Here is an 81,552-nt window from a genome sequence, read left to right on the forward strand (position 1 = left end):
GCACACCGACCTGCTCGCCCACGCGCTGATCCGCGATCCGTACGTCGGTGCGCCTGAGGCCGAGCTGCAATGGATCGGGCTGGCTGCCTGGGAGTACCGCGCCCGCTTCGACGTGGATGCGGCGACATTGGCCAAGCCCAATGCCGAGCTGCGCTTCGATGGGCTGGATACCTATGCCGAAGTCAGCCTCAACGGCAGGCCGCTGCTGCGCGCGGACAATGCGCACCGCACCTGGCGTGCGCGCGTGGAAGGGCGCCTGCGCGCGAATGGCAATGAACTGCAGATCGTGTTCCGTTCACCAATCCGCACACTGCTTCCCGGTGTACAGGCGATGCCGCACAAGATCGCCGGCAACTATCCTTCGCCCTATGGCGATGAGCCCAAGGACGCGATGGTCGGCAACTTCGCGCGCAAGCCGGCCTATCACTTCGGTTGGGACTGGGGCCCGCGCTATGTCACCGCCGGCGTGTGGCGCGGGGTCGACCTGCAGGCCTGGGATGCGCACCGCCTGACCGATCTTGCCGTGCGTACCGATGCATTGAGCGCGGAGCAGGCGAAGCTGGCCGTGCTGCTGCAGATGGAGCAGGGCGCGGCGGCCGGTTCTGCGGTGGTGAATGTCGATGTGCGCGATCCGCAGGGTCGCATCGTGGCCCAGGTGCAGCGCACGGTGCTGCTGAAGCCCGGCCAGAACGCCGTCGAAGTACCGGTCGAACTGGTCAAGCCGCAGCGCTGGTGGCCGGTCGGCCACGGTGCACAGGACCGCTACACCGTGCAGGCCCGCCTGGACGGTGGCGCCGATGCAGCGCTGGTGCGCGAGCAGCGCATCGGCCTGCGCACGGTTGAACTGCGCCGCGAGGAAGACGGCAAGGGCGGGCAGGGCTTCGCTTTCGTCATCAACGGCGTGGAGATCTTCGCAAAGGGCGCCAACGTCATTCCGTTCGATGCCTTCCCCGCACGGGTCGACGCCGCGCGCCTGCGCCAGGTGCTGACCGCCGCGCGCGACGCCAACATGAACATGCTGCGCAACTGGGGTGGCGGCTACTATGAGGACGATGCCTTCTTCGACATCGCCGACGAACTGGGCCTGCTGGTCTGGCAGGACTTCATGTTCGGTGGTGGCATGCAGCCGGGCTACGATCCGGCCTTCCGTGCCAGCGTGGTGGCCGAGGCACGCGACAATGTGCGCCGGCTGCGCCATCACCCCAGCATCGTGCTGTGGTGTGGCAACAACGAGGAAGAAACCGCCTGGAAGGACTGGGGCCACGGCCGCGACCTGAAGGCGGCCAACCCGGCATTTGCGGCGAAGGTCTGGCAGGGCTACGTCGACCTGTTCGGCAACGATCTGCGCCAGGTAGTGGGCGAGGAGGGGCTGGGCGTGCCGTACTGGTCCAGCTCACCGAGCAACGACCTTGACGAGAAGGCCAACGATTCAACGCGTGGCGACAAGCACTACTGGCAGGTCTGGGGCAATCCGGCGCTGCCGGTGCAGGCTTACCTGCGCGAGACGCCGCGCTTCATGTCCGAGTACGGCCTGCAGGCATGGCCGTCGGTGGCCACCGTGGACCAGATCGCCACCCGCGCCGAGCAGCGCATCGACAGCCCGGTGATCCGCGCGCACCAGAAATTCATGGCCGGCGAGGGCAACAGCCGCCTGCTGCACTACATCGAACTTGGCTACGGCACGCCGAAGGACTTCGAGGACTTCGTCTACCTCAGCCAGGTGATGCAGGCCGATGGCATCGCGCTGGCCGCGTTGCACCATCGCGCCTCGCGGCCGTACACGATGGGCTCGCTGTACTGGCAGCTCAACGACGTCTGGCCGGGTGCTTCATGGTCCAGCCTGGACTACTTCGGTCGCTGGAAGGCGCTGCACTACGCCGCGCGGCGCTTCTTCGCGCCGGTCACGCTGGCGGCATTGCGTGATGAGGGCAGTACGCGGGTGCGCCTGATCAATGATGGCGCTGCCGCAGATGCACGTTGGCGGTTACGGGTGATGGATGTGGATGGCAAGGTGCTGCGTCGTCGCGAGGACGCGGTGGCGTTGACGGCGGCGGGCGTCACCTCGATCGGTGATTTCCGCGATGCCGAGCTGCTGGCCGGTGCCGATCCGAAGCGCACGGTGGCCGTGTTCGAGCTGCTGCAGAACGGGGCGGTCAGTGCCCGCCAGATCGTCGGATTCGTCGAAGCAAAAGACCAGGTGTTGCCGCGGCAGAAGCTGAAGGCCACCCTGTCCATCGAAGGCGACCACTATCGACTGCGGCTGGACAGCGCAGCTTACGTGCGCGCGACGTGGATCGATTTCGGTGCGCTGGACGTGCAGGTCGAAGACAACCTGCTGGATCTGCTGCCGGGCGAGACCCGGGACATTGCGGTGCGCGGCCCGGTGGACCTGACGACCCTGCGCGAAGCAATGAAGCTGAAGACCCTCAACGATCGTTGAGGGCGGCACATCCTGTTTTGGTAGGTGCCAACCTTGGTTGGCACACACCGAACATGCCAACCAAGGTTGGCATCTACCAGACGCGGAGACGGGCAGGTGCGGACCGGTGGTCCGCACACCTTGATCGTTGAGGGCGGCACATCCTGTTTTGGTAGGTGCCAACCTTGGTTGGCACACACCGAACATGCCACCCAAGGCTGGCATCTACCAGACACGGAGCCGGGCAGGTGCGGACCGTTGGTCCGCACACCTCGATCGTTGAGGGCGGCACATCCTGTTTTGGTAGGTGCCAACCTTGGTTGGCACACACCGAACATGCCACCCAAGGCTGGCATCTACCAGACACGGAGCCGGGCAGGTGCGGACCGTCGGTCCGCACACCTCGATCGTTGAGGGCGGCACATCCTGTTTTGGTAGGTGCCAACCTTGGTTGGCACACCCCGAACATGCCAACCAAGGTTGGCATCTACCAGAAGCGGAGCCGGGCAGGTGCGGACCGTTGGTCCGCACACCTCGATCGTTGAGGGCGGCACATCCTGTTTTGGTAGGTGCCAACCTTGGTTGGCACACACCGAACATGCCAACCAAGGTTGGCATCTACCAGAAGCGGAGACGGGCAGGTGCGGACCGTTGGTCCGCACACATCTCTTCTTTACAGCTGGATCTGCTGGAAGTTCTCGACCCGCTCGTGGCCGTTGGCGGCCTGGCCGATGCGCGGCATCGGGTAATCATCCAGGCGATCGATCAGGCGGGTCTGCAGGCCGGCTTCGCGGGCGGCGTCCAATTCCTCCACCACATCGGACAGGAACAGGATCTCGCCGGCCGGCACGCCGATCGCCTGCACGATGCGGCGGTAGCTGTCGGCCTCGCGCTTGCCGCCGATCTCGGTATCGAACCAGCCCGACACCAGCGGGCTGAGGTCACCGGCATCGCTGAAACCGAAGAACAGCTTCTGGGCCGGTACCGAGCCGGAGGAGTACACGTACAGCGGCAGGCCGGAAGCGTGCCAGCCCTTCAGCACCGGCGCCACTTCCGGGTAGAAGTGCGCGGTGTAGTCGCCACGGCGGTAGCCTTCGTCCCAGATCAGCCCCTGCAGCGCCTTCAGTGCGGTGTGCTTGCGGTCCTGGTCGATCCAGCCCTGCAGCGTCTCGGCCACCAGATTGTCCTGGCAGGCACCGCCGATCTCGGTAGCCACTGCGTCCAGCCAGCGGCGGACTTCAGGCTGCTGGCCATGTTCGGCGACGAACGCCGGCAAGGCCTTGCGGGCATAGGGGAACAGCACGTTCTTGACGAACGAGATGCTGCTGGTAGTGCCTTCGATGTCGGTCAGGATGACGCGGGGCTGCATGGATCAGGATGCCTGGGTGGGTACGTAACGGGGGAACTTCTGCGCGATGTCGGTGCCGGTGAAGTGGCCGACCCAGCCATCCGGCTCGGTGAAGAAGCGGATCGCCACGAAGCTGGGCTCATCGCCCATGTCGAACCAGTGGGTGGTGCCATCGGGTACGGCGATCAGGTCGTCCTTCACGCACTCGATCTCATAGACCTTGTCACCCACGTGCAGGGTGAACAGGCCGGAGCCTGCGACGAAGAAGCGCACCTCGTCTTCCTTGTGGAAGTGCTCGTCGAGGAACTTCTTCCGCAGCTCGGCGCGGTTCGGGTTGTCCGGGGCGATCGAGGCGACGTCCACGCTCTTGAAGCCGCGCTCGGCGACCAGGCGATCGATGTCGGCGCGGTAGGCGGCGAACACTTCCTCCTGGCTGGCGCCCGGCGCAACCGGTGCGGTGGCCTGCCAGCGCTCGAAGGTGACGCCGATCTTCTGCAGTTCGGCAGCGATGACCGCGCCGTCCTGGGTGTCCAGCAGCGGCGATTCGGGGCGGGTGTCGTCGTAGATGCGCAGTCGGCTCATGGCGGCAGCTTGAACGTCTCGGGGGGAAGACAGGGTATCAGGGTGGGGGCGAGGTGCAGATTCCGGATCGGCATCTGCACCTGCGCGCGGGTTCAGCCGCGCAGCTTGCGCAGTTCCAGTTCGCAGTGGAACAGGAATTCGAAGGCTTCCAGATGACGGCGCGCCTCGGCCATGTCACGGCCCCAGGCGTACAGGCCGTGGCCGTCGATCAGGTAGCCCCACAGGTTCTGGCGGTCGAGCAGGTCGTCGACCTGCTTCGAAAGCACGTTCATGTCCTGGGTGTTGGCGAACACCGGTACGTCGATGGCCATCTCATGGGTGCTGTTGCCGGCGAAGGCCTTCAGCAGTTCGTAGCCTTCCAGGTGCACATGACCCTGCGGCGCGTACAGGCGCGAGGCAATGGTCTGCACCGGCGAATGGGTGTGCAGCACGCAGCCGATCTCCGGGAAGCGGCGGTACAGCTGGGTGTGCAGCAGGGTTTCGGCGGAGGGGCGCAGCGGGCGGCCGACGGCCTTGCCATCGAAGTCCACCACCATGATGTCGTCCTCGATCAGGCGGCCCTTGTCCTTGCCCGAGACGGTGATCGCGGCGTGGCGGTCGTCCAGGCGGTGGGAGAAGTTGCTGCTGGTGGCCGGGGTCCAGCCGGCCTGGGCCAGTTCGCGGACGTTGTCGATCAGCAGCTGGGCCAGTTCGCCCAGGCGGGCGGTGTCGTAGGGAAAGGTGGTGGTGTCCATGGACGGCATTTTACGTGATCCGGCCCGATGCTGGGCCCGCGCGGGTACCGCCTGCCTGCTGCGTGGGCAACGCGAAGCGGTGTGCTGGCAGGCGGCGCGCAGGGGTTGGATCGAGGCAAGCACAGCGCTGGCTGAATGGGGAGGGCAGCGCTCCCGCTGGAAGCGATTCCGGTCGTGGACAGCCCTCTTGCCGCGAAACATCATCGGATTGCCGCAGAAGTTCCGGCGAGCGCCAAGGAAAGGAGTACTTCGATGATCGCGCGCGCGATGGGGATGATGGGGGCGATTGGCATCATGCTTGCCAGCAGTGGCTGCACGATGGAATGGGTGAAGATGGACGCGGGTGCGCGGTCATTCGGCCCCGCCCATTCGAGTTGCAGGGCGCAGGCCGACGATCACTGGCCGGTCAGGAATGAAGTGGCCACGCGCACTGTCTACGAAGACCGCAAGGTGCCCTGCAGGCTTGATGAAGTCTGCGCCATTGACGGCAAGTACAACATGGTACCCATGCCGAAAGAGGAGAGTTACATCGTGGACGTCAACGCGTCCGACCGCAGCAGCGAGTTCAATGCCTGTATGGCCGGTGCCGGCTGGCAGCAGCAGCTCATCTGGTTCAATCGCCGCTAGGCGGAGCCGGCGCGGCGGACGACAGCGGCTCGACCGGTTGCTGCTCAACGGACTCGAGGCAACAGTGGCCAGCGGAGAATGCCGTGGTCGTGCGAATCGTTCAGGCGTAGAGGCTTGAGACGTGCAGCGAGCAGGACAAGAACACGTACGACGTGAATGGAAAGCACGAGCGCGTGCAGCGACCGGAAATCGAGAAGGATGATGGAGATGGCTACGTGTATGCGACTGGCCGTGGCTGCGGGGCTTGCGCTGTTGACCAGAGGTTGTGCGACCGAATGGGCCCGCTTCAGTGATCATGCTGATCCGCTGGATGAGTCGCGGTGGCGCTGCAGGGCAGAGGCCAACGAGAAGTGGCCGGAGAAGATGGACGTTGTCGAGCGCGCCGAAGAGATTGAGGTGCTGACGCCTGCAAGGAAGGCGAGACATGCGACGTGGATGGCAAATACAAGACGATGCTGATGCCAAAGACCGAGCGCTACACCGTGGACGTCAACGCCAAGGAGAATCACGAGCACTTCATGGGCTGCATGGGCGGGGCAGGCTGGATACAGAAGACCTTCTGGTTTGGCCGCAGATGATCATCGTCGGGCGCCCTGGTCGCTGGGAATGACCATCATCCACGCATGGCGTGGATCTACCGGACGTGCCGGGAAAGTGTCAGGGGCGGGGGGGCATGGGTTCGCGGGGGTGTCCGCGGCATGGATGCCGCGGCCAAGCCTCCATGGATGGATTCACGGCGTCCCCCGCTAACCCATGCCTCTCCGCCAAACCCTCAACCCAGCTGTTGCTCTGGAAGTTGCTCCGGCTCCGGCGGGTGCAGGGCCGCAGGCCCTGCAATCCCTTTACTTCACCCGCAGGCGGCTGTGCCTGAAGCCGTAGCAGAAATAGATCACGAAACCGACGAACGTCCACACCCCCATCAGCATCCAGTTGTGCATCGTCATCGCCGACAGCAGGGCAAGGCAACTCAGCACGCCCAGGCTGCAGATCAGCCACGCCATCGGCATGCGGAACGGCCGCGGCAGGTCCGGCTGGGTGCGGCGCAGGATCAGCACGCCGGCGCACACGGCCGCGAATGCGATCAGTGTGCCCATCGAGGTCAGCTCGCCCAGGATGTCCAGCGGGAACAGCGCCGCCAGCAAGGCGATGCCGATGCCGGTGATCACGGTGTTGATGTGCGGAGTGCGGTACTTCGGGTGGATCCTGGTAAACACCGGCGGCAGCAGGCCGTCGCGACCCATGATCATGAAGATGCGCGGCTGGCCGATGATCATCACCAGCACCACCGAGGACAGGCCGACCAGCGCGCCGACCTCGACCACCCAGCGCAGCCAGCCCAGCTGCGGATGCGCGGCCACGGCAGTCACCACCGGCTCGTCGGTGCCGAGCAGCTGGAACGGCACCAGGCCGGTCATCACCGCGGCCATCGCGATGTAGAGCACGGTGCAGATCACCAGCGACAGCATCATGCCGAACGGCATGTCACGCTGCGGATTCTTCGATTCCTGCGCCGCCACCGACACCGCTTCGAAACCGATGTAGGCGAAGAACACCATCGCCGCGCCACGCAGCACGCCTTCCATGCCGTACTTGCCGGGGCCTTCGTTGGCCGGGATGAAGGGCGTCCAGTTGCTGGTGTCCACGTACTTCCAGCCGACCACGATGACCAGCAGGATCAGGCCGGTCTTCAGCACGACCATTGCCATGTTCATCGCCGAGGACTTGCTGATGCCGACGTAGCACAGCCAGGTCAGCATCAGTACCAGCGCAGCGGCCGGCAGGTTGGCGATCGCGCCGGTGGGGCGCAGCTGTGCATCGAGTGGGGCGCTGACCAGCGCCGCCGGTAGATGGATGTCGAACTGGCTGAGCAGGCTGAGGAAATAGCCGGTCCAGCTGACCGCGACCGCCGAGGCGGAGACGCCGTATTCGAGCACCAGCATCCAGCCGATGAACCAGGCCGAGAGCTCGCCGAAGGTGGCGTAGGTGTAGGTGTAGGCGCTGCCGGAGACCGGCACCATCGAGGCGAACTCGGCATAGGCCAGTGCGCAGAAGGCGCAGCAGATGGCGGCCAGTACGAAGGACAGCATGATGGCCGGGCCGGCGTGGTTGGCGGCGGCCTGGCCGGTGATGACGAAGATGCCGCCGCCGATCACCGCGCCGATACCGAGGGCGGTCAGGCCCCAGGGGCCGAGGTGGCGGCGCAGGCTCAGGCCGTTGGCGTCTTCATGGGCGGCATGCGGGTGCTTGGTGGCCCACAGTTGCTTGAACATGTGTGGTGGTCTTGTCGAAGCGCGCCACGGGCGGCGCGCGGGGAAAACGGACGGGCCGGCGCGAGGCCGGCCCGTAGGCGGATCAGGGCGACTTGGCCAGCTTGCTGTTGCGGATGCCGTAGCCCAGGTAGATCAGCAGGCCGAGCAGCGTCCAGCCAACGAACAGATGCCAATGCACCACGAACGCCTGCCAGAACAGGAACAGGCAGGTGGCCGCGCCGAGCGGGCAGATGATCCACACCATCGGCACGCGGAACGGGCGGTGCAGGTCCGGCTTGGTATAGCGCAGCACCAGCACGCCGACGCAGACGGTGGCGAAGGCCAGCAGGGTGCCCATCGAGACGAGTTCGCCGAGCACGTTCAGCGGCACCAGGCCGGCCAGCGCGGCAGCGATCACGCCGACCACGATGGTGGCGACGTACGGGGTGCGGAAGCGGGCGTGGACCTTGCCGAAGAACTTCGGCAGCAGGCCGTCGCGGGAGATGGTATAGGCGATGCGGGTCTGGCCCATCATCATCACCAGCACCACCGAGGACAGGCCGGCGATGGCGCCGATTTCCACGAACGTCTTCAGCCAGGACAGGGTCGGGTAGGGCTCCAGGGCGGTCGCCACCGGCTTGTCGGTGCCCAGCAGGTGGTACGGCATCATGCCGGTCAGCACCGCGCAGACGATGATGTAGACGATGGTGCACACCGCCAGCGAGCCGAGCAGGCCGATCGGCATGTTGCGCTGTGGGTCCTTGGTTTCACCGGCGGCGGTGGAGACCGCGTCGAAGCCGATGTAGGCGAAGAACACGATGGTGGCCGCGCGGAAGATGCCGCTCCAGCCGAACTCACCCGGCACGCCGGTGTTTTCCGGGATGAACGGCTGCCAGTTGGCCGGGTCGATATGGGCCGCGCCGATGCCGATGAACAGGCAGATGACGGTGACCTTGATCGCCACGATGATGGCGTTGACGAAGGCCGACTGGGTCACGCCCACGTACAGCAGGCCGGACACCGCCGCCACGATCAGCACCGCCGGCAGGTTGAACAGCTTGCCGGAGGAGACGAACTCGCTGCCGGTCCAGGCGATGGGCGCGGCGCTGAGCAGGTCCGGGAACGGCATGTGCAAGGTGGTGGTGATGAAGCTGATCAGGTACGCCGACCAGCCCACCGCGACCGAGGCCGAGGCGAACAGGTACTCCAGCACCAGGCACCAGCCGATGAACCAGGCCATGCCTTCGCCCAAGGTGGCGTAGGAGTACGAGTAGGCACTGCCGGAGACCGGCATCATCGCCGCGAACTCGGCGTAGCACAGGCCCGCCAGGGCACAGGCGAAACCGGCCAGCACGAACGAAAGCATCACCGCCGGGCCGGCATGGTTGGCCGCCGCCTGGCCGGTCAGCACGAAGATACCAGCGCCGATCACCGCACCCACGCCAAGCAGGATGAGGTGTTTAGCCGTGAGGGTCCGTTTCAACGTGGCTTCGCCGTCCAGGCTGCCTTCGATGGGTTCGCCGGCATCGACGTGCCCGGCCGGTTCAACCGGCTTGACCCTCAACAGAGCTTTCAGCATGCAGTACTTCCTAGTGATCGGATGGGGTGGGCCGCCGATACGTTGCCGGCAACCCTGGAATGGTGAAGGCCGCGCGAACGGCCCGCTGTACCTTAGCCAAAGCTGAAGCTAACGCACAAGCGCAATCGCAACAATGAACGGCGATAATGAGCAGTATTTTTCCAGACCGCCCCCATTCATGCGCCAGACCGCCGAAACCCTTGCCGTGCTTGACGATCGCCTGCGTGGCCTGCTGCGGGACTATGCCCGCCGTGAGCCTGCCCACGACGCACTGGCTGCCGAATTCGGCACATTGCTGGACGATCCGGAAGATCCGTTCCGGCGTGAACGGCTGGCGGGCCACTTCACCGCCAGCTGCTGGCTGGTCAGCGCCGATGGCCAGCGGCTGCTGCTGACCCATCACCGCAAGCTGCAGCGCTGGCTGCAGCTGGGCGGCCACGCCGACGGCGACCGCGACCTGGCCCAGGTGGCGCTGAAGGAAGCCGAGGAGGAGTCGGGCCTGAGCGGCCTGGTACTGGAAGACCCGGCCATCTTCGATCTGGACAAGCATTGGATTCCGGAGCGCAAGGACGTGCCGGGGCACTGGCACTACGACATGCGTTTCGTGATCCGGGCGCTGGGTGGCGAGGCCTTCGTGCTCAGCGAGGAGTCACTCGACCTGGCCTGGCGGCCGGTGACCGAAGTCGCGGCCGATCCGGAATCGGACGAATCCATGCAGCGCATGGCGCGCCGCTGGCTGGCACGTTGAGGTAAAAAGGGGACGGAGGGGATCAAGTCGTTTATAGCGCATGTGCCGCAAACGACTTAATCCCCTCCGTCCCCTTTTTTCAATACAGGATGCGCGTCCGCAGCGTGCCCGGAATCGCGGCCAGTTCGTCGCGCACGGCGGCGGCCTGTGCCTCGCTGGCGGTAATGTCGATCACCACGTAACCCACCTTCGGGTCGGTGCGCAGGAACTGGCCGTCGATGTTGACGTTGTGGCGCGAGAAGATCTCGTTGACCTTGGACAGCACGCCCGGCACGTTCTGGTGGATGTGCAGCAGGCGCAGGCTGTCTTCGTGTTCGGGCAGGGTCACTTCCGGGAAGTTGACCGCCGACAGGGTGCTGCCGTTGTCGCTGTAGCGCACCAGCTTGGCCGCCACCTCCACGCCGATGTTGTCCTGCGCCTCCAGCGTGCTGCCGCCCACGTGCGGGGTCAGGATCACGTTGTCGTGGCGGGTCAGCGGCGATTCGAAGATATCGCCATTGCCCTTCGGCTCGACCGGGAACACGTCCAGCGCGGCGCCTCCGACGTGGCCGCTGGCCAGCGCCGCGTCCAGCGCATCGATGTCGACCACGGTGCCGCGCGCGGCGTTGATCAGGTGCGCGCCCTTGCGCATCTTCGCCAGCTCGGTGCTGCCGATCATCCACTGCGTGGCCGGGGTCTCCGGCACGTGCAGGGTGACGATGTCGGCCCGCGCCAGCAGGTCGTCCAGGCTGGCCGCAGCACGCGCATTGCCCAGCGCCAGCTTGGTTTCCACGTCGTGGAAGATCACCTGCATGCCCAGCGATTCGGCCAGCACGCCGACCTGGGTGCCGATGTGGCCATAGCCGATGATGCCCAGGGTCTTGCCACGCACCTCATGGCTGCCGCTGGCCGACTTCGACCAGCCGCCGCGATGGCACTCGGCATTCTTCTGCGGAATGCCACGGGTCAGCATGATCGCCTCGGCAATCACCAGCTCGGCCACGCTGCGGGTGTTGGAATAGGGCGCGTTGAACACCGGGATGCCGGCCAGCTCGGCCGCGTCCAGGTCGACCTGGTTGGTGCCGATGCAGAAGCAGCCCACCGCGATCAGGCGCTTGGCCTCGGCCAGCACCTCGGCGCTGAGCTGGGTGCGCGAACGGATGCCGACGATGTGCGCCTCGGCGATGCGCGCCTTCAGTTCGTCCTCGGGCAGTGCCTTGGTGTGCGCCTCGATCTGGCTGTAGCCGGCGGCGCTGAACACCTCCACGGCGGTCTGGCTGACCCCCTCCAGCAACAGCACGCGGATATCCTGCTTGGGGAACGAGGTCTTCTTCGGCGACATGGGGCGACGCGGCCAGTGGGACAGGGGCTGACCACTATGCCAGATCGCAACGCCCATGGTGCAGTGCGCAATTGGTTGCATCCGTAGCTATCTGCACGGCTGCGGGGCTGGACGCTGGCGCGTGCCGCTGGCACGCTTGCCCGTTCTTCACGCACCGCGCTGGACCGTCATGACCGATTCCCGCATTGCCTCGCTGCAGCAGGCCTGTCCCGGCCTGAAGCTGAAGACCGACCCGGCCGACCTGGAGCACTACGGGCGCGACTGGACCCGGCGCTGGACGCCGGCGCCGCTGGCGATCGCGCTGCCGGCCACGGTCGAGGAAGTGCAGGCGGTGATGCGCTGGAGCGCAGACGAGGGCGTGGCCGTGGTGCCGTCCGGTGGCCGCACCGGTCTCTCGGGTGGCGCGGTGGCCGCCAACGGCGAGCTGGTGCTCAGCCTGGAGCGGATGAACAAGGCGCTGGCCTACGACGCGGTCGATCGCACCCTGGTGGTGCAGGCCGGCATGCCGCTGGAAGCCGTGCACAACGCCGCGCTGGACCACGGCCTGATCTACCCGGTGGATTTCGCCGCGCGTGGTTCCTGCACGATCGGCGGCAACATCGCCACCAATGCCGGTGGCATCCGCGTGATCCGCTACGGCAACACCCGCGAGTGGATCGCCGGGCTGAAGGTGGTTACCGCCAGCGGCGAACTGCTGGAGCTCAACAAGGGCCTGATCAAGAACTCCAGCGGCTATGACTTCCGCCAGCTGCTGATCGGTTCGGAAGGCACGCTGGGCGTGATCGTCGAAGCGACGGTGAAGCTGACCGATCCGCCGCCGGCCAGCAACGTGATGCTGCTGGCGCTGCCCAGCTTCGAAGTGCTGATGCAGGTATTCGCCGCGTTCCGCGCACGGCTGCAGCTGCAGGCCTTCGAATTCTTCACTGATCGCGCGCTGGAGCACGTGCTGGCGCATGGTGCGCAGGCACCGTTCGACGAGGTGCACCCGTATTACGTGGTCACCGAGTTCGCCGCCAACGACGAAGCGCAGGAAGCGGCGGCGATGGCGGCCTTCGAGGACTGCATGGGCAACGGCTGGGTCAGCGACGGCGTGATCAGTGCCAGCGATGCCCAGGCCGCCCAGTTATGGCGCCTGCGCGAAGGCATCACCGAATCGCTGGCGCGCTACAAGCCCTACAAGAACGACGTCTCGGTGCGGATCTCGGCGATGCCGGCGTTCCTGGCCGAGACCCAGGCATTGATCGGGCAGGCCTACCCGCACTTCGATGTGGTGTGGTTCGGTCATATCGGTGACGGCAACCTGCACATCAACGTGCTCAAGCCCGATGACACCAGCGACGCCGATTTCGTGGCGCAGTGCGAGCATGTGACCAAGCTGCTGGCGCAGGTGCTGGCCCGGTTCGATGGCAGCATCTCGGCTGAACACGGCATCGGCCTGGTCAAGAAGGGCTACCTGGACAGCACCCGCGGCCCGGCCGAGATCGCCCTGATGAAGGCGGTCAAACGTGCGTTCGATCCCCAAGCGCGGCTGAATCCCGGCAAGCTGTTCGACGTTTGAGCCGGGCAAATCCTTCACGCACCCGTTACGCTCCACGCATCCTCACAACCGGCTTCGAACCGATGACCCGTCCGCTTCTGCTGCTCGCCCTGCTGTCCCTGCCGCTGGCCGGCTTTGCTTCCAGCTTCGCCGGCACCTCGGCCGGTTCCGCCACCGGTGCATCGTCGGGCTCTTCGGCCAGCAGCTCGGGCGACGACAAGGTGGTGCAGGCTGCACGCGACGATGCCGCTGCGTTCGTCGCCAGCGATGGCCAGATCCGTGGCGCCCGCCTGCAGGCCGCACTGGTGCACCTGCGTGAGCAGAGCGCTGCCGCACAGCAGCAGAGCGACCTGGAACTGGCCCGCGCGCTGCTGGCGCGTTGATCCCGGGTAGTGCCGGCCGCTGGCTGGCAACGCCATGACATCTGCACGGAACGCAGCCAGGCATGGCCTGGCTCTACTGCTGGCCGTTCCGGCCGCACATGCCAGCGGAGACCTGCGCCTGGATCCGGAAGGGCTGAGCCCTGCACAGCAGCAGGTGGCGATGCAGACCCTGGCCGACGTGCAGTCCTTGCTGCCAGATGGCCTGCTGCGCGCACTGCCAGCACACGTGCAGGTGCGTTGGAGCGACCACCTGCCGGCCGATGTGCATGGTCGCGCTTTCGCCGGCCACATCGACCTGCGTCGCGAGCTGCTGGATGATGCCGTGCCCGGCGCACGCCGTGCACGACGCAGCGCGCTGGTGCATGAACTGACCCATGTTGCAGACCGTAGCGGCGCGAACTGGTCGCGCAGTGCGCGCTGGCGCGACCTGGCCGGATGGCAGCGCAAGCCCTGGCATCTTGGCCGTGGTGGCAACGACTTCCGTGACCGTAGTCCGGATGCCTATGAACTGAAGGATCCGGCCGAGTACCTGGCAGTGAACGCCGAGCATTTCGTGCTCGACAGCGAGTTTGCCTGCCGGCGCCCGGCGCTGGCGCAGTGGTACCAGGCGCATTTCGGAACCCCGCCATCGCTGCCGCAGTCGCACTGCGCGGCCACGTTGCCATTGCTGCAGGCCGAATCGGAAGAGGGTGCGGCATCGCTGCTGCAGCTCGATCCTTCGCGCGTCTACGCCGTGGACTACCTGTTCGCCGAAGGCAGTGCGCAGCCGATGAGCCGCTGGGGGCACAGCATGCTGCGGCTGGTGATCTGCCGGCCGGGCCGTGCGCCGGGGCCGGACTGCCGCCTGGACCTGGAGTACCACCGCGTACTGTCGTTCCGCGCATTCGTAGGTGATGTGCAGATTTCCAACTGGCGTGGCCTGACCGGCGGCTATCCCTCGCGCCTGTTCGTGCTGCCGCTGCAGCAGGTGGTGGACGAGTACACCAAGGTGGAACTGCGTGGGTTGCAGTCGCTGCCATTGCAGTTGTCATCCGGCGAGATCGCCGGCCTGCTCGAGCGCACTGCACAGGTGCACTGGAGCTATGACGGGCGCTATTACTTCGTCAGCAACAACTGCGCGGTGGAAACCGCAAAGCTGCTGCAGGCGGGCGTGCCGCGCCTGGGGGAGGCCGGGCTGGCCCAGCTGAGTCCGCGCGGGTTGAAGCGCCGGCTGGCGCGATTGCAGGTACTGGATGAGCAGGTGCTGGCTGATCGGGATTCAGCGCAGGCGCAGGGCTACTACTTCGCCTCGGCACGCGACCACTACCAGCAGTTGTTCGCGGTGGCGAGCTCACAGCTGGGGCTGCCGGTGCGCGATGTGCGCGCCTGGCTGAAGCTGCCCGCACAGCAGCGTGCGCAGTGGCTGCTGCAGGGTGACCTGCGTGCCAGCGCCGGGCTGCTGCTGCTGGAACAGGCTGCGCAACGCCGCGCTGAACTGCGCGCGCGCGATGTGCTGAAACGGCGCCTGCTGGCGGCACCGGACAGTGCCGAGACGCGCGGCCTGCGCCAGCTGCTGGAGCAGGGTGGGCAATGGCTGCGCCCGGGTACGCTGCTGGTCGACGATGGCTACGGATTGCCGCTTGCCGATGAGCAGGCGGTGCTGGCCGAAGCGGTTGCCACTGCCAGCGCAGAGGCGGTGCCGGCCTGGCAGGCGCTGCGCGTGCAGCTGCGCCAGCAGTTGCCGGCGGGCCAGCGCAACGAGATGGATGCGATCGATGCCAACCTCGCCGCGCTCGGCGCACGCCTGCGGGAACAGGCAGCCACGCCCGCTACTGGCGCGGAAGCTCGATGACGAAGCGGCTGCCGCCGGCGCTGCCGGGCGTGCAGTAGACGCGGCCGCCATGTGCATCGGCGATGGCCTTGACCACCGCCAGGCCCAGCCCGCTGCCGCCGCCCTGGCGCGAGCGCGAGCCGTCGGCGCGCATGAACGGAGTGAAGATGTCGGTGTGAAGTTCCGGGTCGATGCCCGGGCCTTCGTCCTCGATCGCCACCTGCACGTGTCCGGGCGTGTCGTGCACGGCAATCCGCACCTTGCCCGGGCTGGCGTAGCGGCGCGCATTCTCCAGCAGTGCCAGCAGGGCCTGGCGCAAGCGTGTCGGGTCACAGTGCGCGTTGTGTTCCTCGCGGCTGGTTTCCAGCTCCAGCACGAAGCCGGCGGCGCGGAACTGCGGGTCGACCAGGGTCATCACCGAATGCACTTCGGCCACCACGTCGGTGCGCGCGCGGCGTACGTCCAACCGCGCGTTGTCGGACAGGCTCAACACGCGCAGATCCTCGATCAGGCGTGAGAGGCCTTCGACCTGTGCCAGCAGGCTGCGGAACTGGGATTCGTCTGGCTGGAACACACCCTCGGCCAGCCCCTGCAGGCGACCACGCAGGATCGTCACCGGAGTCCGCAGTTCATGGGCAATGGCCGCATGCCACATCGCGCGCTCGCTCTCCATGTGCTGCAGGCGGCGCGCCATCGCATTGAAATCCTCGACCAGGGTGGCCACTTCGCCGGGCGAGTTTTCCTGGGCGCTGGCGCGCGCACCGAGGTCGCCGCCGGCAAGCGCGCGCACGCTGTCGACCAGCGAATTCAACGGCGACAGGATGCGGTGGGCAAGGCGGAACGAGGCGGCGATGGCCAGTGCCAGGCCGGTCAGGATCACCCCGACCATCCATGCCAGCTCCGGCCCGGTCGGCAGCCAGCTTTCCGGCTCTTCGGCACTGCCGGGGAAGAACTCGACCAGCACCGCGTACAGCAGCCACGATGACAGGATCATCATCACGATGACGCCGATCACCATCAGCGACATCGAGACGATGATGTGGCGACTGAGCCCGGAGCGGCGCAGGCGGGCCATCAGCGGTCGGCCATCAACCGGTAGCCGACACCGCGCACGCTGGCCGGAACATTGACCATGCCCACTTCATCCAGCTTGCGGCGCAGCTTGCTGACATGGCTGTCGACCGTGCGCTCCAGCGCCTCGCTTTCCGGCAGGCATTCGTGCATCAGTTCGCTGCGGCTGAAGATGCGGGTCGGCGCCAGCGCCATGCAGTGCAGCAGCTTGAACTCGGTTAGGGTGAGCAGCACTTCGTGGCTGTAGCCGTCGCCTTCCACATGCACGGCATGGGTGGCCGAGTCGATCAGCAACGGGCCCGCGCGCAGTGCGGTCGGTGCGTCCACGCGCGAGCCACGCAGCGTACGCCGCAGCACGGCGCGCACGCGCGCTGCCACTTCGGCTGGATTGAACGGCTTGACCACGTAGTCGTCGGCGCCCATGCGCAGCGCAGTCAGCTTGTCCAGGTCCTGGTCCAGCGCGGTCAGCATGATCACCGGCGTTTCGCCGCGCTGGCGTAGCTGGGTCAGTACGCTCCAGCCATCCAGCCGCGGCAGTTGTACGTCGAGCAGGACCAGGTCGGGGCGGGCGCTGCGGTGCAGGTCCAGTGCACTGTGGCCATCGGCGGCACGCAGGGTGCGTAGTCCTTCGCGTTCCAGGTAGGCGGTAAGAATATCGGCGATCTCGGCCTCATCCTCGACGATCAGGACGAGGGCGGCGAGGGCAGGGGAGGCATGCATGCAGGGGCGGGGCCTTAAGGTGCTTGCCTCCATCGTATCTCCACAGTTCCTCCATCGAAACCCCATCATCGCCCCGCAGACTGCACGCTTCAGAACCTATCAGCCGCCCGCGCGGCATTGTGCACAGCAATGAGAACCTTCAGGACTCCGGTCGCGTTGATCGCGGCCCTCGCCCTGGCCATGACGGCCTGCTCCGCCCCCGAAGCCACGCCCGAAGCGGCACCGCGCGTCAGCGTGGTCACTGTCGGCCCGCAGGTCGTGCAGCGCGATGACGAACTGCCCGGCCGCGTGGCCGCCGTACGCACCGCACAGATCCGTGCCCAGGTGGGCGGCATCGTGCAGCGCCGGCTGTTTGAGCAGGGTGCGGAAGTGCGCGCCGGCCAGGCCCTGTTCCAGATCGATCCGGCGGCGTTCCGTGCCGATGTCGACTCGGCACTGGCCGCGCTGCAGCGCAGTGAGGCAGCCCTGGGCCGCAGCCGCGTGCAGTCGCAGCGCCTGCATGCGCTGGCGGCCGCGCAGGCGGTCAGCCAGCAGCACCGCGACGATGCCAGTGCCGAGTACGAACAGGCCCGTGCCGCGGTGAACGAGGCGCGCGCGATCCTGGCGCGCCGCCAGCTCGACCTGCGCTATGCAACGGTCAGTGCACCGATTGCCGGCCGCATCGACCAGGCGCTGGTGACCGAAGGTGCACTGGTCGGCGTGGCCGATGCCGAGCCGATGGCGGTGGTGCAGCAGATCGACCAGGTCTACGTCGATGTGCGCCAGCCAGCGGCGCAGCTGGAGTCGCTGCAACGCAATGCCGGTGGCGGCGAGCTGCCGGTGACGATCATCGGTGCGGCCGGCAAGCCGCTGCCCGAACGTGGCCAGATGCTGTTCTCCGGTATCAATGTCGATGCGCGCACCGGTGATGTGATCCTGCGCATCCTGGTCGACAACCCGCAGCGCCAGCTGCTGCCCGGCATGTACGTGCGCGCGAAGGTGCCGCGGGGTGCGCCGGCCAGCGCACTGACCGTGCCGCAGCAGGCCGTGCTGCGCAGTGCCGGTGGCCAGGCCTATGCCTGGGTGATCGCTGGCGATGGCAAGGCGGTGATCCGCACGCTGGAAGTGGACGGTAGTGTCGATCGCCAATGGCTGGTGCGCACCGGCCTGAAGGTGGGCGAAAAGGTGGTGGTCGAAGGCCAGGAACGCCTGCAGGAAGGCGTGGTGGTCGATGCGCGCGACTGGCAGATGCCGGTCGCCAGCGCCGGCGCGGTGCAGGCCGGCAGCAAGGGCTGAGCCTCTACCGGGCCGGTCCCTCCAGGAAAATCCAACATGGCACGTTTCTTCATCGATCGCCCGGTGTTCGCCTGGGTGCTGGCGATCTTCATCATCCTGGCCGGTGTGCTGGCGATCCCGCGGCTGGCGGTGGAGCGCTATCCGGCGGTTGCCCCGCCCAGCGTCAGCATCTATGCCAGTTACCCGGGTGCGAGCCCGCAGACGCTGAATGACGCGGTGGTCGGCCTGATCGAGCGCGAGCTGTCCAGCGTCAAGCACCTGCTGTACTTCGAGTCGTCGGTGGACACCTCCGGCGAAGCCTCCATCACTGCGACCTTCAAGCCGGGTACCAACCCGGAGCTGGCGCAGGTGGACGTGCAGAACCGGATCAAGGCGATCGAGCCGCGCCTGCCGCGCAGCGTGCGCCAGAACGGCCTGTTCGTGGAGGCCGCCGATTCCGGCTTCCTGATGCTGGTCGGCCTGCGTTCGCCGGATGCCGGCGTCAGCGAGGCCGCACTGGGCGACTTCATGGCGCGCAACATCATCGAGGAGCTGCGCCGCATCGATGGCGTCGGCCGCGTGCAGCTGTTCGGTGCGGAGCAGGCGATGCGCGTGTGGCTGGACCCGACCCGGCTGACCGGCTACGGCCTGACCATGGGCGATGTGGCCACCGCCATCGAGCAGCAGAACCTGGAGATCTCGCCGGGGCGCATCGGCGATTCTCCGGGTGTTCCGGGCCAGCGCATCACCGTGCCGCTGAGTGCCGATGGCCAGCTGTCCACGCCGGAGCAGTTCGCTGCCATCGTGCTGCGCGCCGGGGCCGACGGCTCGCGGGTGGTGCTGGGCGATGTCGCCCGCGTCGAGCTGGGCGCGCAGAGCTATGCCTGGGGCACCCGCGAGGATGGCCATCCGGCCACCGCCGCCGGCGTGCAGCTGCGTCCTGGCGCGAACGCGGTTCGCACCGCGTCGGCGGTGCGCGAGCGCATGGCCGAGCTGGCGCCGCTGCTGCCGCGCGGCGTGGAATCGAGCATTCCGTTCGACACCGCGCCGTTCGTCAAGATCTCGATCCAGAAGGTGGTGCAGACGCTGCTGGAGGCGATGCTGCTGGTGTTCGCAGTGATGTACCTGTTTCTGCAGAACTGGCGCTACACGCTGATTCCGGCACTGGTCGCACCGATCGCGCTGCTGGGCACTTTCGCGGTGATGCTGGCGCTGGGCTTCTCGATCAACGTGCTGACCATGTTCGGCATGGTGCTGGCAATCGGCATCATCGTCGACGACGCCATCGTGGTGGTCGAGGGCGTGGAACGGATCATGGCCGAGGAAGGCCTGCCGCCGCGCGAGGCCACCATCAAGGCGATGCGCGAACTGACCGGTGCGGTGATCGGCATCACCCTGGTGCTGACCGCGGTGTTCATTCCGATGGCGCTGGCCAGCGGCTCGGTGGGCGCGATCTACCGCCAGTTCACCGTGGCGATGGCGGTGTCGATCCTGTTCTCGGCGCTGCTGGCATTGAGCCTGACGCCGGCGCTGTGCGCGACCCTGCTGCGCCCGAACACCCATGGCCACCATGGTCGGGGCGGTCTGTTCGGCGCCTTCAATCGTGGCTTCGAACGGATGACCGGGCGCTACCAGCGTGGCGTGGCGTCGGTGCTGCAGCGGAGCGGGCGGGTCATGGGCGTGTTCGCCGCGCTGGTGGCGGCGCTGCTGCTGGGCCTGCACTGGCTGCCGGGCGCCTTCCTGCCGGAAGAGGACCAGGGCTACTTCATGACCTCGATCCAGCTGCCGGCCGAAGCCACCGCCGAACGCACGCTGGCCGTGGTCGAAGCCTACGAACGGCACGTGGCGTCACGCCCGGGCATCGGCTCCAACCAGTCGATCCTCGGCTACAGCTTCTCCGGTTCCGGCCCGAGCGCGGCGCTGACCTACACGATGCTGAAGGACTGGGGCGAGCGTGCAGGGGCCACCGCGGCCGGCGAAGTGGAGGCCGCGCAGAAGGCGATGGCGACGATTGCCGAGGGCGAGGTGATGAGCGTGATGCCGCCGGCGATCGACAGCCTGGGCCGTTCGTCCGGCTTCTCGCTGGCGCTGCAGGCGCGCACCGGGCAGAGCCAGGCCGAACTGCGTGCGGCCCTGCAGCAGCTGCTGAAGCTGGCCGAGGCCAGTCCGCTGCTGTCGGAGGTGCATGCCGATGGCCTGCCGGCAGGTACCAGCGTGCGGCTGGACATCGATCGCGCCAAGGCCGAGGCGATGGGCGTGGGGTTCGAGCAGATCAGCAGCACGCTGTCGGCGGCGATGGGCTCGCAGTACGTCAACGACTTCCCCAACAAGGGGCGGCTGCAGCAGGTGATCCTGCAGGCCGATGCACCCCACCGGATGGAGCTGGAGGATGTGCTGAGGCTGTACGTGCGCAACAGCGAAGGCGGCATGGTGGCGTTGTCGGAACTGGTGACGCCGCACTGGACCGAGGCGCCGCTGCAGCTGCAGCGCTATCTCGGCTTCCCGGCGCTGAACCTGTCCGGCGCACCGGCCTCCGGCGTGTCGACCGGCCAGGCTATGGCGGAGATGGAGCGGTTGGCGGAGAAGCTGCCGTCCGGTTTTGCCCTGCAGTGGACCAGCCAGTCGCTGCAGGAGCGGGAGTCCGGCGCGCAGGCGCCGTGGTTGCTGCTGTTGTCGATGCTGGTGGTGTTCCTGGTGCTGGCGGCACTGTACGAGAGCTGGTCGATCCCGCTGGCGGTGATGCTGGTGGTGCCGCTGGGCCTGCTCGGTGCGGTTGCTGCGGTGCTGTTGCGGGGCATGCCCAACGACGTGTTCTTCAAGGTCGGCATGATCACCGTGATCGGGCTGTCGGCGAAGAACGCAATCCTCATCGTCGAGTTCGCGCGCCAGCTGCAGCAGCAGGGTCGCGGCCTGGTTGAAGCGGCGCTGGAGGCGGCGCGGCTGCGCCTGCGGCCGATCGTGATGACCTCGTTGGCGTTCGCGCTGGGCGTGGTGCCGCTGATGCTGGCGCAGGGCGCGTCGAAGGAAACCCAGCAGGCGATTGGAACCGGTGTGTTCGGCGGCATGGTCAGTGCGACGGTGCTGGCGGTGTTCTTCGTGCCGGTCTTCTATGTAGTGGTGCAGGGCGCGCGGCAGTGGATCGCGCAACGCCTGCGCAGGCGCCGGCCGATGCCGGAAGGATCCGTGGATGGAACGGGACATCGTTGAAGACCTGCATGAGCGGCAGTTGGCAGCGCTGGAACAGCGCCTGCGGCAGGCATTGCTGGATGACGACCACGATGCGCTGACCGCGCTGGTATCGCCGGCATTGTTCATGATGGACGGGCAGGGCGGACGCTTGCTCGACCTGCCGTGGCTGGGCGACTGGCTTGCCGGAAACCTGCACGTGCGCAGCCTGCAGTCGTACGCGGTGGAAACGCTGCTGTGCGGACGCCTGGCGTTGTTGTCCAGCGACGTGCGCTTGTCGGTGCGCGGGCAGGGCCAGGAGCGCGAGCTGAAACTGCGTCTGCTGCGGGTGTGGACCTGCAGTTCCGGCGAAAGCGGCGCGCAGCTGTTGTCGATGGCGGTACTGGCCGCATGAGCGCGGTCAGGCCGCTTTCAGGCCGCTTTCAGGCCCAGCTCACCGACAGGTGGTAGGGTCGAGCCTCTCTGTAGTGTCGACAAGGAGTCGAGCCATGCGTGTAGTACCCAGTCTGTTGGCAGCCTCCCTCGGGTTGGTGCTGGCCGCGTGCCAGCCGGCCCAGCCGCCCGCAGGCGGCAATGACGCCCCGCCTGCCGCGCCGCAGCCGAGCGCCAGCACCGAAGGTGGCAGCGAGACCGCCTACCAGTGTGGTGATCTGAGCGTGCGCGCGACCTTCAATGGCGAGGATGCGGCCACGGTGGTGATCGGCGAACGCACCTTCGCCATGAGCTCCGAGCGTGCGGCGTCGGGTGCCAAGTACGGCGATGGCAAGGGCAACAGCTTCTGGACCAAGGGCAGCGATGACGGCCTGTTGAGCCTGAAGGGCGAGGCGGACCGAGAGTGCCATGCGCTCGAAGCCACTGAAGGCGATGGCAGCGCCGGCAATGCCGCATTCCGTGCCACCGGCAATGAGCCGGGCTGGCTGGCGGTTGTCGACGGCGACACGCCGGGCCTGCAGGTGGAAGTGGATTACGGTGAGCGTCGTTTCGATGTCGCCAAGCCCACCGCAGGTGCTGACGGCTGGAGCGGCAAGGCGTCCGATGGCACCGACGTCAAGCTCAGCTTCCAGCGCACGACCTGCCAGGACGACATGAGTGGCGAGGCGTTCGATGCCAGGGTGAACCTGACCATCGGCACCCGCCAGTACCACGGCTGCGGCAATTTCGGCGCGAAGCAGCCGTAAGCTACCTGTAGAGCCGAGCCACGCTCGGCTGCAGTCCCTGTCCAACGCACAGCAGCCGTGCGTGGGCTCGTTGCTACACGACTGCTACATCCGATGGCCTGCCTGCGGCGAACACGCCGCAGGCAGGGACAGGCAGCCGATCAGCGCGAGGCGCTTAGTCGGCACGGCCCGCGAATTCGCCGGTGGCGGTGTTCACCAGCACGCGTTCGCCGTTGACGATGTACTCCGGCACCATGATCTCGATGCCGGTGTTGAGCTTGGCCGGCTTCGGGCGCTTGGTGGCGGTGCCACCCTTCAGTTCCGGCGGCGTCTCGATCACTTCCAGCACCACCGAGGCCGGCAGCTGGATCGCCACCGGCTGCTCGTCGATGACCTGCACGTAGATGCCGGTCAGGCCGTCGGTGATGTAGCCGGCGTCATCGCCGATCACGTCCGCGTCCAGGGTGTAGGGGGTGTAGTCCTCGTCATCGAGGAAGACGAAGGCGTCGCCGTCCTTGTACGAATAGGTGGACTGGCGGCGCAGCAGTTCGACCTCGACCAGGTTGTCGTCGGCATCGAAGCTGGCGTCGAGCTTGTTGCCGCCCGGCACGCTGTACATGATGAAGCGGAAGCGGACGTTGCCGCCGCGACCCTGCGGCGAGCTGCGCTCGATGTCGCGGATCTGGTACACGCCGTTGTTGTACTCGACGACGTTGCCCTTCTTGATGTCGTTGGCTTTCATGGTGATCTAGGTCGTTGGGGGAGGGCGCCGTCCCGGCGCCCGTGGGGAATCACTTCGGAGCGAGGCGGGTAGCGCCGTCCAGGCGGATGGTCTCGCCGTTGAGGTAGGTGTTGCCGAGGATGAAGCCGACCAGGCTGGCGAAGTCTTCCGGCTTGCCCAGGCGTGACGGGAACGGAATCGAGGCGGCCAGCGACTGCTGCACGGCTTCGGGCATGCCGTCGACCATCGGCGTCCAGAACACGCCCGGAGCAATCGTATTGACGCGGATGCCGAAGCGCGACAGTTCGCGCGCCATCGGCAGCGTCATCGAGACCACGCCGCCCTTGCTGGCGGCATACGCGGCCTGGCCGATCTGGCCTTCATAGGCGGCGATGCTGGCGGTGTTGATGATCACGCCGCGCTCGCCGTCAGTGCCCGCTTCGTTGTGCTGCATGCGGTTGGCCGCGGCCTTGGCCACGTTGAAGCTGCCGACCAGGTTGACCATCACCGTGCCCTGGAAGCCGGCCAGCGGCATCGGGCCTTCCTTCCCCAGCACGCGGCCGGCGCCGAGGATGCCGGCGCAGTTCATCGCCACGTTCAGGCCGCCGAGGAAATCGTGGGCCTGGTCGATGGCCGCGGTCACTGCCGCCTCATCGCTGACGTTGACGTTGAAATAGCGGGCCTTGTCGGCACCCAGCCCGGCAATGGCGGCAGCGCCCTTGTCGTCGTTGAGGTCGAACAGGGCCACCTTGCCGCCCTGGGCGACGAGGTGCTGGGCCACGGCCAGGCCGAGGCCGGAGACGCCGCCAGTGATCACGGCACGTACGGAAGACAGCTGCATTGAACGGTCCTGCAGGTTCGAGAACCGCCGATTCTAACGGAAGCCGCGACCGCCGCTGTTGTGCACTGCGCCGCCTTTGCGGGGCGGCGCAGTGCGGCGGTCAACCGGCGGCGGCCAGCGCCTGCCCGGTGCGGCTGGCGGTGGCGCGGCCGAGCAGGCCGGCCAGCCAGCGGCCGGTCTCGGCCAGTGCCGGCAGGTCCACGCCGCTGTCCAGGCCGAGGCCCTGCAGCAGGTAGACCACGTCTTCGCTGGCCACATTGCCGCTGGCGCCCTTGGCATACGGGCAGCCACCGGCACCCGACACCGCACTGTCGACCACGCGCACGCCTGCTTCCAGGCAGGTGGCGATGTTGGCGATGGCCTGGCCGTACGTATCGTGGAAGTGCACGGCCAGTGCTTCCATCGGAATCTCGGCAGCGACCGCCTGCAGCATCGCCCGTGCCTTGCGTGGTGTGCCGACGCCGATGGTGTCGCCCAGCGAGATTTCGTAGCAGCCCATCTGGTGCAGGGCGCGTGCAACGCGCACCACATCAGCCAGCGGCACTTCGCCCTGGTAGGGGCAGCCGAGCACGGTGGAGACGTAGCCGCGCACGCGCACGCCATCGGCGGCGGCACGGCGCAGGATCGGCTCGAAGCGCGCCAGCGATTCATCGATGCCGGCATTGGTATTGGTGCGGTTGAACGCCTCGGACGCGGCGGTGAACACCGCTACTTCCTCGACGCCCACCGCACGGGCGCGGTCGTAGCCCTGTTCGTTCGGCACCAGTACCGGGTAGTGGATGCCTGGCCGGCGCTGGATGCCGGCATAGACCTCGGCGGCATCGGCCAGCTGCGGGATCCACTTCGGGCTGACGAAGCTGGTCGCCTCGATGCTGCGCAGCCCGGTGGCCGACAGGCGGTTGATCAGTTCGATCTTGTCGGCGGTGGAGACCGACTGCTTTTCGTTCTGCAGGCCGTCACGCGGCCCGACCTCGACGATGCGGACGTAGTCGCTCATGCGGTTGCCCCATTGGCGGGGCGGTGGCAGACCGCCTCGATGTTGTTGCCATCCGGGTCCAGCACGAAGGCGCCGTAGTAGTCCGGGTGATACCACGGGCGCAGGTCCGGGGCGCCGTTGTCGCGGCCACCGGCGGCGAGGGCGGCGGCATGGAAGGCGTCCACCTGGTCGCGGCTGGCGCAGGCGAAGGCCACGTGCACGCCATGGCTGGCGGTGCCGCCATTGCCAAGCCAAAAGAACGGCTTGCCGTCGCGGCCGAAGCCGATGTGGTCGTGCGCGCCGGTCTGTTCGGCGGTCACTTCCATCACCACGCCGATCTGCAGTGGCGCCAGTGCCTGCAGGAAGAAGGCCTTGCTGCGCGCCAGGTCGGCGCTGGTCAAACCAAGGTGATCGAGCATGTTCAGGCTTCCGTGACCCAATGGGGCGCGCGCTTGTCGAGGAAGGCGCCCAGGCCTTCCTGGCCCTCGGCCGACACCCGCAGGCGCGCGATCAGGGCGGCATTATCGCGATCCAGGGTGTCGCGGTCATGGCTGTCGCGGACCTGGCGGACCAGTTGCTTGGCGGTGGACGAGGCGATCGGGCCGGCCTTGTCGAGCAGGGCCAGCTGGCGTTGCACGGCCTCGTCCAGGCGTTCGGGCTCGACCAGTTGGTGGACCAGGCCGATGCGCAGCGCGGTGTCGGCGTCGAAATGCTCGCCGGTGGCGAACCAACGGCGGGCCTGGCGCGGGCCGATGGCTTCGATCACATAGGGCGAGATCACCGCCGGCAGCAGGCCCAGGCGGCTTTCGGTCAGGCCGAAGCGGGCCGAGGTGCTGGCGATGGCAATGTCGCAGCAGGCGACCAGGCCGACGCCGCCACCGAAGGCCGCGCCATGGACCCGGGCCAGGGTCGGCTTGGGCAGCTCGTCCAGGGTGCGCATCAGCCGGGCCAGGGCCAGCGAGTCCTCGCGGTTATCGGCTTCGCTGGCCGCCGCCATGCCGCGCATCCACTGCATGTCGGCACCTGCCGAGAAGGAGGCGCCGTGGCCGGCCAGCACCACCGCGCGCACCGAAGCATCGTGGCCGGCGGCCTCCAGTGCGGCGGTCAGCCGGGCGATCAGCCCGGCGTCAAAGGCGTTGTGCAGCTCCGGCCGGTTCAGCCAGATGGTGAGGACGGCGCCGCTGCGCTCGATCTGCAAAGCATCGTTCATGGGATTCCAGGGTCACTCCATACCTGTATGGATCATAGCGGGCCATTGGTCATGGGCCATGACGCGACGCGGGAATGTTAGAATCGAGAACCATTTACATCCAGCAGAGAACACGCTAGATGACGCTGTCCGAACTGCCGCTGCACACCTCGGCCGTGGTCGAGTCCGTGCAGGACCTGCATGCCAACGATGCCATCGCCCGTCGCCTGCGCGAGCTGGGTTTCGTGAAGGGCGAGGAAGTGCGCCTGGTGGCCAAGGGTCCGGTGGGGGGAGAGCCGCTGCTGGTGCAGGTCGGGTTCACCCGTTTCGCGCTGCGGATCAGTGAAGCCAAGCGGGTCGTGGTCGACGCCGCCAGCCAGGAACGACGCGCATGACTGCTACTGCCACTACCGCCCCCCTGCGCGTTGCGCTGGTTGGTAACCCCAACAGCGGCAAGACCGCACTGTTCAACCAGCTGACCGGCAGCCGGCAGAAGGTTGCCAACTACACCGGCGTCACCGTCGAGCGCAAGGAAGGCCGTCTGCGTGCGCCGTCCGGCCGCGAGTTCGCGGTACTCGACCTTCCGGGCGCCTACAGCCTGCATCCGGCCAGCCTGGACGAGGCGATCACCCGTGACCTGTGCCGGGGCTTCTACCCGGGCGAAGCCGCGCCGGATGTGCTGCTGTGCGTGATCGACGCCACCAACCTGCGCCTGCACCTGCGCTTCGCGCTGGAACTGCGCGAGCTGGGCAGGCCGATGGTGGTGGCGCTGAACATGGTTGATGCGGCCCAGCGCCGTGGCATCCAGGTGGACGTGGCCGCGCTGGAGCGCGAGCTGGGCGTGCCGGTAGTGGAGACCGTGGCGGTGCGCAAGCAGGGCGCCAAGGCCCTGGTCGAACGCCTGGATGCGATGGTCCCGCACCTGGATGCACCGGTGCCGGGCCCGGAAGGTGGCATCGATTACCACGCCAGGGTGCGCGAGATCCTGTCGGTGGCCGTGCGCATGCCGGCGCGGACCGCGAAGATCGACGACGCGCTGGACCGCTGGCTGCTGCACCCGGTGTTCGGGCTGATCAGCCTGGCGGTGGTGATGTTCCTGATCTTCCAGGCCGTGTACGCCTGGGCGACGCCGCTGATGGACGCCATCGAGGCCGGTTTCGCCTGGCTCGGCGCCTTCGTCGGCAGCGTCCTGCCGGAAGGCCCGCTGGCCAGCCTGCTGACCGACGGCATCATCGCCGGTGTCGGTGGCGTGGTGGTGTTCCTGCCGCAGATCCTGATCCTGTTCTTCTTCATTCTGGTGCTGGAGGAATCCGGCTACCTGCCGCGTGCGGCGTTCCTGCTCGACCGCATGATGGCCGCTGCCGGCCTGTCCGGTCGCTCGTTCATCCCGCTGCTGTCCAGCTTCGCCTGCGCAGTGCCGGGCATCATGTCCACGCGCAGCATCCAGGACCCGCGTGACCGCCTGGCCACGATCCTGGTGGCGCCGCTGATGACCTGTTCCGCACGCCTGCCGGTGTACGCGCTGCTGATCGGTGCGTTCATTCCGCAGAAGACGGTATGGGGCGTGTTCAACCAGCAGGGCCTGGTGCTGTTCGGCCTGTACGCGGCCGGCATCCTCAGCGCGCTGGCGATGTCGTGGATCATGAAGAAGTGGCGCCGCGACAAGAGCGAGCATCCGCTGATGCTGGAACTGCCGTCGTACCGCCTGCCGCACGTGCGTGACCTGGCGGTCGGCCTGTACGAGCGCGGCATGATCTTCCTCAAGCGCGTTGGCGGCATCATCCTGGCGCTGACCATCCTGCTGTGGGTGCTGTTGTCGTTCCCGGCAGCGCCGGCGGGGGCCACCATGCCCGCGATCGATTACAGCTACGCCGGCCAGATCGGCCATGCAATGGCTGTGTTCTTCGCGCCGCTGGGCTTCAACTGGCAGATCTGCATCGCGCTGATCCCGGGCCTGGCCGCGCGTGAAGTGGCGGTGTCTTCGCTGGCCACCGTGTATGCGCTGTCGGCAGCCGATGACGATGCTGCCAGCCAGGCACTGACCCCGCTGATCAGCGATGGCTGGTCGCTGGCTACCGCACTGTCGCTGCTGGTCTGGTACATCTACGCCCCGATGTGCATCTCGACGCTGGCCACCATCAAGCGCGAGACCAACTCGTGGAAGCAGATGGGCTTTGCTGCGTTCTACCTGTTCGCGGCGGCCTACGTGGCCGCGCTGATCACCTACCAGGTGACCAGGGCGCTGGGAGGCGGTTGATGGATGCCGGCCTGCTGGTCCAGTACCTGATCATCGCGGTGGCCGTGCTGGTCAGTGCCTGGGTGGTGTTGAAGAAGCAGTTCCCCGGTACCGTGCGCAAGCTGCGCGGTGCGTTGGCGCTGGCCCTGCTGAAGCCCGGTCGCGCCGCCTGGCTGCAGGCGCTGGGGCGGAAGGTCGCGCCACCGGCGAGCGGAAGTGGCGGTGCCTGTGGCGGTTGCGACAGCTGCGGGCCGACTCCGCCGAAGCGGCACTGACGCTGCTTTTCCTGCGCTGGTGGGTGCGAACCTTGGTTCGCACGCTTTCCGGGGTTCAGACCTCCCTGCGGATGATCGCCCGGAAGCGTCCATCCCGATTCAATCGCCGCACCGATTCCCGGTTCCCATGGGTTGCCGCGAAGCCGGCCACGTCGGCAAGGGCATCAAGCAGCAGGGCTTTCAGTCCGTCGCGGTTACCAGCCTGCAGCAGGTCTTCAAGATCCTGCTGGGTGAAGGCCCGGCGCAGGCCTGGTGTCTCTTCGATCCGCCAGTCGACGTGGGGCGTGGGAATGCTGGAGCGGTACCTGAAAGCCGTTTCAAGATCGTCAGGTGCGAGGGGATGCTTGAGCAGCTCTGGAAAGTAGAGTCCAGCATTCACATAGAAACCCCGGCTTTCGCTGGCACGCTGGTGATTCACGACAAGCAGGGCGTCATCCAGCAAGCGGTAGCGGGTAGTCGTGGTCCCGGCAAAGCCGGTCTTCCTGGCGCACTTGCTGAAGACAGTCGAGGATTTCATGGGCTTTGCCCGGGCCGGAACAGGGGGGCACAGCCTTGAGGCGCGGTGCCTGGCGGTCAATTGGCAAACGCGACACCCGCAACGAGCGCCCCAGGTGCGTGCGAACGCCCCGGGTGGGTGCGAACCTTGGTTCGCACGCTCTTCTGGCTAGTTGGCGCGTGAGCCCAGCTCCGCCGCCAGCGCCAGCCACTTGCTGCGTTGTGCCGCTGTACTGCTGCGTACAGCGCCAAGGCGGCTGACACGCACCGGGCGGATGCCGCAGAACTGCAGGATGGTGGCGCGGATCTGGGCGATGCCCGGGTCGCGGTAGACCCAGCGGTAGTACCAGGGCGGCGCATCCAGCGTGGTGATCACCCGCGCGCTGCGCCCGGCCAGCAGCCGGTCCCACCACACCGAATCGCGCCGGTAGCGGAAGGCGTACCCCGGCAGCAGCACGCGATCGAAGAAGCCCTTCAGCAGTGCTGGCATCGCGCCCCACCAGGTGGGGTAGACCAGCACCAGGTGATCGCAGGCCTCGATCGCTTCCGCGGCGTCCTGCAGGTCGGCTTCCAGCGGCTGGATCTGACGGTAGCCGTGGCGCAGTACCGGGTCGAACTGGAGGTCACCCAGGGCGATCAGGCGCACCCGGTGGCCAGCATTCTCGGCGGCGGTGGCATAGCGCTGGGCGAGGGCGCCGCACAGGCTGTCACGGTCAGGATGGCCCAGCAGGATCAGGATGGAACGGGACACGGCAACCTCGCGCAATGGAAAGTGCGCGAGGTTGGGGTCTGCCCCAGGGGCAGAGTCAAACCGGGGTGGTGCAGCCGCTGGGTTGCAGGATGCAGTCGCCGCTGCCGGAGTGCAGCCACTGCTGCAGTTCGTCGCTGACCAGCTGCAGGTCGCGCTCGACCTGTGCCAGCCGCATGCGCTCGTCGGCAATGCGGCCGCGCTGCTGCTCCAGCAAGGCCAGTACCGCTGGCCAGTCGAGCCGTCCATCGCGGCCCAGCAGGCGCGAGATCGCGGCCAGGGTGATGCCCAGCCCCAGTGCCTGGCGGATCAGCTGCACCCAGGCCACGTCCTGTTCGCTGTAGTCGCGATAGCGGTTCAGGCGTGGCACCGGCGGCAGCAGTCCGCGCGCCTCGTACAGGCGGATGGCCTTGGCACTGGCGCCGGTCAGGCGGCTGACTTCGGAGATGCGCATCGACTCAGTCCCGCACCAGCCCGCCATCGACCACCAGGTTCTGACCGGTCACCGCGCGCGACCAGGGGCTGGCGAAGAACAGCGCGGCATCGGCGAACTCGGCCGGCGTGGTGACGCTGCGCAGTGGCGTGTTGGCGGCGATGTAGTCGAACACTGCTTCCGGCGTGGCGGCGCTGGCATCGGTGGTGCGCAGCAGGCCGCCGGACAACATGTTCACGGTGATGCCATGCGGGCCGAGGTCGCCGGCCAGGGTGCGGGTCAGCGACAGCAGTGCGGCCTTGGCGGCGGTGTAGTCGTGATAGGGCACCACCGGATTCTGGAACAGGTTGGTGCCGATGTTGATCACCCGACCGAAGCGACGGGCCTGCATGCCGGGCAGGGCGGCCTGCACGGTGTTCAGCGCGCCGCGCACGCTGCCCTCGAACTGCGCCTGGAACGCCGGCCAGCCGATGTCGGCGGCGCCGTCGCGGGCATCACCATTGAACGAGAACGCTGCCAGTGCGTTGTTGACTACGGTGGTGACGCCCTGGCCGAAGTGGGCCAGGGCGTGCTGCAGCATTGCATCGACCTCGGCGCGCTCAGTGACATCGGCCGGCAGCGCGATCGCCTGTCCGCCCAGCTCGGCAGCCAGAGCACGTGCGGCGCCTTCGCTTCGGTGGTAGTTGATGATGACGCGCGCGCCCTGGGCGGCGAAGGCGCGGGCGATGTGCTGGCCAAGGCCGCGGCCGGCACCGGTGACCAGCACCAGCTGTTCGCTGATCTGCATGAGGGAACTGCCATCCATTGCATGAAAGGGCATGCAGCGTAGCAGCGATGGCGCTTGCCGGAGCGGGCGTGCTGCCGCTAGCCTGCAGGCATGAACCAGACTCCCCTGCGATTGCTCATCCACGGTGCCTCCGGGCGCATGGGCCAGGCCCTGCTGCGGCTGGCCGCCGAACATCCCGAAACCCTGCAGATCGCCGCTGCGGTGACGGGTCGTGCGCCGGCCCAGCGCGTGGTCGATGGCGTACCGTTCTTCGCGGCCAGCGAGCTGCCCGGTGCGCCGGCATTCGACGTGGCGATCGACTTCAGCCTGCCGGAGGGTTTCGACCCGATGCTGGCACTGTGCGTGGAACGTGGTGCGGGGCTGGTCTCGGGCACTACCGGCATCTCCGGCACGCAGCGCCAGGCGCTGGAGGCCGCCGCGGCGAAGATCCCGCTGGTCTGGGCCTCGAATTTCAGCCTGGGCGTGGCGGTACTGGACGAACTGGTCGAGCGCGCGGCGCAGGCGCTGGCCGGCTGGGACTGCGACATCGTCGAGTCTCACCACACCCAGAAGAAGGACGCGCCGTCGGGCACTGCACTGACCCTGGGCGCGGCCGCGCAGCGGGGCGGGGCGGAGCCGCACTATGCCAGCCTGCGCGCTGGTGACATCGTCGGCGAGCATCTGGTCCAGTTCGCCGGGCTGGGCGAGCGTATCGAGCTGGTGCACCGGGCCACCAACCGCGACATTTTCGCCCGCGGCGCCCTGTTCGCCGCACGTCAGCTGCATGGCCGCGCCCCGGGCAGCTACCGGGTACGGGACCTGCTGGACGGGCCCAGGTAACGGGCCCGGGTCGATGGTAGATGCCAACCTTGGTTGGCAGGCTTTCCGGGAAGCGCCAACCAAGGTTGGCATCTACCAGGGGCGCGGCGGACCCCGCATACGCCGCCGGATTGAAATGAATGCGCAATCGCCCGTTCATGAAGCGTGATAACCGCTGGCGCGAGCGCCCCGGCAGCGCTACAATTCGCACTCGCCGAATCACGAAAGCCGGACCGGTCCCAGACCGCACGTCCGCGCTTTTTTGCAACCGGATTTCCGTGAAGCGCAGGCGTGACTTCGGCAGCCCCCTCGGTAGCCAAAGTGAGATTCCCGTGACCCAAGCCGCAATCCTCGTCCTCGAAGACGGCACCGTATTCGAGGGCGAATCCGTAGGCGCGCCCGGCCTGTCCGTCGGTGAGGTGGTGTTCAACACCGCCATGACCGGCTACCAGGAAGTGCTGACCGACCCGTCCTACGCCCGGCAGATGGTCACGCTGACCTATCCGCATATCGGCAACACCGGCATGACCGACCAGGACAATGAAGCGTCCAAGGTGTGGTCGGCCGGCCTGATCGTGCGCGATGTTCCGCGTCGCCCCAGCAACTGGCGCAGCCAGGTGTCGCTGCAGGACTGGCTGATCCAGCGTGGCGTGGTTGCCATCGCCGGCATCGACACCCGCAAGCTGACCCGCATCCTGCGCGAGAAGGGCGCGCAGAACGGTGCGCTGATGGCCGGCGACATCGACGTGGAAAAGGCACTGGAAGCCGCCCGCAAGTTCCCGGGGCTGAAGGGCATGGATCTGGCCAAGGTCGTCACTACCGAGAAGACCTACACCTGGACCGAGGGCCAGCTGGACCTGGATGCCAACGCTTTCGTCAGCGTGCCGGCCCGGTTCAAGGTCGTGGCCTACGACTTCGGCGTGAAGACCAACATCCTGCGCATGCTGGCCGAGCGCGGCTGCGAAGTGACCGTGGTGCCGGCGCAGACCCCGGCCGCCGAAGTGCTGGCGCTGAAGCCGGATGGCGTGTTCCTGTCCAACGGCCCGGGTGACCCGGAACCGTGCGACTACGCCATCGAAGCGATCAAGACCTTCATCGACGTGAAGATCCCGACCTTCGGCATCTGCCTGGGCCACCAGCTGCTGGGCCTGGCCTCGGGCGCGCAGACCATGAAGATGGGCCACGGCCACCACGGTGCCAACCACCCGGTGCAGGACCTGGACAGCGGCCGGGTGATGATCACCTCGCAGAACCACGGCTTCGCGATCGATGAAGCGACCCTGCCGCCGACCCTGCGCGTGACCCACCGCTCGCTGTTCGATGGCACCAACCAGGGTGTCGCCCGCACCGACGTGCCGGCGTTCTCGTTCCAGGGCCATCCGGAAGCGTCGCCGGGCCCGACCGATGTCGGTCCGCTGTTCGACCGCTTCGTGGTGCTGATGGAGCAGGCCAAGGCGTGATCAGTACGCCGCCGGCCCCCCCGGTGGCGTCGCGATGGACCGTAAACCCCGCATCGCTGCTGCCCCTGGCGCGGCGCTGCGGTTCAAGATTCCTGATCGACAGCGTGCGATCACTCCCCCTTGTCACGCTGTACTGACTTAGAGAAGAAAATGCCCAAGCGCACTGACCTCAAGACCATCCTCATCATCGGTGCTGGCCCGATCGTCATCGGCCAGGCCTGCGAGTTCGACTACTCCGGCGCCCAGGCCTGCAAGGCCCTGCGTGACGAGGGTTACCGCGTGGTGCTGGTCAACAGCAACCCGGCCACGATCATGACCGACCCGGAGATGGCCGACGCCGTCTACATCGAGCCGATCAACTGGCAGACGGTCGAGAAGATCATCGCCAAGGAAAAGCCCGATGCACTGCTGCCGACCATGGGTGGCCAGACCGCGCTGAACTGCGCGCTGGACCTGGCCGACAACGGCGTGCTGGAGAAGTACAACGTCGAACTGATCGGCGCCAAGCGCGAAGCGATCCGCATGGCCGAAGACCGCGAGCTGTTCCGCGTGGCCATGGGTGAGATCGGCCTGGAGTGCCCGACCGCCGCCGTCGCCCACACCCTGGACGAAGCGCTGGAAATCCAGACCCGCGTTGGCTACCCGACCATCATCCGCCCCAGCTTCACCCTGGGCGGCAGCGGTGGCGGCATCGCCTACAACCGCGAAGAGCTGGTCGAGATCGTCAGCCGCGGCCTGGAACTGTCGCCGACCACCGAAGTGCTGGTGGAAGAGTCGGTGCTGGGCTGGAAGGAATTCGAGATGGAAGTGGTCCGCGATACGGCGGACAACTGCATCATCGTCTGCTCGATCGAGAACCTGGACCCGATGGGCGTGCACACCGGTGACTCGATCACCGTGGCGCCGGCACAGACCCTGACCGACAAGGAATACCAGCGCCTGCGCGATGCCTCCATCGCCGTGCTGCGCAAGATCGGCGTCGATACCGGTGGCTCGAACGTGCAGTTCGGCATCAACCCGAAGACCGGCCGCGTGGTCGTCATCGAGATGAACCCGCGCGTGTCGCGTTCCTCGGCGCTGGCTTCCAAGGCCACCGGCTTCCCGATCGCCAAGGTCGCCGCCAAGCTGGCCGTCGGCTACACCCTGGACGAACTGAAGAACGAAATCACCGGCGGCCTGACCCCGGCCTCGTTCGAGCCGTCCATCGATTACGTCGTCACCAAGATCCCGCGCTTCGCCTTCGAGAAGTTCCCGGCCGCCGACGCCCGCCTGACCACCCAGATGAAGTCGGTGGGTGAGGTGATGGCGATGGGCCGCACCTTCCAGGAGTCGGTGCAGAAGGCCCTGCGTGGCCTGGAAACCGGCAAGGTCGGCTTCGACCCGACCGGCCTGGACCTGGGCAACGAAGACGACCTGCAGACCCTGCGCCGCGAACTGAAGGCACCGGGTCCGGAGCGCCTGTTCTTCGTCGCCGACGCCTTCCGTGCCGGCATGAGCGTGGAAGAGATCTACGCGCTGTCCTTCATCGACCACTGGTTCCTGGACCAGATCGAGGAAATCATCGCGGCCGAAAGCGAAGTCGCCGCCGGTGGCATCGACGCACTGGACGCTGCGCGCCTGCGCAAGCTGAAGCGCGCCGGTTTCTCCGACGCGCGCCTGGCGCAGCTGACCGGCACCAACGAAGCCGCCATCCGCGCGCTGCGTCGTGCGCACAAGGTGCGCCCGGTCTACAAGCGCGTGGACTCCTGTGCCGGTGAATTCTCCACCGGTACCGCCTACCTGTACTCGACCTACGAGGACGAGTGCGAGGCCGCGCCGAGCAACCGCGACAAGATCATGATCCTGGGCGGTGGCCCGAACCGCATCGGCCAGGGCATCGAGTTCGACTACTGCTGCGTGCACGCGGCACTGGCGCTGCGCGAGGATGGCTATGAAACCATCATGGTCAACTGCAACCCGGAAACCGTGTCGACCGACTACGACACCTCCGACCGCCTGTACTTCGAACCGCTGACCCTGGAAGACGTGCTGGAAATCGTCGAACTGGAACAGCCGAAGGGCGTGATCGTGCAGTACGGCGGCCAGACCCCGCTGAAGCTGGCGCGCGCGCTGGAAGCCAACGGCGTGCCGGTGATCGGCACCAGCCCGGATTCGATCGACCTGGCCGAGGACCGCGAGCGCTTCCAGCAGCTGGTCGACAAGCTGGGCCTGAAGCAGCCGCCGAACCGCATCGCCCGCAACGACCAGGAAGCGCTGCTGCTGGCCCGCGAGATCGGTTACCCGCTGGTGGTGCGCCCGAGCTACGTGCTGGGCGGCCGTGCGATGGAAATCGTCTACGGCGAAGCCGACCTGGCCCGCTACGTGCGCGACGCGGTGAAGGTGTCCAACGATTCGCCGGTGCTGCTGGACCGCTTCCTCGACAACGCCGTGGAGTGCGACGTCGACATCATCGCCGACAAGGATGGCAACGTCCTGATCGGTGGCGTGATGGAGCACATCGAAGAAGCCGGCGTGCACTCGGGTGACTCGTCCTGCTCGCTGCCGCCGTACTCGCTGTCGGCCAAGACTCAGGCCGAGCTGCGCCGCCAGGTGGTGGAACTGGCCAAGGCCCTGAACGTGGTTGGCCTGATGAACACCCAGTTCGCGATCCAGACCAACGACGACGGTGATGACACCATCTATCTGCTGGAAGTGAACCCGCGTGCCTCGCGCACCGTGCCGTTCGTGTCCAAGGCCACCGGCATGCCGCTGGCCAAGATCGCCGCGCGCTGCATGGCCGGCAAGAGCCTGGCCGAGCAGGGCGCGACCAAGGAGATCGTGCCGGACTACTACTCGGTGAAGGAAGCGATCTTCCCGTTCGCCAAGTTCCAGGGCGTCGACCCGATCCTCGGGCCGGAGATGCGCTCCACCGGTGAGGTGATGGGCGTGGGCCGCAGCTTCAACGCCGCCTTCGCGCGTGCGCAGGAAGCCGGCGGCATCAAGGCACCGCCGGTCGGCAAGGCCTTCGTTTCGGTCCGCGATCCGGACAAGAAGCGCGTGCTGCCGGTGGCCAAGGCGCTGCTGGCGCGTGGCTACAGCCTGGTCGCGACCCGTGGCACCGCCGCGTGGCTGCAGCAGCACGGCATGGACTGCGAGATCATCAACAAGGTGGTCGAAGGCCGTCCGCACATCGTCGACTCGATCAAGAACGGCGAGATCGTCTACATCGTCAACACGACCGAAGGTCGTTCGGCGATCAACGACTCGTTCTCGATCCGTCGCGAGGCGCTGCAGCATCGCGTCACCTACTCGACCACCATTGCCGGCGCCAAGGCGCTGGTGGATTCACTGGAATTCCGCGGCACCGGCCCCGTCTGGTCGCTGCAGGAGCTGCACAAGGAGTTGAATGCATGAGAGCCCCCATCACGATGAAGGGCGCGCAGAAGCTGCGCGACGAACTGGATCACCTGAAGTCGGTCAAGCGCCCCAAGGTGATCGCCGCCATCGCCGAAGCACGTGAGCATGGCGACCTGAAGGAGAACGCCGAGTACCACGCCGCGCGCGAGGAACAGGGCTTCATCGAAGGCCGCATCAAGCAGCTCGAAGGCGAGCTGTCGCACGCCGAGATCATCGACGTGAGCAAGCTCAATGCAGGCTCCAAGGTGGTGTTCGGCGCCAGCGTGACGCTGGCCGACGTGGAAACCGACGAAGAGAAGAAGTACCAGATCGTCGGTGACCTGGAGGCGGACATCAAGCAGGGCCTGATCGCGATTTCCTCGCCGGTGGCGCGCGCGATGATCGGCAAGCTGGAAGGTGATTCGATCGTGATCGACGCCCCGGCCGGCCAACGCGAGTACGAGATCGTCAGCGTCAGCTACGTGGACTGACCCGGTGGCAACGGCGACCCTGCTGTTGCCGGCACGCAGCCGCTTTGCCGCGGCTGCGTTGCCGGACGATGTGGCGCGCGCGCTTGGCCGCGCCACGACGGTGCAGGTCGCACCGGGTGAACGCGCGCAGCTGACGCGCCATTTCACGGTCGCCGCGCCCCAGTGGCCGGTGGCCGCGTTGACCCGCCAGCGCGACGTCGGCGATGCCGCTGGCGCCAGCTGGCTGCGTGCCGATCCGGCCTGCATGGTGCCGGACATGCATGGCGCGCGGATGATGGCCTACGGCGAAACGCTGCGACCGACCCTGGCCGACTGCCTGGCCCTGCTGCCGGTGCTGCAGCCGTTGTTCGCCGATGCCGGATTCGTGCTCGACGCACCGGACCCTTCGCGCTGGTACCTGCGCCTGCCGATCGACCTGGCCCTGCCGGACTTCGACAGTCCGGACGAGGTGCTGGGCGATGACCTGTTCTCGCACCTGCCGGAAGGCGAGGGCGGCCGCCGTTGGCGGGCGCTGATGACCGAAGCGCAGGTACTGCTGCATAACCATTCCTGGAACCAGCAGCGCGCCGCGCAGGGACAACAGCCAATCAATTCGCTGTGGTTCTGGGGTGGTGGCGTGATGCCGGTGTCGGTCAGCACGCCGCACGCACAGGTGCGCAGCCGCGATGCGCTGCTGCAAGGCCTGGCTCTTGCGGCTGGCGTAGCCGTGGATGGCGAGCAGGCGGTGGATGCACTGGTTGATCTGCGCCAGCTGCGCTCGCTGCAGCAGCTCGGCAACGATGCGATCCGTCCGCTGCTGGCCGCGCTCAAGCGCGGCGAGCTGCAGCGGCTGGTGCTGGATTTCGAGGACGGCCTGCAGTTCCAGCTGGATCGCGGACAGCACTGGCAGTTCTGGAAGAAGCCGCGCCAGCTTCACGACTGATCGGGGCCTCCGCCGAGCGGGGTCGGGTCCGTTTTCCATCGGAAAACGGCGTTGACCCCGATGTTTGCCGGGGTTGCCGGCCAGCGGGCGGCACTATCGCAGGTAGCGGCGCCTCAACGGACCTCGCTGACCACCGTCGGCAGCTGCCAATGACCACCCGCCACGCCGCGGCACTGCCCGGTGGTGAACTCGCCGCTCTTCACGAATCGCGCGCCATCCCAGGCCCAGTCGTGGCCGGAGAAGCAGTCACCGATGCCGCGTCCACGGAAGCGCCCACGCAGCGTCGCGTCATCGCGATCAAAGTCCTCCGCGTTGGAGGTCACGAACTTCGCCTGGTACGGCGCCTTGTCCTGCACTACCCAGTAGCCGCTGCTGAAGTTGTAGGCACCCATGAAGCAGCTGGTGCTTGCCAGTACATGCTGGGCGTCCAGTCGCTGGATCTCGATCTCGTCTGTCCCACCCTCGCTCAGGCGGCCGCACTCATCCGGCTTCGGCAGGCTGGCGATCAGTGCCTTGCGCAGGCCCGGTGCGTTCGCCAGTGCCGCGTCCGAGGCGCGCGGTGCCATCAGCGTGCCGCGCATGATCACTGGCACCGGCAACGCCGCAGGCACGCTCGCTTCAGCCTTGTCGCCACGCCGCACCAGCGCACCGGGCGTGCCCAGCCGGCCTTGGGCCTCGTCCATCTTCAGCAGTACGGCCGCTGCACCACTGTCGGAGATCGGCCACGCCTTGCCCTTGCCGTCGATGATGCCGATGCGTGCGTGGCGCGGCAGCGCGGCGACCAGCGCATCGGTCTGTCCCTGCTGCAGCAGTACTTGATCTCCGTCGCCGGTGTCGCGCACCGGGCCCAGGTCCTTGCCGTTCAGGCGCAGGCGCAGCGCCCCGGTCGGCGTCGCGCTTTCGCCATCCTCGCCATTGCGCAGCCGCGCGAGCACCTTCGTACCCGGGCCGCCCGCGCGTTCCAGCATCAGGCTGAGCAGATTGCCGGGTTGTTCCGGACTGTAGCCGGCGGCGCGGCAGGTGCGGGTGTTGTCACAGGCCAGCGACCAGTCGTTGTGCTGGAACTGCACGCCGGCCTTCGGTTCGGGCGTGGCGGCGTGGGTGGCCGGGGCCAGGGCGAGGCCCAGCAGCGCGGGAAGGAGCGTGCGATGCATGCGTTGAAGTCCATTTCCGGGCCGACAAGCATGGAAGATGGGCTGGCAAATTCCAAATGCCAGCGATCGGGGTGGAGCCTCCTGCGGGCAGAGAGATCCGACCCCGCGCTATCATGGGCATGTCTTCCGCAACCCGGCGATGCCGATGTCCCTTGCCGCCGATGCTGCGCAGCCGTCCTCTGATACGCCGATGATCCGCCGCCGCGATGCGGTCGTGCCCGGCAGCTGGCCAGACGGCACGCTGCCACTGCTGGCGCGACTCTATGCCAGCCGCGGCGCCGGTACGCCAGAGCTGGCACTGCCGAAGCTGGGCAGCCTCCACGCGCCGGAGCTGCTGACCGGCATCGATGATGCGGTGGGTCTGCTGATCGAGGCCATCGCCAACGACAAGCGCATCCTGGTGGTCGGCGATTTCGATTGCGATGGCGCCACCGCCTGTGCGGTCGGCGTGCGGGGCCTGCGCATGCTCGGCGCGCAACACGTCTTCCACGCGGTGCCGAACCGCATGGTGCACGGCTACGGCCTGTCACCTTCTCTGGTGGAGGAGCTGGCCGAGCTGCAGCCGGACCTGCTGGTCACGGTCGACCACGGCATCGCCTGCCATGCGGGCGTGATCGCGGCCAAGGCACGTGGCTGGCAGGTACTGGTCACCGACCATCACCTTCCCGGTCCGCAGCTGCCGCCGGCCGATGTCATCGTCGATCCCAATCTGGACGGCGATGCGTTCCCCAGCAAGTCGCTGGCCGGCGTCGGTGTGATCTTCTACGTGCTGATGGCGCTGCGCCGTCACATGCGCGAGGCCGGCGTCTTCGCCGATGGCAAGGGGCCGGACCTGACCACGCTGCTGGACCTGGTGGCGGTCGGCACCGTTGCCGACCTGGTGGCGCTGGATCCGAACAACCGGGCACTGGTCAGCGCGGGCCTGCGCCGTCTGCGCGCGGGGCAGGGCTGCGTCGGCCTGCGAGCGCTGATCGAAGCCAGCGGCCGTGATGCGGCGCGGCTGACCGCCACCGACATCGGCTTCGCGCTCGGCCCGCGCCTGAATGCCGCGGGCCGGCTGGAAGACATGGCGCTGGGCATCGCGCTGTTGCTGACCGAAGACCCGCGCCAGGCGCGGGAGATCGCGCAGACGCTGGAGCAGATCAACTCAGAACGCCGCGCGGTGCAGCAGGCGATGACCGATGACGCCGAGCAGGCGTTGACCCGCGTGGTGCTGGACATGGCCGGTCAGCGACCGGTGGCGGCCTGCCTGTTCGATGCCGACTGGCATCCAGGCGTGGTCGGCCTGGTCGCATCGAAAATGAAGGATCGCCTGCATCGCCCGGTGATCGCCTTCGCCCCGGCCGAACCCGGCGCCGACACCCTGCGAGGCTCGGCGCGCTCGATTCCCGGCCTGCACATCCGTGACGCGCTGGCGTTGGTCGATGCACGCCATCCGGGCCTGATCGAGCGCTTCGGTGGGCATGCCATGGCGGCCGGCCTCAGCCTGCGGCGTGACCACGTCGATTCCTTCAAGGCCGCCTTCGTCGCGGTGGTGCTGGAAATGCTCGACCCGGCGGCACTGCAGCAGCAGGTGCTCAGCGACGGCGAACTGGCCGCGGACGAGCTCGATCATCGCCACGCCGATGCGCTGCGGTTGGCCGGCCCATGGGGCCAGGGCTTCCCCGAACCCCTGTTCGACGGCCACTTCGAAGTGGCCAACTGGCGCGTGCTGAAGGAGCGCCACCTGAAGCTGGAACTGCGCCTGCCGGGCGTGCCCGGCACCATCAACGCCATCCATTTCGGCGGCTGGCACGGCAATGCGCCTGGCCGCCACGTGCACCTCGCCTACCGCCTGGCCTGCGATGACTACCGTGGCGGCAGCGCCATCCAGCTGATCATCGAACACTGCCTGCCCGCCTAGAAAAAGGGGACGGAGGGGATTAAGCCGCTTTTGCCTTGTTTGCCAATTGCGACTTAATCCCCTCCGTCCCCTTTTGGGGTCTCCCAACCCCGTTACGGTTGCTGGTGCGTTCAACGATCCACGATCCCACTGGAGTCCGGTCATGGTCTTCGCCCGTTGCTGCACTGTGTTGTTGCTGGCCCTTGCGGCCTGGCCCGCTGGCGCACAGTCGCCGCCGATCTCCCGGCCGCAAGCCAGCACGCCGTTGTTGATTGCCCCGGCTGCCGAGCAGGCGGTCCAACTGCGACACGCCCGCATCGAAGGCGAAGTCCAGGCCGGCATTGCCCAGACCCGGATCACCTTGGAATTCCACAACCCGAACCGTCGTGTGCTGGAGGGTGAGCTGCAATTCCCGCTGGCTGATGGCCAGCAGATCACCGGCTTCGCGCTGGATATCAACGGCGAGATGCGTGACGCGGTGCCGGTGGCCAAGGACCGCGGCCGCCAGGTGTTCGAGGAAATCGCCCGCCGTGGTGTCGATCCGGGCCTGCTGGAACAGACCGCCGGCAACCAGTTCCGCCTGCGCGTCTACCCGCTGCCGGCCGGTGGCAGTCGGCGTGTGCAGCTGGTGATCCGCGAACCGCTGGCCTTCGCCGGCCAAAGCTGGCAGTGGACGCTACCGCTACAGTTCGCCGCCGGTGCAGCCTCGGTTGAACTGAAGGTGCATGCTCCCGACGCGGCCACCGCAGGTACTGCGCCATTCCGCATCAGCGCGGGCCAGCTGCAGTGGCAGGGCAAGGGTGCGCAGCTGCCGAAGCAACTGCAGTGGAACCTGCCGGCAGCCCGCCACGCACAGGTGCAGGTGGCGCCCTGGCAGGATGGGCACTACCTGTTGGCACAGCTGCCGGTGGCGGCCAGCAGTACACCCCGCACGTTGCCGAGCGAGATCGGCCTGCTGTGGGACGGCTCCGGTTCGGCGGGGCAGCGCGATCGCACACGTGAGTTCGCCCTGCTGGATCGCTATTTCGCCGCGCTGGGTGACGGCACCGTGGCCTTGACCGTCCTGCGCGATCGCGCCGAGCCGGTGCGTCGATTCCGTATCCGCGCCGGCAACTGGAACGAGCTGCGCGCAGCGTTGCAGGCGGTGCGCCCTGACGGTGCCAGCGCGCTGGCGCAGTGGCAGCCGCAGCCGGGCGTGAAGGAATACCTGCTGGTCAGCGATGGACTGTTGACCTACGGGCCGGAACAGCTGCCGGCGATGGCGCCGGATCAACGCTTGTTTGCGGTCAGCAGCGCCGGTGCGCGCACCGATGCCGTGCGACTGCGTGGTTGGAGCGAAGCGCGTGGCGGCCGCTTCGTTGCGCTGGGCGAGGATGTCGATTCGGCGGCGCGCGAGCTGCTGTCGTCGCCGCTGGATGTGCAGGTCGATGCGGGGCGCGGCGTGCAGGACGTGGTTATCGATCGTCGCAGTGAAGCCCAGGGCTGGCTGTGGCTGCACGCACGACTGGCGGCCGACGGAGTGCCGATGCGGGTGCGCGTGGGTGGCGGCGAATGGCAGGCGCTGCCCGCCACGCAGAAGAGCAACGACGGAGAACTGCTGGCGGGCTTGTGGGCGCAGGCGCGCCTGCAGCAGCTGGCCGCCGACCGCCGTGGCAACCGCGAGTCGATGCAGCGGCTGTCGCAGCAGTTTGGCCTGGTCGGCCCGGACACCTCGCTGATCGTGCTGGAGACGCTGGAGGACTACCTGCGCTATGCGATCCGCCCTTCGGGCACGCTGCGCGCCGGGTACGACGCCAGGTTTGCAGTGCAGGTAAGAGATCGCGCCGCTGCTGATCGCCAGCGCCTGGATGAAGTGGCGGCACGCTGGAAGGAGCGCCAGCAGTGGTGGAGCCGCAGCTGGCCGAAGGGCGGGCCGCCGCAGGCGAAGGGCGGGGCGCTGGAAGTGGCCTCGGCGGACTACGCGATGGAATCGGCGCCGGTGGCAATGCTCGCCGCGCCGGCCCCTGCGGCACCGCCCGCCCCGGCACCGATGGCCGCCGCCGCCGAGCAGCGCATGGAAGCCAGCAGCGCGCGTGCGCGTCGCTCTGCGCCTGCATCGAACAAGGCCCTGGATTCAATAACGGTCACTGGTGGTCGTGTCGCTGCGCCCGCTGCCGCCAACGAGGGCGAGCTCGGCATCCAGCTGGCGGCCTGGCAGTCGGATTCGGCCATCGCCCGGCGCCTGCGTCAGGGCCCGCCGTCGCAACTGTATGACCGCTACCTGGCCGAGCGCGATGCGCATGCCGACAGCAGCGCGTTCTTCCTCGACGTAGCCGACCTGCTGCTGGAGCAGGGTCAGCGCGACCTGGCACTGCGTGTGCTGTCGAACCTGGCCGAGATGGATCTGGACAACCGCCACCTGCTGCGCGTGCTCGGTTACCGGCTGATGCAGGCTGATGCCCCCGCACTGGCGGTGCCGGTGTTCGAGCAGGTCCTGGCGATGGGCCAGGAAGAACCGCAGAGCTTCCGCGACCTGGGCCTGGCACTGGCCGCGGCCGGCAAGCCGCAGCAGGCGCTGGCGCCGCTGTACCAGGTGGTGGTGCGGCCGTGGGACAGCCGCTTCGATGGCATCGCCCTGATCGCCTTGGATGAACTGACCAATCTGGTGGCCCGCAGCACGCCCCGGCTGGATACCACCAGCATCGACCCGCGCCTGCTGCAGGCGATGCCGCTGGACCTGCGGGTGGTGCTGTCGTGGGATGCCGACAACAGCGACATGGACCTGTGGGTGACCGACCCGAACGGCGAGCGCGCCTACTACGGCAACCGCCTGACCTACCAGGGCGGGCAGATGTCGCAGGACTTCACCGGCGGCTATGGTCCCGAGCAGTTCTCGCTACGCAATGCCAAGCCGGGCAAGTACAAGGTGGAGGCGAACTACTTCGGCAGCCGCCAGCAGCTGGTGACCGGGGCGACGACGCTGATGCTGCGCCTGACCACCCACTGGGGCACGTCGAAGCAGAAGGACCAGATGGTCACGATGCGGTTGAAGGACCGCGCCGAAACCGTGCTGGTGGGCGAGTTCGAGGTACGTTGATCACTCGGACGCCCCTGTGGAGTCGAGCTTGCTCGACTGCCTTAATGTAGAGCCGAGCCTGCGCTCGGCTCATGGCAGAAGCAGCCGAGCGTGGGCTCGGCTCTACACTGCTATTTTCCGCGCATCCAAGCGTCTAGTTGTCTGGCCAGCGTGCGATTCTTGTGGGCAGACGCAACCGAATCCGCGCCTGGAACCAAATTGACACCCAGGCTTGTATTTATCTGCTTGACCCATTCGGGAAAGTGATCAAGCGTGGCGCCGATGATTGGCGGCAACTGGAAGTCGTTGCTGGTGGGTGTGTCCCGGTAGGTGACGTAGGAGCCATCACCCGAGGTCAGGTTGATTGACCAAGGGCTGTCAGGCCAACTGTTGAGGGTCAGGCTGATCCGAGGATGCCCGCTCTCGCTGCTGTACTCGCCGTCCTGATAGAGGGTGATTCTGGCGCTCCAGTCTCGGATGTTCTGCACGCGCCAACCCTGGCGCTGCACCAGCCGGACAGCGTCCCCCGCCATGATCCGCATGTCATGCAGTTGCGCCAGATTTTCACAAAGAGCGACGTACTCGCTGTTCTCCGCGCAGTGTGGTCGGGCGGCTTCGGCAGTCAGGTAAAGCACGGAGAGCGCGTGGCTTCGATCTCCGTCTCCAGACCACTTCCTGACCATCAGGTCATGTGCCATCTGGATGCGCGTGTCCTCATTGAGTTGTGCAATGAGTGCCATGCCCCAATAGAGGATTGGCCCCATTTCCTTGATATCGTGTTGCAGGGATCGGCCGGCTTCGAGAATGATCGGGGCCGACGAGCGGAATGGAAGGAATTTTTCGACCTTCTCTCGCTGGGCATGGAACGATTGGTACTTTCTGCAATGCTCCACCAGACGGGTGCGCTGTTTCAGATCGGCTGCATTTGCAACCGTGCCACTTGGCAGCTCGCCATGCTCGTTGAAGCCGAAGCAGAACAGGTGCTCGAGGCTGCGGCTGGCTTGGCGCGTGTAGTAGCCCACCGGGAGCTTTGTGAGTTCCAGATAGGCTGCAAGAAGGGTGGGAAAGTCTCTCTCAGGGAGTCCGGCGACCTTCCAGTCACCCACGCGCAGCCAGTGGAAGTAGAAACGTTGCAGCAGATCCCCAGACAAGTGGCGGCCTGCTTTCGGTGCAAGTGCTCCGAGTTGGTAGTGATAGCTCGGGTAAATGTCGCCTTGACATTCCTCAGCAAGCGCAGCTTCTTCCGAGTTAACAAAGGCGACCAGCAGATTGATGTCGGATTGATCCATTGCAGCGTTCCCGGCAAAAAGTGCCTTCCGTCGAAAAGGCGACTTCCTACACTGGCAGGGCGCTGTTGAGCTTCCAATGCGAATAGTTGCAAATGCCATGAACATGCTGCGTATCCGTTGCCCGTACGAGGTCCCGTGGGGAGTCCCCAGCATCGATGCTGGTCTATCAGCCAGCCAGCACGTTAGCCAAGACGCGCCGGCGCTGGTGCGTCCGTGACAGTGTCATCAGTAGTGGCCAGCCAGAAGTGGATTGCCGGCCGGTGGACGTGTAGAGCCGAGCCCATGCTCGGCTCAGGGCAGAAGCAGCCGAGCGTGGACTCGGCTCTACAACCGCGCAGCGTGTGCAACCGGCCACGCTGGCGGATTCGCACGCAGGCCGAACAGCGGCCGCAGCCAGCGCACGCGACGGATCAGCAGTTCGTGGATCAGCAGGCAGCCGCCGACGGTGCCGCCCAGCAGTAGCGACGGCTCCAGCCAAGGACCCAGTTGCAATGGCTTGAGCCAGAACAACAGCATGATGATCAGGCTCTGGTGCAGCATGTACCAGGGATAGATTGCCTCGGTGCAGTACGGCAGCCAGCCAAACGGGCGGTCGAGGAAGACCTTGCCCCAGCCGAGGATGGCCAGCAGCGCGGTCCAGACATACACCGACTGGCTGGCCCTGCCCTGCAGGTCCCAGAACGTTTCAGGCCATTGCCGCAGCGAGGAGTCAGGCGGCAGCACCTGACCGAGGATGCGCAACCCCAGATACCAGCCGACCGCCGCCAGCGCCAGCCACAGCGTGGTGCGGCGCAGGAAGACCACACGCTGCCAGAACACCGGCTCGCGACCTAGCAGGTAGCCGGCCAGGAACACTGTCGCGTACTTCGCGTGCTGGTACCAGTCGCCAAGCAGGGCATTGGTGGACGGATAGACCGGCTCCAGCCAGATCACCCAGGCCAGCAGCAGCGCAGAAGGAATTCCGATCAGCAGTATCGGCGAGGCGGCGCAGAACGCGATCGCATGGCGCACCACGGCCGTTCCCAGCAATGGCATCAGCAGGGCCAGGGCCAGCGTGTAGTTCCACAGATAGGCCAGGTACCACAGGTGGTTCCAGGTGATGCCGTATTGCCAGCCTGCGAAACTGCCTTCCGGCCACGGCCGCACCTGCCAGTAGCGCAGCAGGAAATGCCCGAAGCCGGGCGCAACATGACCGTTGGCCACGCCCTCGCAGTAGGGCTGGATCGGCACGATCACGAACATGCCGAACAGCAGGGGCAGCAGCAGCCGCCACGTGCGCAGGCCGGCAAAGCGCAGCAGCCTGCCTTCCGGCCGCATCAGCGCGATGGCGATGCCTGAAATCAGGAACAGCAGCGACATCCGCCAGCGGTTGACGAACAGCATCGGCCACTGCAGCCATTCGGCGGTATGCACGCTCTTGAGGTGGAAGCCCCAGTCGTCCACATAGGCCATGGCGGTGTGGTAGAGGATCAGCAGGGCGAAGGCGAACACGCGCAGGGCGTCGATGTCGTAGCGTCGGGTCATGGTGGTGGTGTGCCGGAGAGTCGAGCCAAGGTGACGCCGTCCGGTCCGTGCGGCGACCGGCAAGGGGCCGCTGGAACCGACGCAGTGACCAATGGCGGGGGTGGTGGGACCAATGGAGTCGCTACCCTTGGTCCCTTGAGGCAGGCTGGAGCACCGCAACGACATGGATGCAGCAATGACCCAGGGCCGACCATCGCGCTGGCGTACTTCAACCCGCCTGCTGGTATGGGCGGCGATCCTGTCGGCCTCGGCAGTGACCAATGCGCTGGTGGAAGTGATGGACGCCAGTCGCCGCGGCGCCGATCTCGGGCTGTGGGAGCCGATGATCTGGGAGTTCAGCAGCCTCGCCCTGATCCTGTTGACCCTGCCGTTGCTGTGGTGGGGCTGCGAGCGCTGGCCGCTGCATGCCGATACCTGGAGGCGGCGGTTGCCACTGTATCTGCTGGCCAGCGTCGGCTGGTCGCTGCTGCACGTGGTGGGGATGATGCTGCTGCGGCATCTGGCCTACGCGTCGCTGGGCTACCGCTACCAGGACGATGCCGGTTTGTTGGAGCGTTTTGCGTACGAGTACCTGAAGGATGTGCGCACGTTCGCGATGTTCGTGGCCCTCGAGCACTTTGCCAGCTGGTTCGGCAGGCGCAGGCAGGGCGAGGCGAGCCTGCTGGCCGAGCCGGACGTCGGCCCGCCGGTGGAGCCGGTCGAGCGACCCCAGCACTTCCTGGTGCGCAAGCTGGGCAAGGAGTTCCTGGTCGCCACGGCGGACGTGGAGTACGCCCAGGCCGCAGGGAACTATGTGAACCTGCGGGTACGCGGCCACGACTATCCGCTGCGGATCACCATGGCAGTGCTGGAGCAGCGGCTCGACCCGGGCGAGTTCCTGCGCCCGCACCGCAGCTGGCTGATCCATCGGGGCCAGCTGCGCTCGATCGAGCCGCTGGACGGTGGCGAGGCCCTGCTGCATATGGCCGACGGGGCGAAAGTGCCGTGCAGCCGGCGCCAGCTGCCGCTGCTGCGGCAGGCGCTGGGGGCAGGGTGAGGCCCTCATTCCGGGTACCCGCAGCCTGCGGTATCATTACCAGTCATCTTTTGAATGCATAACCGCCGACATGATCGAACTGAATCCTGTCCGCCAGCGCATCACCGATCTGACCGATCGCGTGCTGTCGCTTCGGGGGTATCTTTGACTACGACGCCAAGAAAGAGCGTCTTGAAGAAGTAACGCGGGAGCTGGAAAGCCCCGACGTCTGGAACAACGCCGAATACGCCCAGAACCTGGGCCGCGAGCGTTCCAGCCTGGAAAAGACCGTGGGCGGCATCGCCTCGGTGCTCGATGGCCTGAACGATGCCACCGAGCTGCTGGAGCTGGCCGAGTCCGAGCAGGACGAGGACACCGCCCTGGCCGTGGTCGCCGACCTGGACAAGCACCAGGCCCACGTGGAGAAGCTGGAATTCCAGCGCATGTTCTCCGGCGAGATGGACAATGCGGCGGCGTTCGTCGACATCCAGGCCGGTGCCGGCGGCACCGAAGCCCAGGACTGGGCCGAGATCCTGCTGCGCATGTACCTGCGCTGGTGCGAGTCGCGCGGCTGGAAGACCGAACTGATGGAAGTGTCCGGTGGCGACGTCGCCGGCATCAAGTCGGCCACGCTGCGCGTGGAAGGCGACTATGCCTATGGCTGGCTGAAGACCGAGACCGGCGTGCACCGTCTGGTGCGCAAGTCGCCGTTCGACTCGGACAACCGCCGCCACACCAGCTTCACCTCGGTGTTCGTGTCGCCGGAAATCGACGACAACATCGACATCACCATCAACCCGGCCGACCTGCGTACCGACGTGTACCGTTCGTCCGGTGCCGGTGGCCAGCACGTCAACAAGACCGAGTCGGCGGTGCGCATCACCCACATCCCGACCAACATCGTCGTGGCCTGCCAGACCGGCCGCAGCCAGCACCAGAACCGCGACAACGCGATGAAGATGCTGGCCGCCAAGCTGTACGAGCTGGAGATCCAGAAGCGCAACGCCGAGAAGGACGCGGTGGAAGCCACCAAGTCCGACATCGGCTGGGGCAGCCAGATCCGCAATTACGTGCTCGACCAGAGCCGCATCAAGGACCTGCGTACCGGCATCGAGCGCTCGGATACGCAGAAGGTGCTCGACGGCGACCTGGACGAGTTCGTCGAGGCCAGCCTGAAGGCCGGCCTGGCCGTGGGCTCCAAGCGCGTCGATGCCTGATCGACGCGCGTGCGCTGAGATCGTCACCCTCGCGCGCAACGCCGAGGGTGGCTGATCGCGCTTCCGGTAGAGCCGAGCCCATGCTCGGCTGCTGTTGGCGCAGTAGCAGATGCGTCGAGCATGGCTCGACGCTACAAAGGGCAGGACGGGCCGATGATGCGCAGCGAAAGTGAACGCAAGGAACTCGGCGGCTTCCTCAAGGCCTGCCGCGCCCGTGTCGACCCCGCCACGCTTGGCCTGCCGGCCGGGCGGCGGCGCACCCCGGGCCTGAAGCGCGAGGAAGTGGCGCTGGCGATCGGGGTCAGCGTGAGCTGGTACACCTGGATCGAGCAGGGTCGTGAAGTGCGCGCCTCTCCCGAAGTGCTCGAGCGCCTGGCACAGGTGCTGCGCATGAGCGACGACGAACGCGCCTATGCATTCGCGCTGTCCGGCTACGGCGTGCCGCTGCAATCACCGGACGAGAGTGTGACCGACGGCCTGCGCCAGCTGGTGGAGGCGATGCAGCCGATCCCGGCGTACGTGCGCAACACCCGCTTCGACATCCTGGCCTGGAATCCGGCCATTGCCGATCTGTTCGTGGACTACAGCCAGCTGGCACCGCAAGAGCGCAATACGCTGCGACTGATGTTCCTGTACCCGCCGTACCGCACGCTGATCCTCAACTGGGAAGAAATGACCCGCGGCCTGCTGGCAGGCTTCCGCGCGGCGATGGCGCAGGCGCCGGACAAGGCCCCGTTCCTGGCGCTGGTCGAGGACATCTCGGCGCACAGCGAGGAGTTCCGCCAGTGGTGGCCGGAGCACGATGTGCGCCGGTTCGATGAAGGTGCGAAGAAGCTGAACCACCCCACGCGCGGGTTGCTGGACCTGCAGTACGTGGCGCTGGTGCCGGAGAGCCGGCATGACCTTTCCCTGGTGACCTACCTGCCGCGGAAGTAGGGGGTGTTCGGCAGGGCTTGCAGCCCTGCACCTGCTCAATGCAACGGCCAACGCCAGAGCCAGAGCTAGGTTCCGTGGTTTGGCGGGGCGGTGTCGGAGTGCGGGGACGCCGCAAGTACGTCCGTGTAGGCTTGGCAGCCGCATCCATGCGGCTGACACCCCGCACGCCGACACCGCCCCACCTTCGACAGGTTCACGCGGCTGTTGGCAACTGCGGCTTTGTTCCGCGCGGCTGTTGGTAGGTGTCGACCTTGGTCGACACGATCTTTCTCTCAGAAATCGAATGAGTCATCCACGCATGGCGTGGATCTACTGTGTCGACCAAGGTCGACACCCACCAACAGCAACGCAGAGAGCCGTCCCGACAGATCGCAGAACTCTGTCGAAGGCGGGGTGGGTCCGGTTGAGGGGGCGTGAGCCGCATGGATGCGGCGACCGAGCTTACATGGACGTACTTGCAGCGCCCCCCTCAACCGGACCCACCCCGCCAACCCACGGAATGCCAGCTTCTGCCGTTGACGTTGCTCTGGCTTCGGCGGGTGCAGGGCGCAGCCCTGCCGATACCCCCCATTCAGACAGGTAAGTGCGGGTCACAGGATAAGCAGACGCCTTGTTGCCTCCGCCATTCGGGTCCACATTCCTGTGCAGGAGACGGGCCGCCGCCCGTTGTCGAGACACCAGGAGCCCTGCATGTCCGCTGCCCCCACCACCGCCATTTCCCGCGATCCGGCCACCGGCCAGCAGATCGCCAGCCATCCCTTCGCCACCGACGCCGAGCTGGAAACAATCCTGGATCGCGGCCAGGTCGGCTTTGCGGCCTGGAGCATCAAGAGCCTCGAACAGCGCGCAGACGTACTGCGTGCGATGGCCGCGGTGCTACGCCGTGACCGTGAAAAGCTGGCCGCGCTGGCTACCGCCGAAATGGGCAAGGTCCAGGCCGAAGCGCTGGCCGAAATCGAGAAGTGTGCTGTGCTGTGCGACTGGTACGCCGACAACGGTGCGCAGTTCCTGCGCGACGAACCGACCCAGGTGCCCGACGACAAGGCCTACGTGTCCTACCTGCCGCTGGGCGTGGTGCTGGGCATCATGCCGTGGAACTTCCCGTACTGGCAGGTGATGCGCGCGGCGGTGCCGATCCTGATGGGCGGCAACGGCTTCCTGCTGAAGCCGGCCGAGAACATCGTCGGTACCGCGCAGCTGCTCGACGCGGCATGGCGCGATGCCGGCTTGCCGGAGGGCACCTTCATCGCGGCCAACATCAGCCGCGAGGGCACCAGCCGCGCGATCGCCGATGACCGCATCGCGGCGGTGACCCTGACCGGCAGTGTGGCCGCCGGTCGCAGCATTGCTGCCCAGGCCGGGCAGGCGCTGAAGAAGGTGGTGCTGGAACTGGGCGGTTCCGATCCGTTCATCGTCCTGGCCGACGCCGATCTTGATGCGGCCGTCGATGCGGCCGTGGCCTCGCGCTTCCAGAACACCGGGCAGGTCTGCATCGCCGGCAAGCGCATCATCGTCGAAGACGCGGTCTACGATCGTTTCGTGGCGCAGTTCTGCCAGAAGGTGCAGGCACTGACCATTGGCGACGGCCGCGACCCGGCGAACCGCATCGGCCCGATGGCACGCCAGGATCTGCTGGAGCAGCTCGACGCGCAGGTACGTGCTTCGGTCGATGCCGGTGCGCAGCTGCTGGTCGGCGGGCACCAGCTGGATCGTCCGGGTGCGTTCTATGCCCCCACCGTGCTGGCCGGGGTTGAGCCGGGCATGCAGGCCTTCGACACCGAAACGTTCGGGCCGGTGGCCTCGATCAGCCGCGCCCGCGACGCCGACCATGCGGTGGAACTGGCCAACCAGAGCGAGTTCGGCCTCAGCGGCAACCTGTGGAGCGGCGACCGCGCCCGTGCGATGCAGCTGGCGCGCCGGCTGCAGACCGGCGGTGTGTTCGTCAACGGCTTCTCCGCGTCCGATCCGCGCGTGCCGATCGGCGGCGTGAAGAAGAGCGGCTTCGGCCGTGAGCTCTCGCACTTCGGCATCCGCGAATTCGTCAACGCGCAGACCGTGTGGTTCGACAAGCGTTGACGCGCAGCTTCCATCCTTCCTGCAACGATCCACCATCAGTCCAGCGAAAAGGACGGCATTCCAATGTCCAAGGGTTCAGATCTGCTTGTCGCCGCACTTGAGAACGAAGGCGTCGAGCGCATTTTCGGCATTCCCGGCGAAGAAAATCTCGACGTGGTCGAGTCGCTGCGCCATTCCAGCATCGAGCTGGTCATCACCCGCCACGAGCAGGCGGCAGTGTTCATGGCGGCCACCTATGGCCGCCTGACCGGCAAGCCGGGCGTGTGCCTGGCCACGCTCGGCCCCGGCGCGCTGAATTTCACCACCGGCGCCGCGTATGCGCTGCTTGGCGCATGGCCGGTCATCATGATCACCGGGCAGAAGGGCATCGTCGCCAGCAAGCAGGCGCGCTTCCAGATCGTCGACATCGTCAGCACGATGAAGCCGCTGACCAAGCAGGCGCGGCAGATCGTGTCGGCGCGCACCATCCCGACCATCGTCCGCGAAGCGTTCCGTGTGGCCCAGGAGGAGCGCCCGGGCCCGGTGTTGCTGGAGCTGCCCGAGGATATCGCCGCCGATGAAGTAGAAGGGGTGTCGCTGATTCCGCCGCATGCGGTGGAGCGGCCGATTGCCAGCCCCGAGGCGCTGGACCGCGCCGCGGAGATCATCCGCAATGCCAAGCGGCCGTTGCTGATGATCGCTTCGGCGGCGTCGCGGCCGCAGTCCAGCGAGGCGCTGTCGGCGTTCGTACTACGCGCCGGCATTCCGTTCTTCACCACGCAGATGGGCAAAGGTGCGGTGGCCGGCGGCTCGGGCCTGTACATGGGTACCGCGGCGCTGACCGAACGCGACTACGTGCACATGGCCATCGACCAGGCCGACGTGATCGTGACCATCGGCCATGAGGTCACCGAAAAGCCGCCATTCGTGATGCGTCCAGGTGGGCCGACCGTGATCCATATCGGCTACTCGCAGGCGGCGGTGGAGAAGGTGTACTTCCCGCAGGTGGAAGTGATCGGTGACATCGGCCGTTCGCTGACCCAACTGGCCGACCGCATCGAAGGCGCGGTGCCCCATGCCGATGCGCTGCTGCCGCTGCGCGCGACCATCCTCGAGCACCTTGCCGATCGCGCCGAGGACGCTGGTTTCACCCCGCAACGACTGGTGCACGACGTGCGCCAAGTGATGCCGCCAGACGGCATCGTGGCGCTGGACAACGGCATGTACAAGATCTGGTTTGCGCGCAACTACCGCACCCAGGTGGCCAACACATTGCTGCTGGACAACGCGCTGGCGACCATGGGCGCGGGCCTGCCGTCGGCGATCATGGCCTCGATCCTGTACCCGCAACGACGGGTGCTGGCGGTGTGTGGCGACGGCGGCTTCATGATGAACAGCCAGGAGCTGGAGACGGCGCGCCGGCTGGGCCTGAACCTGGTGGTGCTGATCCTCAACGACGGTGCCTACGGCATGATCCGCTGGAAGCAGGCGGTGGATGGTTTCACCGACTACGGCATGACCTTCAGCAATCCCGATTTTGTGAAGTATGCCGAGGCCTATGGCTGCAAGGGGCATGAGGTGACGGCCATCGAGCAGTTCGTCCCGACCCTGGAGGCGGCCTTCAACGAGGGCGGGGTGCACCTGGTGTCGGTGCCGATCGATTACTCGGAGAACCAGCGGGTGCTGGTGGACGAGCTGCGGCAGGCGTTCCCTGGGAACGGTTGACGCCGGGACGAGCGCCAACCAAGGTTGGCGACTACCGGGGCATCGGTTCCCCGGAATCCGGTAGGTGTCGACCTTGGTCGACACACGGACCGCCAACCAAGGTTGGCGGCCATCTGGGCGGGCCCGGCCCAAGGCCGGGGCAGGGCGGTTTTGGTATGCTGGGCAACCGGCTGTGCCGGGTGCAACATCCCCCCTCACTACACGATTCCCGCAGATCCATGAGCGAAGCTACCGATACCCCCCCCGTCGACGAAAACAAGTTGATCGCCGAGCGCCGCGAGAAACTCAAAGCGCTGCGTGGGCAGGGCATCGCGTATCCGAACGATTTCCGTCGCGAGGATTTCGCCGGCCGCCTGCAGGAAGAGTTCGCCGATGCCGAACAGTGGACCGCCGAGGCGCTGGAAGGCAATGGCCGCCAGGTGAAGATGGCCGGCCGCCTGATGGCCAAGCGCATCATGGGCAAGGCCAGTTTCGCGCAGATCCAGGACGAGTCCGGCCGCATCCAGCTGTTCCTGCAGGGCGCGGTGCTGGGCGATGCCTACACGGCCTTCAAGGGCTGGGACGTGGGCGACATCGTGGCCGTCGAAGGCGGCCTGACCCGTACCAAGACCGGCGAACTGTCGGTCAAGGCCGAGTCGATCCGCCTGCTGACCAAGTCGCTGCGCCCGCTGCCGGACAAGTGGCACGGCCTGGCCGACGTCGAGCAGCGCTACCGCCAGCGTTACGTCGATCTGATCGTGACCCCGGAATCGCGCGCAGTGTTCATCAAGCGCTCGAAGATCATCCGCGCCATGCGCGCGTGGCTGGACAACCGCGACTTCCTGGAAGTCGAGACGCCGATGATGCATTACATCCCCGGCGGCGCGGCGGCCAAGCCGTTCACCACGCATCACAACGCGCTGGACCTGGACCTGTACCTGCGCGTGGCGCCGGAGCTGTACCTCAAGCGCCTGACCGTGGGTGGCCTGGAGCGTGTGTACGAGATCAACCGCAACTTCCGCAATGAAGGCGTCAGCACCCGCCACAATCCGGAATTCACCATGATGGAACTGTACGAGGCCTATGCCACGTACAACGAAATCATGGACCTGACCGAGGGTGTGATCCGTGATGTGGCCAAGGCCGTGAACGGTGGCACCGAAGTGGAATGGGACGGCGCGAAGATCGACCTGGGTCCGGCGTTCCGCCGCTGGCGCATGGATGAGGCGGTGCGCCACCACAACCCGGAAATCTCGGCCGCTGATTGCACTGACCGCGATGCGCTGCTGCGCCATTGCGAGCGCTTGAACATCCGCGTCAAGCCGTCCTACGGCTGGGGCAAGCTGTTGCTGGAGATCTTCGAGGCCACGGTCGAGCACACCCTGATCCAGCCGACCTTCATCACCGACCATCCGGTCGAGGTCTCGCCGCTGGCCCGTGCCAATGACAACGACCCGGGCTACACGGATCGCTTCGAGCTGTTCGTCAACGGCAAGGAGCTGGCCAACGGCTTCTCCGAACTGAACGACCCGGAAGACCAGGCCCAGCGCTTCCAGGCCCAGGTGGCCGCGAAGGAGGGTGGCGACGACGAGGCGATGCACTACGACGCCGACTACATCCGTGCGCTGGAGTACGGCATGGCCCCGACCGGCGGCCTCGGCATCGGCGTTGATCGCCTGGTGATGCTGCTGACCGGCAGCAGCTCGATCCGTGACGTGCTGCTATTCCCGTACATGCGTCCGGAGCAGTAAGTCGTCTTTTTGACTCCCGTTTGTGCGCGCCGTCGCGAAATGAGACGGCGCGATTGACGCCTCCCGCGCTCGGCGTATCGTTAATGCACTACCTTGACGTCTGTTATGGCTTGATCGGCGCCAGGGGGAGTGCGCATTGTGGAGAGTCTGCTTCACAATGTGATGACGATCATGAACCGGGATGCATGACACGGGAGTCGGGCCGATGCAGGGTGCGAGCGTTCGCAGCAGCAGGGTATCCTCGCCTGCTGATGATCCAGCATGGTCGAGAAACCAGGCGGAGTACGCGTTGAACATCGTCATTGTTGACGACCAGACGTCCGCGCGGACGATGCTGCGTCACGTTATCGAAGACATCGCGCCGGAACTGAGCGTGTATGACTTCGGTGATCCGCTGACCGCATTGGCCTGGTGCGAGGCGCACCCGGTCGACCTGCTGCTGCTCGATTACCGCATGCCGGAGATGGACGGGCTGGAGTTCGCCCGTCGATTCCGTCGCCTGCCCAAGCACCGCGATATCCCGGTGATCCTGATCACCGTGGTCGGCGACGAGCCGATCCGCCAGGCGGCGCTGGAAGCAGGGGTCATCGACTTCCTGGTCAAGCCGATCCGTCCGCGCGAACTGCGCGCGCGCTGCTACAACCTGCTGCAGCTGCGCCAGCAGACCGAGAACGTGAAGCAACGTGCGTTGTCGCTGGAGCAGCGCCTGCTGGCCAGCATGCACGAGGTCGAGGAACGCGAACGCGAGACCCTGTCGCGATTGGCCCGGGCGATCGAGTTCCGTGATGCCGGCACCAGCGCCTATCTCGAACGCATGGCGCGCGTTGCGGGGCTGATCGCCGAGCAGCTTGGCCTGCCCGAAGACGACGTGCGCCTGATCGAGATGGCGGCACCGCTGCATGACATGGGCAAGATCGCCATTCCCGACGCGGTGCTGCTCAAGCAGGGCAAGCTCAATGACGAGGAGCTGGCGATCATGCGCCGGCACCCACGCATCGGCCACGAGCTGCTCAGTGGCAGCCAGAACCGTTTCATCCAGGTGGGCGCGCTCATCGCGCTGCGCCATCACGAGCGCTATGACGGCAGCGGCTATCCCGACGGCCTGGTCGGCGAAGCGATTCCGCTGGAAGCGCGGATCGTTGCTGTCGCCGACGTCTTCGATGCGCTGATCTCGCCCCGTCCGTACAAGGAAGCATGGACCATGGAAGCCACTCTGGCTTATCTGTACGCCCAGCGTGGGCGACTGTTCGATCCGCGCTGCGTGGATGCGCTGATGCGCGGCCACCAGCAGTTGATGGATATCTGCGCCCAGCACTCGACGGCATCGACGCGACCGGGTGGGTGACATGCAGGACCTGTTCGCACGCGTGAGGCGTCGGCTGGCGCAGCGTCCGGATTCGGAACATGGCCAGGCGATCGTGCGGGTGGTGCTGATCTCGCTGATCCTGGTCTATGTTCTGTTGTCCGGCGCCCGCCTGCACCGGCTGGATCAATACCAGGGCGCGCTGGCAACGGCGATGACCGGGCTGGGCCTGTCGCTGCTGTTGTTCGGCTGGCTGCTGTGGAAGCCGCAGCGCTCGGACCTGCGGCGGGTGGCCGGGATGCTGGCCGATTACGGCCTGATCGCGATCGGCATGATCCAGATGGGTGAGCCGCTGGCGTGGGTGTATGCGGTGGTGATGTGGGTCACGGTGGGCAACGGCCTGCGCTTCGGGCCGCGTTACCTGACCGCTGCCATCGTGCTGGCGATGATCAGTTTCGGCACTACCGTGCTGTTGACTCCCTATTGGCAGGCCAACCTGGGGCTGGCCATTTCCCTGTGGTTGGGGTTACTGGCAGTACCGTTGTGCTGCTCCTCCCTGCTGCGCCGAAGGATGCGACATCCAACCATGGATACGATTCCCGCCGCTGGATCCGACAAGCGCTCGCTGTTGGCCCGCTTCAAGCAGCGCCTGTCCGGGCGCGAGGACAGTGAGCACGCGCAGAACCTGATCCGCATCATCATCACGGCACTGTTCATCAGCTATCTCGGCTGGCGCTCGCTGAGCGGCGGCGGTGAGGCGCTGACGGCGACGTGGCTGATCCTCGCCTTCGAGCTGACCATTTCCGCCGGCCTGCTGACCGCGATCCTGGTCAATCCGGGCGTGTCGCATGTGCGCCGGGTGATCGGCATGCTGACCGACTACACCTGCATGGCCTGGATCATGACCATCCAGGGCGAGCCGGCCGCACCGCTGTATGCGGTGATGCTGTGGGTGACGATCGGCAACGGCATGCGCTACGGCAGCACCTACCTGCGCGTGGCCACGGCCATGGGCTGCCTGGCCTTCCTGTGCACGGTGATGCTGTCGCCGTACTGGCGCGGCCACGATTATCTGGGCTGGGGCCTGTTGCTGGGCCTGGGTGCGATTCCGCTGTACTTCGATTCGCTGCTGCATGCCTTGACCCGGGCGGTGGCCGAGGCGCGGCAGGCCAACGAAGCCAAGAGCCGCTTCCTGGCCAACATGAGCCATGAGTTCCGCACGCCGTTGAACGGGCTGGCCGGCATGACCGAAGTGCTGGCCACCACCCGCCTGGACGACGAACAGCGCGAGTGCCTGAACACCATCCAGGCCTCGACCCGCAGCCTGCTGGCGCTGGTGGAAGAGGTGCTGGACATCTCCGCGATCGAAGCTGGCAAGGTGCGCGTGGAGTGGCACGAGTTCGCGCTGGCCGACGTGCTGCAGGCGATCAACCTGATCCTGACCCCGCAGACCCGCTCCAAATCGCTGGATTATCGCGTGCAGGTGGACGACAACGTGCCGCCGCGCCTGTTGGGGGATGCCGGGCATCTGCAGCAGATCCTGCTGAACCTGATGGGCAACGCGGTCAAGTTCACCGACAGTGGCTACGTGCATCTGCGCGTGTCCAGCCCCGATGCGCTGGGCAGCGAGCGGATGCGCCTGCGATTCGAGATCGTCGATACCGGCATCGGCGTGCCGGTGGCGTTGCGCGGACGCCTGTTCAATGCGTTCGAGCAGGGCGATGTCGGCCTGGCCCGTCGCCATGAAGGCACCGGTCTGGGCACCGCCATTGCCAAGGGCCTGGTCGAGTCGATGGGCGGGCAGGTCGGCTATGCGCCGAACAGCCCGCGCGGCAGCGTGTTCTGGGTCGAGATCACGCTGGACGTCGCAGACACCTCATCAGCCCCGGCGGTTCCGTCCGAGGTGGCTGAAGCCGGCAATGTCATCGCGTTTTCCAACCCCTTCCTGCGCCATCGTGCACGGGTGCGGAGCCTGCGGGTTCTGGTCGCCGACGACCACGAGGCCAATCGCATGGTGCTGCAGCGGCTGCTGGAGAAGGCCGGCCACAAGGTCACCTGCGTCAACGGCGGCGCCGAAGTGCTCGATGCGCTGGAGCAGGCCAGTTACGACGCAGCGATCGTCGACCTGCACATGCCCGGCATGAGCGGACTGGATCTGCTCAAGCAGTTGCGGGTGATGCAGGCCAGCGGCATGCCTTACGTTCCGGTCATGGTGCTGAGCGCAGACGTCACCCCCGAGTCCATCCTGCGTTGCGAGCAGGCCGGCGCCCGCGCCTTCCTTGCCAAGCCCGTGGTGGCCACCCGCCTGCTGGAAGTGCTGGCCGATGTCGCCGCCAACACCCGCGCCGAGCCCGGCATCCAGTCGGTGCCTGCATTGCCGGTCGGCGATGGCGTGCTCGATACCGCGGTCCTGGACGAGCTGGCGTCGCTGGGCATGGGCGATGGCTTCGAACGCAAGTTCATCGACCAGTGCCTGGCGGACGTCGACGCGAGCATGGGCCAGCTGCAGGGCTGCGGCGAGCGCCAGGCCTGGGAGGATTTCCGCGAGCACGCCCACGCGCTGCGCGGCGTGGCAAGCAACCTGGGGCTTGTCCAGGTTGCCGCCTCCAGTGGCGAAATCATGCGCATGGCGGACTGGCAGCTGAAGGGTGAATGGAGCTCCCGCCTCGGCAACCTGGCGACTGCTCTGCGCAACGGCAGGAATGCGTTGGCTGCCCGTAGTGCGGGGGCACCGCACCGCGACGACAGCGAGCGCAGCCCGTCCTGACCCGCCAGACGATCAGGCCGGGTCGCCATTGCGTCGGGCCTGCGCCCGTACCAGCCGATCCATGGTGCGCAGGGACTTCTCGCCGAGCTGCATCGCAGTGTCTACCCAGATCTCGGTGATCCGCATCATTTCATGCAGCGGCACCATGGTGGCGATCTCGTTGACCTCACGCATCGCCGCCCAGGCGTGCGGGATGCGTCGGCTTTCCTTGATCACCTGTTCGACTGCGGCAACACCTTCGCCCACCGGCACCACGATGTCGACCAGGCCCATTTCCTTCAGCTGGCTGGCGGTGTAGAGGTTGCCTTCCAGCATGATCTTCTCCGCCAGCCGCGGACTGATCCGCTGGCACAGGAAGGAGTAGGCGCCCATGCCGGGGAACAGGTCGAACAGCACCTCCGGCAGGCCCATCAACACGCCTTCCTCGGCGACGATGGTGTGGCAGCTCAGTGCGGCCTCGAAGCCGCCCCCCAGTGCATTGCCCTGGACCAGGGCGATGCTGTGGGCACGGGTGCCCAGGCCGGCATGGAAGGCATGCACGCCGCGCACGCAGCGCTGGGCATAGTCGAGCAGGCGGGCGCGGTCGCCCTCGCGGATCAGGCGGCAGAACAGTTCGAGATCGCCGCCCAGGTTGAACACGTCGCTGTCCGAGGCAAGTACGACATGGGGTGACAGAGCGTGCGAGGCGCTGAGGCGATCGCCCAGTTCGCGCTGGTAGTCGACGATGTCATCGACCAGGCGCGAGGCGAAGCACGGCCGGCCTGGCTGGTTGACCAGGTTGGCGTGCATATGGATCCAGTAAACATCCCGCTCGGGTTCTTCGGTGATACGCAGGGTAGGGTGCTGCGAGGGACGGGTAATGATGGGGCGTACTGCAGACATGGGAGTTCTCCGTGTGACCGTCCGGCCAACCGCAGAGCGGACGGAGAGGAGTGAGGGGGCGAGCTGAACATGCGGCGGCGACTGATTCTATGCACCCGTCGTGAACCGCCCGCAAGCGCCGGGCCGGACATGTTCCGGCAATAAAAAGACCCCGCCGTCTCCGGCGGGGTCCCCTGTACTGTCGTGTTGCCCGGAAACCCTTACTGGGCGGGCGTATCACGCAGCTCGCGACGGAGAATCTTGCCGACGTTGGTCTTCGGCAGCTCCTTTCGGAATTCTACGATTCTGGGGTGCTTGTAACCGGTCAGGTTGGCCCGGGCATGTTCCTTGACCATTTCCGCGGTCAGGTTCGGGTCCTTCTTCACGATCACGACCTTCACGACCTCGCCGGACTTCTCGTCCGGGACACCGACCGCAGCCACTTCCAACACGCCGGGCATCATCGCGATCACGTCCTCGACCTCGTTCGGGTACACATTGAAGCCGGACACCAGGATCATGTCCTTCTTGCGGTCGACGATGTAGAAGAAGCCCTGTTCGTCCATCTTCGCCATGTCGCCGGTGTGCAGCCAGCCGTCGGCGTCGATGGCGGTGGCGGTTTCCTCCGGGCGCTGCCAGTAGCCCTTCATCACCTGCGGGCCCTTGATGCACAGCTCGCCCACTTCGCCCAGCGCCAGGATGTTGCCGTTGTCGTCCTTGATGCACGCATCGGTGGACGGGATCGGCAGGCCGATGGCGCCGTTGTACTCGGGCAGGGTGAGCGGGTTGATGCAGGCTGCCGGTGAGGTCTCGGTCAGGCCATAGGCTTCGACCAGGGTCACCCCGGTGACCTTCTTCCAGCGTTCGGCCACGGCACGTTGTACCGCCATGCCGCCGCCGAGGGTGAACTTGACCGAAGAAAAGTCGATCTCGTCGAAGCCGGGCGTGTTGAGCAGGCCGTTGAACAGCGTGTTGACGCCGGTGATGGCGGTGAAGCGGGTGCCCTTGAGCTCCTTGACGAAGCCCTTCATGTCGCGCGGGTTGGTGATCAGGTGGTTGCAGCCACCGAACTTCATGAAGACCAGGCCGTTCGCGGTCAACGCGAAGATGTGGTACAGCGGCAGGGCCGTGATGATCACTTCCTTGCCCGGCTCGATGCCCGAGGTGGACAGCCACGCCGACGCCTGCTGCATGTTGGCGATCAGGTTGCGGTTGGTCAGCATCGCGCCCTTGGCCACGCCGGTGGTACCGCCGGTGTACTGCAGGAAAGCGATGTCGTCGTGGTCGATCTCGACCTTCGGAAGCGCGTGGCGGCTGCCCAGCTTGAGCGCCTGCCTGAAGCGGACGGCGCCCTTGATGTGGTAGTTGGGCACCATCTTCTTGACGTACTTCAGCACGAAGTTGACGATCGCGCCCTTGGCGCCGAGCAGGTCGCCCAGGCCGGTGGTGACCACGTGCTTGACCGGCGTATCGGCGATGACCTGTTCGACGGTGTCGCCGAAGTTGTCGACCACCACCAGCGCACTGACGCCCGCGTCGACCAGCTGGTGCTTGAGTTCGCGCGCGGTGTACAGCGGGTTGACGTTGACCACGGTCAGTCCGGCGCGCAGCACGCCGAAGGTGGCCACCGGGTACTGCAGGCAGTTGGGCATCATCAGGGCGACGCGGTCACCCTTCTTGAGCTTGAGCTCACCCAGCAGGTAGGCGGCGAACTGGGTGACCAGCGCATCGGTCTCACCGTAGGTGAGCACTTTGCCGAAGCTGGAGTAGGCCGGACGGTCGCGGAATTTCGCGACGGAAGCGTCGAAGACCGAAGCTACCGAATGGAACTCGTTGACGTCGATTTCGGCGGGAACGCCTTTCGGATAGCTCTGCAGCCAGGGACGATCCAGACTCATATTCCCCCTCCAGGAATCGTGATGTATTAGGTTCCGGCCCTGAGCGTAGCGACAATGGCCGTTCATTGCAGCATACCCCGCCGTAGGGAAAACGCGAAGAGGCCCCGAAGGGCCTCTTTGCTTGGTCGTGCCGGCCGCTGGCCGGCATCTGCGCTCGATCGGGATTCCGGTGGATGCCGGCCAGCGGCCGGCACGACCGTGTCGCCAGGCGGGGCGCTTGCGTCAGTCCTGCTTGCGCACCGGTGCACCGTTGGCCTTGTAGTACGGCGCGGTGCTGCGGGCCAGCGGGGTGCGGCCGCGGATCACGTCGGCCAGCTTCTCGGCCATCATGATGGTCGGCGCGTTGAGGTTGCCGGTCACCACCTGCGGCATGATCGAGGCATCGACGATGCGCAGGCCTTCCAGCCCGTGCACGCGGCCCTGGCCGTCGACCACCGCCATCGGGTCATCGGCGTGGCCCATCTTGTTCGAGCACGACGGGTGGTAGGCGGTCTCGGCATGTTCGCGGACGAACGCATCGATCTGCGCATCGGTCTGCAGCGCGCTGCCCGGGGAAATCTCGCGGCCGCTGTACGGTGCCAGCGCCGGCTGCGCGAAGATCTCGCGGGTGATGCGGATCGCCGCGCGGAACTCGCGCCAGTCCTGCTCATGCGACATGTAGTTGAAGAGGATGCTCGGATGTTCGCGCGGATCCTTCGAACGCACGTGGATGCGGCCGCGGCTGGGCGAGCGCATCGAACCGACGTGCATCTGGAAGCTGTGCGCCTTGATCGGGTTGGAGCCGTTGTAATTGATCGCCACCGGCAGGAAGTGGTACTGCAGGTTCGGCCAGTCGAATTCGGCGTCGCTGCGGATGAAGCCGCCGGCCTCGAACTGGTTGCTGGCGCCGATGCCGGTGCCCAGGAACAGCCACTCGGCGCCGATGGCCGGCTGGTTGTACAGCTTCAGTGCCGGTGCCAGCGAGACCGGCTTCTTGCACTCGTACTGCAGGTACATCTCCAGGTGGTCCTGCAGGTTGGCGCCGACGCCCGGCAGGTGGTGCACCAGGTCGATGTCCAGGCTGCGCAGCAGGTCGGCCGGGCCGACGCCCGAACGCTGCAGGATCTGCGGCGAGGCGATGGCGCCGCCACACAGCAGCACTTCGCGGCGCGCGGTGGCACGCTGCGGCTGGTCGTTGTGCAGCCACTGCACGCCCACCGCACGCTTGCCCGAGAACAGGATGCGGTCGGTAAGCGCGTGGGTGACGATGGTCAGGTTCGGGCGCGGCTTGGCCAGGTCCAGGTAACCACGGGCGGTGCTGGAGCGACGGCCCTTCGGGGTCACCGTGCGGTCCATCGGGCCGAAGCCTTCCTGCTGGTAGCCGTTGAGGTCGTCGGTGCGCGGGTAGCCGGCCTGCACGCCGGCTTCGACCATCGCAGCGAACAGCTCGTTGTTGCCGGCCTTCGGCGTGGTCACCCGCAGCGGGCCGTCGCCACCGTGGTAGTCATTGGGGCCGATGTCGCGGGTTTCCGCCTTGCGGAAGTACGGCAGGCAGTCCAGGTAGGTCCAGTCTTCCAGGCCCGGCATGCTGGCCCAGTTGTCGTAATCCATCGCGTTGCCGCGGATGTAGCACATGCCGTTGATCAGCGACGAGCCGCCCAGGCCCTTGCCGCGGCCGCAGTCCATGCGGCGGTTGTTCATGAAGGGCTCGGGATCGGTCTTGTACGCCCAGTTGTAGCGCTTGCCCTGCAGCGGGAAGGCCAGTGCCGCCGGCATCTGGGTACGGAAGTCGAGCCGGTAGTCCGGGCCACCGGCTTCCAGCAGCAGCACGCTGACATCGGCATCTTCGGTGAGGCGGGTAGCCAGCACGTTGCCGGCCGAACCGGCGCCGATGATGATGTAGTCGTACTCGTTGTGGGTGCTCATGGGTGTCTCCTGCAGGCCGGGGCGCGCTGCATGCAGGCGTCCCGGCGGAATGTCGGATCGGCGCGGTGGCCGGACGAGGGTGCGCGCTCGGGGCGCGCCGGTCAGAACACGCTGGCGTAGTCGCCCAGTTCCACCTGCACCGACTTGATGCGGGTGTAGTGGCCGAGGGTCGAGATGCCGTTCTCGCGGCCGACGCCGGATTCCTTGTAGCCACCGACCGGCATTTCGGCCGGCGACTCACCCCACGTATTGATCCAGCAGATGCCGGCTTCCAGGCGGTGGATGATGCGGTGGGCGCGGCTGATGTCCTTGCTGACCACGCCGGCGGCCAGACCGAAGGTGGTGTCGTTGGCGCGACGCACCACTTCGTCTTCGTCGTCGTAGGCGAGGATGCTCATCACCGGCCCGAAGATCTCTTCCTTGACGATGGTCATGTCATCGCGGCAGTCGGAGAACACGGTCGGCAGAACGTAGGCGCCATTGGCCAGCGCGCCTTCGGTGGCACGGCCACCGCCGGTCAGCAGGCGGGCGCCTTCGGCCTTGCCGCTTTCGATGTAGCGCAGCACGTTTTCCATGTGCGGGAAGCTGGTCAGCGGGCCGAAGTTGGTCTCAGCGGCCATCGGGTCGCCGATGCGGATGCGCTTGACGCGCTCGACAACGGCGGCCTCGAATGCGGCGAGCATGCTGCGCGGCACGAACACGCGGGTGCCGTTGGTGCAGACCTGGCCGGAGCTGAAGAAGTTGGCCATCACCGCGATGTCGGCGGCGCGGTCCAGGTCGGCGTCATCGCAGATCACCAGCGGCGACTTGCCGCCCAGCTCCATGGTCACTTCCTTCAGCGAGGAGGACGCGGCGCTGGCCATGACCTTCTTGCCGGTGGCGACGCCGCCGGTGAAGGAAATCTTCTCGATCACCGGGTGCTCGGTCAGCCACTGGCCGATCTCGCGGCCCGGGCCCTGCACGACGTTGAACACGCCGGCCGGCACGCCGGCTTCGGTGTAGATCTCGGCCAGCCGGATCGCGGTCAGCGGGGTCACTTCCGAAGGCTTGAACACCATCGCGTTGCCGGCGGCCAGCGCCGGGGCCGACTTCCACATGGCGATCTGGATCGGGTAGTTCCAGGCGCCGATGCCGGCGACCACGCCCAGCGGCTCGCGACGGGTGTAGAAGAAGCTCGATTCGCGCAGCGGCAGCTGGATGCCCTCGATGGCGGTGGCCAGGCCAGCGTAGTACTCGACCACGTCGGCGCCGGTGACGATGTCCACGGTGGTGGTTTCGGCCAGCGCCTTGCCGGTGTCCAGGGTTTCCAGGTGGGCCAGTTCGTCGTTGCGCTCACGCAGGATCTCGACGGCGCGGCGCAGGATGCGCGAGCGCTCCATCGCGGTCATCGCGGCCCACACCTTCTGGCCTTCGGACGCGCTCTGCACGGCACGCTCGACGTCGGCCTGGCTGGCAACCTGCACTTCGGCGATCACCTCACCGGTGGCCGGGTTGACGGTCTTGAAGGTCTTGCCGCTGGTGGCATCGACGCGCTGGCCGTGGATGTAGAGCTGTTGGACGGGCAGGGTGGTCATGGGGCGTACTCCTTGGAAGGGGGCGGGTGCTGAAGCGCTTATAGCGCGACAGCCTGCAACTGGAAGTCGATGTAGCCGTAAGCGATGCGCCGGGACTTCTCGGCGTTGAACTGGCCGCCGACCAGGCTGCCGCGCAGCCACAGGCCATCGATCATCGCGGCCAGCCCGCGGGCGGCCAGGCGGGCCTGCGGGTGGGGCAGCAGGCGGTTGAACTGGTGGCACAGGTTGGAGAACAGGCGCTGGTCGTTGGCGCGCTGCAGCCGGGCCAGTTCCGGCTGGTGCATGCTCGCGGCCCAGAAGGTGAGCCAGACGCGCATCGCGGTGCCGTTGATCTGGCTGTCGTCGAAGTTGCCGTCGACGATGGCGCGCAGCTGCTCGCGCGGGTCGTCGCTGGCGTCGGCGCGGTAGCGGGCGACCGCGTCCTTCAGCTCGCGCAGGATCTGCCGCATTGCAGCATTGAGCAGGCCGTCCTTGTCGCCGAAGTAGTGGGCGACGATGCCGCTGGACAGCCCTGCCTTCTTCGCGATGGTGGCGACGGTCGCATCGGCCATGCCGATCTCGTCGATGGTCTGGAAAGTGGCCCGGATCAGCTGTTCGCGCCGTACCGGTTCCACGCCTTTCTTCGGCATTGTCTCTCCACGGATTGCGACCCGAAGGATCGGGCTGCCCGCCATTATGCTTTTTATTGATTGAACGTTCAATCAATAAACCCTAGGATGCGCTCGCGCCCCACGCCATGGGCCCGGTTTACCGGTCCGGCCCCGCCCATGTGCTCCCTCGGACTTGATGAGACGACCCCATGTCTTCCCTGGCTCATCCCAAGCGTTCGCCCCTGCGCTTGAACCGTTTTGTCTTCTTCAGCTCCTCGGTGTCGATCGGCATCCTCGGGCTGCTCACCGTTCTCTATCCCGAAGGCAGCGAGCACTGGCTGCAATGGGCGCAGGCCGAGGTGTCGGCCGCGTTCGGCTGGTGGTACATGCTGCTGATCGTGCTGTGCCTGGGCTTCGTGCTGTGGCTGGCGTTCTCGCCGTATGGCCGCATCCGCCTGGGTCACAACGAGGAATCGCCGGCCTTCGGCTACGTCGCCTGGGTCTCGATGCTGTTCTCGGCCGGCATCGGCATCGCGCTGCTGTACTACGGCGCCTACGAGCCGCTGGACCACTTCCTGCATCCGCCCGGGCAACCCGGCGGCACCGTGGCCGCCGGCCGCGAGGCGATGGTGCTGACCTTCCTGCACTGGGGCCTGCACGGCTGGGCGCTGTATGCGCTGGTCGGCGTGGCACTGGGCTATTTCGCCTACCGCCGTGACCTGCCGCTGGCGCTGCGCTCGGCGCTGTACCCGATCTTCGGTGAGCGCATCCATGGCCGCATCGGCGACATGGTCGATGGCTTCGGCATCCTCGCCACGCTGATCTCGATGGTCACCAACCTCGGCATCGGCGCGCTGGTGGTGCAGTCCGGCCTGGTCTACCTGTTCCACATCCCGGATACGCCGCAGGTGCTGGTGGCGATCGTGCTGGTGATGATGGTGGTGGCCACCATCGGCGTGGTCGCCGGTGTGGAGAAGGGCATTGCCTGGTTGTCCAACCTCAACGTGCGCCTGCTGTGCGGCCTGCTGCTGTTCGTGCTGGTCACCGGCCCGACCCTGCACCTGTTCGATGGCCTGATCCAGAACACCGGCGATTACCTCGGTGCGTTCGTGCGCAAGAGTTTCGACATGTACCTCAACGACCCGAAGGGCCGTGAGTGGATGGGCTCGTGGACGCTGTTCTACTGGGCCTGGTGGATCGCCTGGGCGCCGTTCGTCGGCCTTTTCGTGGCACGCATCTCGCGCGGCCGCACCATCCGCGAAGTGATCATGGGCGTGCTGCTGATCCCGCTCGGCTTTACCCTGGCGTGGCTGTCGATCTTCGGCAACACCGCCATCGACCTGGTGCTCAACCATGGCCAGGCGATCCTGGGTGACGTGGCCCAGCACGATGCGGCGATGACGCTGTTCAAGCTGCTGGAATACCTGCCCGCCGCGCCGTACGTGGCCGGTGCCGCGGTGGTGATCGGCTTCGTGCTGTTCCTGACCCCGGTCGATTCGGGCACGCTGATGATCGCCAACCTGTGTACCCGTCGCGTTGACGATGGGGTGGAAGACGGTCATGACGCGCCGATCTGGCTGCGCGTGTTCTGGGCCGTCGGCATCACCGTGGCCAGCGTCGGGCTGCTGCTGGCCGGCAATTTCAGCGCAATGCAGACGGCGGTGGTGCTGTGCGGCCTGCCGTTCTCGTTCACCCTGGCGTTCTACATGTGGGGCCTGCTGAAGGCGCTGCGCACCGACCCGGACGCGCCGCGCCGGTGATCGCGCACCTGGCGCCCATCGCGGTGCCGCCGGAGTTGCGGTAGAGCCAGGGCATGCCTGGCTGCAGAGAAACAGGAAGGGCCGGATCCGCGAGGATCCGGCCCTTTTGTTGGGTAGTCGACTAGCCGTCGACTCTACCGAGAGCGGAACGTTACTTGCTGGCCAACTGGCGCAGCACGTACTGCAGCAGGCCACCATGACGGAAGTACTCGACTTCCTTCGGGGTCAGCAGCATCACCGACACCTCGAAGGTCCTCTTCGTGCCATCGGCCTTGGTCGCGGTGACCGTGGCGCGCTTGCTGGCGCCATCCTGCAGGCCGGTGATGTCGATCACTTCCGAGCCGTCCAGGCCCAGGCTCTGCGCGTTCTCGCCGTTGCGGAACTGCAGCGGCAGCACGCCCATGCCGACCAGGTTGGAGCGGTGGATGCGCTCGAAGCTTTCGGCGATGACCGCCTTCACCCCCAGCAGCAGGGTACCCTTGGCAGCCCAGTCACGCGACGAGCCGGTACCGTACTCCTTGCCGGCCAGCACCACCAGCGGCACCTTGTCGGCCTTGTACTTCATGGCCGCATCGTAGATCGCCAGCTTTTCCGGCTGGCCGCCACCGGCCGGGTAGTACAGGGTGTTGCCGCCTTCCTCGCCACCGAACATCAGGTTCTTGATGCGGATGTTGGCGAAGGTGCCGCGGACCATCACGTCATCGTTGCCGCGGCGGCTGCCGTAGCTGTTGAAGTCGGCCGGCTGCACGCCGCGCTCCTGCAGGAAGCGGCCTGCCGGCGAGTCCTTCTTGATGTTGCCGGCCGGGGAGATGTGGTCGGTGGTGATCGAATCGCCGAACAGGCCCATCACGCGCGCGCCGTGCACGTCGTCGATGCTGCCGGTCTGCATGGTCATGCCATCGAAGTACGGCGGGTTCTTGATGTAGGTGGAGGCATCGCTCCACGCGTACAGGTTGCCGTCCGGCGAGGCGATGGTGTTCCAGCGGGTATCACCCTTGAACACATCCGCGTAGTTCTGCTTGAACATCTCCGGGCCGATGGTGGCGGCGATGACGTCACCGATTTCCTTGTTGCTCGGCCAGATGTCGCGCAGGAACACCGGCTGGCCATCGCTGCCGGTTCCCAGCGGCTGGGTGGTCAGGTCGATGTCGGTGGTGCCGGCGATGGCGTAGGCCACCACCAGCGGCGGGCTGGCCAGGTAGTTCATCTTCACTTCGGGGTGCACGCGGCCCTCGAAGTTGCGATTGCCCGACAGCACCGAGGTGACCACCAGGTCGCCGGTGGCGATGCCGGCGCTGACTTCGGTCGGCAGCGGGCCGGAGTTGCCGATGCAGGTGGTGCAGCCGTAGCCGACCACGTAGAAGCCGATCTTTTCCAGCTCCTTCAGTACGCCGGCCTTTTCCAGGTAATCGGTGACCACCCGCGAGCCCGGCCCGAGCGAGGTCTTCACCCACGGCTGGCGGTTCAGGCCCTTGGCGGCCGCATTGCGGGCCAGCAGGCCGGCGCCGATCATCACCGCCGGGTTGGAGGTGTTGGTGCACGAAGTGATGGCAGCGATGACGACCGCACCGTCCTTCAGGCGGACCTTGCGGCCTTCGATCTCGATGTCGGCGAAGCCCTTGGCCAGCTGCTCGTTGCCGACCGCGGCGCCGCCGCCTTCGTTGACGAACGAGGAGACGTCGTCGCTGCGCTTGTCACGGTTGGCGGTCATGCCGACCAGGGCTTCACGGTAGTTCTTCTGCACGTCTTCCAGCAGCACGCGGTCCTGCGGGCGCTTCGGACCGGCCAGCGACGGCTTCACCGTGCCCATGTCCAGTTCCAGCGTGGTGCTGTACTGGGCGTGAGGGCTGCCCGGCTCGTGCCACAGGCCCTGCGCCTTGGCGTAGGCCTCGACCAGGTTGATCTGCTCTTCGCTGCGGCCGGACAGGCGCAGGTAGTTCAGCGACTCGGCGTCGATCGGGAAGATGCCACAGGTGGCGCCGTATTCCGGGGCCATGTTGCCGATGGTGGCGCGGTCGGCCAGCGGCAGGTGCTGCAGGCCGTCACCGTAGAACTCGACGAACTTGCCGACCACGCCCAGCTTGCGCAGCATCTGGGTGACGGTCAGCACCAGGTCGGTGGCGGTGGCACCGTCGGGCAGCTTGCCGGTCAGCTTGAAGCCGACCACCTGCGGGATCAGCATCGACGATGGCTGGCCGAGCATGGCGGCCTCCGCTTCGATGCCGCCCACGCCCCAGCCCAGCACGCCGATGCCGTTGATCATGGTGGTGTGGCTATCGGTGCCGAACACGGTATCGGGGTAGGCCACGGCCTTGCCATCCTTGTCCGCGGTCATCACCACGCGGGCCAGGTTTTCCAGGTTCACCTGGTGGACGATGCCGGTGTTCGGCGGCACCACCTTGAAGTTGTCGAAGGCCTTCTGGCCCCAGCGCAGGAAGCCGTAGCGTTCCTGGTTGCGCTGGAATTCGATCTTGCCGTTGAGGTCCAGTGCGTCCGGCTTGCCGAACACATCGACCTGCACCGAGTGGTCGATGACCAGTTCGGAGGGAATCTGCGGGTTGATCTGCTCCGGCGAGCCGCCGAGCTTGACCACCGCATCGCGCATCGCGGCCAGGTCGACCACGCAGGGCACGCCGGTGAAGTCCTGCAGGACCACGCGCGCCGGCATGAAGGCGATCTCGGTGTCCGGTTCTGCCGCCGGATTCCAGCGGGCCACGGCTTCGATGTGGTCCGTGCCGACGGTGATGCCGCCGTCCTCGTGCCGGAGCAGGTTCTCCAGCAGGATCTTCATCGAGTAGGGCAGGTGGGAGATATCGAAGCGCTGGCCCAGCGTGGCCAGGCTGAAGTAGTCGTAGGTCTTGCCGCCGACGTTCAGCTGGCTGCGGGTGGAGAACGAATCGCTCATGCGGGGTAACTCCTTCTTGCGGATGGCTTGCTCTGGCCCGTGCGTGCAAGGGCCTGCTTGCGGTCGCCGGTGGCATTCCGGCCCCGGATCCTGCCCAGTATCGGCGATCCAGCGCCCGGCAATGACCCGGCTGGCTTGGAACGCAAGGTTACAGCGGTGTGTGTAGCCTTCGTGTCAGCGCGTGCGGTCGTCGCCCGCTGGCCCGAACGCAGACGGGACGCCCATGGGCGTCCCGTCCGGAAGTGCGTGCCGAGCAGGACTTACTTGCCGTTGGCGGCATCCAGCAGCGGATTGCCGGTCTTGCCAACAGCGTTGCTCTTGGACTTGGCCGTCAGCACACCCTGCTTGTTGAATTCCAGGACGGTCGCTTCCTGGATGTTCTTGCCGAAGGTCTTGATCTTCACGTAGTCGTAGTACCAGACCTGGGTGTCGCCCAGCTGTTCGCGGCGGCCGGGTGCGCCGAACTTCTCACGGACCTGGTCCTGGCTGGTCTTGCCGACTTCCAGGGTGTCCATCTGCTGTTGGGTGATCTCGACGCCGGTGGTGTAGGCGCCGAACGGATTGGCGTGGGCTGCCGTCGTCGAAAGGGCCAGCGGGGCAGCCAGCATCAGGGCAAGGGTCAAGGCGCGCATGGAACATCCTTTTATGGCGGGTAGGTGCGGGCAGCACGCGGTGCGTCCAGCCCGGGGCCGCAGCAGGTCGCTGCGGAGCCAGTCTAACCCCCGGATGCGACCAGCGCAGGATCGCGGTCACGGATTGGCCGGGTTTGTTCCAGACACTGCGAGTATGTATAATTCATGCATACTTTTTGAGGCGTACCCCCATGGAAGCCACCGTTGCTGAACGCGGACAGATCACCCTGCCCAAGGCGGTGCGTGATGCCCTCGGCCTGACCAAGGGCACGCTGCTGAAGGTCGAGCTGGACGGCAGCCGCATCATCCTGCGCAAGAGTGTTGACGATGCCATCTCACGGGCGCGCGGCAAGTTCGCGCTGGACGGCTTCGAATCATCCGACGCGGCGGTGCGCGCGGTGCGTGACGAGGAGTAAGCGGTGATGATCGCCGTCGATTCACCAGTTCTGGTCGAGCTGCTCAGCAATGGTCCGCAGGCCGATGCGGTGGAAGCCATCCTGCGGCAGAGCCTGGTCGGCGGCCGCGTGGTGGTCTGTGGCGCAACGTTGGCCGAAGTCTGCGCATCGCTGCGCGGCGGTGCCGAAGTGCTCGAAGCGCTGGAAGAGATGGGCGTGCATTTCAACCCGATGGAAGCCAAGTCGGCACTGCGCGCCGGCGAGATGCACCGCCGTCATCGCCAGCGCGGCGGCAGCCGCCGCAGCCTGGACGAATTCATGGTCGGCGCCCACGCACTGCTGCAGTGCGACGGCCTGATCACCTGGAACGACACGTTTTACCGCGACTACTTCAAGGGCCTGAAGCTGATCGTGCCGCAAGCCTGAGCCCACTTTGTTATTTCAACCTACGCATTACCCGGGAGTTGTCATGTTGGAAGCCTACCGCCACCACGTCGCCGAGCGCGCTGCGCTTGGCATCCCGCCGCTGCCGCTGAGCGCGCAGCAGACGGCCGATGTCATCGAACTGCTGAAGAACCCGCCGCAGGGCGAGGCCGAGTTCCTGCTCGACCTGCTGACCCACCGCGTGCCGGCCGGCGTCGATGACGCAGCCAAGGTCAAGGCCTCGTACCTGGCCGCGATCGCGCTGGGCAGCGAGCAGAACCCGCTGATCAGCCGCGAGCGCGCCACCGAACTGCTGGGCACCATGCTCGGCGGTTACAACGTTGCGCCGCTGGTGCAGCTGCTTGACGACACCAGCGTCGGCACCATTGCCGCCAATGGCCTGAAGAAGACCCTGCTGGTGTTCGACGCGTTCCACGACGTGCAGGAAAAGGCCAAGGCCGGCAACGCCAACGCCCAGGCCGTGCTGCAGAGCTGGGCCGATGCCGAGTGGTTCACCAGCAACCCGGAAGTGCCGCAGAGCCTGACCGTCACCGTGTTCAAGGTGCCTGGCGAGACCAACACCGACGACCTGTCGCCGGCACCGGATGCGACCACCCGCCCGGACATCCCGATGCACGCCCTGGCGATGCTGAAGAACAAGCGCGACGACGCGCCGTTCACCCCGGAAGAAGACGGCAAGCGCGGCCCGATCCAGCAGATCCTCGACCTGAAGGACAAGGGCCACCTGGTTGCCTATGTCGGCGACGTGGTCGGTACCGGCTCCTCGCGCAAATCGGCTACCAACAGCGTGCTGTGGTGGACCGGTGATGACATTCCGTTCATCCCGAACAAGCGCGCCGGTGGCGTCTGCCTGGGTTCGAAGATCGCCCCGATCTTCTACAACACCATGGAAGATGCCGGCGCACTGCCGATCGAGCTGGACGTGTCGAAGATGGAGCACGGCGATGTGGTCGAGCTGCGTCCGTACGAAGGCAAGGCGCTGAAGAACGGTGAAGTGATCGCCGAGTTCCAGGTCAAGTCCGAAGTGCTGTTCGACGAAGTGCGTGCCGGTGGCCGCATTCCGCTGATCATCGGCCGTGGCCTGACCGGCAAGGCGCGCGAAGCGCTGGGCCTGGCCCCGACCAACCTGTTCCGCCTGCCGGTGCAGCCGGCCGACACCGGCAAGGGCTTCTCGCTGGCACAGAAGATGGTCGGCCGCGCTTGTGGCCTGCCGGAAGGCCAGGGCATGCGCCCGGGCACCTACTGCGAACCGAAGATGACCTCGGTCGGCTCGCAGGACACCACCGGCCCGATGACCCGTGACGAGCTGAAGGACCTGGCCTGCCTGGGCTTCTCGGCCGATCTGGTGATGCAGTCGTTCTGCCACACCGCCGCCTACCCGAAGCCGGTGGACGTGAAGACCCACCACACCCTGCCGGAGTTCATCTCCACCCGTGGCGGCGTTTCGCTGCGCCCGGGCGACGGCGTGATCCACAGCTGGCTCAACCGCATGCTGCTGCCGGACACCGTGGGTACCGGTGGTGACTCGCACACCCGCTTCCCGGTGGGCATTTCGTTCCCGGCCGGTTCGGGCCTGGTCGCCTTCGCTGCGGCCACCGGCGTGATGCCGCTGGACATGCCGGAGTCGGTGCTGGTGCGCTTCAAGGGCAAGATGCAGCCGGGCGTGACCCTGCGTGACCTGGTCAACGCGATTCCGCTGTACGCGATCAAGTCGGGCCTGCTGACCGTGGCCAAGGCGGGCAAGAAGAACATCTTCTCCGGCCGCATCCTGGAAATCGAAGGCCTGCCGGAGCTGAAGGTCGAACAGGCGTTCGAACTGTCCGACGCCTCGGCCGAGCGTTCGGCGGCCGGTTGCTCGGTGCGCCTGAACAAGGAACCGATCATCGAGTACCTGACCAGCAACATCACGCTGCTGAAGTGGATGATTGCCGAGGGCTACCAGGATCCGCGTTCGCTGCAGCGTCGCATCGAGAAGATGGAGGCGTGGCTGGCCAACCCGCAGCTGCTGGAGCCGGATGCCGACGCCGAGTACGCCGCCGTCATCGAGATCGACCTGGCCGACATCCACGAGCCGATCGTGGCCTGCCCGAACGATCCGGACGACGTGAAGACCCTGTCCGAAGTCGCTGGCGCCAAGATCGACGAAGTGTTCATCGGTTCGTGCATGACCAACATCGGTCACTTCCGTGCCGCTGCCAAGCTGCTGGAAGGCAAGCGTGACCTGCCGACCCGCCTGTGGGTGGCCCCGCCGACCAAGATGGATGCTTCGGAGCTGACCAAGGAAGGCGTGTACGGCACCTTCGGCGCCACCGGTGCCCGCATGGAAATGCCGGGCTGCTCGCTGTGCATGGGCAACCAGGCGCAGATCCGCGAAGGCTCCACCGCGATGTCGACCTCGACCCGCAACTTCCCGAACCGCCTGGGCCGCAACACCAACGTGTACCTGGGTTCGGCCGAACTGGCCGCGATCTGCTCGCGTCTGGGCCGCATCCCGACCAAGGAGGAGTACATGGCGGACATCGGCGTGATCAACGCCAATGGTGCGGAGATCTACCGCTACATGAACTTCGACCAGATCGAGGAATACCAGGACGTGGCCAACACGGTCGCTGCCTGACGCGGTAGTGCCGGCCGCTGGCCGGCACGCCGTTGAAACGAAGAACCCCCGGTGAGAACCGGGGGTTCTTCGTTTGTGGGCGTACCCAGGTTCAGGCCTGGGTAACGGCCGCCGCTTCCTCGGTCACGGTCGGCGTTTCCGCCGGAAGCTCGGCTTCCACCGCGGGCTGCGGCAGAACGCCATGGTCGGGGAACAGGCGGGGCAGCTCAGCCACGAAACGCGCGATGCAGGCCTCGGCGAACTCACGCGACGCCGCCTTGGCCTTCGCATAGTCGTCTGCCTGCCATTCCTGCAGCGGGGCAACCCGTGCTTCGTCCCGGCAGTGCACGCCCTGGCCGCCACTGGCGCTGCGGAACAGCTTGCGCACCACCGGGAAGCCGATGGTTACATCGTGGCGCAGCTCGTAGGGGGTCTCTGCATCGCTGAGCTTCTGGTACACCAGCGACCACTGGCCGGCACTGGCTTCCACGGTGCGCTCGTCGCTGGGAATGGCGCCGGGGTGGGCCGCGAAATAGAGTGCCAGCTGCTCGCGGATCATGCCGGGCAATGCGCCGAAGGCCGGGCTGGGCACAGAGTGGATGTCCTCGCCACGGACGTTGTTCTTGCTGAAGCTGTTGCTGGTGCCGATGTCACCCACGCCAGTGACGAACGCCAGAGCAGACAGGCCGACCTTGGCCGCGGTGACGGCAGCGGTGTCGGCACGCATCACCAGGCGCAGCACGTGATCGCCCACGCGATTGCCGTTGGGGCCTGCACCCAGTCCGGAAGTGACCTTGACGTGCTGCAGGCTGCTGTAGTCGAGAGGAGCTGCCACGGCGGCTGTGACATTCCCGATGGCCGGATCGGCCGCGGTGGGGGCGTGCGCCGCGTCTGGCGCGGTCGCCGCATCCGTTGCTGGATCGAGCGTTGATCCGCTGGTGACCGCGGAATCCACGGCAGGCGTGGGTGTGGGTGCTTCGTCGTTGGCGTAGGCCGACGGCGCCAGCAGCAGGGTGGCCGCGATCGCGGCGGTGAGGCAGGTTGGGCGTAATGCCACGGTAGTACTCCTTGAGGAAACGAAAATGAGGCGCTGTGCGCGCTCTGGTGGTTGATGCCCGGCGAAGGCCGAAGGCAGGGGAGCGATTGCTCAGCGCGGCGCGAACTCCCTGATCGGGAACGCATTGCAATGGGCGATCGCAGCGGCGATGTCGACCGGAGCATCGGCGGCGGCGCTGCGGCGCCTGTTCACCGTGGCCGCCTCTTCCCACAGGCTGGGCAATACCTGTGGTGCGTCCAGTACGCGTTCGCGCACGGCATCGTGAAGGGCGCTGCTGTAATCGGTAGCCGGTACCACCACGCACAGGCGTGTGCCGGGATTGCTGCTGGCCTGCTGCAGCATCTTCCGCAGTGCCTCGGTGCTGCCCGCGTCGTCGGTCAACCGTTCCGGTTCGCTGCCCTGGCGGGCATCCTGGATCTGCAGCTGGCCTGGGCTGAACAGCAGGACCTGCATGTCCTGCCGCGGTTCAACGCGCACCGGCGCACGCGTGCCCTCACAGATGCTGGGGGTCTTGCGCGCAGCCTGTGGCGTCGTGCTGCCATCGGCGTGTACCTGGCGCAGATGCAGGCGGCACATCTTGTCGGCCACTTCCATTTCCACTTCGTAGTCCTGCCCGGGCCTGGCCACGAACTGACCCGACAACTGCCCGTCGCAGTACATGCGGCTTGATGCGTCGAAGCGCGCTTCGACGATCAGCGGCTTGCCGCCGGCGACTTCGTACTCCTGGTAGCTGAGCATGGAGAACCGCTCGTTCTCCTTGCTGCGCAGGGTTTCCGTGGCGGGGATGCCGAGCACGCCCTTGTCACCGGCGTTGTTGTACTTGACGTCGATCCTGTCACGGTAATCCTCGCGGCAGGCGGCGTCGGTGTACAGGGTGGTGGTCCGCCCCAGGCTGGCATAGATGCGCACCCGTGCCGGCGGCACGGCACCGCCTGCGTAGGCCGTGAGATCTTCAGCAGCAAGCGGGCGAGGGTACATCGCCGGTATTCGCTTGATGAGCTGCTCGGTGCACTTCATCGTGATCACCTGGGCGGCAATCTTGAGCCTGGCGTAGTCATTGGCCTGCCACTCGCCCAGGGTCGCCCGGTCGTCGCTGTCACTGCATCTGATGATTTCAGCCAGGGTGCCATCGGCACGGCGTTGCTCGATGGTGCTGACGTGGTTGAGGCGGTAAAGGGGATCCTTCCGCGTGTTGCCCTGGTGCACCAGCGCCCAGGTGTCTGCACTGAAACGCAGGGTGCTGCTCTGGTTGGGCAGCGCGTCGGGCGCATAGCTGAAGTAGCCACCCACCAGCGCCCTGGCTACGTTGGGCATCAGCGTGATGGCGGGGCTCGCCTGGCTCTCGACGATGCTGCCGGGCAGGGTGTTGCGCCGGAAGTAGCCCGGCTCATTGCCGCTGAAAAGCAGTGCGAGGCCCTTTGGCGTGAGCGACTCGCTGTCATCGGGGGTGACGATGCGCAACGCCACGTCGGGTGCGTGGAGGCGCTTCGATGCGGTATCCGGACCACTCTGGATGTGGACGCGATCGGTCCAGGCGGTGCCCTTCGCGACGGGGGCGGGGGGAAGGCCCGGGGTGGCCTGCGGCGGTGCTGGCACGCCGGCAGCGGTGGCTGCCAGCGGAGCCAGCAGAGCGGCCGCCAGCAGTGACGGTTGGTAAGGGAAGAGACGCAGGGCCACGGTCAAACTCCTTGGAAAACACGACAGCCGTGCCGGCCCTTCCGGGGCCGGCATCTGAAAGGGGGAATCAGGCGGTGCGATGCCGCGGACGATCAGCCGCGGGCGAGCGCCAAGAGTCGTTCGGCGATCCGTTCCAATGGCACCTGTTCTTCGGCCGCTCCCAGTTTGAAGGCAGCGCCGGGCATGCCCCAGACTACGCTGGTGGCTTCATCCTGGACCAGCGTCGGCGCGCCGGCCTGGCGCATTTCCAGCAGGCCGCGCGCGCCATCGTCACCCATGCCGGTGAGGATGGCGCCGATGGCGTTGCCGCCCGCGCTCTGCGCGACCGAACGGAACAGCACGTCCACCGCGGGCTTGTGACGGTTCACCGCAGGGCCATCGTCGACGCGGCAGCGCCAGCGCGCACCGTCGCGGATGATCCGCAGGTGCTTGCCACCCGGTGGCAGGTAGGCATGGCCAGGCAGCACTGCCTCGCCGTCGCTGGCCTCACGCACGGCCATCGCGGAGTGCCGGTCCAGGCGCTCGGCGAAGGCGCTGCTGAAGCTGGCAGGCAGGTGCTGGGTCATCACCACGGCAGGCGCATCGGCCGGCATGCCTTCCAGCACCACGCGCAGCGCCTCGGTGCCGCCGGCCGAAGAACCAATCGCGATCAGGCGGTCGGTGGTGCGGAACTGCGGTGCAGCCGGGCGCATTGCAGGAGCTGCTTCCAGCAGGAGTTTCGGAGCGGCAGCACGCACCAGCGGGCGCACCCGCGAGCGCGCCGCCATCTTCACCTTGGCGATGATCTCGTCGGCGTAGCCCTGCAGGCCGCGTGCGACGTCCAGCTTGGGCTTGGAGACGAAGTCCACGGCACCCAGTGCCAGTGCCTGCAGCGTGGTATCGGCGCCGCGCTCGGTCAACGAGGAAATCATCACCACAGGCAGTGGATGCAGCCGCATCAGGTTTTCCAGGAAGGCGAGGCCGTCCATGCGTGGCATTTCCACGTCCAGCGTGATCACGTCCGGGGCCAGGCGCTTGATCTTCTCGCGTGCCAGCAGCGGGTCGGCAGCGGTGCCGACCACGTCGATGGCCGGATCGCTGGACAGGATTTCCGTGAGCATCTGGCGCACGACGGCGGAGTCGTCGACGATCAGGACCCGGCAGGGGGCGTTGCCGGTCAGGGTCATTCGAACAACTCCACGCCACCGGTGACCGGGGCCTTGGACAGGCGCGCACGCACTGCCGATTCGGTGGCAGCCACTTCGGCTTCGTGGGCATGCGGCAGGCGTTGCACCACCACGCGGCCGGTGTCGGCGAAGAACCAGATCTTGCGCGGATGGATGCCGCACAGATCCTCGGCGATGATAGGAATATGCTCGGCCTGCAGGTACTGGCGCACGAACTCGGCGTTACGGGTACCGACCGGATTGCTGGTGAAGCCCTTCAGTACGTTGGCGCCGCCGAACACCTTGGCCTCGATGCGCTTGCGGTGCGCGCCGCGCTTGAGCATGTCGTTGATCAGCAGTTCCATCGCATAGCTGCCGTAACGCGCGGGCGCGCCGTCGCCGGCGTTGCCCTCGGGCAGCAGAAAGTGGTTCATGCCGCCGATCTTCAGCACCGGGTCGCGCAGGCAGGCGGCCACGCACGAACCCAGGGTGGTGGTCAGCGCGGTGGTGTCATCGACCACCAGGTACTGGGTGGGCAGCAGCTTGGCGGCAAGGGTCTGGAAGCGTGCATCCTGGTAGCGCATCACGTCGTCGGTACGCAGTGAGGCGTTCATGCGCCGGCCTTTGCCGCGCGGCGGTACAGGGTGCGCCCGCAGGGCTGGATCAGGTCGGCGGCGTGCAGGTAGTTCTCCGAGTGTCCGGTGTAGAGCAGGCCATCGTCGGCCAGGTGTTGCACCAGGCGGCCGAGGATGGCGCGCTGGGTCGGCTTGTCGAAGTAGATCATCACATTGCGGCAGAACAGCGCGTCGAACGGGCCGCCGACGTCGTAGCGCGGGGCGAGCAGGTTCAGTGGACGGAACTCGATCAGCTCGCGCAGCGCCGGCAGCACGCGGCACTGCCCCTCGTTGGGACCGCTGCCACGCTGGAAGTAGCGGCGGCGCAGGTCCGGGTCGAGATTGGCGACACGGTCGATGTTGTAGACGCCGCGGCCGGCGGTGGCCAGTACCTGGGTATCGACGTCGGTAGCGATGATGCGCACCGGCGGCTTCAGCGTACCGAAGGCCTCGCAGGCGGTGATCGCCATCGAATAGGGTTCCTCACCGGTGGACGCCGCGCACGACCACAGCAGCAGCGGCGAACGGCTGGAACGCTGCTGCAGTTCTTCGCGCAGCTTGTCGAAGTGGTGCGGCTCGCGGAAGAACGAGGTCAGGTTGGTGGTCAGTGCGTTGGTGAACGCCTGCCACTCGTCACCGTCTTCCTGCTCAAGATGGTCCAGGTACTGCTGGAAGCTGCGCATGCCCAGCGTGCGCAGGCGGCGCGACAGGCGGCCATAGACCATGTCGCGCTTGGCCGGTGCGAGGGCGATGCCCACGCGCTGGTAGATCAGGTCGCAGACGCGGCGGAAATCACGGTCGGCGAACTCGAATTCGCGCGGGCCGGTGACGATGGGGGTAGGACTTTGCACGGGGGACGTGTCCATCGGCAGAGGCGGCGGCCGAAGCCGCCGCGGGTGGGTCTCAGAATTCCTGCCAGTCACTGTCGCTGGCGGCGAAGGTGCTGCCGTTGCTGCTGCGACGTACCGGCGCGGGCGTGCTGGTAGGCTGCGGACGTGCCACGGTGGTGATGCGCGCTGGTTCGACGCGTTCGGCGACAGCCTTCACTGCGGCGGAGACCTGGTTGTCGAGGCGGAAGATCGCCACGGCGTCGGCCAGCTGCGCGGCCTGGTCTTCCATCGCACGTGCGGCGGCGGTGGCTTCTTCCACCAGCGCGGCGTTCTGCTGGGTGGTCTCGTCCATCTGCACCACGGTCTGGTTGACCTGCTCGATGCCGGCCGACTGTTCCTGCGAGGCGGCGGAGATCTCGGCCATGATGTCGGTCACGCGCTGCACCGAGGCGACGATCTCGCCCATGGTGCTGCCGGCCTGGTGGACCAGGCTGGAGCCTTCGGCGACCTTGCCGACCGAATCATCGATCAGGCCCTTGATCTCC

General features: G+C 66.7%; 65 protein-coding genes (1 of these 65 running past the window's edge). 32 read left to right on the forward strand and 33 right to left on the reverse strand.

All coding sequences use genetic code 11. The annotated features are described in order from the left end of the window. Positions 1–2,440 carry the 3' portion of a beta-mannosidase gene (locus AC5P9P_RS15855; RefSeq protein WP_184013841.1) on the forward strand. It extends 179 nt beyond the left edge of the window, so 2,440 of the gene's 2,619 nt are visible here — the last part of the coding sequence; its start codon lies off the left edge, out of view; the stop codon is at positions 2,438–2,440. 652 nt (positions 2,441–3,092) lie between these two features. Here AC5P9P_RS15855 and mtnC read toward each other — a convergent pair. From mtnC to AC5P9P_RS15870, 3 genes are all read right to left on the reverse strand, one after another. Then, positions 3,093–3,788 (reverse strand): acireductone synthase, encoded by a 696-nt coding sequence (gene mtnC, locus AC5P9P_RS15860; RefSeq protein WP_049433633.1) that lies wholly within the window; start codon positions 3,786–3,788, stop codon positions 3,093–3,095. A 3-nt stretch (positions 3,789–3,791) separates the two neighbouring features. Further along, positions 3,792–4,349, reverse strand: a complete 558-nt coding sequence (locus AC5P9P_RS15865; RefSeq protein ID WP_005409451.1) for a 1,2-dihydroxy-3-keto-5-methylthiopentene dioxygenase — start codon at positions 4,347–4,349, stop codon at positions 3,792–3,794. A gap of 92 nt (positions 4,350–4,441) precedes the next feature. Then, positions 4,442–5,083 carry a methylthioribulose 1-phosphate dehydratase gene (locus AC5P9P_RS15870; RefSeq protein WP_032966041.1) on the reverse strand — a complete coding sequence of 214 codons (642 nt, stop codon included), beginning with the start codon at positions 5,081–5,083 and terminating at the stop codon, positions 4,442–4,444. Positions 5,084–5,335: 252 nt separating this feature from the next. Between AC5P9P_RS15870 and AC5P9P_RS15875 the strand changes: the two genes are divergently transcribed. Then, on the forward strand, positions 5,336–5,710 hold the full coding sequence (locus AC5P9P_RS15875) for a hypothetical protein (protein ID WP_032957971.1): 375 nt from the start codon (positions 5,336–5,338) through the stop codon (positions 5,708–5,710). Between the two features lie 842 nt (positions 5,711–6,552). On the opposite strand, the gene AC5P9P_RS15880 is transcribed toward AC5P9P_RS15875, so the two are convergent. Both AC5P9P_RS15880 and AC5P9P_RS15885 read right to left on the reverse strand, forming a co-directional pair. Further along, the gene (locus tag AC5P9P_RS15880) at positions 6,553–7,980 is read right to left on the reverse strand and encodes an amino acid permease (protein ID WP_033833464.1); all 1,428 of its coding nucleotides are present in this window, start codon (positions 7,978–7,980) and stop codon (positions 6,553–6,555) included. 82 nt (positions 7,981–8,062) lie between these two features. Further along, a complete protein-coding gene (locus AC5P9P_RS15885) occupies positions 8,063–9,538 on the reverse strand; it encodes an amino acid permease (RefSeq protein ID WP_005409456.1) in 1,476 nt (491 codons plus the stop codon). A gap of 133 nt (positions 9,539–9,671) precedes the next feature. Here AC5P9P_RS15885 and AC5P9P_RS15890 point away from each other — a divergent pair, with 133 nt between their 5' ends. Then, a complete protein-coding gene (locus tag AC5P9P_RS15890) occupies positions 9,672–10,286 on the forward strand; it encodes an NUDIX hydrolase (protein ID WP_080354694.1) in 615 nt (204 codons plus the stop codon). A gap of 79 nt (positions 10,287–10,365) precedes the next feature. Here AC5P9P_RS15890 and serA read toward each other — a convergent pair whose 3' ends face one another. Then, positions 10,366–11,607: a phosphoglycerate dehydrogenase gene (gene serA, locus AC5P9P_RS15895; RefSeq protein WP_005409458.1), complete on the reverse strand. Its 1,242-nt coding sequence runs from the start codon at positions 11,605–11,607 to the stop codon at positions 10,366–10,368. A 169-nt stretch (positions 11,608–11,776) separates the two neighbouring features. On the opposite strand from serA, the gene AC5P9P_RS15900 reads away from it, so the two are divergent. From AC5P9P_RS15900 to AC5P9P_RS15910, 3 genes are all read left to right on the forward strand, one after another. Beyond that, positions 11,777–13,165, forward strand: coding sequence for an FAD-binding oxidoreductase (locus AC5P9P_RS15900; RefSeq protein WP_049433635.1), 1,389 nt, complete (start codon positions 11,777–11,779; stop codon positions 13,163–13,165). A 62-nt stretch (positions 13,166–13,227) separates the two neighbouring features. Continuing rightward, positions 13,228–13,527 carry a DUF2388 domain-containing protein gene (locus AC5P9P_RS15905; RefSeq protein ID WP_005413193.1) on the forward strand — a complete coding sequence of 100 codons (300 nt, stop codon included), beginning with the start codon at positions 13,228–13,230 and terminating at the stop codon, positions 13,525–13,527. A gap of 34 nt (positions 13,528–13,561) precedes the next feature. After that, on the forward strand, positions 13,562–15,358 hold the full coding sequence (locus AC5P9P_RS15910; RefSeq protein WP_495232946.1) for a DUF7844 domain-containing protein: 1,797 nt from the start codon (positions 13,562–13,564) through the stop codon (positions 15,356–15,358). Here the strand turns inward: AC5P9P_RS15910 and AC5P9P_RS15915 are convergent. After that, positions 15,336–16,412, reverse strand: a complete 1,077-nt coding sequence (locus tag AC5P9P_RS15915) for an ATP-binding protein (RefSeq protein ID WP_005409462.1) — start codon at positions 16,410–16,412, stop codon at positions 15,336–15,338. The genes AC5P9P_RS15910 and AC5P9P_RS15915 overlap by 23 nt on opposite strands. Beyond that, on the reverse strand, positions 16,412–17,128 hold the full coding sequence (locus AC5P9P_RS15920) for a response regulator (RefSeq protein WP_005413196.1): 717 nt from the start codon (positions 17,126–17,128) through the stop codon (positions 16,412–16,414). Before AC5P9P_RS15920 ends, AC5P9P_RS15915 begins: the two co-directional genes overlap by 1 nt. A 129-nt stretch (positions 17,129–17,257) precedes the next feature. Between AC5P9P_RS15920 and AC5P9P_RS15925 the strand changes: the two genes are divergently transcribed. The 4 genes from AC5P9P_RS15925 (at position 17,258) to AC5P9P_RS15940 (ending at position 22,746) form a co-directional block, all read left to right on the forward strand. Continuing rightward, on the forward strand, positions 17,258–18,403 hold the full coding sequence (locus tag AC5P9P_RS15925; RefSeq protein WP_164227427.1) for an efflux RND transporter periplasmic adaptor subunit: 1,146 nt from the start codon (positions 17,258–17,260) through the stop codon (positions 18,401–18,403). A 36-nt stretch (positions 18,404–18,439) separates the two neighbouring features. Beyond that, the gene (locus AC5P9P_RS15930; protein ID WP_111172431.1) at positions 18,440–21,589 is read left to right on the forward strand and encodes a multidrug efflux RND transporter permease subunit; all 3,150 of its coding nucleotides are present in this window, start codon (positions 18,440–18,442) and stop codon (positions 21,587–21,589) included. Further along, on the forward strand, positions 21,570–21,962 hold the full coding sequence (locus AC5P9P_RS15935) for a nuclear transport factor 2 family protein (RefSeq protein ID WP_005413199.1): 393 nt from the start codon (positions 21,570–21,572) through the stop codon (positions 21,960–21,962). The genes AC5P9P_RS15930 and AC5P9P_RS15935 overlap by 20 nt, the downstream gene beginning before the upstream one ends. 94 nt (positions 21,963–22,056) lie before the next feature. Next, positions 22,057–22,746, forward strand: a complete 690-nt coding sequence (locus AC5P9P_RS15940) for a COG3650 family protein (protein ID WP_164227425.1) — start codon at positions 22,057–22,059, stop codon at positions 22,744–22,746. Positions 22,747–22,900: 154 nt separating this feature from the next. Here the strand turns inward: AC5P9P_RS15940 and yeiP are convergent, their stop codons facing one another. From yeiP to AC5P9P_RS15965, 5 genes are all read right to left on the reverse strand, one after another. Continuing rightward, entirely contained in the window at positions 22,901–23,467 is a 567-nt protein-coding gene (yeiP, locus tag AC5P9P_RS15945; RefSeq protein ID WP_005409468.1) for an elongation factor P-like protein YeiP, read from the reverse strand. A gap of 49 nt (positions 23,468–23,516) precedes the next feature. Continuing rightward, the gene (locus tag AC5P9P_RS15950; RefSeq protein WP_005409469.1) at positions 23,517–24,287 is read right to left on the reverse strand and encodes an SDR family oxidoreductase; all 771 of its coding nucleotides are present in this window, start codon (positions 24,285–24,287) and stop codon (positions 23,517–23,519) included. 100 nt (positions 24,288–24,387) lie between these two features. Further along, positions 24,388–25,284, reverse strand: a complete 897-nt coding sequence (locus AC5P9P_RS15955) for a hydroxymethylglutaryl-CoA lyase (protein WP_005409470.1) — start codon at positions 25,282–25,284, stop codon at positions 24,388–24,390. After that, positions 25,281–25,682 (reverse strand): VOC family protein, encoded by a 402-nt coding sequence (locus AC5P9P_RS15960; RefSeq protein ID WP_111108484.1) that lies wholly within the window; start codon positions 25,680–25,682, stop codon positions 25,281–25,283. The genes AC5P9P_RS15955 and AC5P9P_RS15960 overlap by 4 nt, the downstream gene beginning before the upstream one ends. A gap of 2 nt (positions 25,683–25,684) precedes the next feature. Continuing rightward, positions 25,685–26,473: an enoyl-CoA hydratase/isomerase family protein gene (locus tag AC5P9P_RS15965; protein WP_111108483.1), complete on the reverse strand. Its 789-nt coding sequence runs from the start codon at positions 26,471–26,473 to the stop codon at positions 25,685–25,687. Positions 26,474–26,592: 119 nt separating this feature from the next. On the opposite strand from AC5P9P_RS15965, the gene AC5P9P_RS15970 reads away from it, so the two are divergent. Genes AC5P9P_RS15970 through AC5P9P_RS15980 form a run of 3 tightly spaced genes read left to right on the forward strand, consistent with a single transcriptional unit; the run spans position 26,593 to position 28,963 of the window. Then, the gene (locus AC5P9P_RS15970; protein ID WP_005409473.1) at positions 26,593–26,847 is read left to right on the forward strand and encodes a FeoA family protein; all 255 of its coding nucleotides are present in this window, start codon (positions 26,593–26,595) and stop codon (positions 26,845–26,847) included. Beyond that, entirely contained in the window at positions 26,844–28,709 is a 1,866-nt protein-coding gene (gene feoB / locus AC5P9P_RS15975) for a ferrous iron transport protein B (RefSeq protein WP_049402820.1), read from the forward strand. Before AC5P9P_RS15970 ends, feoB begins: the two co-directional genes overlap by 4 nt. Beyond that, the gene (locus AC5P9P_RS15980) at positions 28,709–28,963 is read left to right on the forward strand and encodes a DUF6587 family protein (RefSeq protein ID WP_033833455.1); all 255 of its coding nucleotides are present in this window, start codon (positions 28,709–28,711) and stop codon (positions 28,961–28,963) included. Before feoB ends, AC5P9P_RS15980 begins: the two co-directional genes overlap by 1 nt. 55 nt (positions 28,964–29,018) lie before the next feature. On the opposite strand, the gene AC5P9P_RS15985 is transcribed toward AC5P9P_RS15980, so the two are convergent. The 4 genes from AC5P9P_RS15985 to AC5P9P_RS16000 form a co-directional block, all read right to left on the reverse strand. Further along, the gene (locus tag AC5P9P_RS15985; protein ID WP_033833454.1) at positions 29,019–29,480 is read right to left on the reverse strand and encodes a DUF4304 domain-containing protein; all 462 of its coding nucleotides are present in this window, start codon (positions 29,478–29,480) and stop codon (positions 29,019–29,021) included. A 147-nt stretch (positions 29,481–29,627) separates the two neighbouring features. Continuing rightward, complete coding sequence (locus tag AC5P9P_RS15990) at positions 29,628–30,209, reverse strand: NAD(P)H-dependent oxidoreductase (RefSeq protein ID WP_231522777.1); 582 nt, start codon at positions 30,207–30,209, stop codon at positions 29,628–29,630. A 55-nt stretch (positions 30,210–30,264) separates the two neighbouring features. Continuing rightward, the gene (locus AC5P9P_RS15995) at positions 30,265–30,660 is read right to left on the reverse strand and encodes a MerR family transcriptional regulator (RefSeq protein WP_049452212.1); all 396 of its coding nucleotides are present in this window, start codon (positions 30,658–30,660) and stop codon (positions 30,265–30,267) included. Positions 30,661–30,664: 4 nt separating this feature from the next. After that, on the reverse strand, positions 30,665–31,426 hold the full coding sequence (locus AC5P9P_RS16000; protein WP_414486345.1) for a 3-oxoacyl-ACP reductase: 762 nt from the start codon (positions 31,424–31,426) through the stop codon (positions 30,665–30,667). 90 nt (positions 31,427–31,516) lie between these two features. Here AC5P9P_RS16000 and dapB point away from each other — a divergent pair, with 90 nt between their 5' ends. From dapB to AC5P9P_RS16025, 5 genes are all read left to right on the forward strand, one after another. Then, on the forward strand, positions 31,517–32,245 hold the full coding sequence (gene dapB / locus AC5P9P_RS16005) for a 4-hydroxy-tetrahydrodipicolinate reductase (protein WP_080354654.1): 729 nt from the start codon (positions 31,517–31,519) through the stop codon (positions 32,243–32,245). A 311-nt stretch (positions 32,246–32,556) separates the two neighbouring features. After that, entirely contained in the window at positions 32,557–33,684 is a 1,128-nt protein-coding gene (carA, locus tag AC5P9P_RS16010) for a glutamine-hydrolyzing carbamoyl-phosphate synthase small subunit (protein WP_014646993.1), read from the forward strand. 150 nt (positions 33,685–33,834) lie between these two features. Beyond that, positions 33,835–37,077: a carbamoyl-phosphate synthase large subunit gene (gene carB, locus AC5P9P_RS16015; RefSeq protein ID WP_049402816.1), complete on the forward strand. Its 3,243-nt coding sequence runs from the start codon at positions 33,835–33,837 to the stop codon at positions 37,075–37,077. A gap of 8 nt (positions 37,078–37,085) precedes the next feature. Beyond that, positions 37,086–37,550 carry a transcription elongation factor GreA gene (greA, locus tag AC5P9P_RS16020; protein ID WP_181453298.1) on the forward strand — a complete coding sequence of 155 codons (465 nt, stop codon included), beginning with the start codon at positions 37,086–37,088 and terminating at the stop codon, positions 37,548–37,550. A gap of 4 nt (positions 37,551–37,554) precedes the next feature. Continuing rightward, on the forward strand, positions 37,555–38,472 hold the full coding sequence (locus AC5P9P_RS16025) for a phosphoglycerate mutase (RefSeq protein WP_033833450.1): 918 nt from the start codon (positions 37,555–37,557) through the stop codon (positions 38,470–38,472). A 113-nt stretch (positions 38,473–38,585) separates the two neighbouring features. On the opposite strand, the gene AC5P9P_RS16030 is transcribed toward AC5P9P_RS16025, so the two are convergent. Further along, a complete protein-coding gene (locus AC5P9P_RS16030) occupies positions 38,586–39,626 on the reverse strand; it encodes a DUF1176 domain-containing protein (protein ID WP_495232947.1) in 1,041 nt (346 codons plus the stop codon). Positions 39,627–39,771: 145 nt separating this feature from the next. Here AC5P9P_RS16030 and recJ point away from each other — a divergent pair, with 145 nt between their 5' ends. Beyond that, the gene (gene recJ, locus AC5P9P_RS16035; RefSeq protein WP_495201980.1) at positions 39,772–41,529 is read left to right on the forward strand and encodes a single-stranded-DNA-specific exonuclease RecJ; all 1,758 of its coding nucleotides are present in this window, start codon (positions 39,772–39,774) and stop codon (positions 41,527–41,529) included. A gap of 142 nt (positions 41,530–41,671) precedes the next feature. Then, positions 41,672–44,584 carry a DUF2135 domain-containing protein gene (locus tag AC5P9P_RS16040; protein WP_495232948.1) on the forward strand — a complete coding sequence of 971 codons (2,913 nt, stop codon included), beginning with the start codon at positions 41,672–41,674 and terminating at the stop codon, positions 44,582–44,584. Between the two features lie 110 nt (positions 44,585–44,694). Here the strand turns inward: AC5P9P_RS16040 and AC5P9P_RS16045 are convergent, their stop codons facing one another. Both AC5P9P_RS16045 and AC5P9P_RS16050 read right to left on the reverse strand, forming a co-directional pair. Next, positions 44,695–45,852, reverse strand: a complete 1,158-nt coding sequence (locus tag AC5P9P_RS16045; protein ID WP_459389508.1) for a hypothetical protein — start codon at positions 45,850–45,852, stop codon at positions 44,695–44,697. 324 nt (positions 45,853–46,176) lie between these two features. Then, positions 46,177–47,376 (reverse strand): acyltransferase family protein, encoded by a 1,200-nt coding sequence (locus tag AC5P9P_RS16050; RefSeq protein WP_495232949.1) that lies wholly within the window; start codon positions 47,374–47,376, stop codon positions 46,177–46,179. A 175-nt stretch (positions 47,377–47,551) separates the two neighbouring features. On the opposite strand from AC5P9P_RS16050, the gene AC5P9P_RS16055 reads away from it, so the two are divergent. The 8 genes from AC5P9P_RS16055 to AC5P9P_RS16090 all read left to right on the forward strand — a co-directional run bounded on the left by AC5P9P_RS16055 (position 47,552) and on the right by AC5P9P_RS16090 (position 60,124). Next, on the forward strand, positions 47,552–48,412 hold the full coding sequence (locus AC5P9P_RS16055; RefSeq protein WP_495232950.1) for a LytTR family DNA-binding domain-containing protein: 861 nt from the start codon (positions 47,552–47,554) through the stop codon (positions 48,410–48,412). Between the two features lie 70 nt (positions 48,413–48,482). Further along, a protein-coding gene (gene prfB / locus AC5P9P_RS16060; protein WP_014037064.1) for a peptide chain release factor 2 occupies positions 48,483–49,608 on the forward strand; the annotation gives its coding sequence in 2 pieces (ribosomal slippage) (positions 48,483–48,557 and positions 48,559–49,608; 1,125 coding nt in all). A 153-nt stretch (positions 49,609–49,761) separates the two neighbouring features. Beyond that, a complete protein-coding gene (locus tag AC5P9P_RS16065; RefSeq protein WP_033833445.1) occupies positions 49,762–50,544 on the forward strand; it encodes a helix-turn-helix transcriptional regulator in 783 nt (260 codons plus the stop codon). A gap of 690 nt (positions 50,545–51,234) precedes the next feature. Continuing rightward, positions 51,235–52,620 (forward strand): NAD-dependent succinate-semialdehyde dehydrogenase, encoded by a 1,386-nt coding sequence (locus AC5P9P_RS16070; protein ID WP_033832968.1) that lies wholly within the window; start codon positions 51,235–51,237, stop codon positions 52,618–52,620. Between the two features lie 63 nt (positions 52,621–52,683). Continuing rightward, a complete protein-coding gene (locus AC5P9P_RS16075) occupies positions 52,684–54,324 on the forward strand; it encodes an acetolactate synthase large subunit (RefSeq protein WP_495232951.1) in 1,641 nt (546 codons plus the stop codon). Positions 54,325–54,542: 218 nt separating this feature from the next. After that, positions 54,543–56,054 (forward strand): lysine--tRNA ligase, encoded by a 1,512-nt coding sequence (gene lysS / locus AC5P9P_RS16080; RefSeq protein ID WP_495232952.1) that lies wholly within the window; start codon positions 54,543–54,545, stop codon positions 56,052–56,054. A 205-nt stretch (positions 56,055–56,259) separates the two neighbouring features. After that, a complete protein-coding gene (gene rpfG, locus AC5P9P_RS16085; RefSeq protein ID WP_005409495.1) occupies positions 56,260–57,399 on the forward strand; it encodes a cyclic di-GMP phosphodiesterase response regulator RpfG in 1,140 nt (379 codons plus the stop codon). Position 57,400: 1 nt separating this feature from the next. Beyond that, entirely contained in the window at positions 57,401–60,124 is a 2,724-nt protein-coding gene (locus AC5P9P_RS16090; protein WP_111108476.1) for a response regulator, read from the forward strand. A gap of 12 nt (positions 60,125–60,136) precedes the next feature. Here AC5P9P_RS16090 and rpfF read toward each other — a convergent pair whose 3' ends face one another. From rpfF to betI, 5 genes are all read right to left on the reverse strand, one after another. Then, positions 60,137–61,006: a diffusible signal factor synthase RpfF gene (gene rpfF / locus AC5P9P_RS16095; RefSeq protein ID WP_012480080.1), complete on the reverse strand. Its 870-nt coding sequence runs from the start codon at positions 61,004–61,006 to the stop codon at positions 60,137–60,139. A gap of 200 nt (positions 61,007–61,206) precedes the next feature. Beyond that, entirely contained in the window at positions 61,207–62,883 is a 1,677-nt protein-coding gene (locus AC5P9P_RS16100; RefSeq protein ID WP_012480081.1) for a long-chain fatty acid--CoA ligase, read from the reverse strand. Between the two features lie 222 nt (positions 62,884–63,105). Then, complete coding sequence (gene betA / locus AC5P9P_RS16105) at positions 63,106–64,788, reverse strand: choline dehydrogenase (RefSeq protein ID WP_005409499.1); 1,683 nt, start codon at positions 64,786–64,788, stop codon at positions 63,106–63,108. A gap of 101 nt (positions 64,789–64,889) precedes the next feature. Beyond that, positions 64,890–66,362 carry a betaine-aldehyde dehydrogenase gene (betB, locus tag AC5P9P_RS16110; RefSeq protein ID WP_005409500.1) on the reverse strand — a complete coding sequence of 491 codons (1,473 nt, stop codon included), beginning with the start codon at positions 66,360–66,362 and terminating at the stop codon, positions 64,890–64,892. A 38-nt stretch (positions 66,363–66,400) separates the two neighbouring features. After that, positions 66,401–66,991: a transcriptional regulator BetI gene (gene betI / locus AC5P9P_RS16115; RefSeq protein ID WP_005409501.1), complete on the reverse strand. Its 591-nt coding sequence runs from the start codon at positions 66,989–66,991 to the stop codon at positions 66,401–66,403. Between the two features lie 170 nt (positions 66,992–67,161). Here betI and AC5P9P_RS16120 point away from each other — a divergent pair, with 170 nt between their 5' ends. Beyond that, positions 67,162–68,712 carry a BCCT family transporter gene (locus AC5P9P_RS16120; protein ID WP_005409502.1) on the forward strand — a complete coding sequence of 517 codons (1,551 nt, stop codon included), beginning with the start codon at positions 67,162–67,164 and terminating at the stop codon, positions 68,710–68,712. Between the two features lie 151 nt (positions 68,713–68,863). On the opposite strand, the gene acnA is transcribed toward AC5P9P_RS16120, so the two are convergent. Next, a complete protein-coding gene (acnA, locus tag AC5P9P_RS16125) occupies positions 68,864–71,617 on the reverse strand; it encodes an aconitate hydratase AcnA (protein WP_184013832.1) in 2,754 nt (917 codons plus the stop codon). A 260-nt stretch (positions 71,618–71,877) separates the two neighbouring features. Continuing rightward, positions 71,878–72,249, reverse strand: coding sequence for an outer membrane protein assembly factor BamE domain-containing protein (gene bamE, locus AC5P9P_RS16130; RefSeq protein ID WP_005409504.1), 372 nt, complete (start codon positions 72,247–72,249; stop codon positions 71,878–71,880). Between the two features lie 191 nt (positions 72,250–72,440). Here bamE and AC5P9P_RS16135 point away from each other — a divergent pair, with 191 nt between their 5' ends. From AC5P9P_RS16135 to acnB, 3 genes are read left to right on the forward strand one after another with little or no spacing between them, the layout of a single operon-like run. Continuing rightward, positions 72,441–72,665, forward strand: coding sequence for an AbrB/MazE/SpoVT family DNA-binding domain-containing protein (locus AC5P9P_RS16135; RefSeq protein ID WP_005409505.1), 225 nt, complete (start codon positions 72,441–72,443; stop codon positions 72,663–72,665). Positions 72,666–72,671: 6 nt separating this feature from the next. Then, positions 72,672–73,070, forward strand: a complete 399-nt coding sequence (locus AC5P9P_RS16140) for a type II toxin-antitoxin system VapC family toxin (RefSeq protein ID WP_005409506.1) — start codon at positions 72,672–72,674, stop codon at positions 73,068–73,070. A gap of 43 nt (positions 73,071–73,113) precedes the next feature. After that, the gene (acnB, locus tag AC5P9P_RS16145) at positions 73,114–75,705 is read left to right on the forward strand and encodes a bifunctional aconitate hydratase 2/2-methylisocitrate dehydratase (RefSeq protein WP_005409507.1); all 2,592 of its coding nucleotides are present in this window, start codon (positions 73,114–73,116) and stop codon (positions 75,703–75,705) included. Positions 75,706–75,796: 91 nt separating this feature from the next. On the opposite strand, the gene AC5P9P_RS16150 is transcribed toward acnB, so the two are convergent. From AC5P9P_RS16150 to AC5P9P_RS16175, 6 genes are all read right to left on the reverse strand, one after another. Beyond that, complete coding sequence (locus tag AC5P9P_RS16150) at positions 75,797–76,741, reverse strand: hypothetical protein (RefSeq protein WP_111172439.1); 945 nt, start codon at positions 76,739–76,741, stop codon at positions 75,797–75,799. Between the two features lie 90 nt (positions 76,742–76,831). Continuing rightward, the gene (locus AC5P9P_RS16155) at positions 76,832–78,418 is read right to left on the reverse strand and encodes a hypothetical protein (RefSeq protein WP_495232953.1); all 1,587 of its coding nucleotides are present in this window, start codon (positions 78,416–78,418) and stop codon (positions 76,832–76,834) included. A gap of 92 nt (positions 78,419–78,510) precedes the next feature. Next, entirely contained in the window at positions 78,511–79,584 is a 1,074-nt protein-coding gene (locus AC5P9P_RS16160) for a protein-glutamate methylesterase/protein-glutamine glutaminase (protein ID WP_005409510.1), read from the reverse strand. Then, positions 79,581–80,177, reverse strand: coding sequence for a chemoreceptor glutamine deamidase CheD (gene cheD / locus AC5P9P_RS16165; RefSeq protein WP_005409511.1), 597 nt, complete (start codon positions 80,175–80,177; stop codon positions 79,581–79,583). The genes AC5P9P_RS16160 and cheD overlap by 4 nt, the downstream gene beginning before the upstream one ends. Then, a complete protein-coding gene (locus AC5P9P_RS16170) occupies positions 80,174–81,043 on the reverse strand; it encodes a CheR family methyltransferase (protein WP_049402309.1) in 870 nt (289 codons plus the stop codon). Before AC5P9P_RS16170 ends, cheD begins: the two co-directional genes overlap by 4 nt. Positions 81,044–81,080: 37 nt before the next feature. Further along, positions 81,081–81,552 (reverse strand): methyl-accepting chemotaxis protein (locus AC5P9P_RS16175; protein ID WP_495201758.1); only part of this gene is annotated, 472 nt, incomplete at its 5' end.

It is taken from the genome of Stenotrophomonas sp. YJH_SMC_14-1 (assembly GCF_059372275.1).

Coding starts and splice junctions, on each gene's coding strand:
- mtnC (WP_049433633.1), bottom strand. CDS start 3,788: ATGCAGCCCCGCGTCATCCTGACCGACATCGAAGGCACTACCAGCAGC.
- AC5P9P_RS15865 (WP_005409451.1), bottom strand. CDS start 4,349: ATGAGCCGACTGCGCATCTACGACGACACCCGCCCCGAATCGCCGCTG.
- AC5P9P_RS15870 (WP_032966041.1), bottom strand. CDS start 5,083: ATGGACACCACCACCTTTCCCTACGACACCGCCCGCCTGGGCGAACTG.
- AC5P9P_RS15875 (WP_032957971.1), top strand. CDS start 5,336: ATGATCGCGCGCGCGATGGGGATGATGGGGGCGATTGGCATCATGCTT.
- AC5P9P_RS15880 (WP_033833464.1), bottom strand. CDS start 7,980: ATGTTCAAGCAACTGTGGGCCACCAAGCACCCGCATGCCGCCCATGAA.
- AC5P9P_RS15885 (WP_005409456.1), bottom strand. CDS start 9,538: ATGCTGAAAGCTCTGTTGAGGGTCAAGCCGGTTGAACCGGCCGGGCAC.
- AC5P9P_RS15890 (WP_080354694.1), top strand. CDS start 9,672: ATGAACGGCGATAATGAGCAGTATTTTTCCAGACCGCCCCCATTCATG.
- serA (WP_005409458.1), bottom strand. CDS start 11,607: ATGTCGCCGAAGAAGACCTCGTTCCCCAAGCAGGATATCCGCGTGCTG.
- AC5P9P_RS15900 (WP_049433635.1), top strand. CDS start 11,777: ATGACCGATTCCCGCATTGCCTCGCTGCAGCAGGCCTGTCCCGGCCTG.
- AC5P9P_RS15905 (WP_005413193.1), top strand. CDS start 13,228: ATGACCCGTCCGCTTCTGCTGCTCGCCCTGCTGTCCCTGCCGCTGGCC.
- AC5P9P_RS15910 (WP_495232946.1), top strand. CDS start 13,562: ATGACATCTGCACGGAACGCAGCCAGGCATGGCCTGGCTCTACTGCTG.
- AC5P9P_RS15915 (WP_005409462.1), bottom strand. CDS start 16,412: ATGGCCCGCCTGCGCCGCTCCGGGCTCAGTCGCCACATCATCGTCTCG.
- AC5P9P_RS15920 (WP_005413196.1), bottom strand. CDS start 17,128: ATGCATGCCTCCCCTGCCCTCGCCGCCCTCGTCCTGATCGTCGAGGAT.
- AC5P9P_RS15925 (WP_164227427.1), top strand. CDS start 17,258: ATGAGAACCTTCAGGACTCCGGTCGCGTTGATCGCGGCCCTCGCCCTG.
- AC5P9P_RS15930 (WP_111172431.1), top strand. CDS start 18,440: ATGGCACGTTTCTTCATCGATCGCCCGGTGTTCGCCTGGGTGCTGGCG.
- AC5P9P_RS15935 (WP_005413199.1), top strand. CDS start 21,570: ATGGAACGGGACATCGTTGAAGACCTGCATGAGCGGCAGTTGGCAGCG.
- AC5P9P_RS15940 (WP_164227425.1), top strand. CDS start 22,057: ATGCGTGTAGTACCCAGTCTGTTGGCAGCCTCCCTCGGGTTGGTGCTG.
- yeiP (WP_005409468.1), bottom strand. CDS start 23,467: ATGAAAGCCAACGACATCAAGAAGGGCAACGTCGTCGAGTACAACAAC.
- AC5P9P_RS15950 (WP_005409469.1), bottom strand. CDS start 24,287: ATGCAGCTGTCTTCCGTACGTGCCGTGATCACTGGCGGCGTCTCCGGC.
- AC5P9P_RS15955 (WP_005409470.1), bottom strand. CDS start 25,284: ATGAGCGACTACGTCCGCATCGTCGAGGTCGGGCCGCGTGACGGCCTG.
- AC5P9P_RS15960 (WP_111108484.1), bottom strand. CDS start 25,682: ATGCTCGATCACCTTGGTTTGACCAGCGCCGACCTGGCGCGCAGCAAG.
- AC5P9P_RS15965 (WP_111108483.1), bottom strand. CDS start 26,473: ATGAACGATGCTTTGCAGATCGAGCGCAGCGGCGCCGTCCTCACCATC.
- AC5P9P_RS15970 (WP_005409473.1), top strand. CDS start 26,593: ATGACGCTGTCCGAACTGCCGCTGCACACCTCGGCCGTGGTCGAGTCC.
- feoB (WP_049402820.1), top strand. CDS start 26,844: ATGACTGCTACTGCCACTACCGCCCCCCTGCGCGTTGCGCTGGTTGGT.
- AC5P9P_RS15980 (WP_033833455.1), top strand. CDS start 28,709: ATGGATGCCGGCCTGCTGGTCCAGTACCTGATCATCGCGGTGGCCGTG.
- AC5P9P_RS15985 (WP_033833454.1), bottom strand. CDS start 29,480: ATGAAATCCTCGACTGTCTTCAGCAAGTGCGCCAGGAAGACCGGCTTT.
- AC5P9P_RS15995 (WP_049452212.1), bottom strand. CDS start 30,660: ATGCGCATCTCCGAAGTCAGCCGCCTGACCGGCGCCAGTGCCAAGGCC.
- AC5P9P_RS16000 (WP_414486345.1), bottom strand. CDS start 31,426: ATGCAGATCAGCGAACAGCTGGTGCTGGTCACCGGTGCCGGCCGCGGC.
- dapB (WP_080354654.1), top strand. CDS start 31,517: ATGAACCAGACTCCCCTGCGATTGCTCATCCACGGTGCCTCCGGGCGC.
- carB (WP_049402816.1), top strand. CDS start 33,835: ATGCCCAAGCGCACTGACCTCAAGACCATCCTCATCATCGGTGCTGGC.
- AC5P9P_RS16030 (WP_495232947.1), bottom strand. CDS start 39,626: ATGCATCGCACGCTCCTTCCCGCGCTGCTGGGCCTCGCCCTGGCCCCG.
- recJ (WP_495201980.1), top strand. CDS start 39,772: ATGTCCCTTGCCGCCGATGCTGCGCAGCCGTCCTCTGATACGCCGATG.
- AC5P9P_RS16040 (WP_495232948.1), top strand. CDS start 41,672: ATGGTCTTCGCCCGTTGCTGCACTGTGTTGTTGCTGGCCCTTGCGGCC.
- AC5P9P_RS16045 (WP_459389508.1), bottom strand. CDS start 45,852: ATGGATCAATCCGACATCAATCTGCTGGTCGCCTTTGTTAACTCGGAA.
- AC5P9P_RS16050 (WP_495232949.1), bottom strand. CDS start 47,376: ATGACCCGACGCTACGACATCGACGCCCTGCGCGTGTTCGCCTTCGCC.
- AC5P9P_RS16055 (WP_495232950.1), top strand. CDS start 47,552: ATGACCCAGGGCCGACCATCGCGCTGGCGTACTTCAACCCGCCTGCTG.
- AC5P9P_RS16065 (WP_033833445.1), top strand. CDS start 49,762: ATGATGCGCAGCGAAAGTGAACGCAAGGAACTCGGCGGCTTCCTCAAG.
- AC5P9P_RS16070 (WP_033832968.1), top strand. CDS start 51,235: ATGTCCGCTGCCCCCACCACCGCCATTTCCCGCGATCCGGCCACCGGC.
- AC5P9P_RS16075 (WP_495232951.1), top strand. CDS start 52,684: ATGTCCAAGGGTTCAGATCTGCTTGTCGCCGCACTTGAGAACGAAGGC.
- lysS (WP_495232952.1), top strand. CDS start 54,543: ATGAGCGAAGCTACCGATACCCCCCCCGTCGACGAAAACAAGTTGATC.
- rpfG (WP_005409495.1), top strand. CDS start 56,260: ATGCAGGGTGCGAGCGTTCGCAGCAGCAGGGTATCCTCGCCTGCTGAT.
- AC5P9P_RS16090 (WP_111108476.1), top strand. CDS start 57,401: ATGCAGGACCTGTTCGCACGCGTGAGGCGTCGGCTGGCGCAGCGTCCG.
- rpfF (WP_012480080.1), bottom strand. CDS start 61,006: ATGTCTGCAGTACGCCCCATCATTACCCGTCCCTCGCAGCACCCTACC.
- AC5P9P_RS16100 (WP_012480081.1), bottom strand. CDS start 62,883: ATGAGTCTGGATCGTCCCTGGCTGCAGAGCTATCCGAAAGGCGTTCCC.
- betA (WP_005409499.1), bottom strand. CDS start 64,788: ATGAGCACCCACAACGAGTACGACTACATCATCATCGGCGCCGGTTCG.
- betB (WP_005409500.1), bottom strand. CDS start 66,362: ATGACCACCCTGCCCGTCCAACAGCTCTACATCCACGGCCAGCGCGTC.
- betI (WP_005409501.1), bottom strand. CDS start 66,991: ATGCCGAAGAAAGGCGTGGAACCGGTACGGCGCGAACAGCTGATCCGG.
- AC5P9P_RS16120 (WP_005409502.1), top strand. CDS start 67,162: ATGTCTTCCCTGGCTCATCCCAAGCGTTCGCCCCTGCGCTTGAACCGT.
- acnA (WP_184013832.1), bottom strand. CDS start 71,617: ATGAGCGATTCGTTCTCCACCCGCAGCCAGCTGAACGTCGGCGGCAAG.
- bamE (WP_005409504.1), bottom strand. CDS start 72,249: ATGCGCGCCTTGACCCTTGCCCTGATGCTGGCTGCCCCGCTGGCCCTT.
- AC5P9P_RS16135 (WP_005409505.1), top strand. CDS start 72,441: ATGGAAGCCACCGTTGCTGAACGCGGACAGATCACCCTGCCCAAGGCG.
- AC5P9P_RS16140 (WP_005409506.1), top strand. CDS start 72,672: ATGATCGCCGTCGATTCACCAGTTCTGGTCGAGCTGCTCAGCAATGGT.
- acnB (WP_005409507.1), top strand. CDS start 73,114: ATGTTGGAAGCCTACCGCCACCACGTCGCCGAGCGCGCTGCGCTTGGC.
- AC5P9P_RS16160 (WP_005409510.1), bottom strand. CDS start 79,584: ATGACCCTGACCGGCAACGCCCCCTGCCGGGTCCTGATCGTCGACGAC.
- cheD (WP_005409511.1), bottom strand. CDS start 80,177: ATGAACGCCTCACTGCGTACCGACGACGTGATGCGCTACCAGGATGCA.
- AC5P9P_RS16170 (WP_049402309.1), bottom strand. CDS start 81,043: ATGGACACGTCCCCCGTGCAAAGTCCTACCCCCATCGTCACCGGCCCG.